This is a genomic window from uncultured Oceanisphaera sp., assembly GCF_947495715.1.
Classification (GTDB): Bacteria; Pseudomonadota; Gammaproteobacteria; order Enterobacterales; family Aeromonadaceae; genus Oceanimonas; species Oceanimonas sediminis.
Window position 1 is genome coordinate 1 of record NZ_CANLZU010000015.1, and the last position, 115,030, is coordinate 115,030.

The 115,030-nt window shown below is 58.8% G+C and carries 98 protein-coding genes and 1 tRNA gene (1 of these 99 cut by a window edge); 64 read left to right on the forward strand and 35 right to left on the reverse strand.

What is annotated here, in order from left to right; genetic code table 11:
- Positions 1-192 precede the first annotated feature (192 nt).
- Positions 193-1,236: a GlxA family transcriptional regulator gene (locus tag Q0753_RS10550; RefSeq protein ID WP_298720340.1), complete on the reverse strand. Its 1,044-nt coding sequence runs from the start codon at positions 1,234-1,236 to the stop codon at positions 193-195.
- 343 nt (positions 1,237-1,579) lie between these two features.
- Here Q0753_RS10550 and glyA point away from each other — a divergent pair, with 343 nt between their 5' ends.
- From glyA to Q0753_RS10595, 9 genes are all read left to right on the forward strand, one after another.
- Positions 1,580-2,833, forward strand: a complete 1,254-nt coding sequence (gene glyA, locus Q0753_RS10555) for a serine hydroxymethyltransferase (RefSeq protein WP_298720343.1) — start codon at positions 1,580-1,582, stop codon at positions 2,831-2,833.
- A 178-nt stretch (positions 2,834-3,011) separates the two neighbouring features.
- Entirely contained in the window at positions 3,012-4,265 is a 1,254-nt protein-coding gene (locus Q0753_RS10560) for a sarcosine oxidase subunit beta family protein (protein WP_298720346.1), read from the forward strand.
- Positions 4,266-4,275: 10 nt separating this feature from the next.
- Positions 4,276-4,563, forward strand: coding sequence for a sarcosine oxidase subunit delta (locus Q0753_RS10565; RefSeq protein WP_298720349.1), 288 nt, complete (start codon positions 4,276-4,278; stop codon positions 4,561-4,563).
- A complete protein-coding gene (locus Q0753_RS10570; RefSeq protein ID WP_298720352.1) occupies positions 4,560-7,589 on the forward strand; it encodes a sarcosine oxidase subunit alpha family protein in 3,030 nt (1,009 codons plus the stop codon). Before Q0753_RS10565 ends, Q0753_RS10570 begins: the two co-directional genes overlap by 4 nt.
- On the forward strand, positions 7,582-8,211 hold the full coding sequence (locus Q0753_RS10575) for a sarcosine oxidase subunit gamma family protein (RefSeq protein ID WP_298720355.1): 630 nt from the start codon (positions 7,582-7,584) through the stop codon (positions 8,209-8,211). The genes Q0753_RS10570 and Q0753_RS10575 overlap by 8 nt, the downstream gene beginning before the upstream one ends.
- Positions 8,212-8,320: 109 nt before the next feature.
- Entirely contained in the window at positions 8,321-9,187 is an 867-nt protein-coding gene (gene purU / locus Q0753_RS10580) for a formyltetrahydrofolate deformylase (RefSeq protein ID WP_298720357.1), read from the forward strand.
- A gap of 119 nt (positions 9,188-9,306) precedes the next feature.
- Positions 9,307-9,651, forward strand: a complete 345-nt coding sequence (locus Q0753_RS10585; RefSeq protein WP_298720359.1) for a cupin domain-containing protein — start codon at positions 9,307-9,309, stop codon at positions 9,649-9,651.
- A gap of 1,220 nt (positions 9,652-10,871) precedes the next feature.
- Complete coding sequence (locus tag Q0753_RS10590) at positions 10,872-11,498, forward strand: hypothetical protein (protein WP_298720361.1); 627 nt, start codon at positions 10,872-10,874, stop codon at positions 11,496-11,498.
- A 14-nt stretch (positions 11,499-11,512) separates the two neighbouring features.
- Positions 11,513-11,647 (forward strand): hypothetical protein, encoded by a 135-nt coding sequence (locus Q0753_RS10595; RefSeq protein WP_298720363.1) that lies wholly within the window; start codon positions 11,513-11,515, stop codon positions 11,645-11,647.
- A gap of 10 nt (positions 11,648-11,657) precedes the next feature.
- Here the strand turns inward: Q0753_RS10595 and tyrR are convergent, their stop codons facing one another.
- Positions 11,658-13,208, reverse strand: a complete 1,551-nt coding sequence (gene tyrR, locus Q0753_RS10600; RefSeq protein ID WP_298720366.1) for a transcriptional regulator TyrR — start codon at positions 13,206-13,208, stop codon at positions 11,658-11,660.
- 226 nt (positions 13,209-13,434) lie between these two features.
- On the opposite strand from tyrR, the gene Q0753_RS10605 reads away from it, so the two are divergent.
- The 5 genes from Q0753_RS10605 (at position 13,435) to Q0753_RS10625 (ending at position 17,990) form a co-directional block, all read left to right on the forward strand.
- Positions 13,435-14,001, forward strand: a complete 567-nt coding sequence (locus Q0753_RS10605) for an acyl-CoA thioesterase (protein WP_298720368.1) — start codon at positions 13,435-13,437, stop codon at positions 13,999-14,001.
- A 12-nt stretch (positions 14,002-14,013) separates the two neighbouring features.
- Positions 14,014-15,432 (forward strand): PLP-dependent aminotransferase family protein, encoded by a 1,419-nt coding sequence (locus Q0753_RS10610; RefSeq protein ID WP_298720370.1) that lies wholly within the window; start codon positions 14,014-14,016, stop codon positions 15,430-15,432.
- A 177-nt stretch (positions 15,433-15,609) separates the two neighbouring features.
- Positions 15,610-17,013: a cytochrome c oxidase accessory protein CcoG gene (gene ccoG, locus Q0753_RS10615; RefSeq protein ID WP_298720373.1), complete on the forward strand. Its 1,404-nt coding sequence runs from the start codon at positions 15,610-15,612 to the stop codon at positions 17,011-17,013.
- A gap of 141 nt (positions 17,014-17,154) precedes the next feature.
- The gene (locus tag Q0753_RS10620; protein ID WP_298720376.1) at positions 17,155-17,472 is read left to right on the forward strand and encodes a DUF4144 family protein; all 318 of its coding nucleotides are present in this window, start codon (positions 17,155-17,157) and stop codon (positions 17,470-17,472) included.
- A gap of 116 nt (positions 17,473-17,588) precedes the next feature.
- A complete protein-coding gene (locus Q0753_RS10625) occupies positions 17,589-17,990 on the forward strand; it encodes a septal ring lytic transglycosylase RlpA family protein (RefSeq protein WP_298720378.1) in 402 nt (133 codons plus the stop codon).
- On the opposite strand, the gene Q0753_RS10630 is transcribed toward Q0753_RS10625, so the two are convergent.
- From Q0753_RS10630 to cobT, 3 genes are read right to left on the reverse strand one after another with little or no spacing between them, the layout of a single operon-like run.
- Positions 17,938-18,522: a histidine phosphatase family protein gene (locus tag Q0753_RS10630; RefSeq protein WP_298720381.1), complete on the reverse strand. Its 585-nt coding sequence runs from the start codon at positions 18,520-18,522 to the stop codon at positions 17,938-17,940. The genes Q0753_RS10625 and Q0753_RS10630 overlap by 53 nt on opposite strands.
- A gap of 9 nt (positions 18,523-18,531) precedes the next feature.
- Positions 18,532-19,386 carry an adenosylcobinamide-GDP ribazoletransferase gene (cobS, locus tag Q0753_RS10635; RefSeq protein ID WP_298720384.1) on the reverse strand — a complete coding sequence of 285 codons (855 nt, stop codon included), beginning with the start codon at positions 19,384-19,386 and terminating at the stop codon, positions 18,532-18,534.
- Positions 19,383-20,459, reverse strand: a complete 1,077-nt coding sequence (gene cobT / locus Q0753_RS10640) for a nicotinate-nucleotide--dimethylbenzimidazole phosphoribosyltransferase (RefSeq protein WP_298720388.1) — start codon at positions 20,457-20,459, stop codon at positions 19,383-19,385. Before cobT ends, cobS begins: the two co-directional genes overlap by 4 nt.
- Before the next feature lie 101 nt (positions 20,460-20,560).
- On the opposite strand from cobT, the gene Q0753_RS10645 reads away from it, so the two are divergent.
- Positions 20,561-21,625: a metal-dependent hydrolase gene (locus tag Q0753_RS10645; RefSeq protein ID WP_298720391.1), complete on the forward strand. Its 1,065-nt coding sequence runs from the start codon at positions 20,561-20,563 to the stop codon at positions 21,623-21,625.
- Here Q0753_RS10645 and Q0753_RS10650 read toward each other — a convergent pair.
- From Q0753_RS10650 to Q0753_RS10665, 4 genes are all read right to left on the reverse strand, one after another.
- On the reverse strand, positions 21,519-24,614 hold the full coding sequence (locus tag Q0753_RS10650; protein ID WP_298720595.1) for a transglycosylase domain-containing protein: 3,096 nt from the start codon (positions 24,612-24,614) through the stop codon (positions 21,519-21,521). The genes Q0753_RS10645 and Q0753_RS10650 overlap by 107 nt on opposite strands.
- 223 nt (positions 24,615-24,837) lie before the next feature.
- Entirely contained in the window at positions 24,838-26,661 is a 1,824-nt protein-coding gene (locus Q0753_RS10655) for an ABC transporter transmembrane domain-containing protein (RefSeq protein WP_298720394.1), read from the reverse strand.
- Positions 26,651-28,384 (reverse strand): ABC transporter transmembrane domain-containing protein, encoded by a 1,734-nt coding sequence (locus Q0753_RS10660; RefSeq protein WP_298720397.1) that lies wholly within the window; start codon positions 28,382-28,384, stop codon positions 26,651-26,653. Before Q0753_RS10660 ends, Q0753_RS10655 begins: the two co-directional genes overlap by 11 nt.
- A gap of 12 nt (positions 28,385-28,396) precedes the next feature.
- Positions 28,397-29,110: a DUF1499 domain-containing protein gene (locus Q0753_RS10665; RefSeq protein ID WP_298720400.1), complete on the reverse strand. Its 714-nt coding sequence runs from the start codon at positions 29,108-29,110 to the stop codon at positions 28,397-28,399.
- Between the two features lie 73 nt (positions 29,111-29,183).
- On the opposite strand from Q0753_RS10665, the gene Q0753_RS10670 reads away from it, so the two are divergent.
- On the forward strand, positions 29,184-29,750 hold the full coding sequence (locus Q0753_RS10670) for a peptide-methionine (S)-S-oxide reductase (protein ID WP_298720403.1): 567 nt from the start codon (positions 29,184-29,186) through the stop codon (positions 29,748-29,750).
- Here the strand turns inward: Q0753_RS10670 and mobB are convergent.
- A complete protein-coding gene (gene mobB / locus Q0753_RS10675; RefSeq protein ID WP_298720406.1) occupies positions 29,701-30,246 on the reverse strand; it encodes a molybdopterin-guanine dinucleotide biosynthesis protein B in 546 nt (181 codons plus the stop codon). The two genes, Q0753_RS10670 and mobB, sit on opposite strands and share 50 nt — an antisense overlap.
- Before the next feature lie 86 nt (positions 30,247-30,332).
- On the opposite strand from mobB, the gene Q0753_RS10680 reads away from it, so the two are divergent.
- The 3 genes from Q0753_RS10680 to Q0753_RS10690 all read left to right on the forward strand — a co-directional run bounded on the left by Q0753_RS10680 (position 30,333) and on the right by Q0753_RS10690 (position 37,703).
- The gene (locus Q0753_RS10680) at positions 30,333-32,048 is read left to right on the forward strand and encodes an autotransporter assembly complex family protein (RefSeq protein ID WP_298720408.1); all 1,716 of its coding nucleotides are present in this window, start codon (positions 30,333-30,335) and stop codon (positions 32,046-32,048) included.
- Positions 32,045-35,728 carry a translocation/assembly module TamB domain-containing protein gene (locus Q0753_RS10685; RefSeq protein WP_298720411.1) on the forward strand — a complete coding sequence of 1,228 codons (3,684 nt, stop codon included), beginning with the start codon at positions 32,045-32,047 and terminating at the stop codon, positions 35,726-35,728. Before Q0753_RS10680 ends, Q0753_RS10685 begins: the two co-directional genes overlap by 4 nt.
- Before the next feature lie 157 nt (positions 35,729-35,885).
- The gene (locus Q0753_RS10690; protein WP_298720414.1) at positions 35,886-37,703 is read left to right on the forward strand and encodes a PglL family O-oligosaccharyltransferase; all 1,818 of its coding nucleotides are present in this window, start codon (positions 35,886-35,888) and stop codon (positions 37,701-37,703) included.
- Positions 37,704-37,904: 201 nt separating this feature from the next.
- Here Q0753_RS10690 and Q0753_RS10695 read toward each other — a convergent pair whose 3' ends face one another.
- Both Q0753_RS10695 and Q0753_RS10700 read right to left on the reverse strand, forming a co-directional pair.
- Positions 37,905-38,294 carry a hypothetical protein gene (locus Q0753_RS10695; RefSeq protein ID WP_298720416.1) on the reverse strand — a complete coding sequence of 130 codons (390 nt, stop codon included), beginning with the start codon at positions 38,292-38,294 and terminating at the stop codon, positions 37,905-37,907.
- Between the two features lie 202 nt (positions 38,295-38,496).
- Positions 38,497-38,573, reverse strand: a tRNA-Pro gene (locus Q0753_RS10700).
- 304 nt (positions 38,574-38,877) lie between these two features.
- On the opposite strand from Q0753_RS10700, the gene hinT reads away from it, so the two are divergent.
- The 5 genes from hinT to Q0753_RS10725 all read left to right on the forward strand — a co-directional run bounded on the left by hinT (position 38,878) and on the right by Q0753_RS10725 (position 43,177).
- On the forward strand, positions 38,878-39,228 hold the full coding sequence (gene hinT, locus Q0753_RS10705) for a purine nucleoside phosphoramidase (protein WP_298720418.1): 351 nt from the start codon (positions 38,878-38,880) through the stop codon (positions 39,226-39,228).
- Between the two features lie 10 nt (positions 39,229-39,238).
- A complete protein-coding gene (locus tag Q0753_RS10710) occupies positions 39,239-39,847 on the forward strand; it encodes a penicillin-binding protein activator LpoB (RefSeq protein WP_298720421.1) in 609 nt (202 codons plus the stop codon).
- A complete protein-coding gene (locus Q0753_RS10715) occupies positions 39,837-40,661 on the forward strand; it encodes a phosphotransferase (RefSeq protein WP_298720423.1) in 825 nt (274 codons plus the stop codon). The genes Q0753_RS10710 and Q0753_RS10715 overlap by 11 nt, the downstream gene beginning before the upstream one ends.
- A 40-nt stretch (positions 40,662-40,701) precedes the next feature.
- On the forward strand, positions 40,702-41,715 hold the full coding sequence (gene nagZ, locus Q0753_RS10720; protein WP_298720424.1) for a beta-N-acetylhexosaminidase: 1,014 nt from the start codon (positions 40,702-40,704) through the stop codon (positions 41,713-41,715).
- A gap of 169 nt (positions 41,716-41,884) precedes the next feature.
- Positions 41,885-43,177, forward strand: a complete 1,293-nt coding sequence (locus Q0753_RS10725) for an NAD(P)/FAD-dependent oxidoreductase (RefSeq protein WP_298720426.1) — start codon at positions 41,885-41,887, stop codon at positions 43,175-43,177.
- A gap of 311 nt (positions 43,178-43,488) precedes the next feature.
- On the opposite strand, the gene Q0753_RS10730 is transcribed toward Q0753_RS10725, so the two are convergent.
- Positions 43,489-43,716 (reverse strand): hypothetical protein, encoded by a 228-nt coding sequence (locus Q0753_RS10730; RefSeq protein ID WP_298720428.1) that lies wholly within the window; start codon positions 43,714-43,716, stop codon positions 43,489-43,491.
- Between the two features lie 142 nt (positions 43,717-43,858).
- Here Q0753_RS10730 and Q0753_RS10735 point away from each other — a divergent pair, with 142 nt between their 5' ends.
- Positions 43,859-44,140, forward strand: coding sequence for a hypothetical protein (locus Q0753_RS10735; RefSeq protein WP_298720431.1), 282 nt, complete (start codon positions 43,859-43,861; stop codon positions 44,138-44,140).
- Positions 44,141-44,145: 5 nt separating this feature from the next.
- On the opposite strand, the gene Q0753_RS10740 is transcribed toward Q0753_RS10735, so the two are convergent.
- Positions 44,146-45,864, reverse strand: coding sequence for a GGDEF domain-containing protein (locus tag Q0753_RS10740; RefSeq protein ID WP_298720433.1), 1,719 nt, complete (start codon positions 45,862-45,864; stop codon positions 44,146-44,148).
- 480 nt (positions 45,865-46,344) lie between these two features.
- Here Q0753_RS10740 and yegD point away from each other — a divergent pair, with 480 nt between their 5' ends.
- Positions 46,345-47,718 carry a molecular chaperone gene (yegD, locus tag Q0753_RS10745; RefSeq protein ID WP_298720435.1) on the forward strand — a complete coding sequence of 458 codons (1,374 nt, stop codon included), beginning with the start codon at positions 46,345-46,347 and terminating at the stop codon, positions 47,716-47,718.
- Positions 47,719-47,746: 28 nt separating this feature from the next.
- On the opposite strand, the gene Q0753_RS10750 is transcribed toward yegD, so the two are convergent.
- Positions 47,747-48,394: a DsbA family oxidoreductase gene (locus tag Q0753_RS10750; RefSeq protein WP_298720437.1), complete on the reverse strand. Its 648-nt coding sequence runs from the start codon at positions 48,392-48,394 to the stop codon at positions 47,747-47,749.
- An 18-nt stretch (positions 48,395-48,412) separates the two neighbouring features.
- Complete coding sequence (locus tag Q0753_RS10755; protein ID WP_298720438.1) at positions 48,413-48,694, reverse strand: DUF503 domain-containing protein; 282 nt, start codon at positions 48,692-48,694, stop codon at positions 48,413-48,415.
- Positions 48,695-49,132: 438 nt separating this feature from the next.
- Between Q0753_RS10755 and alr the strand changes: the two genes are divergently transcribed.
- Positions 49,133-50,365, forward strand: a complete 1,233-nt coding sequence (gene alr / locus Q0753_RS10760; protein ID WP_298720440.1) for an alanine racemase — start codon at positions 49,133-49,135, stop codon at positions 50,363-50,365.
- Here alr and Q0753_RS16680 read toward each other — a convergent pair.
- Positions 50,362-50,676, reverse strand: a complete 315-nt coding sequence (locus Q0753_RS16680; protein WP_367179501.1) for a transposase — start codon at positions 50,674-50,676, stop codon at positions 50,362-50,364. The genes alr and Q0753_RS16680 overlap by 4 nt on opposite strands.
- A 160-nt stretch (positions 50,677-50,836) precedes the next feature.
- Between Q0753_RS16680 and Q0753_RS10765 the strand changes: the two genes are divergently transcribed.
- Positions 50,837-51,073 carry a helix-turn-helix domain-containing protein gene (locus tag Q0753_RS10765; protein WP_298720442.1) on the forward strand — a complete coding sequence of 79 codons (237 nt, stop codon included), beginning with the start codon at positions 50,837-50,839 and terminating at the stop codon, positions 51,071-51,073.
- Complete coding sequence (locus Q0753_RS10770; protein WP_298720445.1) at positions 51,066-52,133, forward strand: hypothetical protein; 1,068 nt, start codon at positions 51,066-51,068, stop codon at positions 52,131-52,133. Before Q0753_RS10765 ends, Q0753_RS10770 begins: the two co-directional genes overlap by 8 nt.
- On the opposite strand, the gene yhdJ is transcribed toward Q0753_RS10770, so the two are convergent.
- The 3 genes from yhdJ to Q0753_RS10785 form a co-directional block, all read right to left on the reverse strand.
- A complete protein-coding gene (gene yhdJ / locus Q0753_RS10775) occupies positions 52,125-53,030 on the reverse strand; it encodes an adenine-specific DNA-methyltransferase (protein ID WP_298720447.1) in 906 nt (301 codons plus the stop codon). The two genes, Q0753_RS10770 and yhdJ, sit on opposite strands and share 9 nt — an antisense overlap.
- 180 nt (positions 53,031-53,210) lie before the next feature.
- Positions 53,211-53,468, reverse strand: coding sequence for a hypothetical protein (locus tag Q0753_RS10780; RefSeq protein ID WP_298720449.1), 258 nt, complete (start codon positions 53,466-53,468; stop codon positions 53,211-53,213).
- 1,007 nt (positions 53,469-54,475) lie between these two features.
- Positions 54,476-55,720, reverse strand: coding sequence for a DUF3422 family protein (locus Q0753_RS10785; protein WP_298720451.1), 1,245 nt, complete (start codon positions 55,718-55,720; stop codon positions 54,476-54,478).
- Between the two features lie 330 nt (positions 55,721-56,050).
- Between Q0753_RS10785 and napF the strand changes: the two genes are divergently transcribed.
- From napF to Q0753_RS10815, 6 genes are all read left to right on the forward strand, one after another.
- A complete protein-coding gene (gene napF, locus Q0753_RS10790) occupies positions 56,051-56,698 on the forward strand; it encodes a ferredoxin-type protein NapF (RefSeq protein WP_298720453.1) in 648 nt (215 codons plus the stop codon).
- The gene (locus Q0753_RS10795) at positions 56,685-56,990 is read left to right on the forward strand and encodes a chaperone NapD (protein ID WP_298720455.1); all 306 of its coding nucleotides are present in this window, start codon (positions 56,685-56,687) and stop codon (positions 56,988-56,990) included. The genes napF and Q0753_RS10795 overlap by 14 nt, the downstream gene beginning before the upstream one ends.
- Positions 56,987-59,479, forward strand: a complete 2,493-nt coding sequence (gene napA, locus Q0753_RS10800) for a periplasmic nitrate reductase subunit alpha (protein ID WP_298720457.1) — start codon at positions 56,987-56,989, stop codon at positions 59,477-59,479. Before Q0753_RS10795 ends, napA begins: the two co-directional genes overlap by 4 nt.
- A 103-nt stretch (positions 59,480-59,582) precedes the next feature.
- The gene (locus Q0753_RS10805) at positions 59,583-60,083 is read left to right on the forward strand and encodes a nitrate reductase cytochrome c-type subunit (protein WP_298720459.1); all 501 of its coding nucleotides are present in this window, start codon (positions 59,583-59,585) and stop codon (positions 60,081-60,083) included.
- A gap of 26 nt (positions 60,084-60,109) precedes the next feature.
- Positions 60,110-60,685, forward strand: a complete 576-nt coding sequence (locus Q0753_RS10810) for a NapC/NirT family cytochrome c (protein ID WP_298720461.1) — start codon at positions 60,110-60,112, stop codon at positions 60,683-60,685.
- A 31-nt stretch (positions 60,686-60,716) separates the two neighbouring features.
- A complete protein-coding gene (locus Q0753_RS10815; protein WP_298720463.1) occupies positions 60,717-60,854 on the forward strand; it encodes a TIGR02808 family protein in 138 nt (45 codons plus the stop codon).
- Positions 60,855-61,234: 380 nt separating this feature from the next.
- Here Q0753_RS10815 and Q0753_RS10820 read toward each other — a convergent pair whose 3' ends face one another.
- The 3 genes from Q0753_RS10820 to Q0753_RS10830 all read right to left on the reverse strand — a co-directional run bounded on the left by Q0753_RS10820 (position 61,235) and on the right by Q0753_RS10830 (position 66,862).
- Positions 61,235-62,686, reverse strand: coding sequence for an FAD-dependent oxidoreductase (locus Q0753_RS10820; RefSeq protein ID WP_298720465.1), 1,452 nt, complete (start codon positions 62,684-62,686; stop codon positions 61,235-61,237).
- Positions 62,687-62,807: 121 nt separating this feature from the next.
- Complete coding sequence (mfd, locus tag Q0753_RS10825) at positions 62,808-66,275, reverse strand: transcription-repair coupling factor (RefSeq protein ID WP_298720467.1); 3,468 nt, start codon at positions 66,273-66,275, stop codon at positions 62,808-62,810.
- Positions 66,272-66,862, reverse strand: a complete 591-nt coding sequence (locus Q0753_RS10830) for a PilZ domain-containing protein (RefSeq protein ID WP_298720469.1) — start codon at positions 66,860-66,862, stop codon at positions 66,272-66,274. The genes mfd and Q0753_RS10830 overlap by 4 nt, the downstream gene beginning before the upstream one ends.
- A 68-nt stretch (positions 66,863-66,930) precedes the next feature.
- On the opposite strand from Q0753_RS10830, the gene Q0753_RS10835 reads away from it, so the two are divergent.
- The 3 genes from Q0753_RS10835 to lolE are packed head-to-tail and all read left to right on the forward strand — an operon-like array spanning position 66,931 to position 70,059.
- Positions 66,931-68,142, forward strand: a complete 1,212-nt coding sequence (locus Q0753_RS10835; RefSeq protein ID WP_298720471.1) for a lipoprotein-releasing ABC transporter permease subunit — start codon at positions 66,931-66,933, stop codon at positions 68,140-68,142.
- Complete coding sequence (gene lolD / locus Q0753_RS10840; RefSeq protein ID WP_298720474.1) at positions 68,135-68,818, forward strand: lipoprotein-releasing ABC transporter ATP-binding protein LolD; 684 nt, start codon at positions 68,135-68,137, stop codon at positions 68,816-68,818. The genes Q0753_RS10835 and lolD overlap by 8 nt, the downstream gene beginning before the upstream one ends.
- The gene (lolE, locus tag Q0753_RS10845; RefSeq protein WP_298720477.1) at positions 68,818-70,059 is read left to right on the forward strand and encodes a lipoprotein-releasing ABC transporter permease subunit LolE; all 1,242 of its coding nucleotides are present in this window, start codon (positions 68,818-68,820) and stop codon (positions 70,057-70,059) included. Before lolD ends, lolE begins: the two co-directional genes overlap by 1 nt.
- A 355-nt stretch (positions 70,060-70,414) precedes the next feature.
- On the opposite strand, the gene Q0753_RS10850 is transcribed toward lolE, so the two are convergent.
- Both Q0753_RS10850 and Q0753_RS10855 read right to left on the reverse strand, forming a co-directional pair.
- Positions 70,415-70,930, reverse strand: coding sequence for a DUF2062 domain-containing protein (locus Q0753_RS10850; RefSeq protein ID WP_298720480.1), 516 nt, complete (start codon positions 70,928-70,930; stop codon positions 70,415-70,417).
- Entirely contained in the window at positions 70,930-71,442 is a 513-nt protein-coding gene (locus tag Q0753_RS10855; RefSeq protein ID WP_298720483.1) for a DUF2062 domain-containing protein, read from the reverse strand. The genes Q0753_RS10850 and Q0753_RS10855 overlap by 1 nt, the downstream gene beginning before the upstream one ends.
- Positions 71,443-71,469: 27 nt before the next feature.
- Here Q0753_RS10855 and Q0753_RS10860 point away from each other — a divergent pair, with 27 nt between their 5' ends.
- The 6 genes from Q0753_RS10860 to fbp all read left to right on the forward strand — a co-directional run bounded on the left by Q0753_RS10860 (position 71,470) and on the right by fbp (position 78,478).
- Positions 71,470-73,689, forward strand: coding sequence for a DNA internalization-related competence protein ComEC/Rec2 (locus Q0753_RS10860; RefSeq protein WP_298720486.1), 2,220 nt, complete (start codon positions 71,470-71,472; stop codon positions 73,687-73,689).
- Positions 73,690-73,716: 27 nt separating this feature from the next.
- Positions 73,717-75,468, forward strand: coding sequence for a lipid A ABC transporter ATP-binding protein/permease MsbA (gene msbA, locus Q0753_RS10865; protein ID WP_298720489.1), 1,752 nt, complete (start codon positions 73,717-73,719; stop codon positions 75,466-75,468).
- Entirely contained in the window at positions 75,468-76,433 is a 966-nt protein-coding gene (lpxK, locus tag Q0753_RS10870; protein ID WP_298720492.1) for a tetraacyldisaccharide 4'-kinase, read from the forward strand. The genes msbA and lpxK overlap by 1 nt, the downstream gene beginning before the upstream one ends.
- On the forward strand, positions 76,423-76,611 hold the full coding sequence (locus Q0753_RS10875) for a Trm112 family protein (RefSeq protein WP_298720494.1): 189 nt from the start codon (positions 76,423-76,425) through the stop codon (positions 76,609-76,611). Before lpxK ends, Q0753_RS10875 begins: the two co-directional genes overlap by 11 nt.
- On the forward strand, positions 76,608-77,357 hold the full coding sequence (gene kdsB, locus Q0753_RS10880) for a 3-deoxy-manno-octulosonate cytidylyltransferase (protein WP_298720497.1): 750 nt from the start codon (positions 76,608-76,610) through the stop codon (positions 77,355-77,357). The genes Q0753_RS10875 and kdsB overlap by 4 nt, the downstream gene beginning before the upstream one ends.
- 110 nt (positions 77,358-77,467) lie before the next feature.
- The gene (fbp, locus tag Q0753_RS10885) at positions 77,468-78,478 is read left to right on the forward strand and encodes a class 1 fructose-bisphosphatase (protein ID WP_298720500.1); all 1,011 of its coding nucleotides are present in this window, start codon (positions 77,468-77,470) and stop codon (positions 78,476-78,478) included.
- Positions 78,479-78,791: 313 nt separating this feature from the next.
- On the opposite strand, the gene Q0753_RS10890 is transcribed toward fbp, so the two are convergent.
- Complete coding sequence (locus Q0753_RS10890; protein ID WP_298720502.1) at positions 78,792-80,078, reverse strand: citrate synthase; 1,287 nt, start codon at positions 80,076-80,078, stop codon at positions 78,792-78,794.
- Positions 80,079-80,484: 406 nt separating this feature from the next.
- Between Q0753_RS10890 and sdhC the strand changes: the two genes are divergently transcribed.
- The 8 genes from sdhC (at position 80,485) to sucD (ending at position 90,023) form a co-directional block, all read left to right on the forward strand.
- On the forward strand, positions 80,485-80,874 hold the full coding sequence (sdhC, locus tag Q0753_RS10895) for a succinate dehydrogenase cytochrome b556 subunit (RefSeq protein WP_344964536.1): 390 nt from the start codon (positions 80,485-80,487) through the stop codon (positions 80,872-80,874).
- Entirely contained in the window at positions 80,868-81,212 is a 345-nt protein-coding gene (sdhD, locus tag Q0753_RS10900; protein ID WP_298720508.1) for a succinate dehydrogenase, hydrophobic membrane anchor protein, read from the forward strand. Before sdhC ends, sdhD begins: the two co-directional genes overlap by 7 nt.
- 1 nt (position 81,213) lies before the next feature.
- Positions 81,214-82,980 (forward strand): succinate dehydrogenase flavoprotein subunit, encoded by a 1,767-nt coding sequence (sdhA, locus tag Q0753_RS10905; protein WP_298720511.1) that lies wholly within the window; start codon positions 81,214-81,216, stop codon positions 82,978-82,980.
- 15 nt (positions 82,981-82,995) lie between these two features.
- Positions 82,996-83,712, forward strand: coding sequence for a succinate dehydrogenase iron-sulfur subunit (locus tag Q0753_RS10910; protein ID WP_298720516.1), 717 nt, complete (start codon positions 82,996-82,998; stop codon positions 83,710-83,712).
- 95 nt (positions 83,713-83,807) lie between these two features.
- The gene (gene sucA, locus Q0753_RS10915) at positions 83,808-86,621 is read left to right on the forward strand and encodes a 2-oxoglutarate dehydrogenase E1 component (RefSeq protein ID WP_298720519.1); all 2,814 of its coding nucleotides are present in this window, start codon (positions 83,808-83,810) and stop codon (positions 86,619-86,621) included.
- Positions 86,622-86,639: 18 nt separating this feature from the next.
- The gene (gene odhB / locus Q0753_RS10920; protein WP_298720522.1) at positions 86,640-87,869 is read left to right on the forward strand and encodes a 2-oxoglutarate dehydrogenase complex dihydrolipoyllysine-residue succinyltransferase; all 1,230 of its coding nucleotides are present in this window, start codon (positions 86,640-86,642) and stop codon (positions 87,867-87,869) included.
- 110 nt (positions 87,870-87,979) lie between these two features.
- Positions 87,980-89,146, forward strand: coding sequence for an ADP-forming succinate--CoA ligase subunit beta (gene sucC / locus Q0753_RS10925; protein WP_298720525.1), 1,167 nt, complete (start codon positions 87,980-87,982; stop codon positions 89,144-89,146).
- 4 nt (positions 89,147-89,150) lie between these two features.
- Positions 89,151-90,023 (forward strand): succinate--CoA ligase subunit alpha, encoded by an 873-nt coding sequence (gene sucD, locus Q0753_RS10930; RefSeq protein WP_298720527.1) that lies wholly within the window; start codon positions 89,151-89,153, stop codon positions 90,021-90,023.
- Between the two features lie 98 nt (positions 90,024-90,121).
- Here sucD and Q0753_RS10935 read toward each other — a convergent pair whose 3' ends face one another.
- Positions 90,122-90,616, reverse strand: coding sequence for an aminoacyl-tRNA deacylase (locus Q0753_RS10935; RefSeq protein WP_298720531.1), 495 nt, complete (start codon positions 90,614-90,616; stop codon positions 90,122-90,124).
- A gap of 203 nt (positions 90,617-90,819) precedes the next feature.
- Here Q0753_RS10935 and Q0753_RS10940 point away from each other — a divergent pair, with 203 nt between their 5' ends.
- The gene (locus tag Q0753_RS10940) at positions 90,820-92,484 is read left to right on the forward strand and encodes a methyl-accepting chemotaxis protein (RefSeq protein ID WP_298720534.1); all 1,665 of its coding nucleotides are present in this window, start codon (positions 90,820-90,822) and stop codon (positions 92,482-92,484) included.
- A 62-nt stretch (positions 92,485-92,546) separates the two neighbouring features.
- Here the strand turns inward: Q0753_RS10940 and xseA are convergent, their stop codons facing one another.
- Positions 92,547-93,890 carry an exodeoxyribonuclease VII large subunit gene (xseA, locus tag Q0753_RS10945; protein WP_298720538.1) on the reverse strand — a complete coding sequence of 448 codons (1,344 nt, stop codon included), beginning with the start codon at positions 93,888-93,890 and terminating at the stop codon, positions 92,547-92,549.
- A 168-nt stretch (positions 93,891-94,058) separates the two neighbouring features.
- On the opposite strand from xseA, the gene guaB reads away from it, so the two are divergent.
- The 3 genes from guaB to Q0753_RS10960 all read left to right on the forward strand — a co-directional run bounded on the left by guaB (position 94,059) and on the right by Q0753_RS10960 (position 97,815).
- A complete protein-coding gene (gene guaB, locus Q0753_RS10950; protein ID WP_298720541.1) occupies positions 94,059-95,522 on the forward strand; it encodes an IMP dehydrogenase in 1,464 nt (487 codons plus the stop codon).
- A gap of 92 nt (positions 95,523-95,614) precedes the next feature.
- Positions 95,615-97,192 carry a glutamine-hydrolyzing GMP synthase gene (gene guaA / locus Q0753_RS10955; RefSeq protein WP_298720544.1) on the forward strand — a complete coding sequence of 526 codons (1,578 nt, stop codon included), beginning with the start codon at positions 95,615-95,617 and terminating at the stop codon, positions 97,190-97,192.
- A 170-nt stretch (positions 97,193-97,362) separates the two neighbouring features.
- Positions 97,363-97,815: a DUF302 domain-containing protein gene (locus Q0753_RS10960; RefSeq protein WP_298720547.1), complete on the forward strand. Its 453-nt coding sequence runs from the start codon at positions 97,363-97,365 to the stop codon at positions 97,813-97,815.
- 722 nt (positions 97,816-98,537) lie between these two features.
- On the opposite strand, the gene Q0753_RS10965 is transcribed toward Q0753_RS10960, so the two are convergent.
- Positions 98,538-100,907 (reverse strand): fatty acid cis/trans isomerase, encoded by a 2,370-nt coding sequence (locus Q0753_RS10965; protein ID WP_298720551.1) that lies wholly within the window; start codon positions 100,905-100,907, stop codon positions 98,538-98,540.
- Positions 100,908-100,979: 72 nt separating this feature from the next.
- Here Q0753_RS10965 and Q0753_RS10970 point away from each other — a divergent pair, with 72 nt between their 5' ends.
- From Q0753_RS10970 to Q0753_RS10980, 3 genes are read left to right on the forward strand one after another with little or no spacing between them, the layout of a single operon-like run.
- Positions 100,980-101,243 (forward strand): DUF1496 domain-containing protein, encoded by a 264-nt coding sequence (locus Q0753_RS10970; protein WP_298720555.1) that lies wholly within the window; start codon positions 100,980-100,982, stop codon positions 101,241-101,243.
- 12 nt (positions 101,244-101,255) lie between these two features.
- Positions 101,256-101,414 (forward strand): YqaE/Pmp3 family membrane protein, encoded by a 159-nt coding sequence (locus Q0753_RS10975; protein ID WP_104487697.1) that lies wholly within the window; start codon positions 101,256-101,258, stop codon positions 101,412-101,414.
- Positions 101,411-101,767, forward strand: coding sequence for a DUF4112 domain-containing protein (locus Q0753_RS10980; RefSeq protein ID WP_298720568.1), 357 nt, complete (start codon positions 101,411-101,413; stop codon positions 101,765-101,767). Before Q0753_RS10975 ends, Q0753_RS10980 begins: the two co-directional genes overlap by 4 nt.
- Positions 101,768-101,869: 102 nt before the next feature.
- Here Q0753_RS10980 and yfaE read toward each other — a convergent pair whose 3' ends face one another.
- From yfaE to ubiG, 5 genes are all read right to left on the reverse strand, one after another.
- Positions 101,870-102,142 carry a class I ribonucleotide reductase maintenance protein YfaE gene (gene yfaE / locus Q0753_RS10985; protein WP_298720570.1) on the reverse strand — a complete coding sequence of 91 codons (273 nt, stop codon included), beginning with the start codon at positions 102,140-102,142 and terminating at the stop codon, positions 101,870-101,872.
- Entirely contained in the window at positions 102,139-103,272 is a 1,134-nt protein-coding gene (gene nrdB / locus Q0753_RS10990) for a class Ia ribonucleoside-diphosphate reductase subunit beta (protein ID WP_298720572.1), read from the reverse strand. The genes yfaE and nrdB overlap by 4 nt, the downstream gene beginning before the upstream one ends.
- Positions 103,273-103,320: 48 nt before the next feature.
- A complete protein-coding gene (gene nrdA / locus Q0753_RS10995; protein WP_298720574.1) occupies positions 103,321-105,597 on the reverse strand; it encodes a class 1a ribonucleoside-diphosphate reductase subunit alpha in 2,277 nt (758 codons plus the stop codon).
- Positions 105,598-105,945: 348 nt separating this feature from the next.
- Complete coding sequence (locus tag Q0753_RS11000; protein ID WP_298720575.1) at positions 105,946-106,620, reverse strand: HAD-IA family hydrolase; 675 nt, start codon at positions 106,618-106,620, stop codon at positions 105,946-105,948.
- Positions 106,621-106,623: 3 nt separating this feature from the next.
- A complete protein-coding gene (ubiG, locus tag Q0753_RS11005) occupies positions 106,624-107,322 on the reverse strand; it encodes a bifunctional 2-polyprenyl-6-hydroxyphenol methylase/3-demethylubiquinol 3-O-methyltransferase UbiG (protein ID WP_298720577.1) in 699 nt (232 codons plus the stop codon).
- A gap of 159 nt (positions 107,323-107,481) precedes the next feature.
- Between ubiG and gyrA the strand changes: the two genes are divergently transcribed.
- The 4 genes from gyrA to aroA all read left to right on the forward strand — a co-directional run bounded on the left by gyrA (position 107,482) and on the right by aroA (position 114,373).
- Positions 107,482-110,241 (forward strand): DNA topoisomerase (ATP-hydrolyzing) subunit A, encoded by a 2,760-nt coding sequence (gene gyrA, locus Q0753_RS11010; RefSeq protein ID WP_298720579.1) that lies wholly within the window; start codon positions 107,482-107,484, stop codon positions 110,239-110,241.
- A gap of 184 nt (positions 110,242-110,425) precedes the next feature.
- Positions 110,426-111,511 (forward strand): 3-phosphoserine/phosphohydroxythreonine transaminase, encoded by a 1,086-nt coding sequence (gene serC, locus Q0753_RS11015; protein WP_298720581.1) that lies wholly within the window; start codon positions 110,426-110,428, stop codon positions 111,509-111,511.
- A 367-nt stretch (positions 111,512-111,878) separates the two neighbouring features.
- Entirely contained in the window at positions 111,879-112,979 is a 1,101-nt protein-coding gene (gene hisC, locus Q0753_RS11020) for a histidinol-phosphate transaminase (RefSeq protein ID WP_298720583.1), read from the forward strand.
- 107 nt (positions 112,980-113,086) lie between these two features.
- Positions 113,087-114,373, forward strand: a complete 1,287-nt coding sequence (aroA, locus tag Q0753_RS11025) for a 3-phosphoshikimate 1-carboxyvinyltransferase (RefSeq protein ID WP_298720585.1) — start codon at positions 113,087-113,089, stop codon at positions 114,371-114,373.
- A 37-nt stretch (positions 114,374-114,410) separates the two neighbouring features.
- Here aroA and Q0753_RS11030 read toward each other — a convergent pair whose 3' ends face one another.
- On the reverse strand, positions 114,411-114,803 hold the full coding sequence (locus Q0753_RS11030) for a MerR family DNA-binding transcriptional regulator (RefSeq protein WP_298720587.1): 393 nt from the start codon (positions 114,801-114,803) through the stop codon (positions 114,411-114,413).
- A gap of 143 nt (positions 114,804-114,946) precedes the next feature.
- On the opposite strand from Q0753_RS11030, the gene Q0753_RS11035 reads away from it, so the two are divergent.
- On the forward strand, positions 114,947-115,030 hold the start of the coding sequence (locus Q0753_RS11035) for a hypothetical protein (RefSeq protein WP_298720589.1). 411 nt of this gene lie beyond the right edge of the window; only the first 84 of its 495 coding nucleotides appear in the window; it begins with the start codon at positions 114,947-114,949; its stop codon lies beyond the right edge, outside the window.

Consider the following 115,030-nt stretch of genomic DNA (forward strand, 5'->3'; position numbering starts at 1 on the left):
TACTACCTGTCACAACATCGTTTATACAAGCGGATCTTCGGGATTATTTAAGTAATTAAAATGAGGGGATCTCTAAGGGCGGCAGGGGCTTGTCTTAAAGCGACCTGTTGAAAAGATGAAGGGGGGCGGCGCAATATAACAAAACGGCACCCTCGGGTGCCGTTTTGTCGGGGGAGGGGGCAAGGGTGTCGGTTAACCGCGTTTCTGACGCGCCTGGCTGGGCGAAACGCCGAAGAAGTCCTTGAAGCAGTGGCTGAAGTGAGTGGAGCTGACAAAGCCGCAGGCCACGGCGATGCTGGAGATGCTGTCGCTGCTCTGCAACAGCAGGCGGCGGGCATGGGTGATGCGCAGTTCCAGATAATAACGGGACGGCGTGGTTTCGAGGTGATTCTGAAACAGCCGTTCGATGCGCCGGCGCGACAGGCCCACGTAGTCGGCCAGCTCTTCGATGCCGAGCGGCTCTTCGATGTTGCTGCTCATCAGCCGCAGCAGGGAGCGCAGGGCGTCGGGCATGGTGGGGTCGTCTTCCGCCGTGGCCAGCCGGTTTTCGCCGTCGTTGGCCACCCGATCGCTGCTCAGAATTTCGCGAATGGCGCGCACCGTATCGGTGCCGTGCAGCCGCTCGATTAACGCCAGCATCATTTCCAGCGCGCTGTTGGGGCCGGCGCTGGTCAGTATGCGCGCTTCCACCATCATGGTGTGGGTTGACACCTCTACCGAGGGAAAGCGTTCCCGGGCAAAGGCATGATTGTCCGGGTGCAGGGCGCAGCTGAGCCGATCAAGCACGCCGGCGTGGGCCAGGGCCACGGCGCCGTTCCACAGGCCGCCCAGCACCTTTTGCCGTTTGGCCGCCGCCTTCAGTACCTGGCTCAGTGGCCCATGCTCGCTCAGGTTGCAGCGAAAGCCGCCGCACACAATCAGCACATCCAGGGCGTTGTCGCCTTCCAGTACCAGCTGGTCCAGGGTGGCATTGGCCGAAATGTCGATGGCCAGATCGCTGCGCACCGTAGTGGCATTCAGGCCGAAGGTGGTAAAGGTAAACAGCGGCGTGGCCTGCACCAGATTGGCGGTGACCACGGCGTCTACCGCAGCGGTAAAGGCCATCATCGAAAAATGGGGCTGCAGTATAAAGCCGACTCTTATCGGCGCCGTGCCCGCCGGACGCGCCGGCAGAAAGGCGCTGTTGGTATCGCGCAGGCGATGGCTGAAATGACGTTTTTCACTGATTTGCGACATGGTGTTTTTATGCTGGCTTCGGGGTAATGGAAGCGTGTCCGGAATGTTACCGCTTGGAGGTGCATAGTACCCCGCCGGGGTGGGCTTTGCACCTGCAGTACCGTATCAGCGCCGGATCAGGCTCGGTCTGGCTCCATTTTGTGACGGGCATTGATCACAATGTTGTGCTTATGTGAAATGTTGTCGCAAATACGCAGCTTTAGGCCGCAGCCAGTCACCCCTGCCATATTGACCCCCCGTATTATCGCCTTAACGCAAGGCCGCCGTGGTTACACCGACGGCCATGCCAACAGGGATACATCAGGCACCGGGAGCAGCCCGGGCCGCGCAAGGAGGTCACAAGATGTTCAGCAAAGACACCCGCATTCAGGATATGGACCCGGCACTGTGGGCCGCCATGGAAGAAGAAGCCGCCCGTCAGGAACAGCATATCGAGCTGATTGCCTCGGAAAACTACACCAGCCCGGCGGTGATGGAAGCCCAGGGGTCGGTACTGACCAACAAATATGCGGAAGGCTACCCGGGCAAGCGCTATTACGGCGGTTGCGAAGCGGTAGACAAGGTTGAAGTGCTGGCCATCGAGCGCGCCAAGGAACTGTTTGGCGCCGACTATGCCAACGTGCAGCCCCATTCCGGCTCTCAGGCCAATGCCGCCGTGTACATGGCGCTGTGCGCCCCCGGCGACACCGTGCTGGGCATGAGTCTGGCCCACGGTGGTCACCTCACTCACGGTGCCAAGGTCAGCTTTTCCGGCAAAATCTACAACGCGGTGCAGTACGGCCTGAACGAGGCTACCGGTGAGGTGGACTACGACCAGGTAGAAGCGCTTGCGCTGGAGCACAAGCCGAAGATGATCGTCGCCGGTTTCTCCGCCTATTCCAAGGTCATGGACTGGGCCCGCTTCCGCGCCATTGCCGACAAGGTAGGGGCTTATCTGTTCGTGGACATGGCTCACGTGGCCGGTCTGGTTGCCGCGGGCCAGTACCCCAACCCGGTACCTCATGCCCATGTGGTCACCACTACTACCCACAAGACACTGCGCGGCCCCCGTGGCGGCCTGATCCTGGCCAAGGGTAATCCGGACCTGGAGAAGAAGCTCAACGCCGCCGTGTTCCCCGGTGGTCAGGGTGGCCCGCAGATGCACGCCATCGCCGGCAAGGCCGTGGCCTTTGCCGAGGCGCTGAAGCCCGAATTTACCGAATATCAGAAAGCCGTGGTGGAAAACGCCCGCGCCATGGTGGAGGTGTTTCAGAGCCGCGGTTTCGATGTGGTATCCAACGGCACCGACAACCACCTGTTCCTGCTCGATCTGTCCGCCAAGGGCATTACCGGCAAGGATGCAGACCGGGTACTGGGTGATGCCTGCATCACCGTGAACAAGAACGCCGTGCCCAACGACCCCCAGTCACCCTTTGTGACCTCGGGCCTGCGCATCGGTACCCCGGCGGTGACCACCCGCGGCTTCAAGGTTGAGCATTGCCGTCAGCTGGCCGGCTGGATCTGCGACATTCTGGAGCATATGGACGACCCGGAAGTGATTGTGTCGGTGAAGGACCAGGTCGCCAGCCTGTGCAGCTACTTCCCGGTATATCGCTAATCCACAGTGGTCTGAGGGTTGGAGCAGTAAGCGAAATGAACAACCGAACACCGACACGCCGTAAACCCATCCATGGGGGCTCCACTGCGCCATCCCTGGCGCAGAGGGTAGGTGTAACGGTTTGTCCATTCCGCTTCCGTTGAGCCAGCCAGAACCCTTTTAAAGAACAGGTGAGACTATGAAAAAATATTCAGGATTCGGGCTCCTCAAACATGCCCTGACCCACCACGAAAACTGGCAGCGCGTGTGGCACAACCCCACGCCCAAGGCCGAAGGATACGACGTCATCATCGTCGGCGGCGGCGGCCATGGTCTGGCCACGGCCTACTACCTGGCCAAAGAGCACGGCATCACCAACGTGGCGGTGATCGAAAAGGGTTACCTGGGTGGCGGCAACACCGCCCGTAACACCACTATCGTACGTTCCAACTACCTGTGGGATGAAGCCGCTCACCTGTATGAGCATTCCATGAAACTGTGGGAAGGGCTGGCGCAGGACTTGAACTACAACCTGATGTTCAGCCAGCGTGGCGTGCTTAACCTGGGCCACACCCTGCAGGACATGCGCGACATCGAGCGCCGGGTCAACGCCAACCGCCTGAACGGCATCGATGGCGAAGTGCTCAATGCCAAGCAGGTGCAGGATCTGGTGCCGATTCTCGACTGCTCCACCAATGCCCGTTATCCGGTGTTGGGGGCCTCCTGGCAGCCGCGCGGCGGCACCGCCCGTCACGACGCCGTGGCCTGGGGCTTTGCCCGCGCCGCCGACGCCATGGGTGTACACCTGATCCAGCAGACCGAAGTGACCGGCATTCGCCGTGAAAACGGCGCCGTCACCGGGGTGGAAACCACTCGCGGCTTTATCTCTGCGCCCAAGGTGGCCTGCGTGACCGCCGGTAACTCGGGTGTGATGGCCAACATGGTCGGCATGAAGCTGCCGCTGGAGTCGCATCCGCTGCAGGCCATGGTATCCGAGCCGGTCAAGCCGATTCTCGACACCGTGGTGATGTCCAACCACGTGCACGGCTATGTGTCCCAGTCCGACAAGGGCGATCTGGTCATCGGCGCGGGTATCGACAGCTACCTGGGTTACGGTCAGCGCGGCTCCTTCCCGGTGGTGGAAGAAACCATGGCGGCCATTGTGGAAATGTTTCCCATCTTCAGCCGGGTGCGCCTCAACCGTACCTGGGGCGGCGTTGTCGACACCTGTCCCGATGCCTGTCCGATTATTTCCAAGACCCACATCAAGGGCCTGTATTTCAACTGTGGCTGGGGTACCGGCGGCTTCAAGGCCACCCCGGGCTCGGGTAACGTATTTGCCCACACCATTGCCAAGGATGAGCCGCATCCCCTGGCCAAGGCATTTAATGTCGACCGTTTCACCAGCGGCCATCTGATTGACGAGCACGGCGCAGCCGGCGTAGCCCACTGAGGAGATAGAGATGTTCAGTATTTATTGTCCGCATTGCGGCGAACACCGGGAAGAAGACGAGTTTCACTACGGCGGCGAGGCACACATTGCCCGCCCGGCAGACCCCAATGCGCTCAGCGACGAAGAATGGGCCCAGTACCTGTTTATGCGCAAGAACCCGCGTGGTCTGCACCACGAGATGTGGTATCACGCCGCGGGTTGCCGCAAGTTCTTCAATGCGTCCCGGCACACCGTGACCTATGAAATTCAGGAAACCTATAAGGTGGGCGAACAGCCCCAGCAAGGAGGCCAGTCATGAGCCAGCAACATCGTCTTCAGGGCAAGGGTCGGGTAGACCACAGCAAGCCGCTCAGCTTTATCTTTAACGGCAAGACCTATCAGGGTTTGTCTGGCGACACCATTGCCTCGGCACTGCTGGCCAACGGGGTCGACGTGGTCGGCCGTTCGTTCAAGTATTCCCGTCCGCGCGGCATCATGGCCGCCGGTGCCGAAGAGCCGAACTGCATCCTGCAGGTAGGCAGCAGCGAAGCCACCATGATCCCGAACATTCGCGGCACCCAGGCCGAGCTGTACGACGGCCTCACCGCCGCCAGCACCAACGGCTGGCCGAATGTAGACAAAGACATCATGGGTGTGATGGGCAAGCTCGGCGGCAGCATGATGCCCCCCGGCTTCTACTACAAGACCTTCATGTATCCCCAGTCCATGTGGCCCAAGTACGAACACCTGATCCGCAAGGCTGCCGGTCTGGGCCGGGTGCCGAAAGACAAGGATCCGGACACCTACGACAAGCTCAACCATCACTGTGACGTGCTGGTAGTGGGCGGTGGCGCGGCCGGTCTGGCGGCGGCACTGGCGGCGGGTCGCCGTGGCGCCCGGGTGATTCTGGTGGACGAACAAAACGAATTTGGCGGCCATTTGCTGCACAGCACCCAGCCCATCAACGGCCAGGCGCCGACCCAGTGGGTGGCCAACGCGGTCAAGGAGTTGCAGGGCCTGCCCGACGTCACCCTGCTGCCGCGCAGCACCGCCGCCGGTTATTACGATCACAACTTCGTGACCGTGCTGGAGCGCCGCACCGATCATCTGGGCGAGCGCATCTCCGGCAAGACCCGTCAGCGTCTGCACCGCATTCGTGCCAAGCGCGTGGTGCTGGCCACCGGTGCTCACGAACGCCCGCTGGTATATGGCAACAACGATCTGCCCGGCAACTTCGTGGCCAGTGCACTTTCTACCTACGTCAACCGTTATGGCGTGGCCCCGGGCAACAACCTGGTGCTGATGACCTGTAACGATTATGGCTATCAGGCCGCACTGGACTGGCTGGATGCCGGCCGCAAGCTGGCGGCGGTAGTCGACAGTCGTCATCGTCCCGACGGCGCCCGTTACAAGGCGCTGAAGGCGCGCGGCGTCAAGATTTATACCGGCCACGGACTGATTGAAGCCCTTGGCAAGAAGCGGGTAACCGGCGCCAAGGTGGCGGCCCTGTCCAGCGATGGCAGCCAGGTGACCGGGGCGGCCGAGACGCTTGCCTGCGACATCATTGCCAGCTCCGGTGGCTGGAGCCCGGTGGTGCACCTGACCGCCCATACCGGCTCTCGCCCGGTATGGAACGACGACATCATCGGTTTTGTGCCCGGTGAGTCGGTACAGAAGCAGCTGCTGGCCGGCGGTATGCACGGCACCTATGCCCTGTCTGCGGTATTGGCCGAAGGCCTGAGCGCCGGTCGTGATGCCGCCGATGCCACCGGGTACGGTGACATTTCCGCCCAGGTTCAGGATGCCGAGATCAAGACCGACGATCCCCGTGAAGACGCGGCCCAGGCCCTGTTTTTGGTGCCGCACAACAAGCCGGTGAGCCGTGCGCCCAAGCAGTTTGTGGATTATCAGAACGATGTAACCGCCGCCGGTATCGAGCTGGCCGTGCGCGAGGGCTTCGAGTCCATCGAGCACATCAAGCGTTACACCGCCATGGGCTTTGGTACCGATCAGGGCAAGCTGGGTAACATCAACGGCATGGCCATTGCCGCCCGCGCCATGAACAAGAGCATTCCCGAAACCGGCACCACCGTGTTTCGTCCCAACTACACCCCGGTCACCATGGGTGCCCTGGCCGGTCGCGACGCACACCACCTGTTCGACCCGGCGCGCTTTACCGCCATGCATGCCTGGCATGTGCAGCAGGGTGCCGAGTTTGAAGACGTGGGTCAGTGGAAGCGTCCCTGGTTTTTCCCCAAATCGGGTGAAGACATGCACCAGGCGGTGAACCGCGAATGTCTGGCGGTACGCAACAGCGTGGGCATTCTGGATGCCTCTACCCTGGGCAAAATCGACATTCAGGGCGCCGATGCCCGCGAGTTTCTGGCGCGCATCTACACCAACGCCTGGGCCAAGCTGAGCCCCGGCAACTGCCGCTACGGCCTGATGTGTAAAGAAGACGGCATGGTGTTTGACGATGGTGTGACCGCCTGCATCAACGACCAGCACTTTGTGATGACCACCACCACCGGCGGCGCCGCGGGCGTACTGCAGTGGCTGGAGTTGTGGCACCAGACCGAATGGCCGGAGCTGGAGGTGTATTTCTCCTCGGTTACCGATCACTGGTCCACCATGACGGTAACCGGTCCCAACAGCCGCAAGGTGCTGGAAAAGATCTGTGCAGATGTGGACCTGTCTGCCGATGCCTTCCCCTTCATGGGCTGGCGCGATGCGACCGTCGCCGGCGTCAAGGCGCGGATCTTCCGCATCTCCTTTACCGGTGAGTTGAGCTTCGAGATCAACGTACAGGCGAACTACGGCCTGCATACCTGGGAAGCGGTGATGGAAGCGGGTGCCGAGTTCAACATTACGCCGTATGGCACCGAAACCATGCACGTGCTGCGGGCAGAGAAGGGCTTCATCATCGTCGGCCAGGACACCGATGGCTCCGTTACCCCCTTCGACCTGAACATGGGCTGGTGTGTGGGCAAGACCAAGCCGTTCCCGTTTGTTGGCCAGCGTTCCTGGAGTCGCTCCGACACCGCGCGCACCGACCGCAAGCAACTGGTGGGCCTGAAGTGCAAGGAAGCGAAAACCGTGATTCCGGAAGGCGCGCAAATCGTGCTGGACCCGAACCATCCGGTGCCGGTACCCATGGTCGGCCATGTGTCGAGCAGCTACTACAGTGCCAATCTGGGCCACAACATCGCCATGGGCGTGGTCAAGGACGGTCTGAATCGCATGGGCGAAACCGTGTATTGCCCGCTGGCCGATGGCCGGGTGCTGGAAGCCGAAATTACCAGCCCGATTTTCTATGATCCCAAAGGAGAGCGTCAGCATGTCTAACAACACCGCGAAACTGGCCGAAACTCAAACTGACGTGCGGGTGGAATCCCCGCTGTATCACGCCAACCTGGACGCGCTGGCCAAAAAAGACCAGCAGGGCGAAGTGGTGTTGCGCGAGAAGGCACATCTGGGCCACCTGGTGTTGCGCGGCAACGTCGGCAACGATTTGTTCGCCAAAACCGTAGAGAAGGTACTGGGGGTGGCACTGCCCACCACCGCTTGCAGCTCGGTAGAAAACGAGCAGGTACTGGTGCAATGGCTGGCGCCGGACGAGTGGCTGATCATCACCGAAGGCGGTCGGGAAGGGCCGTTGGAAGCCCAGCTGCGCGAGCACCTTTCCGGCCACTATTCGCTGGTGGACGTGAGCGGCGGCCAGACGGTACTGGCGTTGTCCGGCCCCAAGGCCGAGCTGGTGATTCGCAAGTCCTGTCATTACGACGTGCACATGTCCAACCTGCCCACCGGCAAGTGCGTGGGCACCACCTTTGCCAAGAGCGCGGTACTGCTGCGCCGCACCGGCGCCGACAGCTTCGAGCTGGTGATTCGTCGCAGCTTCGCCGACTATCTGTGGATGTGGCTGCAGGACGCCAGCCGCGAATACGGCCTGGTCATCGAGAAGTAACATAATAGAAAGCGGTCTCCGTAGAGTGTGTAGGGTCGAATTTATTCGACCGCCCTCAATGCAGAGGCCGCCAAGTGTTGACCATCGGGCCCAACAAGGAGGCTGTCGCATGACACAACAGGATACTTTGATTTTAACCGCCAGCTGTAACAGCCGCCTGGGCACCGTGGACGCGGTAACCGGCTATCTGCGCGAGCAGCGCTGCTACGTAGCGGACATGCAGACCTTTGATGACGCCCGTGCCGGCCACTTTTTTATTCGTGCCGAGTTTCGCAAGCCCGATAGCGGGGAGTTCGATGAAGCGGCGTTTCGTGACGGTTTTGCACCCCGGGCCGACGAGTTCGGCATGCAGTGGGAGCTGACCGAGCGCAGCCGCAAGCCCAACGTGGTGATCATGGTGTCCAAGTTCGATCACTGCTTGAACGATCTTTTGTACCGCTATCGCACCGGTCAGCTGGCCATCGAGATCCCGGCGATTATTTCCAATCATCCGGATCTGCAGCGGCTGGCCGACTGGCACCATATTCCCTATTACCACCTGCCGGTGACTGCCGATACCAAGGCCGAACAAGAGGCCAAGATCTGGCAAATCGTGCAGGAATCACAGGCGGATCTGGTGGTGCTGGCGCGTTACATGCAGGTGCTGAGCCCGCAGTTGTGTAATCAGCTGGCGGGGTGGGCCATCAACATTCACCATTCCTTGCTGCCCGGTTTCAAGGGCGCCCAGCCTTACCACCAGGCCTATGCCAAGGGGGTAAAGCTGGTGGGGGCCACGGCTCATTACATCAATAACGAACTGGATGAAGGCCCCATCATTACCCAGGGCATTCAGACGGTGGATCACAGTCATTACCCGGAAGACCTGGTCGCCAAGGGGCGCGATGTGGAATGCATCACCCTGGCCAAAGCCATTCAGTATCACATCGAAAAACGGGTGTTCATGTACCAGGGCAAGACGGTGGTACTGGGCAGCTGAACCCTCGTTCGATGTATTCCCGGCAGGGGGCGTGCCGCAGCCGCGGTGCGCCCCCTGCATAGCAAACAGGCCTGTTCGACAAGTCTGTTAAAGTAAAAAAGTCATGACAAGGAGATATCATGTCTAACAAGATCACGGTTCTGCGCGATACCCAGCCCGACGTATTGCTGGATGCCACCCAGTGGGAAAAGCTGTCGGGTGACCCGCACACCGTTAACCTGAACGCTTACCAGTCGGAAGACGGCAGCAAGCTGATGGGCACCTGGATCTGTACTCCCGGCAAGTGGGCGGTGAACTACACCAAGTGGGAATATTGCGACTTCCGTGAAGGCTACTGCATTCTCACCCCCGAAGGCGGTGAGCCCATTCACCTGAAAGCCGGCGACATCTTCGTGGTCGAGCCCGGCTTCCAGGGCACCTGGGAAGTAGTGGAAACCGTTCGCAAGTACTTCGTGTTTGCCTAAACCGGGTATTTGTCTGAGGTGAAGGCTGCAATGACAGCCTGATCCGAGAAGTGACTATCGGCCTGCGCACTGCGCAGGCCGATTTTGTTTATGCGAACGGCATGAGGTTGGGAGTCGTGGATCAGAGGTAACAGGGTTGCCTCCCTCGACACGCCATAAACCCATCCATGGGGGCTCGGAAATGCCGTCCATGGCATTTCACGGTCGCGAGAGGCAATCCCTGTTACCTCTTCTTTACACCGGCATCGCCTGTTAGCGCTGTCCGGTAGCTGCCACTTTAGTTGGCAGGCCCGGCGAAGCTGGGCAAGTAGCCACGGCGCCGAGCTTGACCATGTTCGTTTGTCTGACGGTTTGCGCCACATAAATGGGCGTCTACGAGACTGAGCCGGGCATCACAGGCACCGATTGTAGGTCGAATTTATTCGACCGTTGGTGCAGCAACCAGTCTGGACGGATCCATTGAAACTCGGTATTTGAGCGAACTATGCTGAAAGCTGCGGTATGGACCCGGCAGGAGGATGCATGAATCGCCGATGGATAAAAATACTGTCTCTGTTGATGATTCTGGCACCGGGAGCAGGGCTGGCGGCGACGGTTCGGGCCCGGCTTGACGACAATGGCCTGCAGCATTATCCGCTTTACTCCCCGGGCTACGGGTCAGATTTCCTTCTACTGCGAGGAAAAGCTCATGTTCTTTCGCAGCCATCAGGAGCGTGGCATGGCAGGTGTGTTGGAAGTGGTGGAGTAAATGACATCGGCTGACCATGCCGTTCATCTTTAAGTAATCAACAGATTGAGGTTCGGTTTATCTTCGGAGTGCACTGTTCCGCCAGCTGAAGCGGCGGCTACCGGGAGACTCGAATATTGAGGGTTGCTTCTACAGGCGGCGCCGGAATTGACGGGAGGGCAAAGGGATCTGCTCGGCCGACCATCCGCGCCACGGATGGCACGGCTGAGCCTCCAGGGAGGGATTTACGGCGAGTCGGCGGAGCGGGCCCTTTGTCCGACGGGTATCTCAGCTATCGTGCAATGTTCTCGGTCGATTACTCTCAGCACTAAACAGCGACCCTACACAAGATCGCGGAGTATGTGGAAACGAGACCCGGTTTATCCTCTGTGCGTTTTGATTTTCTGCTCGTTATTGTGGTGAATGAGGGTAGGGGATTTCTGCCCGGCTGCCCTTGCTATGCTGAAAACAGTTAGCGGAGCCGGGGGAAAGAATGAGCGGATTGTTATTGCTGATGGCGTTAATGCTGACGAGTACGCCTCTGCCGGATTCGGGGCCGCTGCAAGAGGCGCTGGCAAGATTTGAACGGCTCGAGGGCTACCGGCTGGCGCTGCGCAGCGAAGGGCCGGGCGGTAATCAGCAACTGCGCTACGCCTACCGCAAGCCCGGCCTGGTGCGAATGGATGTGCAGTCCCCTTATGCGGGGGCGGTGCTGATTTATCGCCCCGTCAGCCGGCAGGTGCGGCTCTGGCCCTTTGGCCTGAGCTGGCCGTCGGTGGCGCTCAGCCCCGAGCACCCGCTGGTGACCAGCTCGCGGGGCCACCGGGTCGACAAGTCCGATGTGGGGGTGCTGCTGCGCCGGGTGTTACAGCTGCAGCAGGCGGGAGAGTTGGTGGTGCAGCAGTCGGCCACCTTTCGCGGCCGGGCGGTGTGGCATCTGGTGATAACGGGGCCGGCAGGGCCGAATGGAGTGGCACGTTACGAGCTGTGGCTCGATCAGTCGTCGCTGTTTCCGCTTAAGGTGATCGGCAGCGATGACAGGGGGAACCGGCTGGAAACCGTCTGGCTGGAACAGATTGAGCTCGATCCCGTCTTTACCGACAACTTCTTCACGCCCTGAGTGGGAGTGGCGCCATGACACACTATGACCTGATCACTGTTGTGGCCGCGCTGGTGGCTCGGCCGCTGTTTGTGTGGAGCCATAACGCCATGATGGAAAATGGCGCCCTGGGGTTGTCGCGCTGGCTGCTTAACGGCGGCCGGAGTTGAACGGGTGCTGTTACTTCTTGTGCTTGCCGATGCCGTAATCCTTGAGCTTGTTGGCGATGGCGGTGTGGGAGATGTTGAGCCGCTTGGCCAGCTGACGGGTAGAAGGATACTCCGGATAAAGCCGCTCCAGCAGCATGCGTTCGAACCCTTTGACTGCGTCGTCCAGCGAGCCTTCGCACAGGGTGTCCAGTCCCTGCAGGCTGTTTTGTTCCGGCAGGGCCAGCTCGGTCAGGCTCAGTTCGTCCCCTTCCAGCAGGCTGATGGCCCGATACAGGCTGTGGCGCAGCTGGCGCACGTTGCCCGGCCAGGGGTAATGCTGCAGGTACTCGCTCAAACTGGCAGCCAGCCGGGGGCGGGGGCGTTCCAGCTCGGCGGCGAAGCGAATGCAGAAGTGCTGGGCCAGCGGCAATATGTCTTTCTGCCGTTCGCGCAGCGGCGGAATGCGCAGGTTGAGCACGTTGAGCCGATAGAACAGATCCTGCCGAAACTGGCCGCCCTGCACCAGGGTGGCCAGATCCTGCTGGGTGGTGCAAATCACCCGAATATCCACCTTGACCTCCTGCTCGTCGCCGAGGCGACGGAAGACGCCGTCCTGCAGCACCCGCAGCAGCTTCATCTGCATCAGTGCCGACATCTCGCCGATTTCATCCAGCGCCAGGGTGCCGCCGTTGGCCTGATCCAGCACGCCGCGCTTGCCCTGAGTGTTGTTGCCAAAGGCGCCGGGAGCGTAGCCGAACAGCTCGTTTTCGGCGGCGTCGTCGGGGATGGCGGCGCAGTTGAGCAGAATAAAGGGGCCTTCACCGCGCAGGCTGGCCTGATGACAGGCGCGGGCCAGCAGCTCCTTGCCGGTGCCGGTTTCGCCCTGTATCAACAGCGGGGCGTCCAGGGTAGCGAGCCGGCGCGCTTCGCGCAGCAGCTTGTCCATCGCCGGGCTCTGGGCGATAAAGCCGTCGAAGTGGCCGCTGTCGCGGCTGCGCATCACCTTGAAATGCTGGCCGATGCGATAGGCGGATTTAAACACCACCACGGCGCCGGCCAGGCTTTGTTCGCCGGATTCTTCGGTCACCCAGATGGGCAAAAAGTCGGCCAGATAGGGTTCGCCGTCGAGGGTGACTTTTTCGCTCAGCGGCTGGGGCGAGGGTTGCTCCAGCCAGCGCGCCACATGCACGCCTTTCAGTAACGGGCCCATGGGTTGCTGCACCAGCTGCTGCGGGCTTTGGTTCAGCAGGGCGCAGGCGGCATCGTTGGCCAGGGTGATCTGGCCCTGGGTGTCGAGTGCCACCACCGCATCGGGCAGCGCCTTGAGCAGCGCCATAATGGCGTTATGCTCTTGCTCCGAGGGCATGCAGGCGATGGTTTTAACATCAAACACCCCGGGAATGCGACGAATGGCCGGCATCAGGTGCTGCAGAGCGGCAAAGTCGAGGGTGGGGAAGTTGAGATAAATGATGCCGCTGATATCGATTTCGATACCGCGCAAATCAATCTGGTGTGCCACCAGTATGTCCAGCAGTTCCCGGGTGAGCCCCAGGCGGTCTTCACAGGTTACTTTTAAGCGCATGGTAATGTCTTGAACCTCATAGAGGTGTAAATAATACCTTACACCCGCCGGCGATACGAGCCTGCACCGGGATGACCTGTGCCACAGTCTGCAAAAAAGTCGTTATTTTCGGTCACAAACGGTTTACGACGGGGGCCGGCTCATACATCCTTAGCGCCGTCATCCGGCCCGCTGCCGGGAAGATAACAAACAGTCTATTCAGTAAAGCTAATTTTCAGGTGAAGTAATGAGCGAAGTGGTTTTCAGAACGGTCAAGTCGTCGCAGGTGATCCTCAAGGAACTGATGGTGCCTTCTTATGCCAATTTCGGCGGCAAGGTGCACGGTGGCATCATTTTGTCGTTAATGGACAAAATCGCCTATACCTGCGCAGCCACTCATGCTCAGGGCTATTGTGTCACCGCCTCGGTCGACTCGGTGGACTTCGTCAACCCGGTGGAAGTGGGCGAGCTGCTTACCCTGTATGCGTCGGTCAACTACGTGGGTAAGAGCTCGATGGAAGTGGGCATCAAGGTGGTGTCGGAAGACTTCAAACAAGGCATCGTCAAGCACACCAATACCTCTTACTTCACCATGGTGGCGCTGGATGAAGAAACCCGCAAGCCCACCCCGGTGGCCGGTTTGCAGCTGGAAGACGAAGAAGAAATGCGCCGGTTCGTGATGGGCAAACTGCGCAAGAAACTGCGCCGCGCGCACCAGAAGGAAATTAACGATATTCGCCAGGCGCTGGACCAGGATTTGAGCCAGGCGATGACCGAACTGGAAGGCGAAAACTGCCTGCTGCCCCGGGGTTAAGCGTTTGCCGTCATGACCCGATACGAGCAGCTGGCCCAACAGCTGCGTGAGCAGATCCGTACCGGGGTCTGGCAAGAGGGCGACAAGTTGCCCTCGCTGCGCGAAACGGTACGGCGGTCGGGACTGAGCCTGATGACGGTGCTCAGCGCCTATCAACTGCTTGAAAGCCAGGGCTGGGTGCGTTCCCGTCCCCAGTCCGGCTATTTTGTCGCCCCCGCCCGGGAGGCGACCCGATATTCCTTCCCGCAACAGCCGCTGCAGCCGGCAGAAACGGTAGACATCAACGCCTTTATCTTCAGCGTGTTGCAGGCCGGTAACAATCCCGACTGCGTGGCGCTGGGCTCTGCCTTTCCCGATCCGTCGCTGTTTCCCCAGCATCAGTTGTCCCGCGCTCTGATCCGGGTGGCCCGCCAGATGCACGCCGACGTTACCGGCGTAACGCTGCCGCCGGGCTGTGCCGATTTACGCCGCAGCATCGCCCAGCGTTATGCCGCCCGGGGCATGGAGATTTCGCCCGACGAAATCGTGATCACCTCGGGCGCACTGGAGGCGCTCAACCTCAGCCTGCAGGCCCTGACCCAACCCGGCGACTGGGTGGTGGTGGAGTCGCCGGCGTTTTACGGTGCCCTGCAGGCGATAGAGCGGCATCATCTCAAGGCGGTGGCGGTGGCCACGGATCCGCAGCAGGGCATGGATCTGGATGCGCTGGCCCAGGCGTTGCAGCAGTATCCGGTCAAGGCCTGCTGGCTGATGAGCCATTGCCAGAACCCCTTGGGCGGTACCATGCCGGATGCCAACAAGCAGCGGCTGCTGGCGCTGCTGGCCGAGCACCAGGTCAGCCTGATTGAAGACGACGTTTACGGCGAGCTGTATGCGGGGCTGACGCCACCGCGCCCGGCCAAGGCCTGGGACACGCAAGGGCGGGTGCTGCATTGTGGCTCCTTTTCCAAGACGCTGGCCACCGGCTTTCGTATCGGCTGGGTGGCGGCGGGGCAGCAGGCCGAGGCCATTCAGCGGCTGCAGCTGATGAGCACGCTGTCGACCAGTGCGCCCATGCAGCTGGCGCTGGCCGATTACCTGTCTTCGCACCGTTACGACAAGCACCTGCATACCCTGCGCCGCACCCTGGAACAGCGCAAACACATTTTTTACCGGGCCATCCAGCGGGAGTTTCCCGCCTCAATACGAGTGTATTACGCCGAAGGCAGCTACTTTCTGTGGCTGGAATTGCCGGCGCATTGCTGTGCCACCCGTTTATACCGGCAAGCGCTCAAGGCGGGCATCACCATAGCACCGGGGCGCATGTTTGCCGCCGGCGAGCAGTACCGGCACTGCTTTCGGCTCAATGCCTCGCTGCCCTGGAATGCCCGCAGCGAAGCGGCCATCAAGCAGTTGGCGGCCCTGATTGCCGAGCAAGTTGCCTTGCGCTGACCGGCTGGCACCGATGCACTGTTATAGTGTTTGGCGCAATAAATCACACTGTTATAGTCGAATTCATCACAACTGTTTATGTTGCCGCCTGGACGGCCATGCTCTACTGCGCGGGTCGTCGCAGGGGGTACCGGCCGGTACGCGCCTGCCTTTGTCATAACCAGCAGTGTGAGCCTTATGGAAACCCCTTCTTCCCGGATTGACGTTGTTATTGACGTTGTTAATGTGTGTACCGAGCCCAGACCCATCGATCAGGGTCATGTCTATGTGCGGGCCCAGTCGGGTCGCTGGCAGCGGCTGCGCCGGCTGATTGGCTGGGGCCTGATGCTGTTGTTTCTGGTGGGGCCCTGGCTGCGCTGGAACGGCCAACAGGCACTGCTGCTGGATTTGGAGCAGCAGCGTTTTCATCTGTTCGGCATCACCATCTGGCCGCAGGATCTGACCCTGCTGGCGCTGTTTCTGATGGTGGCCGCCTTCGGCCTCTTCTTCATTACCGCCTTTCTGGGGCGGGTCTGGTGTGGTTATCTCTGCCCGCAAACGGTGTGGACCTTCTGGTTTATCTGGATAGAAGAAAAACTGGAAGGCAGCGCCAACAAGCGCCGTCAGCTGAACAAGGCGCCCTGGAGCCTGAACAAGCTGGTGCGCAAGGGCGGCAAGCACCTGCTGTGGTGGCTGGCCTCCCTGTTGAGCGGCTTTACCTTTATCGCCTATTTTATACCGGCCGCCGAGCTGGGTGCCGGCCTGCTGCAGTGGTCTGCCGGGGCATTGCCGACCTTTTGGGTGGCCTTCTTCGCCCTTTGTACCTACCTCAACGCGGGCTGGATGCGGGCTATCATGTGTACCCACATGTGCCCTTATTCCCGTTTTCAGTCGGCGATGTTCGACCGGGACACCTACAGCATCGCTTACGACGCCACCCGGGGTGAACGTCGCGGGCCGCGCTCGCGCAAGGCCGATGTGGCCAGCCTGAAACTGGGCGATTGCATCGACTGCAAGCTGTGTGTGCAGGTGTGTCCCACCGGCATCGATATTCGCGATGGTCTGCAGTACGAGTGCATCAACTGCGGCGCCTGTGCCGATGCCTGTGATCAGACCATGAACCAGATGGGCTACGCCCCCGGCCTGATCCGCTATGCCAGCGAAAGCCAATTGGCCGGCGGCAAGACCCGGCTCTGGCGGCCCAAGCTGGTGGGCTATGGCGCCATGTTGTTGTTGATGCTGGCGACACTGGTCTATGCCGCCGCCACCCGGGTGCCGATGGCACTGGATGTGCAGCGGGATCGCAATCAGCTGTTTCGGGAAACCGCGGAAGGCTGGGTAGAAAACACCTATACCTTAAAGCTGTCGAACCGGACCCAGCAGCCTCAGCAATATCGGGTACGGGTAGAAGGGCTGGACGGGGCCACCTGGCGGGGAGCAGACCAGGTGTGGGTGCCGGCAGGAGAGATCGTCAACCTGCCCATCAGCCTGGCCATGGATCCGTACCTGTTGCCCGGCAGCCTACATCCGCTGCGCTTCGTGGCCGGCCATGACGAGACGGCAGTGAGTGCCGAGAGTCAGTTCTTCAGCGCGGGGCGCTAAGCCGAACCCGGTGACTCACCCCGAGCTGCCGGAGTGAGGAATATGATACAGTGACGGCCGTTTCAGGCCGTCATTTTCGTGGAGCGGCTCGCTACTGTCGCAGCGGCGACGCATCCGCTTGTATTGAAAAAGGGAGTAAAGATGATTCACTGGCCGGCCATTATTGAGTCTGGCGACGGGCACGATTATGTCTGGGTGGCGGGCCCGGAAGAGGTTGATGCGCAGCGACCCAACCCGGGCGATCGGCTGTTCGACAGCCAGGGTTATACGCACCTTCTGTCGCAGCAAACCGGCGGCGCCCTGTACTGGCAGCCTCTGCTGCGGTTAGTATCGCTGCCTGAGCTCAATGCCGGGCTTAAAGTCTATGCCGCCAGTCTGGGCGTCTGCTGCACCAGCAAACTGGTGGTGCGCACCCCGGCCGAGGCCATAGCACTGGTGGCCTGGCTGGAGCAGCAATAGAAAAGCGATAAGCCGTCAGCGTTAAGCTGTCAGTTAAAGATAAAAACAGTGCCTCCTTTTCTCCGTACCATTTACCCTCACGGTTTTTAAAGACCGCTTTATATCAGAGATAAGCCATGACGTTTAATTTACGTTGCTTTGGGTGGCTGCCGCTACTGCTGCTGGTGCAGTCCTGCAGCAGCAATTTTTTGCCATCATCACCCGCTTCAACCCAGGCCACATCGGTTGCCGGAGTACAAGGCATGGCGTCCTATTACGGCGCCCGCCATCATGGGCGCAAAACCGCCAGCGGCGAACCCTTCAACCAGCATGCGCTGACCGCGGCCCATCGTACCCTGCCATTCGGCACCCGGGTGCGGGTGACCAACCTCAACAACAAAAAATCGGTGATCGTGCGCATCAACGACCGGGGACCCTACGCCAAGGGGCGCATCATCGATCTGTCTGCCCAGGCGGCGCGAGAGCTCAACATGATACGGGCGGGGGTGGTACCGGTGCGGGTAGAGCGGCTGGAATAGTCAGCACGCTCAATGCCCGGTAAGCCACGGGACGGGGCCAGTCGCCGGCTTGCGTGGGCACGCCCCGGCCGGCGGCCAACAGGCGGGCGGCGTTGATCCAGCCTGCATGGCCCACCGCCAGCCGGGGTTGGTTTTCCAGGGTTGCCAGCCACCCTTCTACCCGGGCAAACAGCTGGTGCAGGTTTTCGCCGCCGCCGGGGGCATGGTCGGCAAACCGTTCACACCATGCATCAATCTCGGCCCTGGGAATCTGCTGCCAGGGCCGACCGTCCCAGTGACCGAAGTTCACTTCCGCCAGCGCCGGGGCCAGGTTACAGCGAAAGCCGCGTTGCGCCAGAATGGTGCCCACTCCCCGCGAGCGCTGCAGCGGGCTGACCCAGACCTCTTTTGGCAGCCGGTGACGCCGGGCGAAACCCTGTATCTGATTGGCCAGCCGGCGCAGCTTGCGTTGTTCCACCCCCACATCGGTCTGCCCCAGACAAAGACCGGCGGCATGCAGCGGTTTGGGGTGGCGCCAGATATAAAGCGTCATGGAGTGTCCTTACAACAGCGCGGCCAGGCCGGCGTAAATCGCGATTTCGCTTAGTTGCTGGGTGGCGCCCAGTCCATCGCCGGTGTAGCCGCCGAGGCGGCGCTTCATCAGCCGGCGCATGTAGTCGGTGGCCACCAAGGCCATGCCCAGCGGCAGCAGCCAGTGCCACAGGGGCAGTTCGACGTCGGCCATCGGCAGCCAGAGCCACACCAGCAGCAGCGACAGCAATACCCAGCCGGCGCCCATCAGTCCCTGCATCGGGGTGAGTTGCTGGGCCATGGGTTTGGCCTTGGCGTGTTCGAAATCACCGCCATAGGGCAGCAGGGCGAGCAGGCTGATGCACATCAGGCGCGATCCGCTGTGACCCACCACCAGGGCGGCCAGCGCCAGCGAAAGGGGCATGGTCGCCAGCAGGCTGACTTTCAACAACAGTGCCATCACCAGCCCCAGGGTGCCAAAGGTGCCCAGGCGCGAGTCTTTCATGATGGTCAGCGCCCGCTCTTTGGTGAGGCCGCCGCCCAGACCATCGCAGGTATCGGCCAGGCCGTCTTCGTGAAAGGCGCCGGTCAGCTTGATGCCGAAGGCGGTGCTGGCCACGGCCGCCACCAGCGGGCCGAACAGCAGACTGGCCAGCCAGAACACCCCGGCACACAGCAGCCCTATCAGCAGGCCGACCGCCGGAAAGTGACGGCTGCTCTGGTGCAGCCAGTCGGGTTGATAGTCGGCCAGCCGGGGCACCGGCAGCCGGGTAAGAAACTGGGTGGCCACCAGCAACAGCCGTCCTTCGTGGCGCAGTCGTCGGCTCAGAGGGTGGCCCGCCGGGGTAGCGCTTTGCTCATGCGCCTTATGCTGCGACAGGGTCATGGTGCCGTATCGCCACTGGAGGCACTGATACCGGCATCGGCGAAGCTGGCCATTTCATTGAGAAAGGCGCAGGCCGACTGCAACAGCGGGTAGGCCAGCACGGCGCCGCTGCCTTCGCCCAGGCGCATCTGCAGCTTGAGCAGCGGCTCGGCATCCAGCAGGTGCAGCAGATGATCATGACCCGGCTCGGCGGAGTGATGGGCAAACACCGCATACTGGCGCACGCCCGGCGCCAGCTGCTCGGCCACCAGCAGGGCGACCCCGGCGATAAAACCGTCCATCAGCAGAATGCGGCGCTGGCTGGCGGCCTTGATCAGGGCGCCGACCATCATGGCGATTTCCAGTCCGCCCAGTGCCGCCAGGGCGGCCAGCGGCGTGGTGGCGGCATCATGACGCTGCAACACCTGCGCCAGAATCCGCTGCTTGTGACGCAAGCCCTCGTCGTCCAGTCCGGTGCCCCGGCCGACACAGTCGGCAAGCGGAAGTTGACCCAGCCGGCTCAGCAGCAGGCTGGCGGCGGAGGTATTGCCGATGCCCATTTCTCCCACGATCAGCAGGTTGCCGGGCAGCTGTTCGACCAGTGCCATGCCCTGCTCAATTGCCTCCCGGCACTCGGCCTCGGTCATGGCCGGCTCGGTCAGGGCATCCCGGCTGCCTCGGCGCACCTTGCAGTTCAGCAGCGCCGGATGATAGTCAAACTCCGCATCCACGCCCGCATCCACCACCTGCAGGCCGAGGCCGTGCTGGCGGGCAAAGACGTTGATGGCGGCGCCGCCCCGCAGAAAGTTGTGCACCATCTGGGCGGTCACATCACTGGGGTAGGCCGAGGTGCCGTGGCGGGTCAGGCCATGATCGGCGGCAAACACGCGGATCTGCGGTTGGTTTATGACCGGATGCACGCAGCCCTGAATCAGCCCCAACTGCAAGGCGAGGGTTTCGAGCCGACCCAGGGCGCCGAGGGGCTTGGTTTTGTGATCGATCACCTGGCGCAGCTGTCGGCCCAGTTCGGCGTTGGCCAGTGGGGGAATGACAGGCACGATAAGTGCGTCGGGTACAAAAGGATCCTGAGTCATAACGCTCGCCGGTAAAAGGTAAAGCTCGTATGCTATCAGACTATCCGCTCGACCGGGATTCCGGCGCTCAACCTTTTCAGCCAGCAAGGGGAACAGCTTAGATGGACTCACTTTCTCAACTGAGCCTGGGCGCCGCCGTGGGGGTGGCGGTCATGGGCAAGCGGACCGGGGTGGGCAAGGCGGCGCTGATCGGCGCCTTTTTCGGCACCCTGCCGGATCTGGATGTGTTGATCGACTACGGTGATCCCATCAGCAACATGACCTATCACCGCGGCGACAGTCATTCCCTGTTCTACCTCGGTCTGCTGTCGCCGCTGTTTGCCTGGCTGCTCTGTCGGTTGCCTGGCCAGCGAAGGCACTGGAAGCGGTGGACGCTGACACTCGGGCTTATCCTCATCACCCATGTGCTGCTCGACAACATGACAGTGTACGGCACCCAGCTGGCGCGGCCTTTTAGCGATTATCCGTTCGGTATCGGCAGCATCTTCATCATGGATCCGCTCTACACACTGCCGTTGCTGCTGGGACTGACGGTGGCCCTGTTCCGGCGTGGCAGCAGGGGGGGGGCGGCCAACCGCCTGGGGTTGGGGCTGAGCACCCTGTATTTGTGCTGGAGCCTGGTGGCCCAGTGGCAGGTGGGGCAAACGGCGGATCGGGTGCTGGCAGAGCAGGGGATTGAGGTCGAGCGACGGCTGATCACGCCCACCGCCTTCAATACCCTGCTGTGGCGGGTGCTGGTGATAACGCCGGATGGGTATCTTGAAGGCTTTATTTCGCTGCTGGATCGGGAGGAGCCGCAGTTTATTCGTCATCAGCAGGGGCGGGATCTGTACAAGAAGTGGCAGCAGCATCCCCAGGTGGCGCGTCTGGCCTGGTTCAGCAAGGGCTTTTTCAGGATGAGCGAGCGCCGGGGCCAGCTGTTGATAACCGATTTGCGCATGGGCCAGGAGCCGAGTTACACCTTCAGTTTTGTGGTGGCCGAGCGGGGGCCAACGCAGCAGTGGCAGGCGCTGAGTATTCCCCGTCAGCTCGGTGAGCGACCGCCGATGCGGCCGGCGTTCAACTGGCTGTGGCGGCGGGCGCTGGGGGAGCCGTTGCCGCCGCTGCACCGTTGGCTGGATGACTCGCATCATCATGCCGGGCCTGTGTCGGCTCCTGCTCGTTAAGCTCGGCGGCCTCGGCCAGTTGCGTGTGGCAGCCGCTTCGGCTGCCCGGTTGCAGGTAGGGGCGCAATATCGGCTCCATGCCCTTGAGCACCTGCACCGGCAGCGCCGAGGTAAAGTTGAATTGGTCCGATGCCTGCCCCGGTACGTAGGCGGTGAGGGTGCCGAAGTGGCGCTCGCCGAGAAAGAATACGAAGGTGGCGGTGCGGTTGCGGGCCAGAGATTTGATCACCTGACCGTAACGGGTGACGGTTTCGATACGATTGTCGCCGGTGCCGGTTTTGCCACCCATTACCAGCGGGCTGCCGTCCGGCAGGGTAAAGCTGCCCTGCAGGCGGCGTGCGGTTCCGCTTTCCACCACCTGTGACAGGGCGTCGCGCAGCACCAGGGCCACTTCTTTGGCCATCACCCGCTGTGCCTGTTGCGGCTGGCGCGCCAGCCGGGTTTCATAGGGGGTGTCGACCGCAAACTGCAGCCTGTCCAGACGCCGGGTGGGCAGGCGTACGCCTTCATTCAGAATAATGCCCACCAGCTCCGCCAGGGCGGCGGGTTTGTCGCCCGAACTGCCGATGGCGGTGGCCAGTGACGGCACCAGATGATCGAACGGAAACCCCAGCCGCTGCCAGCGCTGATGAATATCGCTGAACGCCTCGACTTCCAGCATGGTACGGATGCGGCTGTCGCGGGCGCTGCGATGGCGGGTCTTGAACAGCCAGCCATACACCTGCTGGCGTTGCTCCTTGCTGGCGTCGGCGGCATCGGCAAAGCCGGCGTCGGGCATCTGCTGCAAATAGCCGAGCAGCCACAGCTCCAGCGGATGCACCCGGGCGAGGTAACCCTGATCCGGCAGACTATAGGCGCCGGGGCCATAACGGGTATACAGCTCGTTCAGGCGTTTGTCGCTCAGGCTTGTGGTGGGCAGCCGTTGTTGCAGAAAGTCGGCAAAGGCCCCGAGGCTTTCGTTCGGCAGCAGATAGCGGTGCACCGCCGCCAGCCGCACCGGGGTAGGGCGCAGGCCATCGAAAAAGCTGTCCAGCCGTTGTTCGGGGGTCTTGTCCTGATATTTACGCCAGAAACGCAACAAAAACACCCGCCCTTCCCGGTCGGCGAAGCGACTCAGGTATTCCTGCCGACGGGGATCCCGGTCGTTTTTCAGTAGTTGAGCCCGGTCTTCGTTCTGGTAAATGCTGTAACGCACCAGGTCGCGCATCAGTCGAATAAAGGGCAGGTTGATCGACTCGCGCAAGGCCTCAATCAGCATGGGCCTGCGGCCATTGTCCTCGCGGCGAAAGTTGTTGAAGGTATGCAGGCCGCCGCCGGTAAAAAACCGTTCCCCGGTGCCGGCGGAATAGCGCCGTTGCAGCGCGGCGGTCAGCATGGGCGGCAGGGCGTGATCCGGGTGGCGCAGCAGGTAGTCGATGGCCCAGCGGCTGAGCCGATCGTTTCGCTCGGGGGCCAGTTCGCGCAGTGCCCGGGGAGACAAACCGGCGTAACGCTGGTGCAGCTCGGCGATCATTTCCAGGTAGGTGGCCAGCACCCGCAATTTGGCGGTGGAGCCCAACTCCAGTTTGCTGCCTTCGTTGATATCAAACGGCTGCCGGGTGTTGTCGGTTTGTACCCGCACTTCAAAGCCTTCTGCGCCGCGTTCAAACAGGGTAAAGCTGTAACGTACCTCGGCAGTTTTTTCCGGTGACAACAGCCGTTTGCCATATAGGCCGATGGCGTCGGCCACTTCGGGCTGGGCCAGCCGGTGCAGGTAGTCGGTAACTTGTTGCTGCAAGCCGGCATTGAGGGTGGTTCGGGCCGCCATGTCGAGTCTGTCCAGCTCATAGAACGACAGTCCCAGCAAGCCGGCCAGTCGGCCCCGGGTGACCAGCAGGGTTTTGCTGTTTTCGACATATTGTGTGACCGGTGCTTCGCCAAAATCGCGAAAGACGAGCCGCTGCGCCAATGCGGCGTCACGCAGTGCCGGGCTGATCAGGCCGGCCTCGGCCTGCAGTCGCAGGTAGCTGTCGGTCAGTTGCTGCAAATCGTCTCGCCCCGGATACAGGTAGTAGGAAGGGCGGCGCTGGGCAATCATCAGCGCCATCACCTGACGCAGGGCCAGCCCCTGTTCGGCCAGTGATGCGGGGTTGCCGGGGTGCTTGTCCAGCAGGCGGTTAACCTCATCCAGTTCGGCGCCAAACCAGATCCAGAGACCGTCACCCAGGCCGTGAATTTCACCGTGACCGGGGGCGGCGGCCAGCGGCACCGAGTTGAGGTAGGCCAGGGCGATGTGCCGGCGGGCGGCCAGGGTCTCGGGCCCCTGTTGATAGGCGCGTACGCTGGCGGAGAACATCTGGCGCAGCTTTTCGCCGGCCGAGATGGTGCGTCCCCCCGGCGAGTGACGGTATTTTTCTATCTGGGTGGCCAGGGTGCTGCCGCCGGCCGAGTCATCCTGTATCTTCAGTGCCCGGCCCAGCTGTGACAACGCCGCCTTGGTAAAGCGTGGCCAGTCTACCGCCGGGTTGATGTGCGGTTGTGTCTGGCTGAGCAGTTCCCGGTTTTCGATAAACAGCAGGGTGCCGACCACCAGCGGCGCTATGCCGGCAAAGTCCGGGTAATGGCGTTGCGGATAGCGGTAGTCGTAGACCGGCTCGTCGCGGCAATCGCCGATAAAGAGCCCGGCCTGGGTTTTTTCCCGATAGGGTACAAACAGACTGTGATGGCTGTATTGTTGTAGTGCCGGTGAAAACTGCACCTGCTGTTCGATCACAAACTGTCGCTGCTGAAGCTGAGCGAGCAGCATCGGCAGCCGGGTGTAGCCGAGTCGTTGATCGAAAGGACCGTGATCGGGATAGCGAATGGCCGAGCTGGGACCGGGCTCGAGCTGGTAAGACAGGGTCTGGGCATAGCGGCTGATCTCGCGTGACTGCAGCCAGGAGGTTCGGGTTTCAAAGGCTATCAAGGCGGCGGCCGCCGTCAGTATCAGCAGCACCAGCAACCACAGCAGCAGGCGCCAGATGCGCCGACCGGCGCGGGGCGTCACCGCCGGTGCAGGGTGATAAGCATCAAGATCAGTGTGTTCGACCGGGTGTTCAGCATCCATTCTCTCCCCCTTGGTGTCAGCCCTGACAATAGGGTTTTTATAGTAAAAGCGTAGTCTGACGACCTCGCTTCGGGGCGGGACAGGCCAATTATTTGTTGGACAAACAGGGTGTTGGGGGGAATAAACATCAGTGCCGTTCGGCAAGCTCCACCTGACGGGCCTGTTGTTGCAGTCGATACATGGCGCGGTAACGCCCCTCGGGCTGGCTCATCAGCTGGCGATGAGTGCCGGACTCCATCAGCTCGCCGTGGGCCATCACCAGAATACGATCGGCCGCCTTGATGGTGGACAAACGGTGGGCCACCACGATCAGCGTGACCTTGCCGTGCAGGGCCTGTAGCGCCCGTTGCACCACCTGCTCGGTTTCGCTGTCGACGTTGGCGGTGGCTTCGTCCAGCAGCAGGATACGGGGCGCGGCGGCCAGGGCCCGGGCAATGACCAGTTGCTGGCGCTGGCCGGTAGAGAGGCGGCTGCCACGTTCGCCAAGCCGGGTGTCAAAGCCGTGCGCCAGGCCGTTAATGGTGTCCAGCAGGTGCGCCTGCCGGGCGGCGGTTTCAATTCGAGCACGGGGCAGCTGGCGGCCCATGTCGATGTTGTCATAAATGCTGCCCGCCAGAATAAAGGGCTCCTGTGGGATCAGCCCGATACCCTGGCGCAGCGCCTGTTGGCCATAACCACTCAGGGGCTGCCCGTCGATGGTGATCCGGCCGCCATCCACCGCATAGAAGTTGAGCAACAGGTTCAGCAGGGTGCTCTTGCCACTGCCGGTGTGACCCACCACCCCGATAAAGGCACCGGCGGGAATATCCAGGCTCAGCTGTGTGAACACCGGCTGATCGGGCCGGTAGCCGAAGTCGACCCCGTGAAAGGCAATGGCACCCCGGTCAATGGCGTTATGGCTGGTGCCGTAGTCTTGCTGCGGCTGCTGCATCAACTGATACACCCTATCTCCCGCCACCATGGCCTGTTGATAGAGGTTGAAGCGCTGAGTGATTTCGGCCAGCGGCTCGGTAAAGCGGCCCATGAAGTTGAGAAAGGCATACAGCACGCCGACCTCCACCACACCATTAACCTGCTGCCAGCCGAACACCCGGAGAATGCCGAGCAGCACCAGTACGCTCAGCAGATCGATAGCGGGGCGCAGCAGCGCCGCCCCGATGTTGATGGTGCGCATGCGGGCCCGGTAGTAACGCCGGTTGAGGCGTTCGAAGCGCTCGGCGGCGCTGTGCTGCAGGCCACAGGCCTGCAATACCGCCATGCCGGAGATGGACTCGCCAAGCGTGCCATTGATGTCGGAGCGCAGCTGGCGGCTGTCGGCTACGGCGGCGCCGCTCAGCTTCTGGTACAGATAAATCACCCCGACCACGGTCGGGATCAGCAGCAGTGCCACCAGCATCAGCTGTACGTTCAATAACGCCATGGCCACAATAATGCCCACCAGCAGCACCACATTGGTCAGCACCACCGACAGAAACTGCACATAGAGATCCTTGATGGCCTCGGTGTCGTTGGTGATCCGGCTGACCAGCTGGCCGGTCATGGCCCGGTCGAAAAAGGCCATCGGCAGTTGCTGTACATGGGCAAAGATATGCTTGCGAATATCCAGCACCGCGGCCAGCGCCATGTCGGTAAAGCGCAGGGTCTGCCGGTAGCGAAGCCAGGCGGCGGCCAGCTGGGTGAGCACATAGCCGAGGGCCAGCCCGACCACCGGCCATACCGACAACTGCCCGGCCAGCAGATAGTCGTCGATAAATACCTTGGCCAGCAGTGGGCCTGCCACATCGGCGGCGGTGGCCAGCAGCAACAGCAGCAGGGTTTTTACCAGTAGCGGCTTGTCCCGGTAGACATAGGTCAGCAAGAGGCCGAAGGTACCCTTGCCCTGTTTCCGGACATGTTCGGCCGAAGCAGGGTCGGTCGGGGAATGATGGCGGGGCGCGTCTTCAGTCGTCATCGAGGCGGGCCTCCAGTTGCTGATAGGTCCACATGCGGCTGTACCAGCCGTCCTGGCTAATCAGCTCGGCGTGAGGGCCCGACTGTTGCAGCCGACCATGCTGCAGCACCAGGGTGTTGTCCGCATGTTCCAGCGCCGACAGCCGATGGCTGACGATGATGCAGCTCTGGCCCCGGCGGCGACGCAACTGCTGCAGTATGCGTTGTTCGGTATGCACGTCTACCGCCGACAAGGCGTCGTCCAGGATCAGGATTGGGGCCTCACTGATCAGGGCCCGGGCGATGGCCAGTCGCTGGCGCTGACCGCCGGACAGGCTCATGCCTCGCTCGCCTACCTGGGCGTCATAACCGCCGGGCAAACGCAAAATGTCGTCATGAACACAGGCCTGGCGCGCCGCCGCCATGATCTGTTCCCGGCTGGCACCGGGTCGGCCAAAGGCGATGTTGTCGGCAATGCCGGCGCTGAACAGAAAGGCGTCTTGCGGCACATAGGCAAACTGGCGGCGCAGGGTGTTTAGCCGGCACTCGGCCAGGGGTACATTTCCCAGGGTTATCTGCCCGTCGGTAGCCTCCCAGTAGCGCATCAGCAGCTGCAGCAGGGTGCTCTTGCCGGCGCCGGTGGGTCCGGCGATGCCCAGCACCCGACCCGGTGCCAGGGTCAGCGAGAGCTGTTGCAGCGCCGGTTGTTGACTGTCGGGGTAGCTGAAGCTCAGCGCTTCCACCCGAAGCTCGGCCCCTTGCGGCTCGCGGGTGCCGTGGTCGGGTACGCTGTCGGGAACGGCCAGCAGGGCCTCGACCCGGATCAGGGCGGCGCTGCCGCGTTCGACGATATTGAGCAACCAGCCAAAGGCGAACATCGGCCAGATCAGCTGGGCCAGGTACAGGGTAAAACTGGTCAGTTGCCCCACGCTCAGCTGCTGGTGCCAGATAAGCCAGGCACCAAAACCCAGGGTCAGCAGCAGGGCGGCGGACATCGACAGAAAGACCACCGGCTCGTAAAGGGCCTCGGCCCGGGCAACCTGATAGTTGCGTTCGGTGGCGGCCTCGGCAATGGCGCCAAACTGACGGCTTTCTATTGACTCCCGGCCCATGGACTTGACCAACCGAATGCCGGCAATGGCTTCCTGGGCCTTGTCGTTGAGCACGGAAAACTGTTCCAGCGCGGCCCTGAAATGATGATGAATGCGGTTGGAAATACGATAAAACGCCAGCCCCATCAGCGGAAAGGGCAGCAGGGCCACCAGTGCCAGTCGCCAGTCGATAAACCCGAACATGATGATCAGCACCAGCAGCAGGGTCAACAGACCGTCGAAGCCGGACAGTACCCCTTCACCGGCGGCGATTTCGATGGCGTCGATGTCGTTGGTGGCGCGCGCCATCAGATCACCGGTATTGTGGCGGCTGTAAAAGGCCTGGCCCTGGCGGGTGAGTCGTTCGAAGAAACGACGGCGCAACAGGTTACCCAATTGGTAAGAGGTGCCGAACAGCAGGCGGCGCCAGCCCAGACGCAGGCCATACACGACAAGGCCCAGCGCCAGGATCAACAGCAGCAGGCGGCTGTCGGCTTCACCGTCGGGCGAGGCGACCAGCTGATCGACGGTGAGGCCGATCAGATAGGGAATGGTCATGTTCATCCCCGTCACGGTGGCCAGCATGAGCAGTGCCAGGCTGTAGGTACGCCAGTGAGCCTTGAAGAACCAGGCCAGTTGCCCGAATAGTTGCATGGATATTAAGCCTTAATGTCGCTCCAGATCGGCCAGAAAGGCGCGGATCCGTTCGGCGTTGGCACCCAGATCGCTTTTGCCGACCCGGGAGGCGGAGCGCATGTCGACCCTGGTATGGACTCCGGTATAGACGCCGGACTCGGTGTCAACGGGCGTCAGGCGGATGGCCACGTCGTCGCGAAAGCCGAACAGGCGGCTGCTGACCACGGCTTCCAGCAGCCGTTCATTATCGGTGGTCGTGTCGGCGGTCAGAGCCCAGCCCCGCTTGGCGATCAGGGCCAGCGCCTGGCGGTGAACCTGCTCGGGCGGGTAGGGCAGCAGCAGCGGGCCCAGGGTCGGCCAGGTGGCGGCTTGCCGGCGGGCCAGCGCCTCGCCTTCATAATCGGTGGAGTGATCGGAGGCCGAGCGCAGCCGGGCGGCGGCGGTCAGCGGCGGAGGGTGACGGGTATCGGTGCTGATGTCGTGAATGGCGGGCAGGGTCAGGCCTCGCAGCACGAAGGGAAATACCAGCATCAACAGCAGCAGCGGGGGCAGGGCGGCCAGCCACTGCCGGTGCCACAGCGCCAGGGGCAGCAATAATACGGCCAGCCCCAATGCCGCCACCAGCAGCACTAACCCCAGGGTATAGGGCCACCAGTGCCAGCGGGTGCCGACGATGCCAAGCAGCGGCAGCAGCAAACAGCTCAGGGCCCCCAGTAACCAGCGATAGGTAAAAAGTGTTTCCATATGGTTTCAATCGGTTAGCATACGCATCGATTGACTATGGGTAAGCCGGAGCGGCTTGTAAAGGAGTAAGCGGGTGGTCAGACAAACCCTGATGATGCTGTTGTTGTTATTGGCGTTACCGGCTCAGGCCGCTCAGGCGGTGTTTGCCGGTGGCAGCTTCTGGGTGATGGAACGGCTGTTTGCGGAACAACCGGGGGTGCAGGCCACCGAAACGGGCTGGATGAACAGTGGTAGCCGTCATCTGCGCCGGCAGGTGGTGCGGGTGGAGTACGATCCCCGGACCCTGAGTTACGGCGAGCTGCTGACCCTGTACTGGGCGGCGGTGGATGCCGTTGACGGCGAGGGCCAGTTTTGCGATAGGGGGACCGAATTCAGTCCGGCGCTCTATGTACAAGGGGCGCTGCAGCAAAAGTGGGCCCAGCAAAGCCGGGCCAGACTGGCGCTGGCGGATAACCGGGAAATTCGGGTCAGAATACTGCCGGAAGGCTCTTTCGAGTCTGCACCCGCCCGGCATCAGCAATACTATCAGCGGCATCCGCTGCTTTATGCGGGCTATCGGCGCATGTGCGGCTATCCGGCCGGCGAAGGTTTCACGCTGCAGGCATTGGCAGGCGGCCTGCTTGTTGCCACTGAACAATAGTGTCGGCGATGGCGGCGGCATCATTCAAATCCAGCAACGGCACCGGGGTGACCAGGCACGATACATCGCTGGCCACCGCCAGAATATGAGGGTCGTGCCGGCACAGCAGGGGTTTGCCACAGGCAGGTCTGTGCACCTCAAGCTTGGCGATGGGGGCGTCGCGAAAGCCTTCAACCAGCACCAGATCGAGTTGGTCGAGGCTGAGTCGCGAAAGAGATTCATTCAAATCAGGTTCTTCCGGCTTGGTATTTTCCCAGGTGAGAATGCTACGATGGGGTCCGGCCAGCAGGCACTGGCCGGCACCGGCATGACGCAGCTCGAAGCTGTCTTTGCCCGGTTGATCCTGTTCTACATCGTGATGAGTATGTTTGATGATGCCAATACGCAATTGGCGCCGGGTCAGCAGGCCGACCAGTTGTCGCAGCAGCGTGGTTTTTCCGCTGCCACTGAAACCGGCAACACCGAGCAGAGCACAGGCATGATGAGAAGGGGACATGAGGCATCCTGTAAGCGGTTGACAGGCACCCAGTTTGCCACGTCGAGCCGGTATAATACACCAACACAAAATAGACGGGTTGCGCCATGAGCAAAGGAATATGGGGAGTCTTGATCCTGCTGTTGCTCAGCCTGAATGTCAGGGCCGAGGACATCAGCCTTGAATTGAGCGGGCTGAAGGGCAAACTGAAAAGCAATACCCAGGTGTATCTGGATCAGCTGCCGGCCATCGACGCCGAGCAGCTGCCCCGCTTTCGCAACAACATCGAAACGGCGGTCATCAACAGCCTGCAATCGCTGGGCTACTACAACCCGACCATCGACATTATCGCCGATCCGGACAAGCCGGAGCGGGTAGAGGTGCGGGTAACCGCCGGTGAGCCGGTGCGTATTCGCACCCTGGACTTGCTGTTGCAGGGCGACTCGGCCTCGGATCCGCAGTTTGAACAGCTGGTCGGCAACCTGTCACTGAAAGAAGGCGATGTCTTTCGTCACGACCGGTATGAAAAGATCAAGGCGAGCCTGCTCAGTCTGGCGCTGGCACGCGGCTACTTCGACGCCAACTATCAACGCAGTCAGGTACTGGTGTACCCCCAGGACAAAGCCGCCGATGTGGGCCTGACTTTCGACTCCGGCCCCCGTTACCGCTTTGGTGAACTGAGAGTGGACGCCGACCGGCCGGTCGATCGGATACTGACGCCGCTGTTAACGCTGAGCCCCGGCGATCCCTATCAGGCCACGCGTCTGGCCGAGCTGAGTCGCAACCTTTCCGCCTCCGGTTATTTTCGCCAGGTCGAAGTGTTGCCGGTGGTGAGCGAGGCCGATGAAAACAACCGCATTCCGCTGGCGGTGTTGCTGCGGGCCAAGGCCGACAACGAAGTTGAGGTAGGCGCGGGTTTCTCGACCGATGAAGGCCCCAGAGTCTCGACCAGCTGGGACAAACCCTGGATCAACAGCCTGGGGCACAGCCTGAAAACCAGCCTCAAACTGTCGGCCCCCAAGCAGGACATCAGCGTCGTCTACAAGATCCCCCGTGGCGATCCGCTCAACAACTATTACACCATTCAGGGTGGCTATCAGCTGCTGGATCAGGATGACACCGAGAGTGATCGCCTGGTGGCCTCGGTACATCGCTGGGACAAGGATGCCAATGACTGGACCCGGGATGTGTTTATTCGCTCCGAATACGAAGCCTATACCCAGGGTCAGCAGCAGGACACCAGTTTTCTGTTGATCCCCGGCGTATCCTACAGCCGTACCCGATTACGTGGCGGCCTGGACCCGGTGTGGGGCGATGCCCAGCTGGCCACCCTGGAGTTGTCCGAACCCTGGTGGGGCTCGGACACCCGTTTTATTCGCCTGTGGGGACGCAGCAAGTGGTTGCGCACCGTTGCCGACAAGCAACGGCTGATCGCCCGGGCCGAGCAGGGCGCGGTGTGGGTCGAGGATGTACAGGATCTGCCGCCGTCGTTGCGTTTCTTTACCGGTGGTGACATGACGGTACGCGGCTTCGGTTATCAGGACATAGGTCCGATAGATGAAAACGGCGATCGGCTGGGGGCCCAGTATGCCACCGCCCTGAGTCTGGAATATGACTACAAGGTGGCGGAAAAATGGCGAGTGGCTACTTTCGTCGATACCGGTACCGCCACCAATGACTATACCGAAGACTGGAAGGTGGGCAGCGGCGTCGGGGTACGTTGGTTGACGCCGGTGGGGGCGGTGCGCCTCGATCTGGCCTTTGGCGTATCGGAAGAACATATCCCCATGCGGATACATTTTACCCTGGGGCCCGAACTATGAACCTGATGCGACTCTTCAGCGGCCTGGTGGTGGCCCTGTGTTTACTCTTGATGCTGTTGTTCAGCCTGCTGTTTACTCAGCTGGGCAATCAGTGGCTATGGGGACTGGCCAAGCAGCAGGTGCCGGGCCTCGATGGCACCCTGGTGTCCGGCCAGCTCGGTCGAGGCTGGCAGTTTGACGAATTGCGCTACGAGCAGGACTCGCTGGCCTTCTCGGCCCGGCAGGTCACCATCGACTGGCAACTGGGCAAGCTGCTCGAGCGCCGCTTCTGGCTGCGCCAGCTGGTAGCCGAAGACATTGATGTCACCATCAAAACACTGCCGCCGGCCAAAGAAGAGGCGCCGAGCGAGCCACTGGGGCAGATAACGCCGCCGCTGCGACTCGATCTGGATGACATTCGGGCCGATCGGGTGACCATTTCGCTGCCCGGCCAGACCATTGCCTGGCAAAGCCTGCAGCTGGCGGCCCACTGGGATGCCGACGCCATGGTGATCACGGGCCCGAATCTGGACGGTCTGACCCTGACGCGACTTCCTGCTGACGCTGCCGCTTCCACCGATGAAAAGCCCGCCACGGCCGCCAGAGAGCCGCTGATCCTGCCGGAGGTGGTGCTGCCGTTCCCGATCAGGCTGCAAGACGTCAACCTGACCAACAGCCGGCTGGTTCAGGGAGAACAAACCCAGGTTTTGAAGGCGCTGGCGCTGAATGTGGAAGGGCAGAACAGCGAGCTGACCATAGTGACCGCCGAGCTCGACCACGCGCTGGCCACCGTTAGTCTCGACGGCAACATCACCCTGAGCGGAGATTATCCGCTGGCGCTGGCACTGAACGCCACCCTGCACCAGCCGCTGCTGGACGGAGAACTGGCCGGCCAGACCCTGAATCTGGCCCTGTCCGACAGCGTGCAACAGCTCAAGGGCAAGCTGACCCTGGGCGGGGTGGTGGAAGCATTGGCCACCTTGCAACTGCAACCGCTGGATCCCGCACTGCCGTTCGATGTTGCGCTGAACTGGCAACAACTGGGCTGGCCGCTGAAAAAGCCCCAATGGCGACTGGAGCAGGGCAAGCTGACCCTGAACGGCCGGCTGGAAGACTATCAACTGACCCTGAATGCCGAAGGGCAGGGGCCGGAGCTGCCGCCGGTCGGTATCGCGCTGGCGGCGAAGGGGGATCTGCAAGGTGCCCGCCTGAGCCCGCTGACCCTGACGCTGCCCCGGGGCGAAGCGCAGGTAACCGGTGACCTGAGCTGGGCCGATGGCATCGACTGGCAAGGATTGCTGGCACTGAGCGAGGTCGATCCCGGCGCCTTTGTGGCCGGGCTGGATGGTCGCCTCAACGGCGAGCTGGACACCCGTTTCGTGCTGAATGGCAACAAGTGGGAGCTCAATGCCCGGCCCGATATTCAGGGCCAGCTGCGGGATTACCCGTTGCTGCTCAAGGGCGAGGTGGTGCTGGATCAGGCCTTGCAGGGCAACATCAACCAGTTGCAGTTGATCAACGGCAACAATCAGCTGACGGTGAATGGTCGTATCACCGACCGCTGGCAACTGGACGGGGTGCTGAAGGCGCCGGAGCTTGCCGTGTATGCGCCCGGCCTGTTCGGCGATCTGGCCGGCGACATTCGCGTGCGGGGGGCGCTGGCCGCGCCGCAAATCGAGGCCGGCCTCCAGGGCGAGCGAGCCGGCTTCAACGATACCCAGGCGCGCAATATCAAGCTGCAGGCCAAGGCCACCCTGGGCGAGCAGATGAGCGGCGATATTCGGCTGAATATCGACCGCATTCAGGCCGGTGAGCTGACCTTCAATGAGCTGCTGCTGACCGCCAGTGGCGATGAGGCGGCGCACCGGCTCGAGCTGAAGGTAGCGGGTGAGCCGCTGGCGGCCGATGTGCGCCTCGACGGCAGCCTGAACAAGGACGGCTGGCGCGGCCGGCTGAGCCGGGCGGTGCTGGATACCCCGTTTGAACGCTGGGCCCTGCAGCAGGAAATGGCCATGACATGGCGAGAGCAACGTTTTCGGGCCGATCCCCATTGCTGGGGCTCGGGCGAGGCGTCGCTGTGTTTCAACGCTCTCACCGCCAGCGCCGAAGAAGGCCAGGGCGGGGTAAATATTCGTGATCTGAATCTGGCCCGTCTGGAGCCGTTCTTTCCGCGAGATTTTGCCTGGGAGGCGATACTCGGGGGGCGGGTCGATCTGCGCTGGAAGGATGGCGAGCCCCGGCTGAATGCCAACATCAGCACCACGCCGGGCACCTTTGTCAGCGGTGATACCCGACTCGATTACCAGACCCTCTCACTCACCAGCGAGATGGCCGACAACCGGCTGCAGTCGTTGCTGGCCTTTCGCTCGACCCAACTGGGCCAACTGTCACTGGATGCCAATGTGGCGGAGCTCAAGGGACGCCGTGCGCTCAGTGGCAACCTGAGTATTGAACAGCTCAAACTCGACTGGCTGGCGCCGCTGCTGCCGGAAGTGGCCCGCCTGCAGGGCACCCTGGCCGGCAGGGCGCGGCTGGACGGCACCCTGCAGGCCCCCTTGCTGTTTGGCGATATCAGCCTGACCGGCGGCGAGGTGGACACCTATTCCGACATGGTCAAGGTACGCGACTTCAGTACCCGGCTGGATATCAGGGGCACCAACGCCACCATTAACGGTCAGCTCCGGGTAGGCGACGGGCCGCTCAATATCAGCGGTGAGCTGGACTGGCGCCAGTTGCCGGTGAGCGGCGAGATTCGCCTCAAGGGCACCGAGCTGGAAGCCGGTTATCCGGGCATGGGGCGGGTGCGGGTCAGCCCGGACCTGCAAATCGCGTTGGGTGAGCAGGCCACGGTGCGGGGCGAGATCCTGATCCCCTGGGCTCGCATCGAGGTCAAGGAACTGCCCGAAAGCGCCGTGGCCCGGTCAAGTGATGTGGTGATTGTGCAGCCGTCGGGCATCGTGCCCGACAAGGCGCCCAGCCTGCCGCTGGATATTCGTATCAATGTGCGGCTGACAGAAGATGTACGGCTGGAGGCCTTTGGTCTGGACACCCGGCTGGAAGGCAAGCTGCGCATTGTGCAGCGGCCCATGCGCAGTTTGCGTGCCAACGGCGAGATCCGGCTGATTGACGGCAGGTTTCGCGCCTACGGCCAGAACCTGCTGATCCGGGATGGCAGCATTCTGTTCAACGGTCCGCTGGATCAGCCCAATCTGAGGGTGGAGGCGATTCGCAATCCGTCCAGCATGTCCGACAGCAGCATTGTGGTTGGGGTGCGGGTATCGGGCAGCGCCACACAACCCACGCTGGAGGTGTTCTCGGATCCGGCCATGCCGCAGGTGGAGCAGCTGTCTTACCTGTTGCGCGGACGCGGCCTTGAAGGCGGCGGTGAAACCGACGGCAACGCCCTGGTGCAGTCGATGCTGCTGGGTGCCGGGGTCGGCAAAATCGGCGGTCTGGTCACCAACGTGGGCGAGGCGCTGGGGCTGCAGGACGTGTCGCTGGATACCGGCGGCAGCGGTGACAGCACCGAGGTGAATATCAGCGCCTATGTATTGCCGGGGCTGCAAATCGGCTATGGCGTCGGGGTCTTTTCGGCCATCGGCGAGCTGCGGCTGCGTTACGAGCTGTTGCCCCGGCTTTATTTGCAGGCGACCAGTGGTCTGAGTCAGGCGATCGATATCTTCTATCGTTTCGAATTCTGACCGGTCGCGGTGAGACGCTTGCCGTGCTTTGGGCGGCAAACGTCACCGCTGTGGCAGAATTTGCCGGGTCGGCACCGCGCCGCTCATGCTTTTTGGGTCGGCCTTGGGTACAGTAGGGCCTTGTAACCATGCCCGGCCTGCGAGAGTACGCCCCACTATGATGTCTTCGCCTTTGCTGCAACAGGAACGGCTGGCCAAAACCATGCTGGCCTGCATGGCGTTTTACGCCCTGCTGGCGATGCACCTTTATTTACCTCATTTGTTCGGCATTGGGCTGCAACTGCCTTTCAATGTGATCGGCTGGTTTTTTATCGGCCTGATGACCACCCTGGGGCTGTGGCACTGGCATCGCCGCCGGCTGCTGACCAGCCGTTTCTGGCTGGGGCTGGTGGTAGCGAGCAGCCTGCTGTGGCTGCCGTTCTTCTACAGCCATAACAATTCGGTGGCCGGGCATGCCCTGCCACGCATGCTGGGGTTGTGCGGCGGCCTGTTGTTTTATCTTGCCTTGCAGCAATGCCGCCTTAATGGCCGGGGCCGCCGCTACCTGCTGTATTGCCTGCTGGCGGCGGTGAGCGTGGAAATACTACTGGGGCTGGCCCAGTTTTTCGTGCTGGAGCCGGACAACTGGTTTGGCTACAACACCGAGGTGCGCTCGCCCTACGGTATTTTTCAGCACCGTAATGTGATGGCCAGCTTTGTGGCCACCGGCATGGTGCTGGCGTTGTATCTCTGGCTGAACGAAGCCAAGTCCCCCTGGCGCGGCTTTGTGCTGAAATCGGCGTGGTTTGCTGCGGTGCTGGGAGCCGGCGGCATGCTGGTGGTGCTGTTGCAATCCCGGGCCGGTCAGCTGGGCCTGCTGCTGGGGCTGCTGTTGTTGCAGCCGCTGATCTGGCAAACCCTGATCCAGACCCGCTCCAAACGGCTGCTGGCCAGCCTGCTGCTGATCCCGCTCGGTATCGTGCTGGGCGTGTTCGGGCTGGACGCCTTCGACATGAGCAAGCGCAGTCTGAGCATTTATACCCAGGCCGATGGTCGTTTCGATATCTATGCCCACGGCCTGCGTATGTGGCTGGACAAGCCCTGGTTCGGTTTTGGTTACGGCAGTTTCGAGTCGGCTTTTTACAGCAGCTATGCCGACTGGCGCGAGCTGACCCCGGGGGCGCCGCCGCTGTTTACCGAGATGGGCCATCCTCATAACGAGTTTCTGCTCTGGGCCATCGAAGGGGGCGTGGTGCCGCTGCTGGGACTGGTGCTGATGACCGGCCTGGTGTTGCAGTTGCTGTACCGGCTGCCCTTTGCCCGAAGCCTGGCCTGGATTGGCATTCTGGCTCCTATTTTCATTCACAGTCAGACCGAGTTTCCGTTTTATCACTCGCTGCCGCACTGGTTGATGATACTGGTGCTGCTTTATGTGATGGATGCGGAATACGGCCGGCGTCGGCTGTTGGCGGCACCGCCGGGCTGGAGCCGCTGGCCGGTGCGGGCCTGGGGCCTGGGGCTGATGTTGTTTATGGCCACCGGTCTTTATGCGGGCCAGCAGCTGACTCGTTACGAGAAGAACGAAGAGCGCACCGAGGCGCAATTGCAGGCGGTGGTGAACCCCTTGATCTGGTATGACAGGGTGGCATTTTATCGCCATCACTGGCAGCTGAGCCGGGCCCTGCTGGCCGAAGACCGAGCTCAGCTGCTGGATTACGTGAGCTGGGCCCGGCGTTTTCTGACCCACACGCCCCGGGCGGGGGTCTATTACAACGCCTATCTGGCGCTGGCCACGGCGGGGGAAGAAGACGAGGCGCAACAGCTGCTTAACGAAGCCCGGCGCCTCTATCCCAATGTGCAGCTGCTGCGCAGTCACCGCATTTTGCGGGCCCGGGAGCACCTGGCCACGCTGGCACCGGGCAGCTCGGTGGCCGAGCTCAACAAGGCGGTGCCGCTGTACGATCACCTGCGTCCGGCCATCGGCGGGGCTTATTGATTAGCGGGGTGAATCAAACAGCTCCTCCCCCTTGGCAGCGGGAATACAGACATAGATATGTGGTCTGGCCAGGGGGAGGCGGGGTGGGGGCATTACCATAGTGCAGAAACCCCTCCCCAACCCTCCCCTTGCGTTGCACCTCGCCGCCATGCTGCAGAAACTGTGTTCAAGGGGAGGGAGTAAATCGAGCGGCACACCAACTCAGCGGGAGGCGATTAACCGCTGCCGGGCCTCATCGGCGGAGCCGAGTGCTTCAACCAGCACCCTGTCCTGCTGCCAGTCGATGCGCTGACCGGTGCTGGCATAGAGGCTGTCGTTCAGGCTGTCGGGGGTGGCATTCGGTTGCAGCTCGGCTCGACCGCCGCCGGGCAGATAGATGGCACCGGTGGCGAAGTCGACCGCAAAGGCGATAACGCCGGGCACGACGAAGAACAGCAGACCCACGCCGTTGGCGATGGCCACCACAGGATCGATACGGCCGCTGACCTGGCCCTTTCGCTCCGGATAGAAGACGGTGCCGCAGGCGGCCAGCTGGGTGGTGAGTGCGCCAGCCAGCAGCAGTGCCAGCGATTTTCGTTGCAGTATTTTCATGGCAGTTCTCCGAAGCGGTAACATACCCAGACAGTGTATCCGATAATGGTACTGCTTGAATCCGATTTGATGGCGCAGTGACAGAGGCTGCCGCTAGTCTGTCTTTATCGTCACCCTCGCGAAGGCGGGGGTTCAGTGCCTTTGCAGGCAAATCGCAGGCAATAAAAAACCCACCAGAAGGTGGGTTTTTTAAAGGGTAATCTGGTCGGCGTGAGAGGATTCGAACCTCCGACCCCTAACACCCCATGCTAGTGCGCTACCAAGCTGCGCTACACGCCGACAATGTCAACCTTACCTCGGTAAGCGACGGGACGGATAGTAGGTAATGTCCTCGAACCTGTCAATACAGAACCGGGGGCAGTGGGTGTGTTTGCCGCTTATCTGCACAATCGACACGGTATCCCGGGATTGCGGCAGGTAAACGGCGGGCCTTGTCTGCCGGGTGCGGCTGCCCGGGTTATGTTTTTAATCAATCGTTTATTCGCCATGACATCATTCCCTTGACGAACAACAAGGCTATAATGGCGACTCTTGACCGAGGCCGAGCGACACGGTCCGGTGATTTATTTCAAGGAGATCGGCAATGGCAGAAGAAACCATTTTCAGCAAAATCATTCGCAAGGAAATTCCTACCGATATTTTGTATCAGGACGAGCTGGTTACCGCCTTCAGCGACATTTCACCCCAGGCGCCAACCCATATTCTGATTATCCCCAATGTGCTGATCCCGACGGTTAACGATGTAGAAGCGGAGCACGAACTGGCTCTGGGCCGGATGTTTACCGTGGCTCGCAAACTGGCGGCCGAGGCCGGCGTGAGTGAAAGCGGCTATCGACTGATCATGAACTGCAACCGCGACAGCGGGCAGGAAGTTTATCATATTCACATGCACCTGCTGGGTGGCCGTCCACTGGGTCCGCTGCTGGCCAGATAAGGAAAGCCCGATGAACCTGTTTCGCATCACATTACTGCTGGCCGCAGGGGGAGTGCTTACCGCCTGTGCCTTGCCCAACCCCTATTCTTCAGCGCCTGCTCCGGTTCGCCCGGTGGGGCCGGGCTCAACGCAACCGGCGCCGCCACTCACGCTGCCGCCCCCACCGCCACCGGTGATTGAGCTGCCCGAGGCACCGGTGGCGCCGCTGCCGGAGGTACGCAGTGCCAATCTGGAGCGGCTGGTCGACGGGCTGGCAGGCCGCCTTAAAAACAGTGCTGCCATCAATGAAGTGCAGGGCGTGGTGCTGCTGGATGACATCGGCAATCAGGCCGGCAGCCCGGTGGATACCCGGGGCCTGACCGAACGCCTGCGTGCCGGTCTGGGTGGCAGCCTGAACTTTGCCGACGGGGCCACGGTCAGCAGCCTGCGCCAGCAACTGGCCTATCAGGGCGGTCGGGCCGACATGGCGGCGCTGGTGCGGCTGGGCAAGCAGAGCGGCGCCGATTATCTGCTGTCTACCACCCTGACCCGCAACGGCGGCGGCACCAGCCTGCAGGGGCAACTGATGGAGCTGAGCAGTGGTGAGGTACTCTGGTCCGATCGCGTGAGTGAACGCTGATCGGCTGCTGGCGTCGCTGCCCCGCCGGTGGCAGGGGCAGCTGACGCCGCTGGCGGGCGGTTACACCAATCGTTGCTGGCGGCTCGACACGGCCGGGGGCAGTTACTGGCTCCGGCTGGGCTGCGATCATCCGGCCCTGCTGGGCATCGACAGAACGCTGGAACTGCGTGCCCATACTGCCGCCGCCGAGGCGGGGCTGGCGCCGGTAATCCGCTATGCCCGGCCCGAACAGGGGCTGCTGATCCTGAACTGGCTGGACCAGCCCGACTGGTGTGGGCGCAAACCCGACTTGCCGCGGCTGATGAGCCGGGTGGCTCGCCTGCACCGTATCGACATAACGCTGCCGTTGCTGGATCTGGCGGTCCAGGCAAATCATTATCTGCAGCAGTTAACGCCACTGGCGCCCGAGCTTGCGGTATTTGTGCCGCACTTTGCCTCGCCGGTGCTCAATCCGGCCTTTACCCCCGTGTTCTGCCATCACGATCTCAACGCCGCCAACCTGCTGGGCGAGCGGCCCTGGCTGCTGGACTGGGAATATGCGGCCCGGGGCGATGCGGCCTTTGAGCTGGCGGTGATTGCCGACAGCTTCGAGCTGAACCCCGAGCAGGAGCGGGCGCTGCTGGCGGCCTATGCGAATGCCGGTGGCACCCTCGATGAGCGCCGTTTTCAGCTGCGTCGGCCTTGGGTACAATGGTTGACGGCCCTGTGGGCGGCGCTGCAATACCGGCGCGCCCCGGCCCCGCGCTATCTTGAGCTGCAACAGCGGGCGCTGGATCGGTTGCGAATGGCGCTGGTATCTATCGAATCAAACTGACCACTAAAGCGCGGTAATAAAGCGCGGTAACGGAGTAATCATGGGCCCCTTTATTCTTGATGTGCAGGGTTGCGAGCTGGACGCCGAAGAGCGCGAACTGCTGGCGCACCCGACGGTGGGCGGGGTCATTTTTTTCCGTCGTAATTATCACGACCGGGCGCAGCTGAGTGCCCTGGTCAAGGCCATTCGTGCGGTCAAACCCGGCCTGTTGTTGACGGTGGATCACGAAGGGGGCCGGGTGCAGCGCTTTCGCGACGGCTTCTTTCCGCTGCCGGCCCCGGGCACCCTGGCGGCATTGAATCATCCGGACAAACTCACCCTGCTGGAAGATGCCGGCTGGATGATGGCGGCCGAGCTGCTGGCCCACGACATCGATTTGAGCTTTGCGCCCGTGCTCGATCTGGAGCGGGGCAGCGAAGTCATTGGCGATCGCAGTTTCGGCACCGATCCCGAACCGGTGATCGAACATGCCGGCGCCTATATTCGCGGCATGAATACCGCCGGCATGGCGGCGGTGGCCAAGCATTTTCCCGGTCATGGCAGCGTGCGCGCCGACTCCCACAAGGAAAGCCCGGTCGACCCCCGCGACTATGCCGAGATTGAGCAGGCCGACATGGTGCCGTTTCGCGCCCTTATCTCTGCCGGTCTGGTGCAGGGCATGATGCCGGCTCACGTGATTTATTCGGCGGTCGACCCGCATCCGGCCGGGTTTTCCTCCTTCTGGCTGAAACAGATACTGCGGCAACAGCTCGGCTTCAGGGGGCTGATCTTCAGCGACGATCTGACCATGGAAGGCGCCGCCGTGGCCGGGGGCTATGCCGAGCGGGCCCACAGCGCCCTGCAGGCGGGTTGCGATTTGCTGCTGGCGTGTAATCACAGGGCCGGGGCGGTGCAGATTATCGACGCGCTGCCTCACGACCTGCAGCGGGATCTGTCTGCGCTGCGCAAGCGAGATCTGTCTGTTGCGGGCAAACATGATACGGCATCCAGCCAGCTTTATGGCAGCCGTCGCTGGCGCGAGGCAAGCGAGCGGCTGCGTCGGCTCGAAGGCTGAACCATCGAGCGGCGGCCGTTAATTTTATGTGAAAATAACGTTGTGGTTTCGCCGCCGCCTTTTAAAATATGGCCTTTCGCAATAAAGGCCGTTGCAAGAATCTTCGGCTATGGCCGCACACCACGCCGCCATAGCCGCAGGTTTTTTATTACCTTATCAGGGGTCAAACATGACAAAGATTATCGTGGTCGGCGGTGGTGCCGGCGGGCTTGAGCTGGCGACCAAACTGGGCCGCAAGCTGGGCCGCAAGGGCAAGGCGGAAGTCACACTGGTAGACCGTAACCGAACCCATCTGTGGAAACCGCTGCTGCACGAAGTGGCGACCGGTGCCATGGATCCCGGCATCGACGGCCTGAGCTATCGCTCCCACGCCCATAACCACGGTTTTTCCTTTCAGATGGGCTCACTTACCCACATCGACCGGGACGCCAACACCATTACCCTGGCACCGATGCTGGACGATAACGGCAAGCCGATGCTGAGTGAACGCACCTTGCCCTACGACATTCTGGTGCTGGCCATCGGCTCTGTGTCCAACGACTTTGGCACTCAGGGCGTGCGCGACCACTGCATTTTTCTCGACAGCCCGCAACAGGCCGAGCGGTTTCACAACGAGCTGATGAACCGCTTCCTGCAATACGGTGAGAGCGAGTCGACCGACGACAAGGTGAGCATTGCCATCGTGGGCGCCGGCGCCACCGGGGTGGAGTTGTCTGCCGAGCTGTACAATGCGGTAGAGCACCTCGGCGCCTACGGTTTCAAGAAGCTCAGCCCCGAGTGTCTGCGTCTGACCCTGGTGGAAGCGGGCCCCCGCATTCTGCCGGCGCTGCCCGAGCGAATTTCCGGCATGGCGCACAAGGAATTGCGTGAGCTGGGGGTGGACGTACGCACCAACACCATGGTGGTGGAAGCCACCCCGGATGGCCTTAAAACCCGGGATGGTGAGCTGATCCCGGCCACCCTGATGGTATGGGCGGCGGGTATCAAGGCGCCGGACTTCATGAAAGACATTGCCGGATTGGAAACCAACCGCATCAATCAGCTGACGGTCAAGCCGACCCTGCAGACCAGCCGGGACGATCGGATTTTCGTGATTGGCGATTGTGCCCATTGCCTGCAGGAAAACGGCAAACCGGTGCCGCCGCGCGCCCAGTCTGCCCACCAGATGGCCAGCCTGGCCTACGACAACATACTGGCCCGGCTCGACAACAAGCCGCTCAAGCCTTACGTCTACAAGGATCATGGCTCTCTGGTGAGTTTGAGCCGTTATTCCACCGTTGGCTCCCTGATGGGTAACCTGATGCGCGGCTCCATGATGGTAGAAGGGCGCATCGCCCGCACCGTGTATGTGTCTTTGTATCGCATGCACCAGGTGGCGCTGCACGGCTACACCCGCACCGGCCTCATGATGCTGGTAGGGCGTATCAACCGTTTTCTGCGACCACGACTGAAACTGCACTAAACACCGGCCATGCCCAGTGTTAGCCGAAAGCGGGAAGGGAAACCTTTCCGCTTTTTGTGAGCGTGGCTCGTATTCCTGCTGTACAAGGGGCGACTTATTTTATTCGACCTATGGCGTTGTACCAAAGACCGACGGTCCAATAAATTGGACCCTACCGCGTTGTCATTCAATCAGCAGTGTTGCACCAAAGACCGACGGTCCAATGAATTGGACCCTACCACGTTGTTATCCGACTCATGGCTACCGTTGTAGGGTCGAATTTATTCGACCAATGGCGTTGCACATATATCCGGCGGCTAATGAACCAGCCCCTACGGGGGCGGGTCGTTTTCCCGCTTCATCAGCACGAAGGTGAGGTACATCTTGGTCGGCAGCGACAGCACTGTGCCCACGGCCACACAGGCGGCGCTGAGCAGAATGCCTTTTACCCCCAGGGCGGCGGCAAAAGCACTGTTATGCAAATAGACACCCAGCAAAATCAGCATGATGCCAATCACCATCATTATCTTCAGCAGCCGGATTAGCGTGCGGTCGGTCATCTGGCACCTGCCTCCTGAGCTGCGGTGGGGAGTCACCCTTTCAGCCTAGGTCAGGGCGAAGTATGGCGGCTTGATCCGCATCAGCTTTATCGCCGGCGACATCGATATAATCGGTGGCGTATTCACGCCGGGAGTGGTTGTTATGTCGAAAAAACCGGATCGCATCACCGCGATGCAACAGATTATCGAGCAGGCCAAGGCCGAGTTTCCCCTTTATGAAGCCGACACCTTTGTCTGTGGTACCGATAACAACTGTATTGGCTGCCCTAAAAAGCTGATGGAGCTGCTGGATACCGAGCTGAGCTACTGGGAACACAGCATCAAGCGCGGCATAACGCCGCATTTCGATGAAATTCGTCGCTTCGGCAAGCTGTGCAAGAGCGTTAAGCGCGGGCTGGTGCGCAACCACATCGTCAGCAGCTGACGCAGTTAACGGCCTTGGGTTGTCTCGGGCCTTATTTCACGGGGCTGTGCCGAGCCTGTGGCACTTATATTCACGCCTCGGTCTCGGCGGCTCTGCTTGGCGGTTTTGTGCTGGTACATTTTGCGATCGGCGATGGCCAGACATGCCGAGGCATTAGCGCTATCTTCACTGGTGGCCAGCCCGAAACTGATGCCGGACATCGGCCAGTGGGCGTGCAGCGCCGTTTCTATATTCGAGATGGTGCCTTCAAGGTGCCGACGGATCTCGGGTAACTGATCTGTTGTTGTGCCCTGCACCAGCCAGACAAATTCATCGCCCCCGGTTCGGAATATCTCGCCGGTATGACCGATTCGTTCGTGCATTAATCGGGACGCTTCCGACAGAAAGTGATCGCCGGCGTCATGGCCCATTGAGTCGTTAATCGCCTTCATGCCGTCAAAGTCGATAAACATGATGAGGTAGGCGTCGGACAGATCCGAGAGTCGTTCCTGCAGCAACAGCCGGTTTCCTACCTGAGTCAGCGGATCGATGCGGGATTCGTAAAAGACTCGGTTAAAGTCGTTTTGCTTGATTTTCAGCCATTCCGACAGCGAAAACAGAATACAGACGCAGTCGATGGCCAGGGCCATCACCACCGCCAGCTCCGGATAGGCCAAACCGGACACCAGGCTGGAATGGGAAACCATGTAGTACACCAGCGAGGCGCTGTAGAACAGGTTGCCGATCAGATAGTACTTGGCCCTGAAGTCTTCGCTCGAGAGCATGGTCATGCCAATCCAGAGGCTCAGCGGCACCCACAGCAGCGCAATAACATGAGACAGATAAAAGGTGATCTGAAAGGGCAGCCACAGCATCACCATGCCCAGCAGGGATACCATGATCGCCAGCGATTTCAATACCCGGGCCAGTGCGGGATGCTGCTCGGTGCAATTGAACAGGCCAGAGGAAAAGAGGCTGGCGCAGGCAATGGCAAACGGAAACAGATGCATGCCGGCATAGGTCATATTCAGCCCGGCGTGCGCGGTAACGCCGTTAATGGCGCCGGCTGCTGCCGCCCAGCCCAGCGCATGCAGGCCCACATAGCCGGCGTAGGTGAGTGCCAGTGATTGGCGGGTGCGTACATAAATGGCCAGCGCCAGCAATGTCAGGGTCAACATGATGGCAATGGCGCCGATCGTCGTGGAGTTCACCATAAATTGGTGATGATAAAATGCCCGTTGAGAATAAAAGGTGAGGGGGACCGGCGTGGCAAAGTGTTTTGCCTGAACCACTATCCACAGTTGGCCCGCCTCCTGGTCTTGCAGCCACAGCGGCAGCACCTGGGTGTGCATCAGCCGGGGCGTGAGGTCATCGCTCAGCTGAGAAAATTCGGCCAGCATTCGCGGTGGCCCTTCATCGGGCTGCCAGTAGGCGATACCGGTATCGATAAAATTGGCACCTGGCACCACAAACCAGGTTTGCCGCCGGGTATTGGTGATCGGCAGCCGGGTTACAAAGGCCCCGGACTGGCCGAAAAGGCTATCAACGGCGGCTGCTTCACCTGTCAGCTGCTGTTGCAGTTTATGGAGCGGGGCACGCGCCAGAGAAGCATCCAGTGGATACCAGCGTTGATGATCGGCTGACGAATGAACGGTTTCATCGAGTTGCAGGCTATCGCCAACCTCGGCATGAGAGAAGGAGGAAGCGAAACTCGCCAGTAACAACACCCATACTCGAACGATCATTGCGCCAACAATATGCATAATTGGTATACGTCCAAAAGAAACCATCATCGCTGAACCTTCAGCAACTATTTGATTTACATCATATAATGAAGGAAAAGACAAGTAATAAGTAATATCTCATCACTGATGTGGACTCTGTGGCCGGTTTGCCTTTTCGTCACCTTCGCGGGAATGACGACAGAACCATGCCTGTATGGAGTGATACCAAATGTACGGTTTTCTCCATTAACCCGGCTCACTACCGATTGGAAACACCATGAAAAAATAATATTTTGTACATTTACGTACTTTCTCCTGTTGAAACCGCGCCTGAACCGAAAACAAGAAAGTATAAAGGCACTCTTGCCGGTATTCCGTTTTGTATCAAGGTAAAAAGCTCAATTCCTTCGAGATGATGTTGTTACCATAAAAGCGGAAGTTTCTTGCCTTGCGCCGCAACTGTCTGTATTATGCGTGGCCTTTTTGCTTTTGGATGTCAACATGATCGGATTTGACTACGGTACATCAAACTGTGCCGTCGGCGTGATGGAAGGAAATAACCCGAAGATTTTACCCTTGGGTGATCATGGTCGATATATATCGTCAACCTTATATGCGCCAAGCCGAGACGTGATTGTCAACTGGCTGTACAAACACCTGCCACCGGCAGAACAAAAGAACTTTCAGCAGCGACGGCAAAGACAACTGCAAAAAGGGCAGATTGAATTAAAAGAACTGGCGTTAGACGGCTACCCCACCGAATTGTCATTTGGCCAGCAGGCATTGAATAATTACCTGCAAGAGCCAGATGAGGGTTACTACATAAAGTCGCCTAAATCCTTTTTGGGAGCGACGGGCCTGTTGCCGCAACAAGCCGAATTGTTTGAAGACATTGTGGCGGCCATGATGAGCAATGTAAAAACGCTCACCGAAGCCGCACTTGGCAGAAGTGTCAGCCAGACGGTGATTGGCCGCCCGGTTAACTTTCAGGGCCTGCGTGGTGAAGAAAGTAACCGGCAGGCACTGGAAATATTAACCAACGCCGCAAAGCGCGTCGGCTTCAAGGATGTTGAATTTCAGTTTGAACCGGTTGCCGCCGGCTTTGAATATGAAGCCGGCCTGACCAAAGAAACCCGGGTGCTGGTGGTCGATATCGGCGGTGGTACCACCGATTGCTCCATGTTGCTGATGGGACCCAAACAGGCGCTTTTGCCAGACAGAACCGGTGACTTGTTAAGCCACAGCGGTGAGCGAGTCGGTGGTAATGATTTTGACATTACCTTTGCGCTCAAAGGCATAATGCCCAGCTTTGGCCTGGACAGCATGTTGAAAACCGGCAAGCCGGTACCCGCCAACAGTTACGCGCAAGCGGTCTCCATTAACAACATTCATAATCAGACCGAGTTTTACAGTGCCGCCAATGGCCGCTTGCTGGAGCAGCTGATCCGTGATGCCGAACAGCCCGAGCTGTTGTCGCGCCTGTTAACGGTGCAAAAAAACAAACTCAGCTATCGCGTGGTGAATGCGGCGGAGCAAAGCAAAATTGCCCTGACGGACTGCACCGAGCAGCTCGTCGACTTGTCCGACATAGACAAGGGCTTGAGTGTAAATCTGGACAGAGACGGTTTTGCCAGCGCCTGCCATCGTGAACTGAATACCATCGCCGCCCTGATGAACGATGCCATTACCCAGGCCAACTGCCAGCCGGATGTGGTGTTCGTGACCGGCGGTACCGCCAAGTCACCGGTGCTGAATCGGTTTTTGCAGCAGCAGTTTCAGCACACCCCCATCGTGATCGGCGACCACTTCGGCAGCGTCACCGCCGGCCTGACCCGCTGGGCCAACAAAATATATGGCCCCGGCGAGCAAGGGTAAGCCGCGCCTTGCCAGCAGTAAGTTAAGTTCAAACGGATTCGGCGCTGATCTCCTGCAATGCCTGCACCCAGGCATCGGGCTCTTGAGCGCCGGAGATGAGGTACTTGCCGTTGATAATGAAGGCTGGCACGGAAGTCACACCTGCCTGCTGGTAAGTGGCTTCCTCTTCGCGCACCATGGCAGCGTATTGATTCGAGTCCAGTACCTGTTTGGCTGTTGCCGGGTCCAGCCCCAGTGCGGTAACACAACCTAATAGCACAGCGTGATTGGAGATATCCATCGCCTTGCCAAAATACACGTCGAACAGCGCCTGTTTCATGGCGGTTTGTTGACCTTGCTCCCCCGCCCATTTGACCAAACGGTGGGCGTCGAAGGTATTGCAGGTCAGTCGCTGCTGTATTTTTTCGAAGTTGAGGCCAAGATCGTTGGCAATCCTCATCATATTGCTCTGATTTGCCCGCATCTCTTCTTCGCTCCGGCCGTATTTTTTGGCCAGAGCCGGCAAGATGGGTTCCCCTTGACCGATGTGGTCGGGGTTCAGTTCAAAGGCATGCCACTGAATGGTGAACTCATACTCTGGTGCCAGTTGCTCCATGGCCTGTTCCAGCCGGGCATAGCCGATGGCGCACCAGGGGCAGGCGATATCGGAAACAATATCTATCTGTATCTTGTTCATCAAAATGGGTCCTGTTGATTAGAGGCGTTCCTGCGTGACCTTGATTATGCGTGCTTCTACGGTGCGCTGTATCTTGTCTTCTATCTGGCTGCATTGCGATTCAACCTCGCGCCTTGAGGCGGCCACCACCACAAACGACCATTCGCTGGCATCGTGCCTGTTGTGTTCACCATTCTCACAGACCGCCACCGCCGGGTTGCGCCCGAACCGTTCGTGCATACCGCCCATACGCTGGCGTTTTTCTTTTAGCGAGCCACATCCCGGCAGAGAAAAAGTCATGGTCAGAATACCGATATGCATGTCGTTCTCCTTACTGGCGTGCCGAACAGCGTAGTCTTTTCAGGCTATTCAGCAAGAGAACTCAGGCTTTAGCGCTGAACCGGCATGCGCATAAATATGCATGGTTTACTTTGTGTTCATTGATCCGATGGGTTGTGAATGTGCCACGATAGATTGGTTTTGGTAGCAAATGAGGCTGATTTGACTGCCAACTAAATATTTTCATGTGAGTCTGAAATGGTGTCTTGCATAAACGATCGATTAATGCGGATTTAAATAGTTTGTTTAACTGCTTTTACTGGAGTGAATTGATATTTAATGTTAATTATTAGTTAATTAATGCTATTAAGTTTTGATTTTTTCCTTGTATAGTGAGCCGGTTATCTGCGAGCCGGAAAGGGTTTCCGGCGGGTGTTCGGCACCAATGGAGCAGAGGCACACCTATTCAAGGAGCACGAGATGAAGTTTACCCCTACCGCCCTGGCACTGGCCCTTGCCACCTGTTTGTCCACCTCGGTACAAGCCGCACCGGAACTGCCGGTGACCGGCCTGGATACCGGCAGCAGCCAGTACAATACCGCCAATGCCTGGGTCGAGATCGATCAGGCGGCGTTCGAACACAACATCAGCACCCTGCAGGCCCTGCTGGACGGCAAGTCCCGGATTTGCGCCATCATGAAGGCCGACGCCTATGGTCACGGCATCGCCAACCTGATGCCCTCGGTCATGGCCGCCAATATTCCCTGTGTGGGCATTACCAGCAACGAAGAGGCGCGGGTGGTGCGCGAGAGCGGCTACGAAGGCCGTATCATGCGGGTACGCAGCGCCAGCCCACAAGAGGTGAGTAACGGCCTGCAATACGAGATGGAAGAGCTGTTCGGTGATATCGACGCCGCGCGCGAAGCGGCCGAAATAGCGGCGGTCGCGGGCAAGACCCTGCGCTATCACCTGGGGTTGAACGCCGGTGGCATGAGCCGCAACGGGCTGGAAGTGGCAACGGAAGAGGGCAAGCAGGAAGCACGCGAGCTGCTGGCGCTGAAGAACCTGGAGCTGGTCGGCATCATGACCCACTTCCAGTATGAAGAGGCAGACTTCGTGCGGGCGGGGCTGGCCAAGTTCAACGAGCAGTCGCAGTGGCTGATTGAAGACGGCAAGCTGGATCGCAGCAAGCTGACCCTGCACACCGCCAACTCCTTCACCACCCTGGAAGTGCCGGAAGCGCGCCTCGACATGGTTCGCCCGGGCGGCATCATCTACGGCGACACCCTGCCTTCCTATACCGAATACAAGAAGGTGATGTCGTTCAAGACCCGGGTGGCCTCGGTCAACGACTACCCGGCCGGCAACCTGGTGGGGTATGACGGTACCTACACTCTGAAGCGTGACTCGCTGCTGGCCAATCTGCCGATGGGCTATTCCGACGGCTATCGCCGGGTGTTTACCAACAAGGCTTATGTAGTGGTCAACGGCCACAGAGCGCCGGTGGTGGGCAAGGTGTCGATGAACACCACCATGATCGACGTGACCGATATTCCGGGCGTGAAGCCGGGTGACGAGGTAGTGCTGTTCGGCAAACAGGGTGAAGCCGAAGTAACCCAGGGCGAGCTGGAAGACGCCAACGGCGCCCTGCTGGCCGATCTGTATACCGTATGGGGCAACTCGAATCCCAAGATCCTGAAACGCAACAACTAAGCGGCGCACTTGAGCTGAAAGCCAGAAGCCAGAAGCTGAAAGCGTGAGGCGGGGAGGGTGACCTTCCCGCTTTTTTCGTTGTAGCGACCCTGTAAAAGGTGTCCTGTTCTTTTGTGCTTTCGGTTGAACGCTTGTGTATAAACACCGTTGAGCTGACGCATTCCTCTGGACAGGTTGCCTTCCGGTGTTTTGATCAGCAGATGGTAATGATTTCCCATCAGGCAGTAAGCATGGCAGACCCAGTGAAAGGTCTCACATACATCATCGAACCCGGCAAGGAATCTGTATCGGTCGTCATTACACTCGAAAATTGGCTCGGCCGATTACCCCGAGAGATCACATGATATAAGGCACCAAGGAACTCCAATAGTAACGGCCTCGCCATACTTGGCGCCTTCTTGATGTGACTCATAGTCCGTAGACACATCGTCTACATTACGGAATGATCCCTCTAACTATATGAGGATGATCATGAGCGAAGAGAAAATACTCCAACGATTTGGACTGCATGTCAAAACTTTAAGAACAAAGCTCGATCTTAGCCAAGAGCAATTGGCATCGCTGTGTGATTTGGATCGTACGTATATAAGTGGTATAGAAAGAGGTAAAAGAAATATTAGCCTCTTGAATATCATAAAACTTGCATCTTCTCTTAAGGTATCCTCTTCAGAATTAATGGATTTCCAAAAGGATTTATCTAATGAGTGAAACACCCGCTGCATTCGTACGAGAAGAAGCCGCTAATTACAGCGTGCAACCTGACTCAGTAATATACAAGTATATTGATCGAAAAACGAAGGCTTCTGATAGAGGCAGCAAAGCAAGAAGGTCTTTAGGTAACCTGTATGCTCTTTATGTAATCTGCGAAGACTATGTGAACGAAAGATTTGAAGGCTCTACCTTTACAGAACTAATGCGCAGAATGAAGATCATGCCCTTTGGCGCAAAGTTGCAGAACCACCCTCTTGATAACAGACTTAATGATGAGGTACGTAGACAATATGGGGTGTCTGATGAGATGCTGCCTGTCCAGCCTGCTGACCTAGGTGATGGAAAAAAGGCGAGGAAAATTTCTATCTCACTGCTTTCTGAAAATGGAATGGATCCAAAGGTTGCAGCTCAATTCGTAGTCGCTTCAATTGATCGTTATATAAAAATAATTGATGATAATCAAAACGCGTATCTCAATGAAATAGAAAATTCATCAACTGATTCAGCAATTGTAAGTAAAGTCGAAGAAGCTTTTCACTATAGTTCTGATGCCCGCTTGTTTGAAATTATTTCATATGCACTGCTTCACATTCATTTTGCACAGTATGAAATAGACATCAGTGTTGGTCGTATTAAATATTTAAACCCTATTAACAAAAAAGAAAAGTTGAGTCTTTTTAGAACCGGGCGAACTAATGCGAACGACGGTGGTATTGACTTTGTGCTCAAGCCTCTTGGCAAATTCTTTCAAGTTACTGAAACTTTGGATTTCAGAAAATTCTTTTTGGATTTTGATAAGATCAACCGATTCCCTTTAAGTTTTGTAATAAAAACAGACTTGACTCCAGATGAAGTGAGGGAGCAGTTGCGAAACGCATCAATCTCTCAAATTGGTCAAGTACAATCAAATCAATACTTGAGCTTATTCGATGAAATCTATACGTTAAATGAGCTAAGGGAGATTCTAAGTTGGGTAAGCTCAAATCACCAGTTAATAAGAGAGCTTAAAACAATAATTGTAAACTGCTTCAAGCTCGAATATGGGCTTTTAGATTAATGAGTCTTGGTGGGGAGTTGGCTTTGCATCAGAACCTTTCTCCCTAACCTTTTTCGACAGGTTCTTGGTTTTTCTTTTTTTCTCTTTTGCTAACTCTTCTTCAGAGTAGTCAGATGTTAATTCAAGCTTTCTAATACCAATTTTCACATAATCTTCATTGATCTCAATGCCAACAAATTTTCGGTGAAATTTTTTTGCAACAGCGCCGGTGCTGAAACTGCCTGAAAATGGATCAAGAACTAAATCGCCTTCATTTGAAGACGCCTTAATTACACGTTCAAGTAATGATTCCGGTTTTTGAGTTGGATGGTTTTCGTATTCATCCATCTTAAATCTTACCCTTGGGAACTCCCAAACATTACCAGGAACTTTTTTCGTGTTGTATGGCTGAGGGGGGTTCTTTCGGTAATCTATTAACTGTCTTTTAGCGCCAGTTTTAGCTTCTACTAATATGTCATCATGGTTGAACGTATAATTTTTAGGATGCTTTGTAAGCATTAATATTGGTTCATACATTGAGCCAAAGTAAGTCTTTGCCTGGACTCCAGAGCTATCATAGCTCCAAATAACTCTGCTTTTTATTGTGAATAAATTTCGGCAGTAAATGTCCAAGAATGGCATATTTTCAGTGCTGTTCATTAGATAGAATGTACCGTGTGGCTTGAGCACACGAAAACAATCATTAATCCACTCATAACACCATGCAAGAAAGTCTTTTTCAGTCCATTTTTCTTTAAGACCGTCAAAATCTTTCCCAATATTATACGGCGGATCGGCAAATATTAAGTCCACAGATTCGTCGTGGATTTCCTTTAATCCTAATAGAACATCTCCATGAATAATCTTGTGATTTTCATCGGAAAAAGTTTGATTAATAACACCAAATCGTTCGGCCATTAGAACACCCAAAGCAAACACTAAACGTGACACATAGTCTACATTTTAATACTTCAAAGAACAACCTGAATCAATCGCGGTGCATGAAGGTGGGGAGCGTATAACGCCGCGCACACTGGCGCGAGCTTGCGAGTGTCCGGCAGCCGAAGGCTGCGAAGCACTGCGCTTGGTTATGAGTACTCACTTCCTACCACCAAAATTATGATGCTGGAACTGTGGCACAACAACTTCCTTACCGTTTGCGAGTTTTTGACCGCAATAAGGGCAGAACGCCACCAGAACCCTAATGGTCTCGATTGTCTGCCCCTCATATTCGAGATAATGGTCGTGTTCAAGATCTTCCTCTGTCGCTACCCTATTCAGGTTCAGATAGACATCGTTACCATCTTCTTCAAACCACACTTCAGTGAGCGAGCAAGAAGAACAGTTATGAATCATATCTCGAACCTCATTAAGCACTCATAACATTTTAATACTGCGCATGCGTATATACACTCTTGTGCCAAATCCGGTTATGGAAACAAAACTCCATTACCATCAGCTGTTTACTCGCTTTCCTGATCTGACACTCTTGTGAAAAGTGAGCATGCGCATACTGGTTCCGTGGTGTGCGCAGTATCTACATCGACAGTTTATTAACCAGTTGAATCACAGGCGTTTTCTGTCTTCGGCTGATAATAAACGCGCATCGCTTGTGGTGATATCGCGCACACTTCCAGTGTGGCTCTAAATATACTGTGCATACTTGACCGTCTGGATGGCTTTTTTGCAGGCTTCATCGGTGTTGCTCACCCATGCTACCGCCCCTGCGTTTCAGGCCGCCATTCCCTGCAACCACGGTTTTCAAATGCATCTATTCTGGCTGCTCAGGTGCGGGGAGGCAATTGCAAAAAGGTAAGAGTGAGGTGCAAAACGGGTGGGTGGTTGTTTTGTGTCCACAGATCACGCCGACATTGACGGGAGGATAAAGGGAGCTGCTCGGCCGACCTTCTGTTTCATGGACGAAACAGTGAGCCTCCAGGGAGGGATTTACGGCGAGTCGGCGGAGCGGGCCCTTTGTCCGACGTGTTGCGCCGATACCGTGCAATGATTGTGGTCGATTGAAATCGACCCTACGGATTCGGATCGGGTGTTGTTTTTTCCGCAGGTCACGCCGAATTTGACGGGAGGGCAAAGGGATCTGCTCGGCCGACCATCACATAACAGGGATGTTATGTGCTGAGCGAAACATGGATGTCTTGAGCGAGTCGGCAGGGCGGACCCTTTGTCCGACGTGTTGCCTCGGCTATCGCGAAGTGCTGTCTGTTTCTACGGAGTGGTCTGATCCGCCAGTGGTCGCTTCGGCTACGGCGTGTGGCAAGTCCGAGGCGAGTCGGCGGAGCAGATAGGGGCAGTGTTTGGTGCGGGTAAAGCCCCACTTCGGTGGGGCCTACGCGGTTCAGGTTTTAGTCTTCGCCTACGCCGCGCAGCAGTCGGCGAATATAAAGCCAGAGCACAAGGGCGATAAAGGGCACCGATATGCTCAGGCCCGCTTCCATCAGGTGGCGGTATTCTTCGTTGTCGACCAGGTTGCGCAGTGTGCGGTCAATCAGGTCAAAGGCGTAATAGGTCACCACGATAATGGAAAAGCTCTCCAGCTTGGCCTGCAGCCGCAGCTGCTCGCCGGCCCGCTTGCTGAGGGAGGCGAGCATGTCGCGGTTTTGCTGCTCAACAGACAAGTCCACCTGCGAACGCACCAGCTGGGTGGTGCGCGCCAGCCGGCGAGAAAGCTGCTCGATGCGCAGGCCGGCGGTGCGGCAGGTGCGGGTGGCCGGATCCAGCCGGCGATCCATGAACTGCTCTACGGTCTGGCGGCCTTCTATGCGGGTTTCGCGCAGTTCGCCAATTCGCTTGTTGACCAGGGTGAAATAGGCCTCTGCCGCCGAGAAACGGTTGGAGGTGAGCGCCGACAGCTCTTCCAGTCGCTGCGCCAGGCTCATCAGCTGATGCAAAAGCACCGATGGCTCTTCGGACGCGACCCGGGTAGAGAGCTCGACCAGCTCGGTTTCAAGCTGGTTGATCGCCGGTACCATGTCGTTTGCCAGCGGCAGTGCCAGCAGCGCCACATGGCGATAGGTCTCGATCTCGCAAATGCGTTGCAGCAAGCGTCCGGCCTGCTGCAACTGCAGGCCGCGATCCTCCACCAGCACCCGCACCAGGCCGCTGTCTTCACGGGGGTAAAAGTCGGTCCACATCTGACCGACGCCAGACATGACCATGGAGCTGTTCACCTGATAGTCACCGAAGTGCTTATCCAGCCAGGCATTTTCATCGACATTGGCCCGATGGGCGCGAAACAGGATCTCGGCACCGCACAAAAAGCTGCCCGGCACGGACGCCAGCCATTCGGCCGGCAACTGCGGCAGTTCCAGTGTATTCAGCGCGGTCAGCGTCAGGGTGTAAAACTCGTGGTGGGCTTCAAACCGCAGCGTCAGGCGATCGTTCTCGCCCTGCCAGAAACGCGACTTGCTGATGGTCTCTTGCAGCCCCAGCAGGTCGATGAGTCGAAACACGCTTTGCTGCACGTCCTGCAGCGGGGCGCCGTCATACACTACCGCAATGTGCCGCATTCCGAGCGGCCCCTGCAGCTTTTGAAACGGCCGGGCATGAACCTCTGCGATGATTTGCTCTCGCAACGGGTGACTGAGCATTGCTTCTCCTTTATTGCTGTCAGTCAGAATCCGGATAATTTACCAGATTTTTTCGGCTCGCTATTCGCTATCTGCTCCCGGTTCGTTGGAGATAACCGGGCTACGGCCATTCAACAGCCGATACGCTTCTTTCTCAACCACTGCGGCCTTGTCTCGTCGCTGGGCAAGGTGGGTGGGTGACGGCTGATATAAATGTTCTTATTGCGACATTTTTCAGCTTGTTTGATGGCAAGGCTGGCTTGGTTGTTTTCTGTGCGACCGCGCTGCAACCCCGGCGCAGAGCGGCCAGATGAAGGGGTGGTCAGAAAATAAAGTAGTTGATTTACATCAATGTTCCATCTGAAATGCTTGTTTTACCTGTTCAACTACGTCTATAAGAACTACAGTGGCACTCAGGTTAATAAAGGCTTATGTTTCAATGGCTTTAATTTTATTAAAACGACCATATTCAACAAGGTAGTGAGTATGTCACATTCTCGGATTAACCTTTCAAGACGCCAACTTTTTACTCGTCGAAACGTCTCGGACAAGCCGTCATTACCCTGGGTCAGAGAGGCGCAATTTACCGATTTATGTACCCAATGTGGTGAATGCATCAAGCAGTGCCCCACCAGGATCATTCATCCTGGTGATGGGGGTTTTCCGCGGGTTGATTTTGCACACGGCGAATGTACCTTTTGTTATCAATGTGCCGAGGTCTGCCCCGAGCCGTTATTTGTGCCAAAAACCGAACCGGCCTGGCAAGCCCGGGCGGTGATTGAAGCGGGCTGTCTGGCTAAACAAAACATCGATTGTCGAAGCTGTGGTGACAGCTGCGAACCCTTTGCCATTAGCTTCAAGCTGGCGGTGGGCCGGGTGGCACAGCCGCAAATAGACATGAATAGCTGCACCGGGTGTGGTGCCTGCGTGTCGGTGTGCCCGACCTCGGCCATTACCATCAAGAATATTTTTCAAGAGAGCGCCAATGTCACTGAATGAAGTTCATATCTCAAGTTTGGTGGTTCACGCCGTGCCCCAACATTTAAACGCCATCAAACGCCAGATTGAAGCATTTGACGGCGCAGAAATTTATGGTGAAAGCGAAGCAGGAAAACTGGTGGTGGTGATAGAAACCCGAAACCAGGGCTATATTACCGATACCATTGATGCGATAAATCAGCTCGAACACGTATTAAGTACCGCATTGGTGTTTCATCAAATAGAAAGTGACTTCGATGATGAAGTCAGTACAGCAGAAAAGTCGGATTCAAAGCTTAAGGATGAACTATGAAAATAACCAGACGTGCCTTTGTGAAAGCAAATGCCGCCGCTTCTGCCGCGGCAGTGGCCGGGATCAGCCTTCCTGTTTCTGCCACCAACTTGATCGTCAGCTCGGATGAAACCGCCATTAAATGGGACAAGGCCCCGTGCCGCTTTTGTGGCACCGGTTGTTCCGTGCTGGTGGGTACGCAACAGGGCCGCGTCGTCGCCACCCAGGGCGACCCGGAAGCGCCGGTGAACAAGGGACTCAACTGCATTAAAGGCTATTTTCTGTCGAAAATCATGTACGGCAAAGACCGGTTGACCACGCCCTTGCTGCGCATGAAAAACGGCCAGTATCATAAAGACGGCGACTTCGAACCCGTCTCCTGGGATCAGGCCTTTGATGTGATGGCGGAGAAGTTCAAACAGGCCCTCAAGGAAAAAGGCCCTACCAGTGTGGGCATGTTTGGCTCCGGCCAATGGACCGTGATGGAAGGTTACGCCGCATCCAAACTGATGAAGGCGGGATTTCGTTCCAACAACCTGGATCCCAACGCGCGCCACTGCATGGCCTCGGCCGTGGTCGGCTTTATGCGTACCTTTGGCATCGATGAGCCGATGGGCTGTTATGACGACTTTGAACACGCCGACGCCTTCGTGCTGTGGGGCTCCAACATGGCGGAAATGCACCCGGTGCTATGGACCCGTATCACCGACCGCCGGTTAAGCCATTCCCACGTTAAAGTGAATGTGCTGTCTACCTACTATCACCGCAGCTTTGAGCTGGCCGACCGCGGCATGATCTTTCATCCACAGTCCGATCTGGCCATTGCCAACTTTATTGCCAACTACATCATCGAAAACGAGGCGGTTAACTGGGACTTTGTGGATAAACACACCCACTTCAAGCAGGCCACCACCGATATTGGCTACGGCCTGCGTGATGATGACCCGCTGCAAATCAAGGCCAGGAACGCGAACTCGGGCGAGATGGCCGACATTTCGTTTGAAGAATACAAAGCCTCGGTGGCCCCCTACACGGTAGAAAAAGCGGCGGAAATGTCCGGCGTGCTACCGGAAGACCTGATTGCACTGGCCAAACAGTACGCGGATCCCGATACCAAGGTGATGTCGCTGTGGACCATGGGCATGAACCAGCATACCCGTGGCGTGTGGATGCAAAGTCTGGTGTATAACCTGCACCTGTTGACCGGCAAAATCTCGGAGCCGGGTAACAGTCCCTTCTCGTTGACCGGTCAGCCTTCCGCCTGTGGTACCGCCCGCGAAGTGGGCACCTTTGCCCACCGTTTGCCCGCAGACCTGCTGGTGGCCAATCCGGAACACCGCAAGATTGCCGAGAAAATCTGGAAGCTGCCGGAAGGCACCATACCGCCGAAACCGGGTTTTCATGCGGTGCTGCAAGATCGCATGCTCAACGACGGCAAGCTCAATGCCTACTGGGTGATGTGCAACAACAACATGCAGGCGGGCCCCAACATCAACACCGAACGGTTACCGGGTTACCGCAACCCCGACAACTTCATTGTGTGCTCCGACCCGTATCCAACGGTTACTGCCCAGGCTTCGGATCTGATCCTGCCTACCGCCATGTGGGTCGAAAAAGAAGGCGCCTATGGTAACGCCGAGCGTCGTACCCAGGCCTGGTACCAGCAGGTGTCGCCGGTGGAAGGAGCAAAGTCCGATCTGTGGCAAATCATGGAGTTTGCCAAGCGCTTCAACATTGAAGAGGTGTGGGATGAAGCCTTGATGGCCCAGGTGCCGGAATTACGTGGCAAGACCATGTACGACATTCTGTTTCGTAACGGTAACGTGGACAAATACCCGCTCGATGAAGCACAAGAGCTGAACGACGACGCCCGCTCTGCCGGTTTTTACGTACAAAAGGGGCTGTTTGAAGAATATGCCGAATTTGGTCGCGGACACGGCCACGACCTGGCCCCCTACGATGTGTATCACCAGGTGCGCGGTTTGCGCTGGCCGGTGGTAGACGGCAAGGAAACCCTGTGGCGATTCAACCCGGAATATGACCCCTATGCCAAACGTGAAGGCCGGGATTTCTACGGCAAGCCCGATGGCAAGGCGCTGATCATTTCGGCACCCTATGAAGCGCCGCCGGAAGTGCCTAACGATGAATACGATTTGTGGCTCTGTACCGGCCGGGTGCTGGAACACTGGCACACCGGTACCATGACCCGGCGCGTGCCCGAGCTGTACAAAGCCATTCCCGATGCGCATTGCTACATTCATCCGGATGATGCCGAGGCGCGTAATTTGCGCCGTGGAGACGAAGTGCTCATTCAGTCGCCGCGCGGTGAAGTGCGGGCGCGGGTTGAAACCCGTGGTCGTAACCGGCCGCCAAAAGGTCTGGTGTTTGTGCCCTTCTTTGATGCGCGCATTCTGGTCAACAAGCTGATTCTGGATGCCACCGATCCGCTATCCAAACAGACCGACTACAAAAAATGTCCGGTAAAGATAACCAGAATCGCCAGCGTGTAAGAGTGGCGAGAGGGTAAGTTCTCACTCGGGTAACAGGGCAGTTATATCAAGGCCACCCCATCGCTTAGTGACGCAGGGGTGGTCATAAAAGAATGGAGAGGTTATGCAAAAAATCATGATGGCATTGCTGGCAGCCAGTGCACTGCTGTTCGGTACCGTACAAGCCGAAGAGTCGGCCAAGGCAAACCCGGTGGCGACCGATACCGCCGCTCATACCGTCAACCAGGGCGGCATTGGTGGTGTGGAGTCGTTACGTGGCATGAGTGAACTAGAAACCACGCGCCCGGCGGACGACTTCAAGCGTTTTCCCAAGGATCACCATTTGGACAGTAGCTATGTGTATCAGCCACCCTTGATCCCCCATACCATCCGTAACTATGAAGTGTCGTTAAACGCCAATAAGTGTCTTTCCTGTCACAGCTGGAAAAACGCCAAGGAAATGGGCGCCACCAAGATCAGCGTGACTCACTATGTGAATCGTCAGGAGCAGGTGCTGTCGGATGTGTCACCGCGTCGTTACTTTTGCTTGCAATGTCACGTGCCTCAGGCCGATGCCAAACCGCTGGTTGAGAGCAACTTTCAGAGCGTCGATTCATTGCGGTAATAAAACGCGACTTAAGAGTGAGAGCCATGAAATTATTAAAAAGATTCTGGAAGCGTTTATCCACTCCCAGCAAGGCCGCGGCAGGCGTGGTGCTGCTGATGGGGTTTATCGGTGGCTTGCTGTTTTGGGGAGCTTTTAATACCGGAATGGAAGCCACCAACACCGAGCAGTTCTGTTCCGGCTGCCACGCCCCCATCGTAAAAGAGATCCGTGAAACCATTCACTACGCCAACCGTTCTGGAGTGCGTGCCATCTGTTCCGACTGCCATGTTCCTCATAACTGGACCGATAAAATCGTGCGCAAGGTGCAGGCATCCAAAGAGCTGGCCTTTCACTTTATCGGTACCATCGATACCGACGAGAAGTTCAAGGCGCGTCGTGGGCATCTGGCCCATCGCGAGTGGCAACGGATGAAAGAAAACAACTCGCAAGAGTGCCGTAACTGTCATCAATTCGACTATATGGACTTCTCGGAGCAAGGCCCCCGCGCGGTAAGGCTGCACTCGACCGCCCTGGCCGGTGGCGATAAAACCTGTGTTGATTGCCATAAGGGGATTGCCCATAAACTGCCGGACATGAGCGACGTGGCCGGCTGGCAATAAGCGCCTGGAACGAGAACAAGAGGGGAAACGAATGAGTACCTTAGAATACGTTATCTGGCATATCCTGGGTTACGCCACCATACCGGTGATTATTATCGCCGGTTTTATTGCCGTCGCCGCCGTGTGTATTGGCATTCTGTCGGTGACCAAAGACAGGAAAATTGATTGATACTGCCTGAGAGAACAGGCTGAAAGAAAAAGCGGGGAGGGCGACCTTCCCGCTTTTTGTTGTCGCCGATACCATGCAGTGGTTTTGGTCGATTACTCTTGGCATCAAATATCGACCCTACGGATGTTCGTGCGGGATATGGAATCGGGGGTTTGGTTTGGCTTCCCAGTGCTCTGATCCGCCAACTGAAGTGGCGGCTACAGGTTAAGCGAGGATGTTGTGTTTTTTCTGCAGGCCACGCCGCAATTGACGGGAGGACAAAGGGATTCGCTCGGCCGACCATCCGCGCCATGGATGGCGCGGTTGAGCCCCCAGGGAGGGGTTTACGGCGAGTCGGCGGAGCGGGGCCTTTGCCCTCTTTAAGGACTAGCTCCCAGCCTTCACCTCATGTTCAGTGCCAGTTCGTCCGGGTAGCCGCGTTCGCGGGCCAGGCGAATGGCTTCCCGTTCTACCTCGGTGGCGTTCTGGCCTTTGGTGAGGGCGAGACTCGGTGACAGCGGTTGCCCGTCCATCTCCAGCCAGCCCAGTTCGGCCAGCCTGGCGACGATGCGGTCGGCGGCGGTCAGTGCCGAGCTGGCCTTGACGATTTCTACCCGCGCATAATGATTGCCTTCAAACGACACGTCCGCCGCCCGCAGCGAGGGATCGCTGCCCGGTATTTGCTGGGCGCCGAATAACGGCTTGCCGCCAACCTCGGCCTCGCCAAAGGCGGGCAGTAGGCGGGCCAGATGAGCGATGGCGTCTCGGGTGCGGGCTGTTATGTCCGGTGTTTGCCAGCCGTTGTTCAACTGGGCCACATAGGGGGGCGGCAGCCGGGGCTGGGCGCTGTGCTCGCCGCTGGCAGCCAGGCCACCCTTGAACAGGGTGATGCCGTCGGTCATGCCGTGCAGCTGAAAGATGCCGTTCGGATAGGGCGTCAGCTGGGCCATGCCGTTGGGGGTGCCGCGCTGGCCGTGAAAAATCACCTCCGGCCAGTCGGCCTCGGTCTGCCAGCGGGCCACGTAGGCAGCCTTGTATTCCACCAGCCGCTGGCGGCGGAAGCCCGCCATGTCGTCCACCAGCCCGGTGCGAAAACCGCAGGCATTGACCAGAAAGTCCACCTTGAACGCCTGCGCCTCTCCGTGACCCTGGCTGGCGTGAATGGTCCAGCCGTCGGGCCTTTGCTCCAGTTTTGTGGCACGGGTATGAAAGTGCAGCGCGCAGTGGGGGGCAGCATTCAGCGCCAGGGTGGCGGTGGCCGCCATGCGAAACAGGCTCCAGCCGTATTCCTGCACCAGGATCAGCGGAAACTTCAGCTTGTCCGGATCCAGATGATGGGCCAGGGGGATCAGCCAGTCGTCCTGGCTGTCGGCCTTGAGCGGAATGGGCTGGCGGGCCAGGGCCTCGAACTGCTCGCGGCTGTAGCAGCGATAATATTCCTCCGGCTCGCCCAGTACCCGGTTGGCCGGATCTTCGTCCACCAGCCGCCGATATTCCTGCGCCACCTGTGCCAGCCGGGGCAATAACGCCTCGGCATCGCCCGGATCCGACACCGGGGTGGCGATCACCGTGGGGCGGCGATTGATGCTGTGCGGATAGGCGCGCACCGAGGCGATGGACTGGCGCAGCAGGGTCAGGCATTGCTGGTCGCTGATATCACGATACAGGTTGCCGCCCGCATGCAGATGGCAGATAGGCGGCCCGTTCACCAGGCCGCTGCCGGCCTCGATAAGCAGGGTTTGAATGCCCATGTCCGCCAGCCGCAACGCCACGGTGGCACCGGCGATGCCGCCACCCAGAATACCGACCTTGAGCGGGTGCTGGGCGGGGGCATGGCAAAGATTCGCGTTCATTTGGTCTCGGTCAGGATGTTTTTAACAGCTCATACGGCGAAGAAAAGCGGCCCGTGGGCCGCCTTCGCCACTCTATTATCCCGTCCGTGGGGTTAATCATGATGTCGTGATAACGCCAGGCTCACGCCTGATGGGCATGCAGTTCGTTCAGCATGTCGCCCACCAGCGCCAGTCGGCTCTTGGCATCTTGACTTGGAATGGCGAAACGCAACTTGGTTGGCCCCTCCATTTTGTAGATGCGCGGCTGGCTTTGCAACAGGCTCACCAGATACATGGGATCGACCCTGGCATCCTGGGCAAAGGCGATGCTGCCGCCATTGGGGCCGGCGTCAATCTTGTCGATGCCAAGGGCGCTGGCCTTGAGTTTGAGCCCGGCCAGTGCCACCAGGTTCTTGCTCGGCTCCGGCAGCAGGCCGAAGCGGTCAATCAGCTCTACCTGCAGCTCGCGCAGGGCGGCCTCGTCTTCGGCGGTGGCGATGCGCTTGTACATGGACAAGCGCATGTTCACGTCCGGAATATAGTCGTCCGGCAGCAGCGCCGGCAGGCGCAGTTCAATCTCGGTTTGCGAACGCAGCAGCTGATCCAGCGCCGGCTCCTTGCCCGATTGCAGCGCCTTTACCGCCTGCTCCAGCATCTCCATGTACAGGCTGAAACCGATGGCGGTGATCTGGCCGCTCTGCTCGTCGCCCAACAGCTCGCCGGCACCGCGAATTTCCAGATCGTGGGTGGCGAGGGCAAAACCGGCGCCCAGATCTTCCAGTGCGGCAATGGCTTCCAGCCGTTTTCTGGCGTCGGTGGTCATGCGCTTGGGGTGCGGCGTCATCAGGTAGGCATAGGCCTGATGGTGGGAACGGCCCACCCGGCCGCGCAGCTGGTGCAGCTGGGCCAGACCCAGCTTGTCGGCCCTGTCCATGATGATGGTGTTGGCGCTGGGTACGTCGATGCCGGTTTCGATGATGGTGGAGCACAACAGCACGTTGAAGCGCTGATGGTAGAAATCACTCATCACCTGTTCCAGCTCCCGCTCGCGCATCTGGCCGTGGGCGATGCCGATGCGGGCCTCGGGTACCAGGGTGCGCAGGGCGTCGGCGCTGTTCTCTATGGTCTGCACCTCGTTGTGCAGGTAATAGACCTGGCCGCCGCGCTTGAGCTCCCGCAGTATTGCCTCGCGGATGGTGGCCGGATCCGACTCGCGCACAAAGGTCTTTACCGCCAGTCGCTTGGCCGGTGGGGTGGCGATGATCGACAGGTCGCGCATGCCGCCCATGGCCATGTTGAGGGTACGCGGAATGGGGGTGGCGGTCAGGGTCAGAATGTCCACGTCGGCGCGCAGCGCCTTGATCTGATCTTTCTGGCGCACGCCGAAGCGGTGCTCTTCGTCCACGATCAGCAGGCCCAGATCCTTGAAGCGCACATCCTGGCTCAGCAGTTTATGAGTCCCGATCACAATATCGATGCCGCCATCGGTCAGGCCGGCCAGCACCTTGTCCTGCTCTTTGCCGGTCTTGAAGCGACTGATGATTTCCACCCGCACCGGCCAGTTGGCGAAGCGGTCGCGAAAGTTGTCGTAATGCTGCTGGGCCAGCAGGGTAGTGGGCACCAGCACCGCCACCTGCTTGCCGCCGTGCACCGCCACAAAGGCGGCGCGCATGGCCACTTCGGTTTTGCCGAAACCCACGTCGCCGCACACCAGCCGGTCCATCGCCTTGGGCTGGGTCATGTCGGTGAGCACGGCGTTGATGGAGGTAAGCTGATCGTCGGTTTCTTCAAACGGAAAGGCGTCGGCAAACTGGCGATAGGCCGCCTTGTCGTGGCTGATGGCCTGGCCCGGTTTGGCGGCCCGGCGGGCATATACATCCAGCAGCTCGGCGGCCACGTCGCGCACCTTTTCCGCCGCCTTGCGCTTGGCTCTGGCCCAGGTGTCGTTGCCGAGTTTGTTGAGGTGCGGATCGTCGGCACCGCTGTAGCGGCCCACCAGGTGCAGGGCGGTCACCGGCACATACAGCTTGTCGCCGCCGGCGTATTCCAGGGTCAGGTATTCGGACTTGAGTCCGCCCGCATCCAGGGTTTGCAGCCCGGTGTAACGGCCCACGCCGTGATCCAGGTGCACCACCGGCTGGCCGATGGACAGCTCGGCCAGGTTGCGAATCAGGGTGTCCGGGCTCAGGCCGGTGGACTTTTCCCGGCGGCGGCGTTGTATGACCCGGCCGCCGAGCAGGTCGCCTTCACAAATCAGCGCCAGCGTATCGTCGAGAATAAAGCCCTGCGCCAGCGGCCCGACCAGCAGGCCGATCGGATCCTTTCCGGCCACAAAATGCGAAAAACCATCACAGGGCCAGGGCTTGATGGCGCTGCCCGCCAGCAGCTCCACCAGCGCCTCGCGTCGGCCGGCACTTTCCACCGAGAACAGGATGCGACCTTTGAAGTTTTCGCAGAAGTCGAGCAGTCGGGCCAGGGGCTCGGTTTTCTGGTGCTCGACTTCCAGTGTGGGCAGGGGCTGAATAGGGGCATTCTGCCGATCGCCTTTTTCCAGCACCGGGGTGCTGCTCAGTTGCAGCCGGGGCCACTGGTTCAGCTGTTGCAGCAGGGCGTCGGGCTTGAGGTAAAGCTCGTCCGGCGCCAGCAGCGGGCGTAACTGGTCGTGGCGGCGGTCTTCATAGCGGCTCTGTACATCCTGCCAGAAGCCGTCGGCGGCCTCGTTCAGCTCACCGACACTCAGTACCCGCATCTGCTCGGGCAGCGAGTCGAACAGGGTCTGGGTCTGCTCGAAAAACAGCGGAAAGTAGTGCTCTATGCCGGGAGGAAACTGGCTCTGGCTGACGCGATGATAAAGCGACTCCGGCTCGTTGCGCAGCGCGAAGCGTTCCCGGTACTGGCCACGAAACCGCTCGATGGCGGCGTTGTCGGTAGGGAACTCCCGTGCCGGCAGCAGCCGCACCTGCTTTACCTTGTCGCGCGAGCGCTGGGTGTCCGGGTCGAAGGGACGCAGGGTGTCGATTTCGTCATCGAAGAAGTCGATACGCACCGGCTCACTCGCACCCATGGGGTACAAGTCCAGCAGGGCGCCGCGGGCGGCAAACTCGCCGTGCTCCAGCACCTGCTCCACCGCCCGGTAACCGGCGCGTTCCAGCCGGTTGCGCAGGGCGTGCAAATCCAGCTTGTCGCCGGTGTTCAGCAGCAGGCTGTTCTGCTCCAGCCAGTTGCGTGGCGGGGTGCGCAGCATCAGGGTGGTGATGGGCGCAATCAGCAGGCCGCGTTTGAGCGCCGGCAGCCCGTACAGGGTTTCGAGCCGCTGGGAGATGATGTCCTGATGCGGCGAAAACTGGTCGTAGGGCAGGGTTTCCCAGTCGGGAAACAGCGCCACCGGCAGCTTATTGTCGGCATGAGTACCGTCGGCATCGGTGCCATTGGTCAGCAGGTGGCGCACCTCCTGCTCCAGGCGCAGGGCGGTGGGGGTGTCGGGCACTACCAGCAGCACCAGCTGTTGCTGTTGTTTGACCTGTTCGGCGATGGCCAGCGCCAGGCTGCTGCCAATCAGCTGGCCCAGGCTGGCTCTGGGGCGGGGAGTGGGGCTGGAAATCTGTATCATGGGCGTGATGCGTCGTCCTGTTGGGCGCGGCGTTCGGCTCGGGCCTTGAGTTGTTTGGCCTGCAGTTGCAGGCTGGCGCGGATCAGGGCGTCTCTGTCTTGTTCGCGCAGGGCGATAAAGTCGCAGCGGTAGTGCTCCGTCTCGCCGTGCACCTCACCGTAACCGTATACGGCGACCGAGAGTTCCGGCAGAAAGAGCTTGAAGCGAACCCGGTCGCCCTCGGCCAGCGGCTGTGATGAAGCGAAGGTAAAACCGCCGCCGCCCAGGCTCAGGGTCTGGTGGCGCTGATCGGGATTGTCTTGTCCCGCCAGCACATAACTGAGCACCAGATCGATTTTGCGCGACTGCTGGTTGATGATCTCCACCAGCTCGTTGGCGTGCTCGTCCAGGTTGCGCAGCAGCCGGGCATTATTGGTATCGATGCGGGTCACTTCACTGATAAGCTTGAACGGCGCGGGTATTTCGGCCTCCAGCGAGTCCGCGTCGGGCACTGTTTCGCCATCAGTCAGGGGGATCAGGTTAACCTGCGCCTGGTAGTCGATGCTGAAATAAGGGTCTGCCATCATTCGCTGCTCTTGTTGCGCCATTCACAAGCCTTTATTATTCCGCAACTTGCGGGTGACGTAAAACCCTTTAAAAAACGGATGATTACACCATGTTTCAACCCCTGACGCTGATGTTGGGTTTACGCTATGCCGGGGCCCGGGGCCGACGCAGCTTCGCCTCCTTCGTTTCCGGCTTTTCGACCATCGGTATTCTGCTGGGCGTTGCCGCCCTGATCCTGGTGTCGGCGGTGATGAACGGCTTCGAACAGCAGCTGAAAGACCGCATGCTCGGGGTGATCCCTCATGCGCTGGTCACCAACGACCAGCGGCGGCTGGCCGAGCCGGAGCAGTACCGCGAGCTGTTTGCGCCCGATTCGGTGGTCACCGCCGCCACGCCCTTCATCAGTGCCGAAGCCATGGTGCAGGGCCCGGGTCATCTGACCGGGGTGGAGCTCTATGGCCTGGATCCGGCCAACAATCAGGACAAACTGCTGCAGGGGCTGGATCCGCGCACCCGGGAATATTTCGAATATTTGCCCTATGGCCTGGTCATGGGGGCAGGCGTGGCCCGCAGCCTGGGCGTGGTACCCGGCGATCAGGTGCGGGTAACGGTCACCGAGGGCAGCCGCTTCACCCCGCTGGGCCGGGTGCCGAGCCAGCGGCTCTTTACCCTGGTGGGCACCTTCAGTACCGGTAACGACGTAGACCGACAGCTGGTGCTGGCCCGGCTCGATGATGCCGCCCGCCTGCTGCGCTATGCGCCGGGCCAGGCTTCCGGCCTGCGGCTGTGGCTGACCGACCCTTTCGAACTGTCGCAGTTACCGGCTTTGCCCGCCGGGCTGAAATACGAGACCTGGCAGCAGAGCCGGGGCGAGCTGTTTCAGGCGGTGGCGATGGAAAAACGGCTGATGAGCCTGATGCTGGCGCTGATTGTGCTGGTGGCGGCGTTCAATATTCTGTCGGCCATGGTGATGGTGGTGACCGACAAGGAAGCCGAAATTGCCATGCTGCAAACCCTGGGCCTGAGCCGCAATCGGGTGATGGCGGTGTTCATGATTCAGGGCGGTTTCAGCGGCGTGCTGGGCAGTCTGCTGGGCTTTGCGCTGGGCCTGCTGCTGAGCCTGAATCTGGACGGGGTGCTGAATCTGCTGGGCATCAATTTCTATTCCGCCGCCGGGGGCAGTCAGCTGCCGGTATTGCTGTTGCCGGGGCAACTGATCACCGTGTTATTTTCCACTTTATTACTGTGCGTGCTGGCCAGCCTTTATCCGGCCTGGCGGGCGTCACGAGTTCATCCAGCCGAGGCTTTGCGTTATGAATAACCCCCTGTTAGTGGTCGAGAATCTGGGTAAAACCCATCAGGACGGAGCGCAGCCGGTCACCATACTGGACGGCGTCAGCCTGACGTTGGCCGCCGGTGAAAGCCTGGCGGTGGTGGGCAGCTCCGGCTCGGGCAAGAGTACCCTGCTGCATCTGCTTGGCAGCCTGGATGCCCCCAGCGAGGGTCGGGTGCTGGTAGAAGGGGAAGATCTGCATCATATGTCGGCTCGCAGCCAGGCCCGCTTTCGTAACCAGAAACTGGGCTTCGTGTATCAGTTTCATCACCTGCTGGGCGAATTCAGCGCCCTGGAAAACGCCGCCATGCCGCTGTTGATTGCCGGCCGTCCGGTGAAAGAAGCCCAGGAGCAGGCCGAGGCCCTGCTCACGCGGGTGGGGCTGGGGCACCGGCTGGATCACCGCCCTTCGGCGCTGTCGGGCGGTGAGCGCCAGCGGGTGGCGATCGCCCGGGCGCTGGTCAACAAGCCTCGGCTGGTGCTGGCCGATGAGCCTACCGGCAACCTGGACGCCCACAGCGCCGCCGAGGTGTTTGCGCTGCTGGCCGAATTGCAGAGCGAGCTGGGCACCGGCCTGGTGGTGGTGACCCACGATCTGGCGCTGGCCGCCCGGCTGGATCGGCAGTGTCGGCTGGTCGATGGTCGTCTGCAGGAGCAAGGCTGATGTTTCGTCCGTTAAGTGTCTTTCTGGGCTGGCGCTTCAGCCGGGCCCGGCGGCGCAATCGCTTTATTTCCTTTATCTCGGTGGCCTCGATTCTGGGCATCGCCATCGGGGTCGGTGCACTGATCCTGGGGTTGTCGGCGATGAATGGCTTCGAGCGCGAGCTGGAAAACCGCATCCTGTCGGTATTGCCCCACGGCCAGCTGCATACCGCCGACGGGCCGGTCACAGGCTGGCGCGACATGGCCAGTGACATGGAGGCGGCGCCCGGCATACTGGCGGTGTCGCCCTATGTGCCGTTGGAAGGGCTGCTCAGCAAGGGCGCCAAGCTGAAGGCGGTGCAACTGCAGGGCGTGGTGCCGGAGCTTGAAGGCCGGGTGTCCGAGCTGACCCCCTACCTCGGTGGTGCCAGCCTGACGGTGCTGGTGCCCGGCGAGCGGGGGTTGATCCTCGGCAAGGCCATCGCCGACCAGCTGGAGCTTGAGGTCGGCGACCGGGTGTCCTTGCTGCTGCCGGCACCGGGCAGCCAGGGCTTTGGCTCGCCCCGGCGGCACAGCTTTACTTTGCAGGGAATAGTAAGCATCGGCGGTCAGCTCGACACCGTGCTCGGCTATACCCACCTGCAGGATGCTCAGGAGCTGAAAGCGCTGGGGGATGCCATTGCCGGATTTCATCTGCGGGTGAATGAGGTGCTGGCGGCCGATCGACTGACCATGAATGCGGGCATGGGGCTTCCGGCGCCGTTTTACGTCAGCAGCTGGATGGAAAGCCAGGGCAATGTCTACCGGGACATTCAGCTGGTACGCACCCTGATGATAGTGGTGCTGCTGCTGGTGATGGCGGTGGCCAGCTTCAACATCGTCTCGACCCTGGTGATGGCGGTGAACGAGAAAAAAGGCGACATCGCCATCCTCAAAACCATGGGGGCGGGGCCCTGGCAGATACGCGGTGCCTTTATGGTGCAGGGCCTGCTTAACGGCGTAACCGGCGTGCTGATTGGTGGCGGCCTGGGGCTGCTGCTGGCAACCCGGCTGTCTGAACTGGTGGCGGGTCTGGAGCACCTGACCGGGCATCAGTTCTTGAACCCGGAGGTGTATTTCATCGACTTTATCCCCACCGAGTTTCACTGGGCCGATTTGTGGCTGGTGACCGGCTCGGCGCTGTTGCTTATCTTCATCGCCACCCTTTACCCGGCCTGGCGTGCGGGCAAGTTGCTGCCCAGGCAGTTGCTGGGGGAAGCGTAAAGGTCAGACATGTGAGGGGTGAAGAGTGAGGGGGGAGGAGAAGGGGGCCGCTATTGCCCTCGCCTCAGATTCCCGCTTGCTACGGGTGTTTTCCGTAGGGTCGATTTCAATCGACCGCAGATGTAGTGCTCAGGTTGAGCCGGTCCAATAAATTGGACCCTACAACGCACCAGCTTTCCCATTGTCATCTTCGCGAAGGCGGAGATCCATGACATATTGCCCTGGACTCCCGCCTTCGCGGGAGTGACCACAGAGAAAGTTGAAGGTTTGGCAGCAATTGGTGGCTTGCGGCGCATAAATAGGCGCCTATCATTTTTGCCTCACGCCTCACGCCTCACGCCTCACGCCTCACGCCTCACCGTTGATTGCGTCTTTCCCGCCGCAGTTTCCAGGCCAGTTGTACCTTCCAGCGCCAGCCCAGACGGGTCACTATCCAGCCCAGCAGGGCGCAACTCAGCCCCATCAGCAGGGCGCCGGTCAGCAGGGGCACCGCCATGGCCAGGGCTTCGTGTTCCAGCGAGCTTAGCGAGCCGTTAAATGCCAGTTCGGGGGTATCCAGCAGCCGGGCGCCAAGCCGGTAGGCGAAGTAAAACATCGGGGCTATGGTGAGCGGGTTGTTGACCCACACCATGGCGATGGCCAGCGGCAGATAACCGCGGAACATGACCGCCAGACCGATGGCCACCAGGGTATGCATGGGCAGCGGCATCCAGGCGGCAAACAGGCCGGCGGCCACCGCCACGGCGGCAGAATGACGGTTGCAGTACCAGTAGTCGGGGTCGAGCAGGCGTTCGCCGAACAGCGCCAATATACGATGCTGGCGCAGGGTTTCCTGGCTGGGCATCCGGTGACGCAACCATTGGCGCAGCATCAGCGGTCTCGCCTGCGCAGTTTCCAGCGGCGCGATACCGTCCAGCGCCAGAGACCATGAATTACCATGAAACCGGTGGCCGCACTGACCAGGGCCATGACACCACAGCCCACCAGAAAGGGAGGGCCGGCCGTCGTCATGGCGTTGCCGAGCCAGCTCAGGCTCAGCTCGAAATGCTGGTAATGGGGCGGCGTGTCGAGCAGAAAAGAGCCCAGTCGGTAGGCAAAATAGAACATCGGTGGCATGGTCAGCGGATTGGTTATCCAGACCAGCACCGCGGATAAGGGCAGGTTGACGCGAAAGGTCATGGCCAGCACGGCGGCCAGCATCATCTGAAAGGGGATGGGCAGCCAGGCACAGCAAAGACCAACGGCAAAGGCGCCCGCGGCCGAATGCCGGTTGAGATGCCACAGGTTGTTGTCGTGCAGCCTGCTGCCAAGCAAACTCAGGTACTTGTTATTTTTAATGGTGCCCGGGTCGGGCATCAGGCGTTTTAACGTCTTTTTTGGCATCTGTTCCAAGTCCGCAATACTTATCGGATGGATAAGCGGCTGTTCTTTTTCTGCTTCGGCATCTCAACCATCATGGTCTGGCCCTGGCTCCCCGCCTGGGACTGGTGGTTGCCACTGGCTTGTCTGGGCTGCCTGTGTTGGCGGCCAAGGCCGGCCGTGGCCTGTCTGTTGTTCGGTTTGGTCTGGGCGTTGTGTTACAGCCATTGGCAATTGACCTGGCTGCACTCACCGGACTTGTTTCAGCGTAGCCAGTTGATCGCCGGCACGGTAGAGCGTGTTCAGCACCGGGAGTCTGGTGCAAGCAGGCTGATTGTCAGTCTGAAAAGCCTGAATGGTCAAGTACTTTCCCCCCGGCCAAGGGTGTTGTTGTCCTGGTATGGACAGAGCGAACCTCCGGCCGTCGGCGATAAAATACAGTCTGTCAGTCGGTTACAACCTCCTCATGGTCTGCTTAATCCGGGTAGCTTCAACAGTGCGCGCTGGCTGCTGGGGCAGGGGATAACGGCGCGTGGTTACCTGACCGGTATCCTGGCGCATCGGGCCGCCGATGCCTCTCATCGTACCCGGCTGGTGCAGCATATCGCGGCCATGACCACCGACTTGCCCGCCCGACGCTGGCTGCTGGCCCTGAGTGTAGGGGATCGCAGCGGGCTGACCGATGCAGACTGGGATATGCTGCGTGGTCTGGGGGTAAGTCATCTGTTTGCCATCTCCGGTCTGCATATCGGCCTGGTGGCCGGGCTGGGGCTGCTGGTCGGCCGCCTGAGTGGCCATCGGCTGCCGGCGGCGACAGTGGCGGGAGCGCTGGCGCTGGGGTATGCCTGGCTGGCGGGGTTTTCGGTGCCCACCCAGCGGGCCTTGCTGATGTTGCTGTTGTGGCTGGGCCTGTTTTGCTGGGGGCGTTTCTGGAGCGGCCGCCGTCTGTTGTTGCTGACCATGACGTTGCTGCTGGCGGTCATGCCCTGGCTGGCGCTGGATCTGGGCTTCTGGCTGTCGGTGCTGGCGGTGGCCGCCCTGATGGTGAGTGCCGGCTGGCTGGGAGGGCGAAGCCTGTGGCGCTTGCAACTGGGGTTGAGTCTGCTGTTGCTGCCGTTGATTATGCTGTTTTTCGGCGGCATCAGCTGGCTGTCGTTGCCGATCAATATGCTGTTGATCCCGCTGTTTTCGCTGCTGCTGATCCCCTTGTTGTTGCTGGCCTGTGTGCTGGTGTTGCCGGTGCCGACCTTGGCCATGGTGGTGCTGATGTTGCTGAACGACCTGTTCGAGCCGTTAATGGCCGGCCTGCACTGGCTGAATGACAGCCTGTCGCCCTGGCAGACCCTGTCGGCCCGAGCCCAGGGGGGCTGGCTGTTGCTGTTTTTGTTGTCGTTCGGCCTGTTGCTGCCCAGGGCGCGCTGGCTGCTGGCGTTGGCCATGTATCTCATCTTGCTGCAACCCGATGTCATTGAACAAAAAAAACAGCCTCGCTGGGAGGTACGGATACTGGATGTGGGCCAGGGGCTTTCGGTACTGGTGACCCAGGGGGAGCGGGCATTGCTGTATGACACCGGCAACCGTTTTGACTCGGGTTTCAACATGGCCGATGGGGTGATACTGCCACTGCTGACCCGGCTGGGCATCGACGAGCTCGATTACCTGGTGATCAGCCACGACGACCGGGATCACAGCGGCAACCGTGACTATCTGGCCGCCAGTCTGCCGGTAAAACATCGGCGGGGAGCCTGGCCGGACGGGCAGCATTGTCGCGCCGGGCAGGTGGAGCCGTGGGGAGTATTGACACTGCGGATGCAGTGGCCGCTTACCCCGAGCGGCCATCGCAACAACGACTCCTGCGTGTTGCATATCGGGGATGGCACCCTGTCGTTGCTGCTGACCGGAGACATAGAGGCCCAGGCGGAGCGGGGCTTGCTGGCGACGGGGCAGTCGGTGGCGGCCCAGCTGCTGTTGAGCCCCCATCACGGCAGTCGCAGCTCGTCATCCGCGGCATTCAATCGGGCGGTGGCACCGGATTGGGTGGTGCATACGGCCGGTTTTGCCAACCGTTGGGGCTTTCCGTCTGCCGAGGTGATGGCCCGCTTCGAACAGCAAGGCGTGCCTCAGTTGATTACCGGCGAGCATGGCATGGTGCACCTGGTGGCGGACGGCCAACATTGGCGCCTGACCCGGTCCCGTCGCCCCGGCCCCTGGTATCAACGGCTTAATGGCTGGTTGACGACTGGCGGGAGCTCCGCTAAGTCGTTAGAATAGCGCCTCGTTTTTCAAGGCAGAGACTTTATGTCCCAAGATGACCACTCCTCTTCCTGGCCCGTGCTCAAACGGTTGCTGGGCTATGTGAAGGAGCGCAAGCTCGGTCTGGTGGCCGCCATTATCGGCATGGCGGGCTATGCGGCCGTTGATACCACCTTTGTCTATTCCATCAAACCGCTGATCGATGAGGGACTCACCGGTCAGGATCCCGACGTACTGAAATGGATGCCGTTGTTTGTTATCGGCATCGTGTTTCTGCGCGGCGTCTGTACCTTTTTGTCCGGCTATTGCATGGCCTGGGTCGGCAACCATGTGGTGATGTCGCTGCAGCAGCAGGTATTCAACAAGCTGATGACGATGCCGGTGGCGTTTTTCGATCGTAATAACAGCGGCAACCTGCTGTCCAAGGTGACCTACGATGCCTCTCAGGTGTCGTCGGCGGCCAGCTCGACCCTGGTAACCCTGGTGCGTGAAGGCGCCACCGTCATCGGCCTGCTGGGGCTGATGTTCTATCACTCCTGGCAATTGTCGCTGATTTTCTTCGTGGTCGGCCCCGTGGTCGGGGTCATGATAGCGGTGATCAGTCGTCGCTTCCGTCGCCTCAGTCGCGGCATGCAGGATGCCATGGGCAACATCACCAGCAGCACCGAGCAGATGCTGAAAGGCCATAAGGAAGTGCTGATGTTCAACGGTCAGCAGGTGGAGTCGGGTCGTTTTCAGCGGGTCAGCAATGCGGTACGCCAGCAGAACATGAAGATGGTGGCGGCAGACTCCATCGGCACGCCGCTGGTACAGGTGATTGCCTCCAGCGCCCTGGCCATTCTTTTGTATGTGTCCACCTTCGATAACATTCAGGATCAACTGACGCCGGGTACCTTTACCGTCATCGTCACCTCCATGATGATGCTGATGCGCCCGCTCAAGAGCCTGACCCAGGTCAACGCCGCGTATCAGCGCGGCATCGCCGCCTGTCAGAGCCTGTTCGGCCTGATCGACAGCGACGGTGAGAATGATACCGGTACCCGGTCACTGAAACGGGCCAAGGGTCTTATCGAATTCGATCGGGTCGGCTTTACCTATCCGACCAAGGAAAACCCGGCGCTGAAGGACGTGAGCTTCACGCTTGAACCGGGCAAGACCATCGCCCTGGTGGGGCGTTCCGGCTCCGGCAAGAGCACCATCGCCGGCCTGTTGACCCGCTTCTACGATATCGATGCCGGTGAAATCCGCCTCGACGGCGTGGATCTGCGCGAATACCGCTTGAGCGACCTGCGTCGCCAGTTTGCACTGGTGTCCCAGCAGGTGCATCTGTTCAACGACACCATCGCCAACAACATCGCCTATGCGGCCAAGGGCGAATACAGCCGGGAACAGATTATCGCGGCGGCGAAGGTGGCCTATGCGGATGAATTCATCGACAAGCTGGATCAGGGTTATGACACCATCATCGGTGAAAACGGTGCCAGCCTGTCCGGTGGTCAGCGCCAGCGTATCGCCATCGCCCGGGCTCTGCTGCGCAATGCGCCGCTGTTGATCCTGGACGAGGCGACCTCGGCGCTGGATACCGAGTCGGAACGTCATATTCAGGCGGCGCTGGATGCGCTGCGCAAAGACAGAACCGCGCTGGTGATTGCCCACCGTCTGTCCACCATCGAAAACGCCGACGAGATCCTGGTGATTGACGAAGGCCGGGTGGTGGAGCGGGGCTCTCACCTGGAGCTGCTCGAGCGTCAGGGCGTGTATGCCCAGCTCAGAAGCATTCAGTACGGCGAGGGCTGATGCAGGCCTGGTACCGGCCCCGCACCGGCTGGCTGTGGCTGCTGGCCCCCCTGAGCGCCTTGTTTGCGCTGATAAGCGGCCTGCGCCGCGGCTTGTTTCGGCGCGGGCTCAAGGCGGCGTATCGGGCACCGGTACCGGTAATCGTGGTCGGCAACCTGACCGTGGGCGGCAACGGCAAGACCCCCTTGGTGGTGTGGCTGGTGGAATGGCTGCGCCGGCAGGGCTATACCCCCGGGGTGATCAGCCGCGGTTACGGCGGCAAAGCCGAGCACTACCCCTTGTTGCTGGACGAAAACACCCGGCCCGAGCAGGCCGGCGACGAGCCGGTGCTTATTCATCGGCGCACCGGTTGCCCGGTGGTGGTTGGCCCCAAACGGGGAGAAGCGGCGGCGCTGCTGACCGCTCAGGCAGTGGATATCATCATCAGCGACGACGGTCTGCAGCATTACGCCCTGGCCCGTGATATCGAACTGGTGGTGGTGGATGGCAAGCGGCGCTTCGGTAACGGCCATCTGTTGCCGATGGGCCCATTGCGTGAGGGGGTATGGCGGCTGGACCGGGTAGACGCGATTATCAATAATGGTGGCCCGGTCGGTGCCGGAGAGTATCTGATGACGCTCGAACCCGGCGCCCTGCAACCAGTCAGTGGCCAACAGGGCGCTCCCGAGCCGGGATCGAATGTGCATGCCCTGGCGGGCATCGGTCATCCGCCACGTTTTTTTGCGACCCTGGAGCAGTTGGGCTTTATACTGGAGCAGCGGTTGGCACTGGCCGATCACCAGGCGGTGGTCTCCGAGCAACTTGTCGGCCTGCAGTCGGCACCCTTGCTGATCACCGAAAAAGATGCGGTCAAATGGCCGGGGGGGCATGATAATACCTGGTTTGTACCGGTGGATGCCCGATTGCCCGCCGATTTCGAACAATTGCTTTTAACTCGACTCAAGGAGCTAGCTCATGGCGATTGATGCCAAACTGGTGGAAATCATTGCCTGCCCGGTATGCAAGGGCAAGTTACAGCTGGATCGTCAGCATAACGAACTGGTGTGCCGTTTCGACCGGCTGGCCTATCCCATTACCGAGAACATTCCGGTACTGCTGGAAAGCCGCGCCCGTAAACTGAGCCTGGACGAGTTGCCCGCATGAGCTTCGTCGTGGTGATCCCCGCCCGTTTCAGTTCGACCCGTCTGCCGGGCAAGCCGCTGGCCGATATTCACGGCAAGCCGATGATTTTGCGGGTAGCCGAGCAGGCACAACGCAGTGGCGCCGGCCGGGTGGTGGTGGCCACCGACGATGTTCGCATTCGCGACGCGCTGGCAGCCAGCGGCGTCGAGGTCTGCATGACCGGCGCCCATCACGAGTCCGGCACCGAGCGCCTGGCCGAGGTGGTCGAGCTGCTGGGGCTGGCAGCGGATGATATCGTGGTGAATGTGCAGGGCGACGAGCCGTTGCTGCCGCCGGCGCTGGTGGATCAGGTCGCCGGCCTGCTGGCCGGCAGCGATGCGCCCATGGCGACCCTGGCCACTCCGCTTGAGCATGCGGCTCAGCTCACCGATCCCAATGTGGTCAAGGTGGTACAGAGTGAAGCCGGACGGGCGCTGTATTTCAGCCGTTCCGCCATTCCCTTCGACCGGGACGGCATGGCCGACGGCACGCCGGATGTGGGCCACTGCCGCCGGCATATCGGTATTTATGCCTACAGAGCCGGTTTTATTCGCCGTTATCTGGCCTTGCCGGTCAGCCCGCTGGAGCAGCTGGAAAAGCTGGAGCAGTTGCGGGTGCTCTGGCACGGCGAGTCGATAGCGTTGAGTGACGCCTGTGAAATACCGCCCTCGGGGGTGGATACCCCGGAGGATCTGGAGGAAGTACGTCGGCAACTGGCGGTTCGCTGACGCCGGATTCGGTTAGATCAGCAAAAAATTATGCAATAAAAGCGTTAACGGGGTACATTGCCCCGCAGTTATGGCGGCTAAGCGTCTCAAGAAAACGTTCGAGGAACTATATGATTACCCTGGGTGAATACATCATTAAGAATCAGGCTGAATACCCCAGCGCCAGCGGCGAGCTGTCGTCGCTGTTGTCGTCTATCCGTCGCGCCGCCAAGGTGGTGAACCGGGAAATCAACCGGGCCGGCCTGGTCACCGACATCATCGGTGGCAGCAACGGCAGTGAAAATGTGCAGGGTGAAACACAGCAGAAACTGGATGTGTTCGCCAATGACATATTTAAAGCGGCACTGGAAGCCCGTGGCGAAGTGTGCGGCATCGCGTCCGAAGAAGAAGACCATTATGTGGCCTTCGATGACAAGCGTCAGAGCAATGCCAAATACGTGGTGTTGATGGACCCGCTGGACGGCTCTTCCAACATCGATGTCAATGTGTCCATCGGCACCATTTTCTCCATTTACCGTCGCGTCAGCGCACCCGGTGAGCCGGTAAACATGGAAGACTTTCTGCAGCCGGGCGTGAATCAGGTCGCCGCCGGCTACGTGGTGTACGGCTCTTCCACCATGCTGGTCTACACCACCGGTAATGGCGTGCACGGCTTTACCTATGATCCGACCCTGGGCTCCTTCTGCCTGTCGCACGAAAATATTCGCATTCCCGAGCAGGGCACCATCTACTCCATCAACGAAGGCAACTACATCAAGTTTCCGGAAGGGGTGAAGAAGTACCTGAAGTTCTGTCAGGAAAAGGACGCAGACACCAAACGCCCCTACAGCTCGCGCTATATCGGCTCCCTGGTATCGGATTTCCATCGGAATATGCTCAAGGGCGGCATCTATATCTATCCGTCCGGCACCAGCAACCCCAATGGCAAGCTGCGGTTGCTGTATGAGTGTAACCCGCTGGCATTCATGGCCGAGCAGGCCGGTGGCAAGGCCACCGATGGTTTCCGTCGCATCATGGAAATCAAGCCGACCGAGCTGCACCAGCGCACCCCCTACTTTGTGGGCTCGAGCAAAATGGTCGACAAGGCCGGTGAACTGATGGCGCAATATTCCGCCGAGTAATGTAGGGTCGAATTTATTCGACCGTATCAAGCCGTGCAATAGTATGTGGTCCAATGAATTGGACCCTACAAAACACCGAGCCTGACAGGTTCGGTGTTTTGCTTTGTGCTGTATGAAAATATCGGCGGCGCCGGTACCAACATGCTGCACGGATGTAGGCACTGCTTTAGCTGTGCAATATCGCGCAGCGATATCCCTGGTGCACCAGAACCTGCTGCGCAGGTTTTCGCGGCTAAAGCGCGCGACTACAATAAAAAAAGGCCGGCATTTAATGCCGGCCTTTTGCTCGATTAGCGGTAACGCTTAACGGCGGTTATTTCTCGACCTGGGTCTTGAACTCGCGTTCGGGCGCGCCGGTGTACAGCTGACGCGGACGGCCGATTTTCTGCTTGCTGTCGGACATCATCTCGTTCCAGTGCGACATCCAGCCCACGGTACGTGCCAGGGCGAAGATCACGGTGAACATGGAGGTCGGAATACCGATGGCCTTCAGAATGATACCGGAGTAGAAATCGACGTTCGGGTACAGCTTGCGTTCGACGAAGTAGGGGTCGGACAGCGCGATACGTTCCAGCTCCATGGCCACGTCCAGCAGCGGATCCTCGATTTTGAGATCGTCCAGTACTTCGTGGCAGGTTTCGCGCATGACCTTGGCGCGCGGATCGAAGTTCTTGTACACCCGGTGGCCGAAGCCCATCAGACGGAAGGGGTCATCCTTGTCTTTGGCGCGTTCGATAAACTCGGGAATGCGATCCACGGAGCCGATTTCTTCCAGCATCATCAGACAGGCTTCGTTGGCACCGCCGTGAGCCGGTCCCCACAGCGAGGCAATGCCGGCCGCAATACAGGCGAAGGGGTTGGCACCACTGGAGCCGGACAGACGCACGGTCGAGGTAGAGGCATTCTGCTCGTGATCCGCATGCAGGGTAAAGATACGGTCCATGGCGCGCTCGACGATGGGGTTGACCTTGTAATCTTCACAGGGCACCGCAAACATCATCTGCAGGAAGTTGGCCGAATAACTCAGGTTGTTGCGCGGATACACAAACGGCTGACCGATGGAGTACTTGTACGCCATGGCAGAGATGGTCGGCATCTTGGCAATCAGGCGGTGGGCGGCAATTTCCCGGTGTTCTTGGTTGTTGATGTCCATCGGGTCGTGGTAGAACGCCGACAGACCGGCGATAACACCACAGACAATGGCCATGGGGTGCGCATCGCGGCGGTAGCCCTTGAAGAAGGACGACAACTGCTCGTGTACCATGGTGTGACGCATGATCAGGTGCTGAAACTGGTCAAACTGCTTGGCGGTCGGGGCTTCCCCGTACAGCAGCAGGTAGCAGACTTCGAGGTAGCTGGCGTTTTGTGCCAACTGATCGATGGGGTAACCGCGGTGCAGCAGTATGCCCTTGTCACCGTCGATATAGGTGATTTCGGACTGGCAGGATGCCGTCGCCATAAAACCGGGATCGTAGGTGAAGTATCCATGTGAGCCCAGCGAGCTGATATCGATCACATCGTAACCGGCTGTGCCCGAGGCGATTGGAAGCTCAATGGGTTCCTTGCCTGGCAAGTGTAGAGTGGCCTTTTGGTCAGCCATAGCACGTCTCCTTCGCGTTCTTATAATAGGTCCACGGATAGGCATTTTTACATAGATTAAAAAAATATCTAACTACTATTGCCTTCCATGGTGCGGGCATATTGAAAACAGAACCGGGGGGCAATGTCAATTTTACTCGTGTGGCTGACCACGGGTTGACGTCGTTGTGGGATCAACTTTACATATTTGATCATTGGCTCAGACCCTTCGTTGTAATTATTTTTCTCCTCCATATACTGGATTGCGAGGGTATATGGTGCAGTTTTGGATATTTTGCAAGTGCAATCGCTGGTGTTCTGAACGCCTTCGGGCATCCGGATTTCAGTATGCACTTTCTCTCAGATTTCCATTTCATATATCCGGGCTTTATCTGTTAAAACAATAACTAACGTGCTCAATGGAGCTAGTGGGCAAGACCGTGACTAAAAAACAGAGACCTGTAAACCTCGACCTACGGACTATTCGCCAACCTGTCGCTGCAATCGCATCAATCCTGCACCGGGTTTCCGGTGTCATCACGCTGTTCGCACTCGCCATCCTGCTGTGGCTGCTGAGTTACTCGCTTTCTTCCGAAGCCGGGTTCCAGGCAGTTGTGGATATTCTCGACGGTTTCTTCGTCGGCTTTATCCTCTGGGGTGTCCTGACTGCGCTGGCCTACCACATAGTGGGCGGCATTCGCCACCTCATTATGGACCTGGGCTACTGTGAAGAGCTGGAGTCGGGTGCGCTGAGTGCCAAGGTGGCGTTCGGTGTGACTATCGTGTTGTCATTGCTGGCGGGGGTAATGGTATGGTAACCAATTCTGCAACCTTTGGTCGCAGCGGCGTACATGATTTCATGTTGATGCGCGCCTCGGCCGTTGTTCTGACCTTATACACCCTTTACCTGGTGGGTTTTATCGCCTTTAACGACATCAGCTTTGATGTCTGGGCGGGCTTCTTCGACAAGACCTTTACCAAGGTGTTTACGCTACTGGCGCTGTTCAGCATGTTGATACATGGCTGGATTGGTGCCTGGCAGGTGCTGTCCGACTATGTCAAACCGGCCTTGTGGCGCGGTGTGGCCCAGTTTGGAGTAGTGGTGTTACTGCTGGTTTATGTATTGACCGGTATCGTCGTACTGTGGGGTGTATAAGGTGACTATTACAATTCGCGAATTCGACGCCGTGGTAATCGGCGCCGGCGGTGCAGGCATGCGTGCCGCACTACAAATAGCCGAATCCGGCAAGAGCTGTGCGCTGTTGTCCAAGGTATTTCCGACCCGTTCTCATACCGTATCCGCTCAGGGTGGCATCACGGTAGCGCTGGGCAATGCCCACGACGACAACTGGGAATGGCACATGTACGATACCGTCAAGGGCTCCGATTATATCGGTGATCAGGACGCGATTGAGTTTATGTGTCAGACCGGTCCCGAGGCCATCCTCGAGCTGGAAAAAATGGGTCTGCCCTTTTCTCGTTTCGACAACGGCAAGGTGTATCAGCGCCCCTTCGGTGGCCAGTCCAAGGCCTTCGGTGGCGAGCAGGCGGCGCGTACTGCCGCGGCGTCCGACCGTACCGGTCATGCCCTGCTGCATACCCTCTATCAGCAAAACGTCAAGCACAAGACTACCGTTTTTTCCGAATGGTATGCGCTGGATCTGGTGAAAAACCAGGACGGCGACGTGGTCGGCTGTACTGCCATCGATATCGAAAGCGGTGAGCTGGTGTACTTCAAGGCCAAGGCCACCATTCTGGCCACCGGCGGCGCCGGTCGTATCTTCCAGTCCACCACCAATGCCCATATCAACACCGGTGACGGCGTGGGCATGGCCCTGCGTGCCGGTGTGCCGGTGCAGGACATGGAAATGTGGCAGTTCCACCCCACCGGCATCGCCGGCGCGGGCACCCTGGTGACCGAAGGTTGCCGTGGTGAAGGCGGTTACCTGCTGAACAAGGACGGCGAGCGCTTCATGGAGCGTTATGCGCCCAACGCCAAGGATCTGGCCGGTCGTGACGTGGTTGCCCGTTCCATGATGATCGAGATCCGTGAAGGCCGCGGCTGCGATGGCCCCTGGGGTCCGCACCTGAAGCTGAAGCTGGATCACCTGGGCAAGGACGTACTCGAATCCCGTCTGCCCGGCATCTGCGAGCTGTCTCGTACTTTCGCCCACGTGGATCCGGTCAAAGAGCCGATTCCGGTTATTCCGACCTGTCACTACATGATGGGTGGTGTTCCGACCAATGTGAATGGCCAGGCGATGACCCTCGATGCCGATGGCAAGGACGTGCCGGTGAAAGGCCTGTTTGCGGTCGGCGAAATTGCCTGCGTATCGGTACACGGCGCCAACCGTCTGGGCGGCAACTCGTTGCTGGATCTGGTGGTATTCGGTCGTGCCGTGGGTCGTCACCTGACCGAAGCACTGAACGAGCTGACCGACATCAAAGACGCGACCGAGGCCGACATCGACGCGGCCATGGCCCGTTACAACCGTTGGGAAAACAATCGCGACGGTGAAGACCCGGTACAGATCAAGAAAGATCTGCAACAGTGCATGCAGCACAACTTCTCGGTATTCCGCGAAGGTGACGCCATGGCGTCCGGCCTGGCCGAGCTGAAAAAGATTCGTGAGCGACTCAAGAACGCCCGTCTGGATGACACCAGCAGCGACTTCAATACCCAGCGTATCGAATGTCTGGAGCTGGACAACCTGATGGAAACCGCTTATGCCACCGCGGTGGCCGCGAACTTCCGCACCGAAAGCCGTGGTGCTCACTCTCGTTTCGATTATCCGGAGCGTGATGACGAAAACTGGTTGTGCCATTCCCTGTACAGCCCTGAAACCGAGTCCATGAGCAGACGGTCCGTGAATATGTCACCGAATCATCGTGATGCATTCCCGCCGAAAGCGCGGACCTACTAAGGGGAGGGGGTAAAGATGCAAGTTACTATTTCAGTTTATCGTTATAACCCGGAAACCGATGCCAAGCCGTTCATGAAAGACTATCGGCTGGACGTTGCCGAAGGCTCCGACATGATGGTGCTGGATGCGCTGCTGGCATTGAAAGAGCAGGATCCGAGTTTGTCCTTCCGCCGCTCCTGCCGTGAAGGGGTCTGTGGCTCCGATGGCATGAACATGAATGGCAAGAACGGCCTGGCTTGTATTACGCCGCTGTCCGACTTGCTGGGCAAGGATAACAAGGTGGTGATCAGGCCACTGCCCGGCTTGCCGGTGGTGCGTGATCTGGTGATCGACATGAGCCAGTTCTACACCCAGTGGGAAAAGGTCAAACCGTTCCTGATTGCCGATGAAAAACTGCCACCGGCGCGTGAGCACATGCAATCACCGGAAGAGCGGGCCAAGCTGGACGGACTGTACGAGTGCATTCTGTGCGCCTGTTGTTCGACTTCCTGTCCGTCCTTCTGGTGGAACCCGGACAAGTTTATCGGTCCGGCCGGTTTGCTGGCCGCCTATCGCTGGTTGGCCGACAGCCGCGACACCGCCGCCGACGAACGCCTGTCCGAGCTGGATGACGCCTTCAGCGTGTTCCGTTGTCATGGCATCATGAACTGCGTGAATGTATGTCCCAAGGGCCTGAACCCCACCAAGGCCATTGGTCACATCAAGTCCATGCTGTTGAATCGGGCAGTTTAATCGTCCCCGCTAGATAATCCGCCGCCCGCAAGGGCGGCTTTGACTCGACGATCAGAACGACAGTAGCCCTGTCGAGACATTACAAAGGGATAAAGATGCACAATGGCGTAATGCAAGCCTGGCTGGATTCTTCTTACCTGGCCGGTGCCAATGCGACCTATGTAGAAGACCTTTATGAGGCTTATCTTGCCGATCCTGAGTCCGTTCCCGAGCAGTGGCAGACCGTATTCAACGGCCTGCCGGTGCCTGAAGAAAACGTACAGGATCAACCTCATTCTCAAGTAAGAGATTACTTCCGCCGCCTTGCCAAAGACACCTCCCGCTATGCCACTCCGGTCAGTGATCCCCACACTGACGCCAAGCAGGTCAAGGTGCTGCAGCTGATTAACGCCTATCGTTTTCGTGGCCATCAGAATGCCAACCTGGATCCGCTCGGGCTGTGGGATCGCAAGGTGGTGGCCGAGCTGGACCCGGCCTTTCACAACCTGACCGGTGCCGATCTGGACGCTACCTTCAACGTGGGTTCCTATGCCATCGGCCAGGAAACCATGAAGCTGAAGGATCTGGTGTCAGCATTGAAAAAAACCTACTGCGGCCCGGTCGGTGCCGAGTATATGCACATCACCAGTACCAGAGAGAAGCGCTGGATCCAGAGCCGTTTAGAGCCGATGGTGGGTGATCCCGGATTCAGTCAGGACGACAAGCTGCGCTTTCTGGACAGCCTGAACGCCGCCGAAGGCCTGGAAAAATATCTGGGTGCCAAGTTCCCCGGCGCCAAGCGTTTCTCCCTCGAAGGGGGTGATGCCCTGGTCCCGATGACCAAGGAACTGATCCGCCGTTTCGGTGAGAACGGTGGTCGGGAAGTGGTGATCGGCATGGCCCACCGTGGCCGTCTGAACATGCTGGTCAACGTGCTGGGCAAGCGCCCGCAAGACCTGTTTGATGCCTTTGCCGGCAAGTACGAAGTGCAAAGCTCGGGTGACGTGAAGTACCACATGGGCTTCAGCTCCGACTTCGAGACCCCGGGCGGTAACGTACACCTGGCGCTGGCCTTCAACCCCTCGCATCTGGAAATCGTCAACCCGGTGGTTATCGGTTCGGTGCGCGCGCGCATGGACCGTCTGTCCAACCCGGATGGCCGCAAGGTACTGCCGATTACCATTCACGGCGATTCGGCCTTTGCCGGTCAGGGTGTGGTGGCGGAAACCTTCAACATGTCGCTGACCCGGGGCTACGGCGTGGGCGGCACCGTGCGTATCGTCATCAACAACCAGGTTGGTTTTACCACCTCCAACCCGCGCGATACCCGCTCTACCGAGTACTGTACCGATATCGCCAAGATGGTGCAGGCGCCGATTTTCCACGTTAACGCGGATGATCCGGAAGCCGTGGTGCAGGTGACTCAGCTGGCATTGGATTATCGTAACGAATTTGGTCGCGATGTGGTGATCGATCTGGTGTGCTACCGCCGTCACGGTCACAACGAGGCCGATGAGCCGAGTGCGACCCAGCCGCTGATGTACCAGAAGATCAAGAAACACCCGACGCCGCGCAAGATTTATGCCGATCAATTGATTGGCAAGGGCACCATCTCGGCGGAAGACACCACCGTGATGATCAACGAATATCGTGATGCATTGGACAGCGGCGAGTGTGTGGTCAAGGAATGGCGACCGATGGAAAAACACTCCGTCGACTGGTCTCCCTACCTGGGTCACGAGTGGGATATGGAGTACGACTCCAATTATCCGCTCGATGCGCTGAAAGAGCTGGCCGAGCGGGTGACCGACTACCCCGAGAGCCATACCCTGCAGCGTCAGGTTGGCAAAATCTATGCCGATCGCAAGTTGATGGCCAAGGGCGAAAAGCTGGCCGACTGGGGCTTTGCCGAAGTACTGGCCTACGCCACCCTGTGTGACAACGGTTATGAAGTGCGTCTGACCGGTCAGGATTCCGGCCGCGGTACCTTCTTTCACCGGCATGCGGTGCTGCACAACCAGAACGATGCCAGCACCTATACCCCGCTGTGCCATCTGTCCGACAGTCAGGGCCAGTTTCAGGTGTACGACTCGGTGCTGAGTGAAGAAGCGGTGATGGCGTTTGAATACGGCTATGCCACCGCCGAGCCCGAGGGGCTGAACGTATGGGAAGCCCAGTTTGGTGACTTCGCCAACGGCGCCCAGGTGGTGATCGATCAGTTCCTGAGTTCCGGTGAGCAGAAGTGGGGCCGGATGTGCGGTCTTACCCTGTTGTTGCCCCATGGCTACGAAGGGCAGGGTCCGGAGCACTCCAGTGCGCGTCTGGAGCGTTATCTGCAACTGTGCGCCGAGCACAACATGCAGGTCTGTGTACCGACCACGCCGGCGCAGGTGTTCCACATGCTGCGTCGTCAGGTATTGCGCCCCATGCGTCGTCCGCTGGTGGTGATGACACCCAAGTCGTTGTTGCGTCATCCGCTGGCGGTTTCCGAGCTGGAAACCCTCGCCACCGGCTCTTTCCAGAACGCTATCGGCGAAATTGATGATCTGGATCCCAAAGGCGTCAAGCGTGTTGTTCTTTGTTCGGGCAAGGTGTATTACGATTTGCTTGAAACACGGCGCAAGCATGAACAAACGGATGTGGCCATTATTCGGATCGAGCAATTGTATCCGTTCCCTCAGGAAGAGGTTGCCGCGATTTTTGCCGACTACCAGCACGTAACCGAGTTCGTCTGGTGTCAGGAAGAGCCGCAAAACCAGGGCGCCTGGTATTGCAGCCAGCATCACTTCCGGGCCGCGATTCCGGCGGGCGCGAATCTGCGGTATGCAGGTCGCGAAGCCTCGGCATCGCCGGCAGTGGGCTACACCTCTGTTCACTTACAACAACAAAAAGCGCTGGTCGAAGACGCACTGACGCAGACCGAAGCATAACGCACAAAGGACATATTGATGACCATCGAAATCAAGGTTCCCGACTTACCCGAGTCCGTCGCCGATGCCACTATCGCCACCTGGCACAAACAGCCGGGTGACCGGGTTGAACGCGACGAAGTGATCGTCGACATCGAAACCGACAAGGTGGTACTGGAAGTACCGGCGCCCGAAGCCGGTATTCTGGAAGCCATTATCGAAGACGCCGGTGCCACCGTGCTGGGCCAGCAGTTGATTGGCCAGCTCAAGCAGGGCGCCGTGGCCGGCGAAGCGACCAAAGAAAAGGCCGCTTCTTCTGCCAATGGTGAAGCCAAAGAAGACGCCAAGACCGACAGCAAAGCCGACGCCAAGTCCGACGATGACAGCCTGAGCCCGGCGGTTCGCCGCCTGGTGGCCGAACACGGCATCGACGTGGCCAAGCTGTCCGGCTCCGGCAAGGGTGGTCGCATCACCAAGGAAGATGTGGAAGCCTTCATCAAGGGCGGCAACAAGCCGGCGGCCGCACCTGCTGCAGCCAAGGCAGAGACCCCGGTCGTGCCGCTGGGCGAGCGTACCGAAAAACGGGTGCCCATGACCCGTCTGCGCAAGCGCGTTGCCGAGCGTCTGCTCGAAGCCAAGAACACCACCGCCATGCTGACCACCTTCAACGAGGTCAACATGGGTCCGATCATGAGCCTGCGCAAGCAGTATCAGGAAGTGTTCGAGAAGCGTCATGGCATTCGTCTGGGCTTCATGTCTTTCTATGTGAAAGCCGTGGTCGAGTCGCTCAAGCGCTTCCCGGAAGTGAACGCTTCCATCGACGGTGATGATATCGTCTATCACAACTACTTCGACGTCAGCATCGCCGTTTCTACCCCGCGTGGCCTGGTCACGCCGGTACTGCGCGACTGTGATCGTCTGAGCCTGGCCGATATCGAAAAGAGCATCAAGGAACTGGCCATCAAGGGTCGTGACGGCAAGCTGACCGTGGACGACATGACCGGCGGTAACTTCACCATTACCAACGGTGGTGTGTTCGGCTCCCTGATGTCTACGCCGATCATCAACCCGCCGCAGAGCGCCATTCTGGGTATGCACAAAATCCAGGATCGCCCCATGGCCGTGAACGGCAAGGTAGAAATACAGCCGATGATGTACCTGGCGCTGTCTTACGATCACCGTCTCATCGACGGTCGCGAGTCGGTCAGCTTCCTGGTTTCCATCAAGGAACTGCTGGAAGATCCGACCCGCCTGCTGCTGGACGTATAAACCAATAACAAGAGGTTGGGCTGCGGCCCGGCCTTTTTTATACCCTGCGACAACATAAAAACGGAAATTAAAAAATACTCTGAATCCCTACACAACAACGGAAACACAACATGAATTTGCATGAATATCAGGCAAAAAAATTGTTTGCTGAATACGGTTTGCCCGTGTCGGAAGGCTATGCATGTGACAATCCACAGGAAGCAGTGGAAGCTGCCAGCAAGATCGGCGGTAGTATGTGGGTGGTTAAATGTCAGGTTCACGCCGGAGGCCGCGGTAAGGCCGGTGGCGTCAAGCTGGCTAAAACCAAAGACGAGATAAGAGAATTCGCCGAACACTGGCTGGGCAAGAACCTGGTAACCTATCAGACCGATGCCAATGGTCAGCCGGTTGCCAAGATTCTGGTTGAGTCCTGCACCGATATCGACAAAGAGTTGTATCTGGGTGCGGTGGTCGACCGGGGTACCCGCCGTGTTGTCTTTATGGCATCTACCGAAGGTGGTGTGGAAATCGAGAAGGTGGCCGAAGAGACCCCCGAACTGATCCACAAAGCCGCCATCGATCCCCTGGTGGGCCCGCAGGCTTATCAAGGCCGTGAACTGGCATTCAAACTGGGGCTGAAAGGCGACCAGATCAAACAGTTCACCAAAATTTTCCTTGGTCTGGGACAGATGTTCCTGGACTACGATTTTGCCCTGCTGGAAATCAACCCGCTGGTGATCACCACCGAGGGTAACCTGCATTGCCTGGACGGCAAGATCAACATCGACTCCAACGCCATGTACCGTCAGCCCAAGCTGCGCGATATGCACGATCCCTCACAGGACGATGCCCGCGAAGCCTATGCCGCCAAGTGGGAGCTGAACTACGTGGCACTCGACGGTAACATCGGCTGCATGGTCAATGGTGCCGGTCTGGCCATGGGTACCATGGACATCGTTAACCTGCACGGCGGTTCACCCGCCAACTTCCTGGACGTAGGCGGTGGCGCCACCAAGGAGCGGGTAACCGAAGCATTCAAGATTATTCTCTCCGACAGCAATGTGAAAGCGGTGCTGGTCAATATCTTCGGTGGCATCGTTCGTTGTGACATGATTGCCGAAGGCATTATCGGTGCGGTGAAGGAAGTGGGCGTTAAAGTCCCGGTGGTGGTGCGTCTGGAAGGCAACAATGCCGAAGCCGGTACCGCGAAACTGGCCGAGTCCGGTCTCAACATCATCGCCGCCACCAGCCTGACCGACGCAGCCGTTCAGGTCGTTAACGCCGCACAGGGGAAATAACAGCATGAGCATTCTGATCAACAAAGACACCAAGGTCATTTGTCAGGGTTTCACCGGTGGCCAGGGTACCTTTCATTCCGAACAGGCCATTGAATACGGCACTCAAATGGTGGGTGGCGTATCTCCCGGCAAGGGGGGCACTACCCATCTGGGCCTGCCGGTGTTCAATACAGTGCGTGAAGCGGTTGAAGTGACCGGTGCCACCGCCACCGTGATTTATGTGCCGGCGGCATTCTGTAAAGACGCGATTCTGGAAGCGATTGACGCGGGCATCGAGCTTATCGTGACCATTACCGAAGGCATTCCTACTCTGGACATGCTGGACGTGAAAGTGAAGCTGGAACAAACCGGCGTGCGCATGATAGGCCCCAACTGCCCCGGCGTGATCACCCCGGACGAGTGCAAAATCGGCATCATGCCCGGCCATATCCACAAGAAAGGCAAGGTGGGCATCGTGTCCCGCTCCGGTACCCTGACCTACGAAGCGGTCAAGCAGACCACCGACGAAGGCTTTGGCCAGTCCAGCTGTATCGGTATTGGTGGCGACCCGATTCCGGGCTCCAACTTCATCGATATTCTGGCGTTGTTCGAGAAGGATCCGGAAACCGAGGCCATCGTGATGATCGGTGAAATCGGCGGCACCGCCGAAGAAGAAGCGGCTGCCTATATCAAGGAGCACGTCACCAAGCCGGTGGTCTCTTACATCGCCGGCGTGACCGCCCCTCCGGGCAAGCGCATGGGCCATGCGGGTGCCATCATCTCCGGTGGCAAGGGCACCGCAGACGAGAAGTTTGCCGCCCTGCAGGACGCCGGTGTTAAAACCGTGCGTTCACTGGCCGACATCGGCAAGGCACTGCGTGAAGTGACCGGCTGGTAAAGCCGTAAGCGATAAGCTTTAAGCTGGAAGAAAGAAAAAAGGAGCCGAAAGGCTCCTTTTTTTTATTTTTTGTTACCCCTCACCCCTCACGTTTCGAGTCACATCCGCTCAACCCGGCTCCAGGGATCGGGTTTGATGCTGAACTGGCCGTGTTGCCAGTGGCTGGCCAGACGGCGGAAGTCGTCGCCTTTCATGTGGATCAGATCCCGGTGATCGCCGCTTTCCATATAGACATCGGCCATATGGAGCACTTCATCATCCACCAGCGTGTCCAGCGAGTAGGCTTCACCCAGCGCAGGAATGGCGCCCGGATCGCAGTCATCGAACCACTTCCCGAGGCGGTACTCCGGTGTCAGTTGTACTTCATGGTGAATCAGGTAATTCAGGCGCTGCAGGTCGACCTTGTCGGCGGCAGGCAGTACCGCCATGATCGACTTACCGTCATCCTGCTCCAGAATCACCGCCTTGGCCATCTGGGCCAGCGGAACATGGCTGGCGATGGCGCTTTGAGTCGCACCTTCGGCATAGACATGGCGCACCTTTTCATAGGGAATATGGTGTTGATCCAGATACTGTTTCAGTCTTGTTGACATACCCATAGCTACCTCCCGAAGGCAAGGCCATGTCGGCCGCCTTCTCTAGCTGCCTCTTCAGTATAGTTCGCCCGTTAAAACCTGATTCTGAAATACCTCATATGAAGCCTTGATTCAGATCAAGTATCGCGATGATAGATATTTTTTAAGCAGCCAATTCTCGTAGAATGATTTTCTATAGAGTCAAATGAGATGCTAACGGAATGCGTAACCTTTCTTTAAACTGGAAGATATTTCTGCCGCTGCTGGTGATATTCGCCCTGGTATTTGCCTTGTGTTTTACCGTGTCCACCAAGCTGCAGCGAACGCTGGCTCTGCATCTGGCTGAAGAAAAAATAGAAACCACCGCCAACCTGTATATGGATCAGCTTAATGTGTTGATGGTGAACGGCGTGATTCATCAGCGCCAGCTGGTACAGACCAAGGTGCTGGAAGAGGTGGGCATCGAGCAGGCCAGGGTGATTCGTGCGCCGGCGGTGACCAGGCTGTTTGGCCCCGGCGCGCCGGATCAGGGCATTGAGGACGAGCTGGATCGTCGGGCCATCGAGCAGGGCGAGACGGTGCTCGATTTGCATCTGGACGATGAAATTCCAAGCCTGACGCTGGTCAAGCCTTACAAGGCCTACCAGGAGTATCGCGGCACTTCCTGTCTGCAGTGTCATCAGGTAGACGAAGGCACCGTGATGGGCGCGGTGCGCATCAGTTACGATCTGAGCGATACCTTCGCCCAAATCCACGACAACAACCTGCGCCTGGGCGGCGCCTTGCTGCTGGTCTTCGCCCTGGCCTGCCTGCTGTTGTGGCTGATCCAGAACCATTACCTGAAGCGTCCCATCCTCAATATCAGCAGCCGTTTGCAACAGCTGGCGAAAGATCGCGATTTGACTACGCGGCTGGTGCCGCTGGGCAAAGACGAACTGGGTGGGCTGGTCGGTGCCATCAACGGACTGCTGGCCAGTTTTCAGGGCAGCCTGAAGGAAGTGCAGCAGGTCACCGGGCGGATTTACCGGGAGGCGGATCAGATCCAGCTGGGGGCGCAGCAGACCGATGCCTCGGTGAAGGCGCAGGACGGTGAAACCGCGCTGATTGCCACCGCCGTGAATGAAATGGAGGCCTCGGCCCGGGAAGTGCGGGAAAATGCCCGTCTTACCGCCGAAACCTCGGAGCAGAGTCATGTCTTTGCACTGAGTGCCAGCGATCAGGCCCAGGTGGCGGTGGCCGGTATTCAGGACTTGAGCGGTGAGATTGAACGCATCGATCAGGTCATTCGTACCCTGGACGGCCGTTGTGATCAGGTTGGCAAGGTGCTGGACATGATCAAGGGCATTGCCGAGCAGACCAACTTGCTGGCATTGAATGCGGCCATTGAGGCGGCACGGGCCGGTGAGGCCGGGCGCGGCTTTGCGGTGGTGGCAGACGAGGTACGTACCCTGTCGCTGCGTACGCAACATTCGGCAGAAGAAATCACCGGCATGATTCGGTTGCTGCAAAGTGAGGCGAAAGACGCGGTGCAGGCCATCGAAAAGGCCGAAGGGCAGGCGGTGAGCAGTGTCGCCAGCACCCAGGCGGCCATGGACTCGTTGCAGGCCATTATCGAGCAGGTGGCCCGCATCAACGAGCTGAATTCACTGGTCTCGACCTCGGCCGACGAGCAGAGTGCGGTCTGTGCCGAGGTGAGTTACAACATTACCCGGGTAAGGGACTCGTCGGGCGAGACATTGCAGCAGTCTCATTTCGCCGCCACCGCCAGTTTGCAGTTGGTGGCCGAGTGCAAGGTACTGGAGCAGATGATTGCCCACTATCGCTTGCAGGAGGAGGCGATAGCGGATGAGGCACTGCCGGACGGGGCGCTGCTACCGAGCAGATAAACAGAAAAAGGGCGCTCAGGCGCCCTTTTTCGTGGAGTACGTATCGTAGGCGTTACTTTGCTTCAAGCTTCGCGGCTTTCCAGCACCTGGCTCATTACCTCACCGTTGGCCAGTCGAGTGCGTATGGTGTCTCCTGGCTGAAGTTGGCCGGCATCGGTGATCACCCGTGCGTCTTGCTGGGTGATGCTGTAACCGCGAGCCAACGTGGCCAGCGGGCTGATGGCATTGAGGCGTGAGCCAGCCAGAGCCAGCCGGTGGCTGCTATGCTCGAGGCGGGTTTTCATCAGGCTGTGCAGGCGCAGCTGCAGGCCGTTGAGCAGTGCCTGACGGCTCTGTAGCCGTTGGGCCGGATGCTGGTGTTGCCAACGCAGCAGTACATTGCTCAGGCGCTGTTGTGTTTGTTCCAGCCGCCGGCTCATGGCCCGTTGCAGGCGCAGTTGCAACTGATCCAGCCGCTGAGCCTGTTGTTGCAGCCGTTGATGAGGATGCTGGCGACCCAGGCGGGCCTCCAGTCGTTCCAGCCGGCGCTTGCCCTGCAGCAGGTAGCGCTGTTGGGCCTGCTGCAGCCGTTGCTGCCACTGCTGGTACTGTTGCAGCTGGGCGCCGGCGTCCCGGCTGATCAGCTCGGCGGCAGCGGACGGGGTAGGGGCACGCAGATCGGCCACCAGATCGCTCAGGGTGATATCCACCTCGTGACCCACGGCGCTGACCACCGGCAAGGCAGATGCGGCGATGGCGCGTATCAGCCGCTCGTCGTTGAAACACCACAAGTCTTCCAGCGAGCCGCCCCCCCGGGCCAGAATCAACAGCTCGGTTTCGGCACGGCGGTTGGCAGTGGCCAAAGCCGAGACCAGCTGCATGGCGGCGGGCTCGCCCTGTACCTGACTGGGGTAGAGAACCACCTGCAAATGGGGTGCCCGGCGGGCCAACACGGTCAGAATATCGTGCAATGCCGCCCCGGTAGGGGAGCTGATGATGCCGATGCGGGTCGGATGCTCGGGCAGCGGGCGCTTGCGTGCACTGTCGAACAGGCCTTCATCGCCCAGGCTGCGTTTGAGTGCCTCGAATTGCTGCTTGAGCAGGCCTTCACCGGCGGGGGCCATGGTTTGTGCCACCAGTTGGTAATCGCCTCGCGGCTCGTAAAGCGTGACTTTGCCGAAGATAAGTACCTGATCGCCGTTTTTAGGCTTGAATGCGACGCTGCGATTGTTGCCGCGAAACATGGCGCAGCGCAGCTGGGACTGATTGTCTTTTAGCGAAAAATACCAGTGACCCGAGCCCGGAGTGGCGAGGTTGGATATTTCGCCGCTCAGGGCCACCGCGCCCATTTCGCCTTCCAGCAGCAGGCGTGCATGGCGATTCAGGCGGGTGACCGTGTAAATTTCTGTTGATTTATCCTGATGCAAAATGGCCCCTGATAAGTGTCTTTATATTAAAGTAAGCGGCTTTAACGGCTATTTTGCGCTTAATTTGCCAAAATCACAAAAATCGCTTTACCCAAGGGGGACACATGCCTAAAATTCATCGGCAATATTTTTACCGATTTAACCCCCCAACTGATGGTGAATATTGCGATGCTTAGGATTGCCCAAGACGCCCTGACCTTTGATGATGTACTGCTGGTCCCAGCTCACTCCACCGTATTGCCCAACACCGCGGATCTTCGTACCCGCCTGACAAAAGACATTCACCTCAACATTCCCATTGTTTCTGCCGCCATGGATACCGTGACCGAAGCCGACCTCGCTATTGCGCTCGCTCAGGAAGGGGGAATTGGCTTTATTCACAAAAACATGTCGATTGAAGCCCAGGCTGCTCAGGTACGCAAGGTCAAGAAATTCGAAAGCGGCGTGGTGTCCGACCCGGTCACCGTTCGTCCCGACATGACCATTGCCGAGGTACGTGAACAGACCCTGCTGAACGGGTTTGCCGGTTACCCGGTAGTGACTGCCGAAGGTGAGTTGGTCGGCATTATCACCGGCCGCGATGTTCGCTTTGTGCAGGACATGAGCAAGCTGGTTAACGAGGTGATGACCGATAAGTCGCGCCTGGTGACCGTCAATGCCGGCGCGTCCCGCGATCAGGTTGAAGCCCTGATGCAGCAGCACCGCATCGAAAAAGTGCTGGTGGTGGGTGCCAAAGGCCAGCTGACCGGCATGATCAGCGCCAAGGATTTCCAGAAAGCCGAAAGCAAGCCCAACGCCTGTAAAGACGAACGTGGCCGCCTGCGCGTGGGGGCCGCCGTAGGTGCCGCTCCGGGCAACGAAGAGCGTATTCAGGCGCTGGTTGATGCGGGCCTCGATGTCTTGCTGATCGACTCTTCTCACGGTCATTCCGAAGGCGTGTTGCAGCGTATTCGTGAAACCCGCGCCGCCTTCCCCGATCTGCCGATCATCGGCGGCAACGTCGCCACCGCCGCCGGCGCCCTGGCCCTGGCCGAAGCCGGCGTGAGCGCGGTCAAGGTGGGTATCGGCCCAGGCTCCATCTGTACTACTCGCATCGTGACCGGTTGCGGTGTACCGCAAATCAGTGCCGTGGCCAATGCGGTTGAAGCATTGAAGGCGCTGGATATTCCGGTGATTGCCGATGGTGGCATTCGCTTCTCGGGCGACATCGCCAAGGCACTGGCCGCCGGTGCCAACTGCGTGATGATGGGCTCCATGTTTGCCGGTACCGAAGAGTCGCCGGGCGAAATCGAACTGTTCCAGGGCCGCTCGTTCAAGTCTTATCGCGGCATGGGCTCCCTGGGCGCCATGAGCAAGGGCTCAAGCGACCGTTACTTCCAGAGTGACAACGCCGCCGACAAGATGGTGCCGGAAGGCATCGAAGGTCGGGTGCCCTACAAGGGCATGCTCAAGGCGATTATCCATCAGCAGATGGGCGGCCTGCGCAGTGCCATGGGCCTGACCGGCAGCGCCACCATTGATGACCTGCGCACCAAGGCAGAATTTGTTAAGATATCCGGCGCGGGCATCCAGGAATCACACGTACACGATGTGACCATTACCAAGGAAGCGCCCAACTACCGGTTGGGTTGATCCCGACACGCAGTAAACGGGGGGCTGGTTCCCCCGTTTTTCTATTGCCGTCTGGCCCCCCACAGGCGGTCTTTGTAACGAGTAGGAAGACGATGACCAAAAATATTCATGATAACCGGATCCTGATCCTGGATTTCGGCTCTCAGTACACTCAGCTGATTGCCCGCCGGGTTCGGGAGCTGGGCGTATATTGCGAGCTGTGGGCCTGGGATGTGACCGAAGCCCAGATCCGCGAGTTCAATCCGAATGGCATTATCTTGTCTGGGGGACCCGAGTCGGTCACCGAAGCCGGTAGCCCACGGGCACCGGAATACGTATTTAACGCCGGCGTACCGGTGTTCGGCATTTGCTACGGCATGCAGACCATGGCCCAGCAGCTGGGTGGCTCCGTTGCTGGCTCTACCGAGCGCGAATTCGGTTATGCGCAGGTTCAGCGGGTGACCGACTGTGCCCTGTTCGCCAATATCGAAGACGCAATAGACGCCAATGGCAACGCCCTGCTGGACGTATGGATGAGCCATGGCGACAAGGTTGTGGCGCTGCCCGAAGGTTTCCATAAAGTTGCCCAGACCGGCAGCTGTCCCTTCGCGGCCATGGCCGACGAGAACCGCCATTTCTATGGCGTGCAGTTCCACCCGGAAGTGACCCACACCCGCCAGGGTGCGCGCATGCTGGAGCACTTCATTCGCACCATCTGCGGCTGTGAAGCGCTGTGGACCCCGGCCACCATCATCGACGATGCGGTTGCCCGTATTCGCGAGCAGGTAGGCAGCGACAAGGTACTGCTGGGCCTGTCTGGCGGTGTTGATTCTTCCGTGACCGCCATGCTGCTGCACCAGGCCATTGGTTCACAACTGACCTGCGTATTTGTGGATAACGGCCTGCTGCGTTTGAACGAAGCCGAGCAGGTCATGGAGATGTTTGGCGATCACTTCGGGCTGAACATTGTTCATGTGAATGCCGAGCACCGCTTCCTGGAAGCGATGGCCGGCGAAAACGATCCGGAAGCCAAGCGCAAGATCATCGGTCGCGTATTTATCGAAGTGTTCGATGAAGAAGCGAGCAAGATCAAGGACGTGAAATGGCTGGCTCAGGGCACCATCTATCCGGACGTGATTGAGTCTGCCGGCTCCGCTACCGGCAAGGCCCATGTGATCAAGTCGCACCACAACGTGGGCGGCCTGCCGGACGACATGGAAATGAAGCTGGTTGAACCGCTGAAAGAGCTGTTCAAGGATGAAGTGCGTCGGGTTGGCCTGGAACTGGGTCTGCCTTACGACATGCTTTATCGTCATCCGTTCCCGGGGCCGGGCCTGGGCGTACGTGTGCTGGGCGAAGTGAAGAAGGAATATTGCGACCTGCTGCGCCGGGCCGATGCCATCTTCATTGAAGAACTGCACAATCACGACCTGTACAACAAGGTCAGCCAGGCATTTACCGTGTTCCTGCCGGTACGTTCGGTCGGTGTCATGGGCGATGCCCGCAAGTACGACTGGGTTGTTTCGCTGCGTGCGGTAGAAACCATCGACTTCATGACTGCTCACTGGGCGCACCTGCCTTATGACTTCCTGGGGCATGTGTCCAACCGTATCATCAACGAAATCGACGGCATTTCCCGCGTGGTTTACGATATATCCGGCAAGCCGCCGGCGACCATCGAGTGGGAATAAGCTGCTAGGTATCTGGCGTAAAGCACGATGAAAAAAGGGGCGCTTGCGCCCCTTTTTGTTTGCCTGCGTGTTGGCTAGAATCAGTTCACATCTACTTCTTTTCGGCCTGTTAACATTTGTTTTGCCCGGTGCTGCCGCCAGGAGTGGTTCGATTTATTAAGGAAGCCATCATGAGAACATCAATTTTTAGTCTGATTTTTGCGGTTGCTATTTCTGCCTCGGCACAGACGGCGGATGGCATGATGAATATCGAAAGTACGTTTACCGTGAAGGACACGGCTGATCGAATGGAAAGCATCCTGAAAGAGAATGGGATGACGGTATTCAATCGAATAGATCACGCACAGGGTGCCGATAAGGTCGGCGTCGAGCTGCGAGATACCGAGCTACTTCTGTTCGGTAACCCCAGGGTAGGCAGCCCGTTGATGCAGTGCCGGCAAAGTGTGGCTATCGACCTGCCGCAAAAAGCCCTGATCTGGCAAGACGAAGCAAACAGGGTCTGGATATCCTATAACGAGCCGGGGTATTTAGCGAAAAGACACGATATTATCGGCTGCGAAGAGGTGATATCGAAAATAGAAAAGGCACTGGCCGGCATGGCAACAAAGGCCGCAAAAGAATAAGGCTTTGTCTTATCGATGGTTTTACCGACAGTTTTTATCTGTCGCCAAAAGGCGGACGTCGATAAAAAGGGCGCCGAGAGGCGCCCAACCGGATCGTGCTTGCTATCCATACTACTGTACTTTACTACGTCGGCTCGCAGACACTGGCTCCTGTGCCTGCAAACCGGTTGGCTTTTCGGCCTACGTCGGGATTATTCCTGGTTCTTGCGCTTGTCGCGCTTCTCCTGACGCTTTTCTTTCAGGGATTTTTCCGCTTTCTTTTTTACCTTTTCCTTACTCATGATCAGGCTCCTTGATGACGGGCCGCCGGAAAAGTGCCGCTTTCTTTGTCTCGCCGGCCTGTAAAATCGACGTTGTCACAAGCTCAAGTTGAATAGACTCAAGCTACGCCCATTTAAGAGGGCCACGGCAGATTGAATACTTCAAGGCTGCATCTCCTGTGCTGTACGGGTCAGGCAATACCGAATAAAGAGGGGGCAGGCCGCGATTGTCGGCCGCAGTATTCAAGCCGGATGCTAAAAACAGCATCCGGCTTAAACCGGGCAGAAGGGGGCAGGGCTCGGAAAATTGATCTGATACTTATACATAAAACCCTCTGTCAGTAGCGCAGTTATGTAAGTAGTAACGGTAAGCAGTAAAATCCCAAGTAACTAAAAAATATATAAAAATCAGTATCAATACCCTAGCCCAAGCTTTTGGGGAAAGCAACGCCCGGTCGAAACTTATAAATTGAAATAGCGATTCATGTCCAGTATCCCGGCTTCCAGCGGTGAGGTTTGCTGCAGGTAGCGGTGCATGTCGTGAAAGTAGAACCAGAACCGTGGGTGGGCGCGCCGAATGCCAAACCGGTCTGCCAGGGGATGGATGTCTTCGGCGCGTTTCATGGTGATCAGGGCCGTGACAAATTCGGGCAGCTCCTCCTGCTTTACGTTGAAGATGAAGTTGGGATAACTGCCGACCACACCGGGCAGTATCGTCAGGGTATCGTTTTCCGGCCGCAGGCGCAGATTTTCCCCCAGCATGAAGGCGACGTTAGTGTGGTCCCGGTTATGAATCAGGCTATAGATTTGCCGCTGATCGCCGCTTTCGATGCGTAGCAGAGTGACTTCCGGCAACCATTGAATGGCGGGCAGCCTGGCGGCGGTAACGCCGGTGAGGCGTTTTAACTGGTACTCGATGTCCTGCTGTCGGCCGTTGACTGTACTTGGCTCGTCCGGCTTGACACAGTCTGGTTGCTGGCAGCGATTGAGGCTATCGACGGGGCCGGCGACTGGAGTCAGCGCAGTGAGCACCTGTTGACCAAAGTCGGCCAGTGGCTGCCGGGGGGTCACCTCGATGCGACTGGGAGTCTGTTCGTCCACATCCGCATAGCTGGTGAACAGCTTGATGCGGCCACTGTTGTCATACCAGCGATGCAGCAGCGGGTTTCGCTGCTTGCTCGGTAAAAAGCGCAACAGGTTGGCCTCGGCACCGTTGCGGATAAGATCGAAATACAGCCGGGTCTGCGCCTGATGCGACACGTTGCCATAGACGTTGAAATTGGCGACCAGTGCGTAGTAGGTGCGCTCCAACAGTGGGTAATCCATCACCCACATGGTGGAGGGGGTGTCTCCCTGCCAGCCGGTGACCACACTGGCACTGTTGTGGTGACGAAATACGGTGAGCAGGGCGTCCCGATTCTTGTCATCGCCATTCCATATATGCGCGAGGTCGGGGCCTTGGGGATAGTGCCGGGCGTAAGTCTGCTGGCGGGTGGTTTGATAGTTGTTACGGGCATCGCGATGGGCAATCCAGTCTGCGCCCAGGCTCAACAGATTGGCGTTCAGCCCGGGCAGGGTCAACCATTCTTTGACGCGGGTTCGATAGCTGGCGTCGGTCACAAAGAGATCGTATTCGGGCTCCTGAAAGGCCACCCAGAACTGATCCCGAATCACATCGGTGGCAATTTGCCCACGACAGACGGGTCCTCGAATAAAGGAGCGCACGAAGTATTGCGCATCATCCAGCAAATATTGATAGCGCGAGCGTGCGGGTATGGCGGCATAGGTAAAAAAGGGATTGGCCGCCTGGTCCGGGCCGTAACCGGGCATGGTTTTGACGGTCCATTTGGGCTCCAGAAAAAGCTGCTCCAGTCGCTTCATCTTGTCGTTATTGAGTGGATAGATGATATGGGTTTTGTGTATGCGGCTTTCCAGTCGTGGCCGTAACCGATAGTAAAAGGTGCCCTGCGGGTCGTCCGTTGGCCTGGTGGTGGCAATCACCTCTATGGGCTGGCCTGCGGGAGTACGGGAGCGTACCAGTTCGAAAAAGGTGTGCTGGCCGTCTTTGCCGGCATCACTGAAATAAAGATGAGCCAGAAACCAGTGCTCATAAAGATAACGGGCGACCAGTTGGTGACGAGGGCTGTTACGATTCAGCCAGGTCTCCCATTGAGTGACGGCCTGCTGCAGCTCGGCAGACAAGGCCGGTTGTTGTTCGGGTACGGGGGCACCTTGTGCCAGCCAGGTGGCTATGGTCCGGTATTCTCTATCGGTAAGACCGGTCACGGCAAAAGGCATACCGGCCTGCGGGTGCTGGCGGGCGAAGCTACCGAATTCGTCGGCCTTGCTGCACTGATTGGCGCGGGTAATGGCAATATCCAGCTGTTCCGGCAATCGCTCGTTGTTACTCCAGTCGGACTGTTGACCCAGTGCCAGCATGCGCAGCATCAATGCCGCCTCGCCATTCCGGTTATCAATCACACTGAAAAAGCCTCGTTGGCGCCAGGCCGGCTCGCCCATGGCGTCGGTGTACAGTCGGTTGGGCTCGGCATTTTTGGTGCGGGTGCCGTCGTATACCCGCTGTTTGCTGGCACCGCGTTTTACGCCTTCGTGACTAGTGAGCTTGAGCTGGCAGGGAGCGTCGTAGCAGGCATGGCAGGCGACGCATTTCTGTTCGAAAATGGGCTTGATATCGCGCCGGTAATCGAGCACCTGGTTGCGGCTATCTGACCGCTCCGGGGTCACTGCGGGTGCCGAGTAGGACGGCTTCATCATCGGCAAAAAGGTGGCGAGTATCACCAGTGCCAGCAGTAACCGGGATCCTTGTCTCATGACTAAACCTTGTTTTAGGTATCTGATAGGGTGGTACCATGTGGCTATCTTCGGGTAAAGAGGAAATGCATTATGATGAAAATACCTGGCTGGGCTTTGCTTGTCTTATCGACTTCGCTGTCGGCCAATACCATCAGCACCCGGCCACCGGTGGAGCTGAATATTGCCTCGAGCCTGGAGCCGGTATGTTTTTATGCGGATCAGCGTTATTCGAGAGGGTCGGTGATTGAAATGGGCAAACAGTTGTTTGTTTGCGAGCGGGAGCAGTCATTCGAGCAGAATGGTCGCCTGAGCTGGCACCCGTTTCCGCTGGCGCCGGAACACAAGCCCCAATAAAAGGAGCCAATCATGGATTTTATTCGCATCATCATCGCCATTCTGTTGCCGCCGCTGGGGGTGTTTTTGCAGGTCGGCATCGGTAAACACTTCTGGATCAACATTCTGCTGACCCTGCTGGGCTATATTCCCGGCATCGTACATGCGGTGTGGGTCATTGCCAAAAAATGAGTGATGATTCCACAGATCATGAAGCCACTACCCGGCGGTTGGAACGATTGTCCTGGCTGCTGGACAGTGCCGTTCGGCTGCCCGGTGGCTTCAGGGTGGGGGTCGACGGCATTATCGGGTTGGTACCGGGTATCGGCGATCTGGTCGGCGCCGGCCTGTCGTCTTACATCATACTGGAGGCGGCGCGCATGAAGCTGCCCGCCGGGGTACTGGCCCGTATGGGGCTGAATGTGTTGCTGGAGCTGGGCATCGGCATCATCCCCATCTTCGGCGATCTGTTCGATTTTGCCTTCAAGGCCAACCGACGCAACGTACGTTTGATGACGGATTACCTTCGGCACAAGCGCAACTAACGAGTTGGATGTTGTGTGGGCTGACGATGTCGGCTTTTGGTGTACGGATGAGGGAGACGGTATCGGGTTAAATCGGTGATGCGCGCAGTATGCCGTGTTGACTCAAGCCTGTTTCTTGACCGGCTCGGCGTCCAGATCCAGGATGACCTCGCCTTGTGGGCGACAGCAGCAGGGCAGAATGTCACCGGCGGGTACAAAAGCCAGCGGCTCTTGCTGGTAGCTGACCGCTCCCTCTAGCAGGGTAGTGCGGCAAGAGCCGCAGTAACCACTGCGGCACTGATATTCCACCGCATGACCGGTGCGCTCCAGCCCTTCGAGCAGGGTTTCACCTGCTCGAAGTTCAAAGTTCAGCGCTCGGGTGCAGACACGGCTCACAGCTCGAAGTCACCCAGATCGTCATGATTCATTTGCGAGTCGATCTGGCCCACCAGGTAGGAGCTGACTTCTACCTCTTGCGGGGCCACCTGCACGTTGTCGGATGACAACCAGGCGTTGATCCACGGAATCGGGTTCTGCTTGGCATCGTTAAATGCCGGGGCCAGCCCCACCGTCTGCATACGCAGATTGGTGATGTATTCCACGTACTGGCACAGAATGTCCTTGTTCAGGCCGATCATGGAGCCGTCCTTGAACAGGTATTCGGCCCATTCCTTTTCCTGAATCGCCGCATCACGGAACAGCTCGAAACACTGCTGCTCGCATTCTTTGGCGATTTGCGCCATTTCCGGATCGTCGTCGCCACTGCGCAGAATATTGAGCATGTGCTGGGTGCCCGTCAGGTGCAGGGCTTCGTCGCGGGCAATCAGCTTGATGATTTTGGCGTTGCCTTCCATCAGCTCGCGCTCGGCGAAGGCGAAAGAGCAGGCGAAGCTGACGTAGAAGCGAATGGCTTCCAGTGCATTGACGCTCATCAGGCACAGGTAGAGCTTTTTCTTCAGCTCATAACGGCTGATGCTGATCGGCTGACCTTTGAGCTCATGCTCACCTTCACCAAACAGATGGTAGAGGTTGGTGTATTCGATCAGCTGGTCGTAGTAGCCGGCAATGCTGCCGGCACGCTTGAGGATCTGCTCGTTGGCCACGATATCGTCGAACACGGTCGCCGGGTTGTTGACGATATTGCGGATGATATGGGTGTAGGAGCGCGAGTGAATGGTCTCGGAAAAGGCCCAGGTTTCAATCCAGGTTTCCAGCTCGGGAATGGACACCAGCGGCAACAGGGCCACGTTGGGGCTGCGGCCCTGAATGGAGTCTAGCAGGGTCTGATACTTCAGATTGCTGATGAAAATATGCTTTTCATGGTCCGGCAGCGCCTGGTAGTCGATTCTGTCCTGAGACACGTCCACTTCTTCCGGGCGCCAGAAGAAAGACAGCTGCTTCTCGATCAGCTTTTCGAAGATATCGTATTTTTGCAGATCATAACGGGCCACGTTCACCGGATTACCGAGGAACATGGGCTCTTTCATATGATCGTTCTGAATTTGACTGAAAGTGGTATAGGACATTTCTATTGTTCCGCGCAGAAAGGCGGGGTTTGACCCCGCCAGCATCAATTATATTTTGCAGGCGCCGCCGGCACAGCCGTCATCTTCCTGCATGTCGTTCTGGGCGTCGGCCGCACCGTCACGGGTGTTATGGTAATACAGGGTCTTGAGACCGAATTTATAGGCGGTGAGCAGGTCTTTCAACAGCTGCTTCATCGGCACCCGACCACCGTCGAAGCGGGCAGGATCGTAGTTGGTGTTGGCTGAAATGGCCTGATCGACAAACTTCTGCATCACGCCCACCAGCTGCAGGTAACCGTCGTTGGACGGCATCTGCCACAGCAGCTCGTACTGGTTCTTCAGCTCGGCGTATTCCGGTACCACCTGCTTGAGGATACCGTCTTTAGAGGCCTTGACCGACACCAGACCACGGGGCGGCTCTATGCCGTTGGTGGCGTTGGAAATCTGGCTCGAGGTCTCTGACGGCATCAGCGCGGTCAGGGTACTGTTGCGCAGACCAACGGTCTTTATCTCTTCGCGCAGCGTTTCCCAGTCCAGGTGCAGCGGCTCCTGGCAAAGCTTGTCCAGATCCTTTTTATAGGTATCGATCGGCAGCACGCCCTGGGAATAGGTGGTCTCGTTAAAGGCCGGGCAGGGGCCGAATTCCTTCGCCAGCTTGACCGAAGCCTTCAGCAGGTAGTACTGAATGGCTTCAAAGGTCTTGTGGGTCAGACCGATGGCGCTGCCGTCGGAATACTTGACGCCGTTTTTGGCCAGGTAATAGGCGTAGTTAATGACACCAATACCCAGAGTACGACGGTTCATGGAGCCTTTCTGGGCGGCCAGCAGCGGGTAGTCCTGGTAGTCGAGCAGGGCATCCAGCGCACGTACCGCCAGTTCGGCCAGCTCTTCCAGTTCACTCAGGTCGCTGATGGCGCCCAGGTTGAAGGCCGACAGGGTGCACAGGGCAATTTCGCCGTTCTCGTCGTTGATATCCATCATCGGCTTGGTGGGCAGGGCGATTTCCAGGCACAGGTTGCTCTGGCGTACCGGAGCCACCGCCGGGTCGAACGGGCTGTGGGTGTTGCAGTGATCCACGTTCTGAATGTAGATACGACCGGTGCCGGCACGTTCCTGCATCATCAGCGAGAACAGCTCCAGCGCCTTGAGGGTGCGTTTACGAATGCTGCTGTCCTGCTCGTACTTGACGTACAGCTCTTCAAATTTCGCCTGATCCTCGAAGAAGGCGTCGTACAGGCCGGGCACGTCGGAGGGCGAAAACAGGGTGATGTCGCCGCCCTGGATCAGGCGCTGGTACATCAGGCGGTTTATCTGCACGCCGTAGTCCATGTGACGCACGCGGTTTTCTTCCACGCCGCGGTTGTTCTTCAGTACCAGCAGCGATTCCACTTCCAGGTGCCACATGGGGTAGAACAGGGTGGCGGCACCACCACGCACACCGCCCTGAGAGCAGCATTTAACCGCGGTCTGAAAGTGTTTGTAGAAAGGAATACAGCCGGTGTGAAAGGCCTCACCGCCACGGATGGGGCTGCCCAGGGCGCGAATGCGACCGGCGTTGATGCCGATACCGGCACGCTGGGACACATAACGCACGATGGCGCCGGAGGTGGCGTTGATGGAGTCCAGGCTGTCGCCGCACTCGATCAGTACGCAAGAGCTGAACTGACGGGTCGGGGTGCGCACGCCGGACATGATGGGCGTGGGCAAAGACACCTTGAACTGGGACACCGCATCATAGAAGCGGGTAACAAAGCTCAACCGAGTATCTTTCGGGTACTTGGAGAACAGACAGGCGGCCACCAGCATATAAAGGAACTGCGGGCTTTCGTAAATCTCGCCACTCACCCGGTTCTGCACCAGGTATTTGCCTTCTAGCTGCTTGACCGCCGCATAGGAGAAGGTCAGATCGCGGTCATGATCCAGGTGTGCGTTCAGGGCGTCGAGCTCGTCGCGGCTGTAATCGGCCAGAATATGCTGGTCGTACTTGTCCATCTCGGTGAGGCGGGCAACGTGATCATAAAAATGAGGTGGCTCGAACTGACCATAGGCCTTCTTGCGCAGATGGAACACGGCCAGGCGGGCGGCCAGATACTGGTAGTCAGGGGTCTGCTCGGAGATCAGATCGGCGGCGGCCTTGATGATGGTCTCGTGAATATCTTCGGTGCGGATACCATCGTAGAACTGGATGTGTGACCGCAGCTCCACCTGGGAGACGGAAACATTGTCCAGTCCTTCGGCAGCCCAGGTGATGACTCGATGGATCTTGTCCAGATCGAGGTGCTCCTTGGCGCCAGAACGTTTGGTAACCAGCAGATGTTTATTCATGAAACTGACCTTCTCCCAGTGGTGTTGCGTCTACTTCGGCAAAAAACATCCCGTGTCATCAATACCCTACATAGTGTGGTTGATGGCCGGAAGAAGCACAACATCTAGTTGTCTTGTGTGATGATGGGCACAATATAGTGGGTTAGCTCACAATTCTCAAGCCGGTGGATGCCGGTAAAGCTTGTGGATAATCTGTGATCTCTCGCCAAAGGTTTGTACTTACTAACGTCTATCCCTTTGGGAGTCTGGCGCTGGCAAATGGCTGCTTGTTTTATGCCCGGCGAGAAAGATTTTTAAAAATATTTGGCTTGCAAAAAAGGGGTATTGGAGATCCCGCCGGATCTTTCATCACTTGGCGTCGAATGTGTCTTTCAGCCAGTCGGTCAGCGTAAAAACCGTGCCGTGCTGATGATCCGCCTGCCAGTAGTTCGGGTCTTCGTCGGCGGAAATATAACCCCAGGCGGCCGCCACCGTGGTCATGCCGGCGGCGCGTCCGGCTTCTATATCGCGTTTGTGATCGCCGATGTAAATACAGCGCTGTGGCGCAACCAACAGCTGCTCGGCCGCAAACAGCAAGGGAGCGGGATGCGGTTTCTTGTAGGGCAGGGTATCGGCACTGACGGTCACGCCACAGTGGCGAAACAACGCCAGTCCGGCCAGCAAGGGATCGGTGAGTGCGGCGGGCTTGTTGGTGACCACGCCCCAGGGAATGCGGCTCATGTTCAGCCAGTCCAGCAGGGCCGGCACCCCGTCGTAGGGGCGGGTATGATGACAGAGGTTGTCACCGTAAAAGCGCAGCATCTGCCCCCGCAGCTGCTCCAGGCCATGATGCTCGATCAATGCCGGATGAATGCCGGCCCTGAGCAGGGCATAGGAGCCGTCCGAGGTGGTGCATTGCAATACCGCTTCGGTCAGGGCGGGCAGCCCCAGGCTCTCTATGACATGGTTGGCGGCAGCCCCCATGTCTCCGGCCGTGTCCAGCAGGGTTCCATCCAGATCGAACAGCACAGCGTCAAAGGTCATTGCTTACTCCGGCTTGATGGCATGCACCATGTAGTTGACGTCCGCATCCCGGCTGAGCTTGAAGGTGCCGGTCAGCGGTTGATAGACCACACCGCTGATGTCTTTGACCACCAGACCGGCCTGCTCTATGTAGCTGCACAGTTCGGCGGGAGTAATGAACTTGCGGTGATCGTGGGTACCTTTGGGCACCATTTTAAACAGATGCTCGGCCGCCGCTATCATCATCAGCCAGGCCTTGGGATTGCGGTTGATGGTGGAAAACACCAGGGTGGCACCGGGTTTGGCCAGGTCGGCGCAGGCCTGCACCACGGAGGCGGGCGCGGGCACATGCTCCAGCATTTCCATGCAGGTGACCACATCGAACTGTCCCGTATGCTCTGCGGCCACCTGTTCGGCGGTGCTCTGACGGTAATTGACGCTCACGCCCATTTCCAGTGCGTGCAGCCGGGCCACCGCGAGTGGCTCCTGTCCCATGTCGATACCGGTCACTTCGCCACCTTCCCGGGCCATGCTTTCGCTGAGAATGCCGCCGCCACAGCCAATATCGATGATCTGTTTGCCGAACAGCCCATCGGCCTTGTCGGCAATCCAGTTCAGACGCAGCGGGTTAAGCCGGTGCAGGGGCTTGAAGTCGCCTTCCAGATCCCACCATTGGGAGGCCATGGCTTCGAATTTTTCGATTTCCTGTTGATCTACATTCACGGGCAACGCCTTAAACGATGGTCAGATTAATGTGCAGAGCGGCCATTATAGCCCAGTCGGTTTTCGCTGCCAGCATGACTGCTCCCTGCACGCATTTGTATGGTAGAATGATGCGTTTTTTATTGCGATATCAACAATAAACTGGGGACAAGGCTTTCTATGACCGATCTGGCCCGAGAAATCATGCCGATAAACATCGAGGAAGAGCTGAAACGCTCTTACCTGGATTACGCCATGAGCGTGATCGTGGGGCGGGCGCTTCCCGATGTTCGAGATGGTTTGAAACCGGTACATCGCCGCGTGCTGTTCGCCATGAACGAGCTCGGCAACGACTGGAACAAGCCCTACAAGAAATCGGCCCGTGTGGTAGGTGATGTAATAGGTAAATATCACCCGCACGGCGACAGTGCCGTATACGACACCATAGTGCGCATGGCACAGGATTTTTCCATGCGTTATACCCTGGTCGACGGCCAGGGTAACTTCGGCTCGGTGGATGGCGACTCCGCCGCCGCCATGCGTTATACCGAAGTTCGCATGGACAAGATTGCCCACGAACTGCTGGCCGATCTGGATAAAGAGACCGTCGACTGGGTGCCCAATTACGACGGTACCGAGATGATACCGGCAGTGATGCCGACCAAGGTACCCAACCTGCTGGTAAACGGTTCTTCCGGTATTGCCGTGGGTATGGCCACCAATATTCCGCCGCACAACCTCAACGAGGTGGTGGACGGCTGTCTGGCGCTGATTGACGACGAACACATCAGCATCGATCAGCTGATCGAGCTGATTCCGGGACCGGATTTTCCTACCGGCGGCATCATCAACGGCAAGTCCGGCATCATCGATGCGTACCGTACCGGTCGCGGCAAGATTTATGTGCGTGCCCTGGCCGAGGTGCAGACCGACGAGAAAACCGGTCGCGAAACCATTATCGTGTCCGAGCTGCCGTATCAGGTGAACAAGGCCCGGCTGATCGAGAAAATCGCCGAGCTGGTCAAGGAAAAACGCATCGAGGGCATCAGTGCCCTGCGCGATGAGTCCGACAAGGACGGCATGCGCATCGTGATTGAAGTGCGCCGGGGTGAAGTGGGCGAGGTGATTCTGAACAACCTCTATTCACAGACCCAGATGCAGAACGTGTTCGGCATCAACATGGTAGCGCTGGACAACAACCAGCCGCGCATCTTCAACCTGAAGGACATGCTGGAATGCTTTATTCAGCATCGTCGTGAAGTGGTGACCCGCCGCACCGTGTTCGAATTGCGCAAGGCGCGGGATCGGGCGCACATCCTGGAAGGTCTGGCCATCGCACTGGCCAATATCGACCCGATTATCGAGCTGATCCGCCGCTCGCCGACCCCGGCCGAAGCCAAGGCCGGCCTGGTCGGTCAGGGCTGGGAACTGGGTAATGTGGCCAGCATGCTGGAGCGGGCCGGTGACGATGCGGCACGCCCCGAGTGGCTGGAGCCCGAATTCGGCATTCGCGAAGGTGTCTATTACCTGACCGAGCAACAGGCCCAGGCCATTCTTGAGCTGCGTCTGCACCGCCTGACCGGCCTCGAGCACGAGAAAATTCTCGAGGAATATCAGAATCTGCTCACCCTGATTGCCGAGCTGCTCTATATCCTGAACAGCCCGGAACGATTGATGGAAGTGATTCGGGAAGAGCTGGAAGCGGTCAAGGTACAGTTCGGCGATGCCCGTCGTACCGAAATTACCGCCTCCAGCGCCGAGATCAACATCGAAGATCTGATCACTCAGGAAGACGTGGTGGTGACCCTGTCCCATCAGGGCTACGTGAAATATCAGCCGCTGACCGATTATGAAGCCCAGCGTCGCGGTGGCCGTGGCAAGTCGGCCACCAAGATGAAGCAGGAAGACTTTGTGGAACGCCTGCTGGTGGCCAATACCCACGATACCATTCTGTGCTTCTCGACCGCCGGCAAGGTGTACTGGCTCAAGGTGTATCAGTTGCCGGAGGCCAGTCGTGCCGCCCGTGGCCGACCCATCGTCAACCTGTTGCCGCTGGATGGCGATGAGCGGATCACCGCGATTCTGCCGGTGCAGGAATATGCCGACGACAAGTATGTGTTCTTCGCCACTGCCGACGGCACCGTGAAGAAAACCAGCCTGTCGGCCTTCAGCCGGCCGCTGGCATCCGGTATTCGTGCCATCAACCTGCGCGAAGGCGACGAGTTGATTGGCGTCGATATCACCGATGGCAGCAACGAGATCATGTTGTTCTCCGATGCGGGCAAGGTGGTGCGTTTCGCCGAAGGTAGCGGCCATGCCGACGTGGAAAGCCACGACGAGCAGGGCGAGTCCGGTCCGGAAGAAGGCGAAGGGTCAGACAGCGACGCGGCCGAAAGCAAGGGCACCTTCAAGGGCGTACGGCCCATGGGGCGTACCGCCTCCGGTGTGCGCGGCATTCGCCTGGCGGGGGATGACAAGGTGGTGTCACTGATCATTCCGCGCGGTGAAGGCCCCATTCTGACCGTGACCGCCAATGGTTACGGCAAGCGTACCGCACTGGAAGAGTACCCGACCAAGAGTCGCGGCACCCTGGGCGTGGTGTCGATCAAGGTCAGCGATCGTAACGGTCCGGTTGTCGGCGCCATTCAGGTGGACGACAGCAACGAAATCATGCTGATCACCAACGGCGGCATTCTGGTGCGCACCCGCGTGCTGGAAGTGAGCCTGATCAGCCGTAACACCGCCGGCGTGCGTTTGATCCGTACCGGAGAAGACGAGCAGGTGGTGGGTCTGCAGCGTATCGAAGAACCCGAAGACGATGATGAGCTGATTGACGGTGAGGGCGATGCCCCGACCGGCGAACAGGCCGACGTTGAAGTCGACGGCCAATCTGACGTTGACGGGAACGACGAACTGCAGGACCCGGACAGTGAAGCGTAAATAACGTGCATTGAGAACAAGGGGCCCCAGTGGCCCCTTTTGTTCAACTGTGATTCAATACACGAAATCACTTTGACTTGGCCGTCTGGACGTGTAAAAACGATAGGGTGGTGGTGATAACAACGGGTACCGGCGTGATGCGGCCGTGTTATCGATTATTCAGCGTATAGGTAACTCAGGGAAAATGGAGAAGATGGTTTATAACTTCAGCGCGGGTCCGGCCATGTTGCCGGTTGAGGTCATGCAGCAGGCTCAGGCCGAGTTTCGCGATTTTAACGGTTTGGGTGTGTCGGTGATGGAGCTCAGTCATCGCGGCGCCGACTATATGGCGGTTGCGGCCCAGGCCGAGCAGGATCTGCGTGACTTGATGCAGGTGCCGGACAATTACAAGGTGTTGTTTCTGCAGGGCGGTGGCCGTGGCCAGTTTGCCGCCGTGGCGCTGAACCTGATGGGCAAGAATGCCAAAGCCGATTACATCGTTACCGGTCAGTGGTCGAAATCCGCCGTGGCGGAAGCGGAAAAAGTAGGCAAGGTTCGGGTGCTGGACGGCTTTGCCGCCACCGAAAACGGCCCGCGTGCCTTGGCTGACAGCTGGGATCTGGACCCGACCGCCGCCTACGTACATTACTGCCCGAATGAAACGGTGGAAGGCATCGAGTATCACTTCGTGCCCGACACCGGCAATGTGCCGCTGATCGCGGACATGTCTTCCACCATTCTGTCTCGCCCCATCGATGTCAGCAAATTCGGCCTTATCTACGCCGGTGCCCAGAAAAACATAGGTCCGTCCGGTCTGGCGGTGGTAATCGTACGTGAAGACCTGCTCCAGCAGGCCTGCCCGCATACTCCGGCGATCATGGACTATGCAGCCATGGCCAAGGCCGACTCCATGCTGAACACGCCGCCGACCTACGGCTGGTATCTGGCCGGTCTGGTGTTCCAGTGGCTGAAGCGTCAGGGTGGCCTGGACGCCATGGGCGAGCGCAACAAGGCCAAGGCCGAGCTGCTGTACAACTATGTGGATGCCAGCGATTTCTACAGCAACAATGTAAATCTGCAGGCTCGTTCCTGGATGAATATTCCGTTCCAGCTGAAGGACGACAGCCTGAATGAGGCCTTCCTCAAGGAAGCCAAAGCCGAAGGGCTGCTGGCGCTGAAGGGCCACCGCATCGTGGGTGGCATGCGTGCCAGCCTGTATAACGCCATGCCCATCGAAGGGGTACAGGCGTTGGTGGCCTTCATGGACAAGTTCGCCAAGCAACACGGCTGAACCAATAGCAGTAGGTTGGTGATGAGCGAAGCGAATCCCAATATTACTTACCACTGTGAGTCCGCAATGCGAAGCAGCAGTGCGGTTACGCTCCGCCGACACGCTTCAAGCCTATCCATGGGACGCTCAGCAAATGCCATCCATGGCATTTGACGGTCGGCTACGGCAATCCCCACTACTGCTTCGTGAAGCTTCGGCGCTGCCTGTTTGCCGTAGATTGGGCTGAGCGAAGCGAATCCCAAAACCTGGAAATCGGCAGGTTAGAGAAAACAGCGCTGGATGAAATGGCGGCATCAATTTGTAGCCGCCACTTCAGTTGGCGGGCCTTGCGGAGCAAGGAATTAAAAAACACATACAAGGAGTCACTGTGAGTATTGATTATCTGGCCCTGGCCAATGCCGGGGTAGAGAAGTTACACCCTTATCAGCCGGGCAAGCCGGTGGAAGAGCTGGAGCGCGAGCTCGGCATCAGCAACAGCGTCAAGCTGGCATCCAACGAGAACCCCATGGGACTGGGCGCCAAGGCCAAAGCCGCCATCGAGCGGGCGTTGCCGGAGCTGGCGCGTTACCCGGATGCCAACGGCTTTGCCCTGAAGTCGGCGCTGGCCGACAAGCTGGGGGTCAATACCGACCAGCTGATCCTGGGTAACGGCTCCAACGAGCTGATCGACCTGATTTACCACACCTTCGTCTCGTCCGGTCAGCAGGTGGTGTTTTCCCAGTACACCTTTATCGTGTATGCCATGGCCACTCAGGCTCATGGCGCCGACGCTGTGGTGGTGCCGGCCAAAGACTTCGGTCATGATCTGGATGCCATGGCCGCAGCCATTACCGAACAGACCAAGCTGGTGTGCATCACCAACCCCAATAACCCGACCGGTACCTTTTTGACCAGGACCGAACTGGCCGCCTTTTTGGCTCGGGTGCCCAAGCAAGTGCTGGTGGTACTGGACGAGGCCTATACCGAATATGTGGCCGAGGACGAGCGGCATCCGTCCATCGACTGGCTGGCACAATACCCCAACCTTATCGTGTCGCGTACCTTCTCCAAGGCCTATGGTCTGGCGGGTCTGCGGGTCGGTTACATGGTGGCGCATCCCGAGCTTATCGGTGTACTGAATCGCGTGCGTGAACCCTTCAACTGCAACAGTCTGGCCCTGGCGGCGGCAGAAGCGGCGTTGGGCGATGATGTCTATCTGTCCGAGGCGGTCGAATTGAACCGGCGCGAGATGGCCCGTTACCAAGCCTTCTTCGAGAAGCGTGGTCTGCGCTATGTGCCGTCTCGCGCCAACTTCATTACCCTGGATCTGCAACGTGATGCGGCCCCGGTATATGAAGCGCTGTTGCGTGAGGGGGTCATCGTCCGCCCCATTGCCGGTTATGGTCTGCCGACTTGCCTGCGCATCAGCATCGGGCTGGAGCAGGAAAACCAGCGTTGCATGGACGCACTGGCCAAGGTGCTGGGTTGAGAACAGGCCGGCGCAAGCCGGCCTTTTGTTTACTTGCCCTGATGCATCAGCCCTGTTAACGTCTAGACAGCCTCTGTTTTTGTTTATCCCGTATCTCCAGGAATCATATGGAAAGCCTTAAATTATCTCCTATTGCCCGGGTGGAGGGCAGCGTGAATCTGCCCGGCTCCAAGTCCGTATCCAATCGGGCGCTGCTGCTGGCCGCTCAGGCTCAGGGCACGACCCGCCTGACCAACTTGCTCGACAGTGACGATATTCGTTACATGCTGGATGCGCTCAAGACGCTGGGCGTGCAGTATGAGCTGTCGGAAGACAAAACCGAGTGTGTGGTACACGGCCTGGGTCGCGCCTTCAGTGCCGGTGAGCCGGTGTCATTGTTTCTGGGTAATGCCGGCACCGCCATGCGACCGCTGTGCGCCGCGCTCTGTCTTGGCACCGGTGAATTTACCCTCACCGGCGAGCCACGCATGTGGGAACGGCCCATCGGCCATCTGGTCGAAGCCCTGCGAGAAGCCGGCGCCGATATCAGCTATCTCAAGAATGACGGCTATCCGCCGGTGTTTATCAACGGCAAGGGAATGTGGGGCGGCGACGTTCATATCGACGGCTCGGTATCCAGTCAATTTCTGACCGCGTTTTTGATGGCGGCACCCATGGCATCCGGGGATACCCGTATCCATATCAAGGGTGAGCTGGTGTCAAAGCCGTACATCGATATTACCCTGCATATCATGCGCCAGTTCGGTGTGGAGCTGGAGCACGACAATTACCAGACGTTTTACATCAAGGGCAATCAGACCTATATCGCGCCGGGTGACTTTCTGGTGGAAGGGGATGCGTCATCCGCCTCCTACTTTCTGGCCGCCGGTGCCATCAAGGGCAAGGTGCGGGTAACCGGTATTGGTCGCGACAGCATTCAGGGCGATATTCGTTTTGCCGATGTACTGGAAGCCATGGGTGCCAAAATCACCTGGGGTGATGACTTTATCGAAGCCGAGCATGTGGCGCCGTTGCAGGCGGTGGACATGGACATGAACCATATTCCCGATGCGGCCATGACCATCGCCACCACGGCATTGTTTGCCGAAGGCACCACCCGCATTCGCAATATCTATAACTGGCGGGTGAAGGAAACCGACCGGCTGTATGCCATGGCCACCGAGTTGGCCAAGCTGGGTGTCGAGGTGGAAGAGGGTGAAGACTACCTGGTGATCATTCCGACAGCCAAGCTGCAGGAAGCGGAGATTGCCACCTACAACGATCATCGTATTGCCATGTGTTTCTCGCTGGTAGCCCTGAGTGATACCCCGGTGGTGATCCTGGATCCCAAGTGTACCTCCAAGACTTTTCCCGATTACTTCGACAAGCTGGCCAGTATCAGCCTGAGCGACTAACATCAGAAAGGCCCGCCGAGTGCGGGCCTTTTATTTTTCAGTGATGCTTCATGTTTTCCAGGGTTTCCCGAGCCTTGATGTCGGCGGCGTCCAGCTCGGCGAGCACCCTTTCTATGTCTTCCTGCTGCTGGCGCAGGCTGGCACGTTTTTCGGCGATCATGGCCACCATGGAATGAAGCTGGGGGCGAGAACGGTGATCGGCATCATAGAGTTCAAACAGTTCCCGCATCTCGGCCAGGCTGAAACCCAGTCGTTTACCACGAATGGTCAGTGCCAGTCTGAACCGGTCTTTATGGCTGTAGATACGGGTGTTGCCTCTGCGCCTGGGTGTCAGCAGTCCCAGCTCTTCATAATGGCGCAGGGTACGGGGAGTGATGTCGAACTCATCGGCCAATTCAGAAATACTGTAGGTCACTTCCTTATTGGGCATGACGACGACTCCTTGCTTTACAATGAACGGGATACAACAGAGAAGCAGACCTTACACGCATATGCGGGGGCTGTGAAGCCTGACTTTTGACTGATGGTGGAGATTACGCCAAGATGGTTTTTTGGGGTAACAGTGGAGGCGATGTGTTTATTTTCAAGGTGCAGGATCTAGAGGGCGGTCAGGCTGAAATTCGTATTCAGGCGCTTGACTGGAGTGAGCAGGGAGCC

What these genes read in the sequence shown, in the direction of transcription:
- ccoG (WP_298720373.1), top strand. Translation starts at nt 15,610, where the DNA reads ATGGAAACCCCTTCTTCCCGGATTGACGTTGTTATTGACGTTGTTAAT.
- cobT (WP_298720388.1), bottom strand. Translation starts at nt 20,459, where the DNA reads ATGACTCAGGATCCTTTTGTACCCGACGCACTTATCGTGCCTGTCATT.
- yegD (WP_298720435.1), top strand. Translation starts at nt 46,345, where the DNA reads ATGATCGGATTTGACTACGGTACATCAAACTGTGCCGTCGGCGTGATG.
- Q0753_RS11030 (WP_298720587.1), bottom strand. Translation starts at nt 114,803, where the DNA reads ATGCCCAATAAGGAAGTGACCTACAGTATTTCTGAATTGGCCGATGAG.
- Q0753_RS10960 (WP_298720547.1), top strand. Translation starts at nt 97,363, where the DNA reads ATGAGAACATCAATTTTTAGTCTGATTTTTGCGGTTGCTATTTCTGCC.
- kdsB (WP_298720497.1), top strand. Translation starts at nt 76,608, where the DNA reads ATGAGCTTCGTCGTGGTGATCCCCGCCCGTTTCAGTTCGACCCGTCTG.
- Q0753_RS10560 (WP_298720346.1), top strand. Translation starts at nt 3,012, where the DNA reads ATGAAAAAATATTCAGGATTCGGGCTCCTCAAACATGCCCTGACCCAC.
- Q0753_RS10750 (WP_298720437.1), bottom strand. Translation starts at nt 48,394, where the DNA reads ATGAACAAGATACAGATAGATATTGTTTCCGATATCGCCTGCCCCTGG.
- odhB (WP_298720522.1), top strand. Translation starts at nt 86,640, where the DNA reads ATGACCATCGAAATCAAGGTTCCCGACTTACCCGAGTCCGTCGCCGAT.
- Q0753_RS10830 (WP_298720469.1), bottom strand. Translation starts at nt 66,862, where the DNA reads ATGGCGCAACAAGAGCAGCGAATGATGGCAGACCCTTATTTCAGCATC.
- gyrA (WP_298720579.1), top strand. Translation starts at nt 107,482, where the DNA reads ATGACCGATCTGGCCCGAGAAATCATGCCGATAAACATCGAGGAAGAG.
- Q0753_RS10680 (WP_298720408.1), top strand. Translation starts at nt 30,333, where the DNA reads ATGAGCAAAGGAATATGGGGAGTCTTGATCCTGCTGTTGCTCAGCCTG.
- aroA (WP_298720585.1), top strand. Translation starts at nt 113,087, where the DNA reads ATGGAAAGCCTTAAATTATCTCCTATTGCCCGGGTGGAGGGCAGCGTG.
- Q0753_RS10975 (WP_104487697.1), top strand. Translation starts at nt 101,256, where the DNA reads ATGGATTTTATTCGCATCATCATCGCCATTCTGTTGCCGCCGCTGGGG.
- Q0753_RS10690 (WP_298720414.1), top strand. Translation starts at nt 35,886, where the DNA reads ATGATGTCTTCGCCTTTGCTGCAACAGGAACGGCTGGCCAAAACCATG.
- Q0753_RS10770 (WP_298720445.1), top strand. Translation starts at nt 51,066, where the DNA reads ATGAGTGAAACACCCGCTGCATTCGTACGAGAAGAAGCCGCTAATTAC.
- Q0753_RS10965 (WP_298720551.1), bottom strand. Translation starts at nt 100,907, where the DNA reads ATGAGACAAGGATCCCGGTTACTGCTGGCACTGGTGATACTCGCCACC.
- nrdA (WP_298720574.1), bottom strand. Translation starts at nt 105,597, where the DNA reads ATGAATAAACATCTGCTGGTTACCAAACGTTCTGGCGCCAAGGAGCAC.
- Q0753_RS10835 (WP_298720471.1), top strand. Translation starts at nt 66,931, where the DNA reads ATGTTTCAACCCCTGACGCTGATGTTGGGTTTACGCTATGCCGGGGCC.
- Q0753_RS10725 (WP_298720426.1), top strand. Translation starts at nt 41,885, where the DNA reads ATGACAAAGATTATCGTGGTCGGCGGTGGTGCCGGCGGGCTTGAGCTG.
- sucD (WP_298720527.1), top strand. Translation starts at nt 89,151, where the DNA reads ATGAGCATTCTGATCAACAAAGACACCAAGGTCATTTGTCAGGGTTTC.
- Q0753_RS10980 (WP_298720568.1), top strand. Translation starts at nt 101,411, where the DNA reads ATGAGTGATGATTCCACAGATCATGAAGCCACTACCCGGCGGTTGGAA.
- Q0753_RS10970 (WP_298720555.1), top strand. Translation starts at nt 100,980, where the DNA reads ATGATGAAAATACCTGGCTGGGCTTTGCTTGTCTTATCGACTTCGCTG.
- purU (WP_298720357.1), top strand. Translation starts at nt 8,321, where the DNA reads ATGACACAACAGGATACTTTGATTTTAACCGCCAGCTGTAACAGCCGC.
- Q0753_RS10810 (WP_298720461.1), top strand. Translation starts at nt 60,110, where the DNA reads ATGAAATTATTAAAAAGATTCTGGAAGCGTTTATCCACTCCCAGCAAG.
- fbp (WP_298720500.1), top strand. Translation starts at nt 77,468, where the DNA reads ATGATTACCCTGGGTGAATACATCATTAAGAATCAGGCTGAATACCCC.
- napF (WP_298720453.1), top strand. Translation starts at nt 56,051, where the DNA reads ATGTTCCATCTGAAATGCTTGTTTTACCTGTTCAACTACGTCTATAAG.
- lpxK (WP_298720492.1), top strand. Translation starts at nt 75,468, where the DNA reads ATGCAGGCCTGGTACCGGCCCCGCACCGGCTGGCTGTGGCTGCTGGCC.
- Q0753_RS11000 (WP_298720575.1), bottom strand. Translation starts at nt 106,620, where the DNA reads ATGACCTTTGACGCTGTGCTGTTCGATCTGGATGGAACCCTGCTGGAC.
- msbA (WP_298720489.1), top strand. Translation starts at nt 73,717, where the DNA reads ATGTCCCAAGATGACCACTCCTCTTCCTGGCCCGTGCTCAAACGGTTG.
- Q0753_RS10620 (WP_298720376.1), top strand. Translation starts at nt 17,155, where the DNA reads ATGATTCACTGGCCGGCCATTATTGAGTCTGGCGACGGGCACGATTAT.
- Q0753_RS10805 (WP_298720459.1), top strand. Translation starts at nt 59,583, where the DNA reads ATGCAAAAAATCATGATGGCATTGCTGGCAGCCAGTGCACTGCTGTTC.
- sucC (WP_298720525.1), top strand. Translation starts at nt 87,980, where the DNA reads ATGAATTTGCATGAATATCAGGCAAAAAAATTGTTTGCTGAATACGGT.
- lolD (WP_298720474.1), top strand. Translation starts at nt 68,135, where the DNA reads ATGAATAACCCCCTGTTAGTGGTCGAGAATCTGGGTAAAACCCATCAG.
- nagZ (WP_298720424.1), top strand. Translation starts at nt 40,702, where the DNA reads ATGGGCCCCTTTATTCTTGATGTGCAGGGTTGCGAGCTGGACGCCGAA.
- Q0753_RS10755 (WP_298720438.1), bottom strand. Translation starts at nt 48,694, where the DNA reads ATGCATATCGGTATTCTGACCATGACTTTTTCTCTGCCGGGATGTGGC.
- lolE (WP_298720477.1), top strand. Translation starts at nt 68,818, where the DNA reads ATGTTTCGTCCGTTAAGTGTCTTTCTGGGCTGGCGCTTCAGCCGGGCC.
- Q0753_RS10630 (WP_298720381.1), bottom strand. Translation starts at nt 18,522, where the DNA reads ATGACGCTTTATATCTGGCGCCACCCCAAACCGCTGCATGCCGCCGGT.
- mobB (WP_298720406.1), bottom strand. Translation starts at nt 30,246, where the DNA reads ATGTCCCCTTCTCATCATGCCTGTGCTCTGCTCGGTGTTGCCGGTTTC.
- Q0753_RS10685 (WP_298720411.1), top strand. Translation starts at nt 32,045, where the DNA reads ATGAACCTGATGCGACTCTTCAGCGGCCTGGTGGTGGCCCTGTGTTTA.
- Q0753_RS10735 (WP_298720431.1), top strand. Translation starts at nt 43,859, where the DNA reads ATGTCGAAAAAACCGGATCGCATCACCGCGATGCAACAGATTATCGAG.
- Q0753_RS10785 (WP_298720451.1), bottom strand. Translation starts at nt 55,720, where the DNA reads ATGCTCAGTCACCCGTTGCGAGAGCAAATCATCGCAGAGGTTCATGCC.
- guaB (WP_298720541.1), top strand. Translation starts at nt 94,059, where the DNA reads ATGCTTAGGATTGCCCAAGACGCCCTGACCTTTGATGATGTACTGCTG.
- mfd (WP_298720467.1), bottom strand. Translation starts at nt 66,275, where the DNA reads ATGATACAGATTTCCAGCCCCACTCCCCGCCCCAGAGCCAGCCTGGGC.
- Q0753_RS10570 (WP_298720352.1), top strand. Translation starts at nt 4,560, where the DNA reads ATGAGCCAGCAACATCGTCTTCAGGGCAAGGGTCGGGTAGACCACAGC.
- Q0753_RS10765 (WP_298720442.1), top strand. Translation starts at nt 50,837, where the DNA reads ATGAGCGAAGAGAAAATACTCCAACGATTTGGACTGCATGTCAAAACT.
- Q0753_RS10710 (WP_298720421.1), top strand. Translation starts at nt 39,239, where the DNA reads ATGAACCTGTTTCGCATCACATTACTGCTGGCCGCAGGGGGAGTGCTT.
- cobS (WP_298720384.1), bottom strand. Translation starts at nt 19,386, where the DNA reads ATGACCCTGTCGCAGCATAAGGCGCATGAGCAAAGCGCTACCCCGGCG.
- Q0753_RS10815 (WP_298720463.1), top strand. Translation starts at nt 60,717, where the DNA reads ATGAGTACCTTAGAATACGTTATCTGGCATATCCTGGGTTACGCCACC.
- napA (WP_298720457.1), top strand. Translation starts at nt 56,987, where the DNA reads ATGAAAATAACCAGACGTGCCTTTGTGAAAGCAAATGCCGCCGCTTCT.
- serC (WP_298720581.1), top strand. Translation starts at nt 110,426, where the DNA reads ATGGAGAAGATGGTTTATAACTTCAGCGCGGGTCCGGCCATGTTGCCG.
- Q0753_RS10820 (WP_298720465.1), bottom strand. Translation starts at nt 62,686, where the DNA reads ATGAACGCGAATCTTTGCCATGCCCCCGCCCAGCACCCGCTCAAGGTC.
- Q0753_RS10780 (WP_298720449.1), bottom strand. Translation starts at nt 53,468, where the DNA reads ATGATTCATAACTGTTCTTCTTGCTCGCTCACTGAAGTGTGGTTTGAA.
- alr (WP_298720440.1), top strand. Translation starts at nt 49,133, where the DNA reads ATGAAGTTTACCCCTACCGCCCTGGCACTGGCCCTTGCCACCTGTTTG.
- Q0753_RS10850 (WP_298720480.1), bottom strand. Translation starts at nt 70,930, where the DNA reads ATGCTGCGCCAATGGTTGCGTCACCGGATGCCCAGCCAGGAAACCCTG.
- Q0753_RS10655 (WP_298720394.1), bottom strand. Translation starts at nt 26,661, where the DNA reads ATGACGACTGAAGACGCGCCCCGCCATCATTCCCCGACCGACCCTGCT.
- Q0753_RS10575 (WP_298720355.1), top strand. Translation starts at nt 7,582, where the DNA reads ATGTCTAACAACACCGCGAAACTGGCCGAAACTCAAACTGACGTGCGG.
- Q0753_RS10550 (WP_298720340.1), bottom strand. Translation starts at nt 1,236, where the DNA reads ATGTCGCAAATCAGTGAAAAACGTCATTTCAGCCATCGCCTGCGCGAT.
- nrdB (WP_298720572.1), bottom strand. Translation starts at nt 103,272, where the DNA reads ATGTCCTATACCACTTTCAGTCAAATTCAGAACGATCATATGAAAGAG.
- sucA (WP_298720519.1), top strand. Translation starts at nt 83,808, where the DNA reads ATGCACAATGGCGTAATGCAAGCCTGGCTGGATTCTTCTTACCTGGCC.
- Q0753_RS10645 (WP_298720391.1), top strand. Translation starts at nt 20,561, where the DNA reads ATGGACTCACTTTCTCAACTGAGCCTGGGCGCCGCCGTGGGGGTGGCG.
- Q0753_RS10890 (WP_298720502.1), bottom strand. Translation starts at nt 80,078, where the DNA reads ATGGCTGACCAAAAGGCCACTCTACACTTGCCAGGCAAGGAACCCATT.
- Q0753_RS10860 (WP_298720486.1), top strand. Translation starts at nt 71,470, where the DNA reads ATGGATAAGCGGCTGTTCTTTTTCTGCTTCGGCATCTCAACCATCATG.
- Q0753_RS10660 (WP_298720397.1), bottom strand. Translation starts at nt 28,384, where the DNA reads ATGCAACTATTCGGGCAACTGGCCTGGTTCTTCAAGGCTCACTGGCGT.
- tyrR (WP_298720366.1), bottom strand. Translation starts at nt 13,208, where the DNA reads ATGCGCTTAAAAGTAACCTGTGAAGACCGCCTGGGGCTCACCCGGGAA.
- sdhD (WP_298720508.1), top strand. Translation starts at nt 80,868, where the DNA reads ATGGTAACCAATTCTGCAACCTTTGGTCGCAGCGGCGTACATGATTTC.
- Q0753_RS10740 (WP_298720433.1), bottom strand. Translation starts at nt 45,864, where the DNA reads ATGATCGTTCGAGTATGGGTGTTGTTACTGGCGAGTTTCGCTTCCTCC.
- Q0753_RS10605 (WP_298720368.1), top strand. Translation starts at nt 13,435, where the DNA reads ATGAGCGAAGTGGTTTTCAGAACGGTCAAGTCGTCGCAGGTGATCCTC.
- Q0753_RS10795 (WP_298720455.1), top strand. Translation starts at nt 56,685, where the DNA reads ATGTCACTGAATGAAGTTCATATCTCAAGTTTGGTGGTTCACGCCGTG.
- Q0753_RS10610 (WP_298720370.1), top strand. Translation starts at nt 14,014, where the DNA reads ATGACCCGATACGAGCAGCTGGCCCAACAGCTGCGTGAGCAGATCCGT.
- Q0753_RS10875 (WP_298720494.1), top strand. Translation starts at nt 76,423, where the DNA reads ATGGCGATTGATGCCAAACTGGTGGAAATCATTGCCTGCCCGGTATGC.
- yhdJ (WP_298720447.1), bottom strand. Translation starts at nt 53,030, where the DNA reads ATGGCCGAACGATTTGGTGTTATTAATCAAACTTTTTCCGATGAAAAT.
- Q0753_RS10935 (WP_298720531.1), bottom strand. Translation starts at nt 90,616, where the DNA reads ATGTCAACAAGACTGAAACAGTATCTGGATCAACACCATATTCCCTAT.
- Q0753_RS10855 (WP_298720483.1), bottom strand. Translation starts at nt 71,442, where the DNA reads ATGCCAAAAAAGACGTTAAAACGCCTGATGCCCGACCCGGGCACCATT.
- Q0753_RS10595 (WP_298720363.1), top strand. Translation starts at nt 11,513, where the DNA reads ATGACACACTATGACCTGATCACTGTTGTGGCCGCGCTGGTGGCTCGG.
- Q0753_RS10665 (WP_298720400.1), bottom strand. Translation starts at nt 29,110, where the DNA reads ATGGAAACACTTTTTACCTATCGCTGGTTACTGGGGGCCCTGAGCTGT.
- Q0753_RS10585 (WP_298720359.1), top strand. Translation starts at nt 9,307, where the DNA reads ATGTCTAACAAGATCACGGTTCTGCGCGATACCCAGCCCGACGTATTG.
- Q0753_RS10590 (WP_298720361.1), top strand. Translation starts at nt 10,872, where the DNA reads ATGAGCGGATTGTTATTGCTGATGGCGTTAATGCTGACGAGTACGCCT.
- hinT (WP_298720418.1), top strand. Translation starts at nt 38,878, where the DNA reads ATGGCAGAAGAAACCATTTTCAGCAAAATCATTCGCAAGGAAATTCCT.
- Q0753_RS10940 (WP_298720534.1), top strand. Translation starts at nt 90,820, where the DNA reads ATGCGTAACCTTTCTTTAAACTGGAAGATATTTCTGCCGCTGCTGGTG.
- Q0753_RS10565 (WP_298720349.1), top strand. Translation starts at nt 4,276, where the DNA reads ATGTTCAGTATTTATTGTCCGCATTGCGGCGAACACCGGGAAGAAGAC.
- Q0753_RS10910 (WP_298720516.1), top strand. Translation starts at nt 82,996, where the DNA reads ATGCAAGTTACTATTTCAGTTTATCGTTATAACCCGGAAACCGATGCC.
- glyA (WP_298720343.1), top strand. Translation starts at nt 1,580, where the DNA reads ATGTTCAGCAAAGACACCCGCATTCAGGATATGGACCCGGCACTGTGG.
- guaA (WP_298720544.1), top strand. Translation starts at nt 95,615, where the DNA reads ATGACCAAAAATATTCATGATAACCGGATCCTGATCCTGGATTTCGGC.
- Q0753_RS10695 (WP_298720416.1), bottom strand. Translation starts at nt 38,294, where the DNA reads ATGAAAATACTGCAACGAAAATCGCTGGCACTGCTGCTGGCTGGCGCA.
- Q0753_RS10730 (WP_298720428.1), bottom strand. Translation starts at nt 43,716, where the DNA reads ATGACCGACCGCACGCTAATCCGGCTGCTGAAGATAATGATGGTGATT.
- Q0753_RS10625 (WP_298720378.1), top strand. Translation starts at nt 17,589, where the DNA reads ATGACGTTTAATTTACGTTGCTTTGGGTGGCTGCCGCTACTGCTGCTG.